The sequence below is a fragment of the Rufibacter aurantiacus genome (genome assembly GCF_017916345.1).
Taxonomy (GTDB): Bacteria; Bacteroidota; Bacteroidia; order Cytophagales; family Hymenobacteraceae; genus Nibribacter; species Nibribacter roseolus.
Window position 1 is genome coordinate 807,399 of the sequence record NZ_JAFMSV010000001.1, and the last position, 115,343, is coordinate 922,741.

The 115,343-nt window shown below is 52.4% G+C and carries 84 protein-coding genes and 2 pseudogenes (2 of these 86 cut by a window edge); 61 read left to right on the plus strand and 25 right to left on the minus strand.

Translation table 11 applies throughout. The features are described 5' to 3' along the window. Nucleotides 1–42 carry the end of a sodium:solute symporter gene (locus tag J3P34_RS03260; protein WP_210486403.1) on the plus strand. Its footprint begins 1,407 nt before the window's first position, so 42 of the gene's 1,449 nt are visible here — the last part of the coding sequence; the start codon falls outside the window, past its left edge; its stop codon occupies nucleotides 40–42. 205 nt (nucleotides 43–247) lie between these two features. Next, on the plus strand, nucleotides 248–2,071 hold the full coding sequence (locus tag J3P34_RS03265) for an ABC transporter ATP-binding protein (RefSeq protein WP_210486404.1): 1,824 nt from the start codon (nucleotides 248–250) through the stop codon (nucleotides 2,069–2,071). Between the two features lie 397 nt (nucleotides 2,072–2,468). On the opposite strand, the gene J3P34_RS03270 is transcribed toward J3P34_RS03265, so the two are convergent. Together J3P34_RS03270 and J3P34_RS03275 are read right to left on the minus strand one after the other, a co-directional pair. Beyond that, nucleotides 2,469–3,896, minus strand: a complete 1,428-nt coding sequence (locus J3P34_RS03270) for a SusD/RagB family nutrient-binding outer membrane lipoprotein (RefSeq protein ID WP_210466368.1) — start codon at nucleotides 3,894–3,896, stop codon at nucleotides 2,469–2,471. A 9-nt stretch (nucleotides 3,897–3,905) separates the two neighbouring features. Then, nucleotides 3,906–7,118 (minus strand): SusC/RagA family TonB-linked outer membrane protein, encoded by a 3,213-nt coding sequence (locus J3P34_RS03275; RefSeq protein ID WP_210466369.1) that lies wholly within the window; start codon nucleotides 7,116–7,118, stop codon nucleotides 3,906–3,908. Nucleotides 7,119–8,641: 1,523 nt separating this feature from the next. On the opposite strand from J3P34_RS03275, the gene J3P34_RS03280 reads away from it, so the two are divergent. The 12 genes and pseudogenes from J3P34_RS03280 to argH all read left to right on the plus strand — a co-directional run bounded on the left by J3P34_RS03280 (nucleotide 8,642) and on the right by argH (nucleotide 24,550). Next, complete coding sequence (locus J3P34_RS03280) at nucleotides 8,642–11,641, plus strand: SusC/RagA family TonB-linked outer membrane protein (protein ID WP_210486405.1); 3,000 nt, start codon at nucleotides 8,642–8,644, stop codon at nucleotides 11,639–11,641. Nucleotides 11,642–11,656: 15 nt separating this feature from the next. Next, entirely contained in the window at nucleotides 11,657–13,069 is a 1,413-nt protein-coding gene (locus J3P34_RS03285) for a RagB/SusD family nutrient uptake outer membrane protein (RefSeq protein ID WP_210486406.1), read from the plus strand. A 240-nt stretch (nucleotides 13,070–13,309) separates the two neighbouring features. Next, nucleotides 13,310–13,936, plus strand: a complete 627-nt coding sequence (locus J3P34_RS03290; protein ID WP_210486407.1) for a hypothetical protein — start codon at nucleotides 13,310–13,312, stop codon at nucleotides 13,934–13,936. A 743-nt stretch (nucleotides 13,937–14,679) separates the two neighbouring features. Then, nucleotides 14,680–15,225, plus strand: a pseudogene (locus J3P34_RS03295) (GNAT family N-acetyltransferase); the annotation flags it as partial. Between the two features lie 128 nt (nucleotides 15,226–15,353). After that, the gene (gene argG, locus J3P34_RS03300) at nucleotides 15,354–16,550 is read left to right on the plus strand and encodes an argininosuccinate synthase (RefSeq protein ID WP_210486408.1); all 1,197 of its coding nucleotides are present in this window, start codon (nucleotides 15,354–15,356) and stop codon (nucleotides 16,548–16,550) included. Continuing rightward, nucleotides 16,537–17,529 carry an N-acetyl-gamma-glutamyl-phosphate reductase gene (gene argC / locus J3P34_RS03305; protein WP_210486409.1) on the plus strand — a complete coding sequence of 331 codons (993 nt, stop codon included), beginning with the start codon at nucleotides 16,537–16,539 and terminating at the stop codon, nucleotides 17,527–17,529. The genes argG and argC overlap by 14 nt, the downstream gene beginning before the upstream one ends. 278 nt (nucleotides 17,530–17,807) lie before the next feature. After that, nucleotides 17,808–18,944 (plus strand): aspartate aminotransferase family protein, encoded by a 1,137-nt coding sequence (locus tag J3P34_RS03310; protein WP_210486410.1) that lies wholly within the window; start codon nucleotides 17,808–17,810, stop codon nucleotides 18,942–18,944. A 76-nt stretch (nucleotides 18,945–19,020) separates the two neighbouring features. Further along, nucleotides 19,021–19,974, plus strand: coding sequence for a Rossmann-fold NAD(P)-binding domain-containing protein (locus J3P34_RS03315; protein ID WP_210486411.1), 954 nt, complete (start codon nucleotides 19,021–19,023; stop codon nucleotides 19,972–19,974). Nucleotides 19,975–20,229: 255 nt separating this feature from the next. Then, nucleotides 20,230–21,027 carry an acetylglutamate kinase gene (gene argB, locus J3P34_RS03320; protein ID WP_210486412.1) on the plus strand — a complete coding sequence of 266 codons (798 nt, stop codon included), beginning with the start codon at nucleotides 20,230–20,232 and terminating at the stop codon, nucleotides 21,025–21,027. Between the two features lie 166 nt (nucleotides 21,028–21,193). Then, nucleotides 21,194–22,015, plus strand: a complete 822-nt coding sequence (proC, locus tag J3P34_RS03325) for a pyrroline-5-carboxylate reductase (RefSeq protein ID WP_210486413.1) — start codon at nucleotides 21,194–21,196, stop codon at nucleotides 22,013–22,015. 137 nt (nucleotides 22,016–22,152) lie between these two features. Beyond that, nucleotides 22,153–23,217 carry a M20 family metallo-hydrolase gene (locus J3P34_RS03330; protein ID WP_210486415.1) on the plus strand — a complete coding sequence of 355 codons (1,065 nt, stop codon included), beginning with the start codon at nucleotides 22,153–22,155 and terminating at the stop codon, nucleotides 23,215–23,217. A 1-nt stretch (nucleotide 23,218) separates the two neighbouring features. Then, a complete protein-coding gene (gene argH, locus J3P34_RS03335; RefSeq protein ID WP_210486416.1) occupies nucleotides 23,219–24,550 on the plus strand; it encodes an argininosuccinate lyase in 1,332 nt (443 codons plus the stop codon). Between the two features lie 457 nt (nucleotides 24,551–25,007). On the opposite strand, the gene J3P34_RS03340 is transcribed toward argH, so the two are convergent. Both J3P34_RS03340 and J3P34_RS03345 read right to left on the minus strand, forming a co-directional pair. Further along, nucleotides 25,008–26,786 carry a cellulase family glycosylhydrolase gene (locus J3P34_RS03340; RefSeq protein ID WP_246853515.1) on the minus strand — a complete coding sequence of 593 codons (1,779 nt, stop codon included), beginning with the start codon at nucleotides 26,784–26,786 and terminating at the stop codon, nucleotides 25,008–25,010. A gap of 139 nt (nucleotides 26,787–26,925) precedes the next feature. Continuing rightward, on the minus strand, nucleotides 26,926–28,332 hold the full coding sequence (locus tag J3P34_RS03345) for a high affinity choline transporter 1 (protein WP_210486417.1): 1,407 nt from the start codon (nucleotides 28,330–28,332) through the stop codon (nucleotides 26,926–26,928). 225 nt (nucleotides 28,333–28,557) lie between these two features. On the opposite strand from J3P34_RS03345, the gene J3P34_RS03350 reads away from it, so the two are divergent. From J3P34_RS03350 to J3P34_RS03375, 6 genes are all read left to right on the plus strand, one after another. Beyond that, on the plus strand, nucleotides 28,558–30,315 hold the full coding sequence (locus tag J3P34_RS03350) for a T9SS type A sorting domain-containing protein (RefSeq protein WP_210486418.1): 1,758 nt from the start codon (nucleotides 28,558–28,560) through the stop codon (nucleotides 30,313–30,315). 288 nt (nucleotides 30,316–30,603) lie between these two features. Continuing rightward, a complete protein-coding gene (locus tag J3P34_RS03355) occupies nucleotides 30,604–31,716 on the plus strand; it encodes a T9SS type A sorting domain-containing protein (RefSeq protein ID WP_210486419.1) in 1,113 nt (370 codons plus the stop codon). Nucleotides 31,717–32,099: 383 nt separating this feature from the next. After that, nucleotides 32,100–34,529, plus strand: a complete 2,430-nt coding sequence (locus tag J3P34_RS03360) for a TonB-dependent receptor domain-containing protein (protein WP_210486420.1) — start codon at nucleotides 32,100–32,102, stop codon at nucleotides 34,527–34,529. Nucleotides 34,530–35,379: 850 nt separating this feature from the next. Beyond that, nucleotides 35,380–35,784 (plus strand): DUF983 domain-containing protein, encoded by a 405-nt coding sequence (locus J3P34_RS03365; protein WP_149092373.1) that lies wholly within the window; start codon nucleotides 35,380–35,382, stop codon nucleotides 35,782–35,784. A gap of 69 nt (nucleotides 35,785–35,853) precedes the next feature. Further along, nucleotides 35,854–36,726 (plus strand): helix-turn-helix domain-containing protein, encoded by an 873-nt coding sequence (locus J3P34_RS03370; protein WP_210486421.1) that lies wholly within the window; start codon nucleotides 35,854–35,856, stop codon nucleotides 36,724–36,726. A gap of 99 nt (nucleotides 36,727–36,825) precedes the next feature. Then, the gene (locus J3P34_RS03375; RefSeq protein WP_210486422.1) at nucleotides 36,826–38,421 is read left to right on the plus strand and encodes a PQQ-dependent sugar dehydrogenase; all 1,596 of its coding nucleotides are present in this window, start codon (nucleotides 36,826–36,828) and stop codon (nucleotides 38,419–38,421) included. Nucleotides 38,422–38,663: 242 nt separating this feature from the next. Here J3P34_RS03375 and polX read toward each other — a convergent pair whose 3' ends face one another. Beyond that, entirely contained in the window at nucleotides 38,664–40,376 is a 1,713-nt protein-coding gene (polX, locus tag J3P34_RS03380; protein ID WP_210486423.1) for a DNA polymerase/3'-5' exonuclease PolX, read from the minus strand. A 741-nt stretch (nucleotides 40,377–41,117) separates the two neighbouring features. On the opposite strand from polX, the gene J3P34_RS03385 reads away from it, so the two are divergent. From J3P34_RS03385 to J3P34_RS03400, 4 genes are all read left to right on the plus strand, one after another. Further along, entirely contained in the window at nucleotides 41,118–41,513 is a 396-nt protein-coding gene (locus tag J3P34_RS03385; RefSeq protein WP_210486424.1) for a hypothetical protein, read from the plus strand. 69 nt (nucleotides 41,514–41,582) lie between these two features. Continuing rightward, nucleotides 41,583–41,987, plus strand: coding sequence for an EVE domain-containing protein (locus J3P34_RS03390; protein WP_210486425.1), 405 nt, complete (start codon nucleotides 41,583–41,585; stop codon nucleotides 41,985–41,987). 69 nt (nucleotides 41,988–42,056) lie between these two features. After that, complete coding sequence (locus tag J3P34_RS03395; RefSeq protein WP_210486426.1) at nucleotides 42,057–43,604, plus strand: hypothetical protein; 1,548 nt, start codon at nucleotides 42,057–42,059, stop codon at nucleotides 43,602–43,604. A gap of 260 nt (nucleotides 43,605–43,864) precedes the next feature. Next, the gene (locus J3P34_RS03400) at nucleotides 43,865–45,388 is read left to right on the plus strand and encodes a hypothetical protein (RefSeq protein ID WP_210486427.1); all 1,524 of its coding nucleotides are present in this window, start codon (nucleotides 43,865–43,867) and stop codon (nucleotides 45,386–45,388) included. Here J3P34_RS03400 and nhaA read toward each other — a convergent pair. After that, a complete protein-coding gene (gene nhaA / locus J3P34_RS03405) occupies nucleotides 45,385–46,584 on the minus strand; it encodes a Na+/H+ antiporter NhaA (protein WP_210486428.1) in 1,200 nt (399 codons plus the stop codon). The two genes, J3P34_RS03400 and nhaA, sit on opposite strands and share 4 nt — an antisense overlap. A gap of 210 nt (nucleotides 46,585–46,794) precedes the next feature. Here nhaA and pyrR point away from each other — a divergent pair, with 210 nt between their 5' ends. The 3 genes from pyrR to J3P34_RS03420 all read left to right on the plus strand — a co-directional run bounded on the left by pyrR (nucleotide 46,795) and on the right by J3P34_RS03420 (nucleotide 48,958). Next, nucleotides 46,795–47,367 carry a bifunctional pyr operon transcriptional regulator/uracil phosphoribosyltransferase PyrR gene (gene pyrR / locus J3P34_RS03410; protein WP_210486429.1) on the plus strand — a complete coding sequence of 191 codons (573 nt, stop codon included), beginning with the start codon at nucleotides 46,795–46,797 and terminating at the stop codon, nucleotides 47,365–47,367. Next, complete coding sequence (locus J3P34_RS03415) at nucleotides 47,354–48,277, plus strand: aspartate carbamoyltransferase catalytic subunit (RefSeq protein WP_210486430.1); 924 nt, start codon at nucleotides 47,354–47,356, stop codon at nucleotides 48,275–48,277. Before pyrR ends, J3P34_RS03415 begins: the two co-directional genes overlap by 14 nt. Before the next feature lie 357 nt (nucleotides 48,278–48,634). Beyond that, complete coding sequence (locus J3P34_RS03420; protein WP_246850365.1) at nucleotides 48,635–48,958, plus strand: STAS/SEC14 domain-containing protein; 324 nt, start codon at nucleotides 48,635–48,637, stop codon at nucleotides 48,956–48,958. 123 nt (nucleotides 48,959–49,081) lie between these two features. Here the strand turns inward: J3P34_RS03420 and J3P34_RS03425 are convergent, their stop codons facing one another. Both J3P34_RS03425 and J3P34_RS03430 read right to left on the minus strand, forming a co-directional pair. Then, nucleotides 49,082–50,626: a TolC family protein gene (locus J3P34_RS03425; protein ID WP_210466398.1), complete on the minus strand. Its 1,545-nt coding sequence runs from the start codon at nucleotides 50,624–50,626 to the stop codon at nucleotides 49,082–49,084. A 108-nt stretch (nucleotides 50,627–50,734) separates the two neighbouring features. Further along, the gene (locus J3P34_RS03430; protein WP_210486431.1) at nucleotides 50,735–52,024 is read right to left on the minus strand and encodes an aminopeptidase P family protein; all 1,290 of its coding nucleotides are present in this window, start codon (nucleotides 52,022–52,024) and stop codon (nucleotides 50,735–50,737) included. A gap of 188 nt (nucleotides 52,025–52,212) precedes the next feature. Here J3P34_RS03430 and J3P34_RS03435 point away from each other — a divergent pair, with 188 nt between their 5' ends. Then, a complete protein-coding gene (locus J3P34_RS03435) occupies nucleotides 52,213–53,739 on the plus strand; it encodes a S8 family serine peptidase (protein WP_210486432.1) in 1,527 nt (508 codons plus the stop codon). A gap of 99 nt (nucleotides 53,740–53,838) precedes the next feature. Here the strand turns inward: J3P34_RS03435 and J3P34_RS22325 are convergent, their stop codons facing one another. The 5 genes from J3P34_RS22325 to J3P34_RS03460 form a co-directional block, all read right to left on the minus strand. Further along, the gene (locus J3P34_RS22325; protein WP_210486434.1) at nucleotides 53,839–55,047 is read right to left on the minus strand and encodes a TonB family protein; all 1,209 of its coding nucleotides are present in this window, start codon (nucleotides 55,045–55,047) and stop codon (nucleotides 53,839–53,841) included. Continuing rightward, nucleotides 54,938–56,308, minus strand: a complete 1,371-nt coding sequence (locus J3P34_RS03445) for a M56 family metallopeptidase (RefSeq protein WP_210486435.1) — start codon at nucleotides 56,306–56,308, stop codon at nucleotides 54,938–54,940. The genes J3P34_RS22325 and J3P34_RS03445 overlap by 110 nt, the downstream gene beginning before the upstream one ends. Then, on the minus strand, nucleotides 56,301–56,678 hold the full coding sequence (locus J3P34_RS03450) for a BlaI/MecI/CopY family transcriptional regulator (RefSeq protein ID WP_149092354.1): 378 nt from the start codon (nucleotides 56,676–56,678) through the stop codon (nucleotides 56,301–56,303). Before J3P34_RS03450 ends, J3P34_RS03445 begins: the two co-directional genes overlap by 8 nt. Nucleotides 56,679–56,891: 213 nt before the next feature. Next, nucleotides 56,892–57,350 carry a DUF937 domain-containing protein gene (locus J3P34_RS03455; protein ID WP_210486436.1) on the minus strand — a complete coding sequence of 153 codons (459 nt, stop codon included), beginning with the start codon at nucleotides 57,348–57,350 and terminating at the stop codon, nucleotides 56,892–56,894. A gap of 155 nt (nucleotides 57,351–57,505) precedes the next feature. Then, entirely contained in the window at nucleotides 57,506–58,180 is a 675-nt protein-coding gene (locus J3P34_RS03460; protein WP_210486437.1) for an energy transducer TonB, read from the minus strand. Nucleotides 58,181–58,594: 414 nt separating this feature from the next. Here J3P34_RS03460 and J3P34_RS03465 point away from each other — a divergent pair, with 414 nt between their 5' ends. Next, nucleotides 58,595–59,722: a glycosyltransferase family 4 protein gene (locus J3P34_RS03465; RefSeq protein WP_210486438.1), complete on the plus strand. Its 1,128-nt coding sequence runs from the start codon at nucleotides 58,595–58,597 to the stop codon at nucleotides 59,720–59,722. Nucleotides 59,723–60,192: 470 nt separating this feature from the next. Here the strand turns inward: J3P34_RS03465 and J3P34_RS03470 are convergent, their stop codons facing one another. Then, a complete protein-coding gene (locus tag J3P34_RS03470) occupies nucleotides 60,193–60,657 on the minus strand; it encodes a GNAT family N-acetyltransferase (RefSeq protein WP_210486439.1) in 465 nt (154 codons plus the stop codon). A 242-nt stretch (nucleotides 60,658–60,899) separates the two neighbouring features. On the opposite strand from J3P34_RS03470, the gene J3P34_RS03475 reads away from it, so the two are divergent. Further along, the gene (locus J3P34_RS03475; protein ID WP_210486440.1) at nucleotides 60,900–62,141 is read left to right on the plus strand and encodes a M16 family metallopeptidase; all 1,242 of its coding nucleotides are present in this window, start codon (nucleotides 60,900–60,902) and stop codon (nucleotides 62,139–62,141) included. Nucleotides 62,142–62,611: 470 nt separating this feature from the next. Beyond that, nucleotides 62,612–63,415, plus strand: coding sequence for a M57 family metalloprotease (locus J3P34_RS03480; protein WP_210466407.1), 804 nt, complete (start codon nucleotides 62,612–62,614; stop codon nucleotides 63,413–63,415). Nucleotides 63,416–63,497: 82 nt separating this feature from the next. Here J3P34_RS03480 and J3P34_RS03485 read toward each other — a convergent pair whose 3' ends face one another. From J3P34_RS03485 to J3P34_RS03510, 6 genes are all read right to left on the minus strand, one after another. Then, nucleotides 63,498–66,146, minus strand: coding sequence for a S8 family serine peptidase (locus J3P34_RS03485; RefSeq protein ID WP_210486441.1), 2,649 nt, complete (start codon nucleotides 66,144–66,146; stop codon nucleotides 63,498–63,500). Nucleotides 66,147–66,312: 166 nt separating this feature from the next. Further along, complete coding sequence (locus J3P34_RS03490) at nucleotides 66,313–67,536, minus strand: pyridoxal phosphate-dependent aminotransferase (protein WP_210486442.1); 1,224 nt, start codon at nucleotides 67,534–67,536, stop codon at nucleotides 66,313–66,315. Between the two features lie 198 nt (nucleotides 67,537–67,734). Further along, nucleotides 67,735–68,661 carry a transglutaminase-like domain-containing protein gene (locus J3P34_RS03495; RefSeq protein WP_210466410.1) on the minus strand — a complete coding sequence of 309 codons (927 nt, stop codon included), beginning with the start codon at nucleotides 68,659–68,661 and terminating at the stop codon, nucleotides 67,735–67,737. Nucleotides 68,662–69,097: 436 nt separating this feature from the next. Beyond that, a complete protein-coding gene (locus tag J3P34_RS03500) occupies nucleotides 69,098–70,726 on the minus strand; it encodes an acyl-CoA carboxylase subunit beta (RefSeq protein WP_210486443.1) in 1,629 nt (542 codons plus the stop codon). Nucleotides 70,727–70,910: 184 nt separating this feature from the next. After that, entirely contained in the window at nucleotides 70,911–71,921 is a 1,011-nt protein-coding gene (locus J3P34_RS03505; RefSeq protein WP_210466412.1) for an MlaD family protein, read from the minus strand. Nucleotides 71,922–71,935: 14 nt separating this feature from the next. After that, on the minus strand, nucleotides 71,936–72,712 hold the full coding sequence (locus J3P34_RS03510; RefSeq protein WP_210466413.1) for an N-acetylmuramoyl-L-alanine amidase family protein: 777 nt from the start codon (nucleotides 72,710–72,712) through the stop codon (nucleotides 71,936–71,938). 205 nt (nucleotides 72,713–72,917) lie between these two features. Here J3P34_RS03510 and J3P34_RS03515 point away from each other — a divergent pair, with 205 nt between their 5' ends. The 4 genes from J3P34_RS03515 (at nucleotide 72,918) to J3P34_RS03530 (ending at nucleotide 78,400) form a co-directional block, all read left to right on the plus strand. Continuing rightward, nucleotides 72,918–75,479 carry a putative LPS assembly protein LptD gene (locus J3P34_RS03515; protein ID WP_210486444.1) on the plus strand — a complete coding sequence of 854 codons (2,562 nt, stop codon included), beginning with the start codon at nucleotides 72,918–72,920 and terminating at the stop codon, nucleotides 75,477–75,479. Nucleotides 75,480–75,695: 216 nt separating this feature from the next. Next, nucleotides 75,696–76,514 (plus strand): 3-methyl-2-oxobutanoate hydroxymethyltransferase, encoded by an 819-nt coding sequence (gene panB / locus J3P34_RS03520; RefSeq protein WP_210486445.1) that lies wholly within the window; start codon nucleotides 75,696–75,698, stop codon nucleotides 76,512–76,514. 99 nt (nucleotides 76,515–76,613) lie between these two features. Beyond that, a complete protein-coding gene (locus J3P34_RS03525) occupies nucleotides 76,614–77,300 on the plus strand; it encodes an RluA family pseudouridine synthase (RefSeq protein ID WP_210466416.1) in 687 nt (228 codons plus the stop codon). 365 nt (nucleotides 77,301–77,665) lie between these two features. Further along, nucleotides 77,666–78,400 (plus strand): acyl-CoA desaturase, encoded by a 735-nt coding sequence (locus tag J3P34_RS03530; protein WP_210466417.1) that lies wholly within the window; start codon nucleotides 77,666–77,668, stop codon nucleotides 78,398–78,400. A gap of 37 nt (nucleotides 78,401–78,437) precedes the next feature. Here J3P34_RS03530 and J3P34_RS03535 read toward each other — a convergent pair whose 3' ends face one another. Further along, nucleotides 78,438–79,583: a DUF418 domain-containing protein gene (locus J3P34_RS03535; RefSeq protein WP_210486446.1), complete on the minus strand. Its 1,146-nt coding sequence runs from the start codon at nucleotides 79,581–79,583 to the stop codon at nucleotides 78,438–78,440. Between the two features lie 43 nt (nucleotides 79,584–79,626). Between J3P34_RS03535 and J3P34_RS03540 the strand changes: the two genes are divergently transcribed. The 25 genes and pseudogenes from J3P34_RS03540 (at nucleotide 79,627) to J3P34_RS03655 (ending at nucleotide 107,274) form a co-directional block, all read left to right on the plus strand. Then, nucleotides 79,627–81,267: a sulfatase-like hydrolase/transferase gene (locus J3P34_RS03540; protein ID WP_210486447.1), complete on the plus strand. Its 1,641-nt coding sequence runs from the start codon at nucleotides 79,627–79,629 to the stop codon at nucleotides 81,265–81,267. Between the two features lie 233 nt (nucleotides 81,268–81,500). Next, nucleotides 81,501–82,052: a 30S ribosomal protein S16 gene (locus J3P34_RS03545; RefSeq protein ID WP_210466421.1), complete on the plus strand. Its 552-nt coding sequence runs from the start codon at nucleotides 81,501–81,503 to the stop codon at nucleotides 82,050–82,052. Nucleotides 82,053–82,063: 11 nt separating this feature from the next. Next, nucleotides 82,064–82,657 (plus strand): ribosome maturation factor RimM, encoded by a 594-nt coding sequence (gene rimM, locus J3P34_RS03550; RefSeq protein WP_210486449.1) that lies wholly within the window; start codon nucleotides 82,064–82,066, stop codon nucleotides 82,655–82,657. Beyond that, the gene (gene trmD, locus J3P34_RS03555; RefSeq protein WP_210486450.1) at nucleotides 82,644–83,333 is read left to right on the plus strand and encodes a tRNA (guanosine(37)-N1)-methyltransferase TrmD; all 690 of its coding nucleotides are present in this window, start codon (nucleotides 82,644–82,646) and stop codon (nucleotides 83,331–83,333) included. The genes rimM and trmD overlap by 14 nt, the downstream gene beginning before the upstream one ends. An 82-nt stretch (nucleotides 83,334–83,415) precedes the next feature. Continuing rightward, nucleotides 83,416–83,769, plus strand: a complete 354-nt coding sequence (rplS, locus tag J3P34_RS03560; RefSeq protein WP_123127567.1) for a 50S ribosomal protein L19 — start codon at nucleotides 83,416–83,418, stop codon at nucleotides 83,767–83,769. 541 nt (nucleotides 83,770–84,310) lie between these two features. Beyond that, a complete protein-coding gene (locus J3P34_RS03565) occupies nucleotides 84,311–85,282 on the plus strand; it encodes a DUF1259 domain-containing protein (protein ID WP_210486451.1) in 972 nt (323 codons plus the stop codon). Nucleotides 85,283–85,682: 400 nt separating this feature from the next. Beyond that, complete coding sequence (locus J3P34_RS03570; RefSeq protein WP_210466425.1) at nucleotides 85,683–86,114, plus strand: CBS domain-containing protein; 432 nt, start codon at nucleotides 85,683–85,685, stop codon at nucleotides 86,112–86,114. Nucleotides 86,115–86,198: 84 nt separating this feature from the next. Beyond that, entirely contained in the window at nucleotides 86,199–86,651 is a 453-nt protein-coding gene (locus J3P34_RS03575) for an NADH-quinone oxidoreductase subunit A (RefSeq protein WP_210486452.1), read from the plus strand. Beyond that, the gene (locus J3P34_RS03580; RefSeq protein ID WP_210486453.1) at nucleotides 86,632–87,270 is read left to right on the plus strand and encodes an NADH-quinone oxidoreductase subunit B; all 639 of its coding nucleotides are present in this window, start codon (nucleotides 86,632–86,634) and stop codon (nucleotides 87,268–87,270) included. Before J3P34_RS03575 ends, J3P34_RS03580 begins: the two co-directional genes overlap by 20 nt. 136 nt (nucleotides 87,271–87,406) lie before the next feature. Further along, nucleotides 87,407–89,158, plus strand: coding sequence for an NADH-quinone oxidoreductase subunit C/D (nuoC, locus tag J3P34_RS03585; RefSeq protein WP_210486454.1), 1,752 nt, complete (start codon nucleotides 87,407–87,409; stop codon nucleotides 89,156–89,158). A gap of 333 nt (nucleotides 89,159–89,491) precedes the next feature. Then, nucleotides 89,492–89,956 (plus strand): NADH-quinone oxidoreductase subunit NuoE, encoded by a 465-nt coding sequence (gene nuoE, locus J3P34_RS03590; protein WP_210486455.1) that lies wholly within the window; start codon nucleotides 89,492–89,494, stop codon nucleotides 89,954–89,956. 18 nt (nucleotides 89,957–89,974) lie between these two features. Then, on the plus strand, nucleotides 89,975–91,249 hold the full coding sequence (gene nuoF, locus J3P34_RS03595) for an NADH-quinone oxidoreductase subunit NuoF (protein ID WP_210486456.1): 1,275 nt from the start codon (nucleotides 89,975–89,977) through the stop codon (nucleotides 91,247–91,249). Between the two features lies 1 nt (nucleotide 91,250). Further along, nucleotides 91,251–93,986, plus strand: coding sequence for an NADH-quinone oxidoreductase subunit NuoG (gene nuoG, locus J3P34_RS03600; RefSeq protein ID WP_210486457.1), 2,736 nt, complete (start codon nucleotides 91,251–91,253; stop codon nucleotides 93,984–93,986). Continuing rightward, nucleotides 93,956–94,921: an NADH-quinone oxidoreductase subunit NuoH gene (gene nuoH, locus J3P34_RS03605; protein WP_210486458.1), complete on the plus strand. Its 966-nt coding sequence runs from the start codon at nucleotides 93,956–93,958 to the stop codon at nucleotides 94,919–94,921. The genes nuoG and nuoH overlap by 31 nt, the downstream gene beginning before the upstream one ends. A gap of 54 nt (nucleotides 94,922–94,975) precedes the next feature. Beyond that, nucleotides 94,976–95,491 (plus strand): NADH-quinone oxidoreductase subunit NuoI, encoded by a 516-nt coding sequence (nuoI, locus tag J3P34_RS03610; protein ID WP_149092325.1) that lies wholly within the window; start codon nucleotides 94,976–94,978, stop codon nucleotides 95,489–95,491. 10 nt (nucleotides 95,492–95,501) lie between these two features. After that, nucleotides 95,502–96,029, plus strand: a complete 528-nt coding sequence (gene nuoJ, locus J3P34_RS03615; protein ID WP_210486459.1) for an NADH-quinone oxidoreductase subunit J — start codon at nucleotides 95,502–95,504, stop codon at nucleotides 96,027–96,029. Next, a complete protein-coding gene (gene nuoK, locus J3P34_RS03620; RefSeq protein ID WP_210486460.1) occupies nucleotides 96,026–96,334 on the plus strand; it encodes an NADH-quinone oxidoreductase subunit NuoK in 309 nt (102 codons plus the stop codon). Before nuoJ ends, nuoK begins: the two co-directional genes overlap by 4 nt. Nucleotides 96,335–96,336: 2 nt before the next feature. Then, a complete protein-coding gene (nuoL, locus tag J3P34_RS03625; protein WP_210486461.1) occupies nucleotides 96,337–98,229 on the plus strand; it encodes an NADH-quinone oxidoreductase subunit L in 1,893 nt (630 codons plus the stop codon). Beyond that, nucleotides 98,226–99,800: an NADH-quinone oxidoreductase subunit M gene (nuoM, locus tag J3P34_RS03630; protein ID WP_210486462.1), complete on the plus strand. Its 1,575-nt coding sequence runs from the start codon at nucleotides 98,226–98,228 to the stop codon at nucleotides 99,798–99,800. The genes nuoL and nuoM overlap by 4 nt, the downstream gene beginning before the upstream one ends. After that, nucleotides 99,787–101,238, plus strand: coding sequence for an NADH-quinone oxidoreductase subunit N (locus J3P34_RS03635; protein ID WP_210486463.1), 1,452 nt, complete (start codon nucleotides 99,787–99,789; stop codon nucleotides 101,236–101,238). The genes nuoM and J3P34_RS03635 overlap by 14 nt, the downstream gene beginning before the upstream one ends. 417 nt (nucleotides 101,239–101,655) lie before the next feature. Next, entirely contained in the window at nucleotides 101,656–102,249 is a 594-nt protein-coding gene (locus tag J3P34_RS03640; RefSeq protein WP_210486464.1) for a Crp/Fnr family transcriptional regulator, read from the plus strand. Between the two features lie 411 nt (nucleotides 102,250–102,660). Further along, the gene (locus J3P34_RS03645) at nucleotides 102,661–103,017 is read left to right on the plus strand and encodes a hypothetical protein (protein WP_210486465.1); all 357 of its coding nucleotides are present in this window, start codon (nucleotides 102,661–102,663) and stop codon (nucleotides 103,015–103,017) included. 288 nt (nucleotides 103,018–103,305) lie between these two features. Continuing rightward, a pseudogene (locus tag J3P34_RS22410) lies at nucleotides 103,306–104,676 on the plus strand (T9SS type A sorting domain-containing protein); the annotation flags it as partial. A 180-nt stretch (nucleotides 104,677–104,856) separates the two neighbouring features. Then, on the plus strand, nucleotides 104,857–106,272 hold the full coding sequence (locus tag J3P34_RS22070; protein WP_246853516.1) for a PA14 domain-containing protein: 1,416 nt from the start codon (nucleotides 104,857–104,859) through the stop codon (nucleotides 106,270–106,272). A gap of 228 nt (nucleotides 106,273–106,500) precedes the next feature. Next, on the plus strand, nucleotides 106,501–107,274 hold the full coding sequence (locus J3P34_RS03655; RefSeq protein WP_210486467.1) for an SDR family oxidoreductase: 774 nt from the start codon (nucleotides 106,501–106,503) through the stop codon (nucleotides 107,272–107,274). Nucleotides 107,275–107,361: 87 nt separating this feature from the next. Here J3P34_RS03655 and J3P34_RS03660 read toward each other — a convergent pair whose 3' ends face one another. The 4 genes from J3P34_RS03660 to J3P34_RS03675 all read right to left on the minus strand — a co-directional run bounded on the left by J3P34_RS03660 (nucleotide 107,362) and on the right by J3P34_RS03675 (nucleotide 113,889). Next, nucleotides 107,362–108,255: an ATP-grasp domain-containing protein gene (locus tag J3P34_RS03660; RefSeq protein WP_246853517.1), complete on the minus strand. Its 894-nt coding sequence runs from the start codon at nucleotides 108,253–108,255 to the stop codon at nucleotides 107,362–107,364. 114 nt (nucleotides 108,256–108,369) lie between these two features. Beyond that, a complete protein-coding gene (locus J3P34_RS03665; protein WP_246853518.1) occupies nucleotides 108,370–109,635 on the minus strand; it encodes an amidohydrolase in 1,266 nt (421 codons plus the stop codon). Between the two features lie 498 nt (nucleotides 109,636–110,133). Further along, nucleotides 110,134–111,921 carry a thiamine pyrophosphate-requiring protein gene (locus tag J3P34_RS03670; RefSeq protein ID WP_210486469.1) on the minus strand — a complete coding sequence of 596 codons (1,788 nt, stop codon included), beginning with the start codon at nucleotides 111,919–111,921 and terminating at the stop codon, nucleotides 110,134–110,136. A 651-nt stretch (nucleotides 111,922–112,572) separates the two neighbouring features. Then, complete coding sequence (locus tag J3P34_RS03675; RefSeq protein ID WP_210486470.1) at nucleotides 112,573–113,889, minus strand: amidohydrolase; 1,317 nt, start codon at nucleotides 113,887–113,889, stop codon at nucleotides 112,573–112,575. 235 nt (nucleotides 113,890–114,124) lie between these two features. Between J3P34_RS03675 and J3P34_RS03680 the strand changes: the two genes are divergently transcribed. After that, nucleotides 114,125–115,343 carry the 5' end (the start) of a M1 family metallopeptidase gene (locus J3P34_RS03680; RefSeq protein WP_210486471.1) on the plus strand. 1,721 nt of this gene lie beyond the right edge of the window, so only the first 1,219 of its 2,940 coding nucleotides appear in the window; its start codon is at nucleotides 114,125–114,127; the stop codon falls past the right edge of the window.

Genomic DNA, 115,343 nt, shown 5'->3' on the forward strand with positions numbered 1-115,343 from the left:
TTTTTGGGCCTATGGTTGGTATCTGCCCGTAAAACTGCTTAGAAAGCCCTTTAACCCCATTTTATTAAGCTGCGGAAGTCAGGAGTATTGGCTACCTTTGCAGGTTGCTTTCCAAGATTAAGCAGATTTGTTCCTGTTTTAGCCCTACTTTCTTCAAAACCGGCGTAAAACGGATTTGATAGTCTCAGAAAGCTATTCTGGTGCTGCTTCCTGGCGGCACAATTTAAATTTAACTATTAAATAGTACATGGCAAAACGAGGATTCGGGCCGGGAGCGGCTTCCGAACTTGAGACAGAAGGCAAACCCAGACTAAACAAAGAGAGTCTGCGGCGCGGCCTTCAGATATTTAGATTTCTACTTCCCTACAAAGCCAAGTTCTACACGGGCCTGGTTTTTCTGCTTTTCTCCAGCCTTACGTTCATGGCTTTCCCGGCCGTGACGGGTATGCTGTTGGATGCGGCCGTGGGTAAGCCCACCGCTTTCTCCCAGGACATTGACCTTATCGCGCTGTTGCTTTTCGGGGTGATTGCCTTGCAGGGAATCTTCTCTTTCTTCCGGGTCTATTTTTTTGCCCAGGTAAGTGAAAACGCCATCGCCGATATCCGCAAGAGCCTGTACACCCAGTTCATGGGCCTGCCACTCACCTTTTTTGAGCAGCGCCGTGTGGGTGAGATCACCAGCCGCATCACCTCAGACGTGAGTTACATACAGGACGGTTTTTCCATAACCCTTGCCGAGCTGTTCCGCCAGGTGACTACCCTGGTGGTGGGCATCGGGTTTATCATGTTCATTTCCGTGAAACTTTCGCTTTTCATGCTGGCCACTTTTCCGGTGCTGGTCATTTTGGCCATGGTTTTCGGGAAACGGCTTAAAAAGCTATCGCGCAAAACGCAGGATGAACTGGCTATCACCAATGTGATTGTGGAGGAAACGCTGCAGGCCATTCAGGTGGTGAAAGCCTTCACCAATGAGCTATTTGAGATCAACCGCTACAAGCAGGCTTTGGGACGATCAGTGAAAACGGCCATTACCACCTCCTTCTACCGGGGCGCTTTCATCTCCTTTATTATCATCGGGCTCTTTGGGGGTATTATTCTGGTGATCTGGTACGGCGCTACCCTGGTGCAACGTGGCGAGCTAACCTTTGGCGAACTGACTTCCTTTATCCTTTACACCACATTCATCGGGGCTTCGGTGGCCGGTCTGGGTGATTTATACGCCAAGATCCAGGTGTCTATTGGTGCTTCTGACCGTATTCTGGAGATTCTGGACCAACCGGTAGAGCAACCTGATTTGGGTCTTCCGGCAGCCACGCCAGTGAGATTGAACGGGAATGTACGTTATAACCATGTGGGCTTCTCCTACCCTACCCGCCCGGACCTACCCGTTCTGCAGAACATTGACTTTGACATAAAAGCCGGGGAGAAAATTGCCTTGGTGGGCTCCAGCGGCGCCGGTAAATCTACCATTGCGCAGTTACTCATGAAGTTCTACAAAGTAGAGCAGGGTACCATCTCTATTGACGGCCAGAACATCAATAACCTGCACCTCCATGACCTGCGCGGTAACATTGGCATTGTACCGCAGGAAGTATTGCTCTTTGGCGGTACCATCAGAGAGAACATTGCCTACGGCCGTCCGGATGCTACCGATGAAGAGGTGCTGATAGCTGCTCAGAAAGCTAATGCCCTGCAGTTCATCCAGTCTTTCCCCGAGGCGTTCAACACGGTGGTAGGTGAGCGTGGCATCAAACTCTCCGGAGGGCAGCGCCAGCGCATCGCCATTGCCCGCGCCATCCTTAAAGACCCGGCCATTCTTATCCTGGATGAGGCCACTAGTTCCCTTGATTCTGAGTCAGAGATGCTGGTTCAAGAGGCTATGGATGAATTGATGAAAAACCGGACCACCATCATCATCGCCCACCGCCTAGCCACCATCAGAAAAGTAGACAAGATCCTGGTGATTGACAAAGGACAGATTGTGGAAGAAGGCTCACATGAAGTACTGGCCAACAACCCAGATGGGATTTACGCCAACCTTCTGCGACTACAATTTGACGTACATTCTTAAGAAGTTCTTACAAGAATGTAAGAGCTTCTTAGGCGATGCTCCGGAGCTATTTACGTGATAATAAAAACAAAGAGAGTTTGCTCCCGCAGGAGCAAACTCTCTTTGTTTTTACAGCCATTGCTTGGAAAGAATTTGATATGATGATGGGCATTTGACCTTATTGGAAATTCAGCAGCGCTGACCAGGATTTGTTATTGCAGCTCATTATTTCCAACTTAATAATATATCCATAGGGTCAAAATGGCATCCGCTGATGTATGCCTCAATTCATTTATGGCCTATGGAAAACATTGAACATAGAGTTATGGAATGAATACAGAAAAGAAGGAAATAAAAAAGCCCTGGCAGATACCTACCAGGGCTTTTGACTAATCAGGCTTTAGACCTGAAATATTTCTTAGAATTTATCCCAGAAAACTTTTGAGGTAACGGTATTACCACCAATGGCAGCTGAAGCAGCTTCGGCGTTATCACCATTACTGTTAAACTCTGTAGTTGGGTAAGTTAACCGAAGTGGAATCTCACTGATACCCAAAGCTGGTTTCACCAGGTTTGGAGCATCTAATCTTCTCCACTCTTTCCAACCTTCAACTGGGTTGTTGTAAAGGGCTAGCCATTTTTGGGTACCAATTTTCTGCTTGTAATCTCCAGGAGCAGTTAAGTAGTTAACGCTTGGTTGCAGAATGTAAGCAGTTGCTTCGGCTTCAGTTCCACCCCACTCAGTGATAGAGGCAGTGATACCAGCATTGTAGTGGCCCATTGCGGTTCCGCCTACAGCAAATCCTCTTTCAACTGCTTCGGCCAGCAAGAACTCAACTTCTGAGTATGACAACAGCATACCTGGGTTAGTAGGGCTCTCAAGGATAGTACCAGGGGCAGAGTTCGCAGAGTAAGAGTTTGGCGCACCGTAAGTACCTCCTTTAAAGGTACCATTCTCCAATGGTTTGAAGTACTCATTTCTTCTTGGGTCATTCAACGCGTTCATTCTATCAATGATCGTGTTTGCTCCCACGAAGTCAGCTCTACCACTTTGTACTAGATCTGTCCAAACAGGGTTAGTGTTAGGGGTAGTAGCCAGGTAAGTGATATCTGCACTTTCTGTGTTAGATTTAATTACGTTAGGGGCTGCAGCCTCTACCATTGCTTTAGCTTTGGCAGGGTCCACATCTGCTAATGTCATGCCCAATCTCAATTTCAGAGAGTTGGCAAACTTAATCCAGTTAGGAACATTGCCATTGTAGATCAAATCAGCGGTACCTAGACCAGTAGCTGTAGCGTCAAACATACCAATCGCTTTGTCCAGACGAACAGTTAAATCAGCATAGATGGCAGCATCATCATCGTACTTAGGCAATACATTAGCAATGTCTAGCGCCTCTGAGTAAGGAACATCTCCAAAGGTATTTACCAATACAGACCAGGCATATACCTCCAGAACTTCAATAGAAGCTAACTGGTTTGCTTTAATCTTTGCATCTAAAAGATTATTCGCCGTGATAATGGTCTTGGCCTCTTTTAAATCACGCAGAACGTCACGGTAAAAAGGATCCCAGAAGTTTCTGTCCACTTGTCTGGTAGCAATCACAAACTGGCTCTCATCTGGATACGTAGTAGCCGCCCAGTACTGTGCATAAAACCGGAAAGGGTTATTATTTACACTGGAACTGGTGATGATATTAGACAAGCTGCGCTCAGCACTAGTTACCAGAGTAGCACCCGGTACTTGAGTGGCGGCTTTCGTGTTGATATTATAATCATCTAAGCTATCTACACACGAAGTAGTGAATAGCAAAGCTGGAATGCAGAAATATAGTATTCTCTTCATTGTTCTTAATTAAAATTTGAATCTAAGGTTAAATCCAATATTACGGGTAGTTGGGTAGCTACCAGAAATATATCCTTGTCCTAAGTTACCAGAGCTCAAACCATCTTCTGGATCTGCGTAAGGCAGGTTTTTGTGGATGATCCACAGGTTTCTACCTACCAGAGACAAATCAATTGCAGAGAAAGGTTTCAATTTAGCCATCAACGGAGCTGGTAAAGAATAGCTCAAAGAAACTTCTCTCAGTTTTACAAAGCTGGCATCATAAACATGCGCCTCTTGTGGCATGTAGTAACCATAAAGACCTTCACCGTTTTCTACACGGATGTCGTTTGGCGTACCGTCTTCTTTCACACCTGGCAGGATAACTCCACCACCTTGAGCGATTGGCAAACGAGATGGGTTTCCAAGGTCATTGTTCTGAGTAGTTTCTTCATAAAGACCTGTACCAAAACCGTAGAAATTATCCAAAGAGAACACATCTCCGCCTTGACGCACGTCAACTAAGAAGTATAAGCCAATACCTTTGTAGTTTAAGGTGTTAGAAATACCACCTCTCCAGTTGGCATTAGGATCACCAATTTCTCTGTTTGAAGAAAGCATGTAGTGTCCATCTTCATCCACTACTTTCTGGCCGTCTTTGTAAACAAATCCAGCACCGCGCAGTGTACCAAACGGACGACCTACGGTAGCGTTAGAAGACATACCACCTTGGTAGGTAGCCAATGAAATGTTTTGAACACCTTCGTACAATGAAATTACTTCGTTTCTGTTTTTAGACCAGTTCACATTCACGGTCCAAGAGAAATCATCGTTTTTAACGGGGTTAACAAAGGCTGATACTTCAATACCTTTATTTTCCACATTACCAGAGTTCACGAAGGTAGAGTTGTAACCTGTAGCTGTAGAAACGCTCACTGGTAAGATTTGGTCTACTGTGTTAGTTTTATAAACTGACATGTCAAAACCAAATTTACCTTGCAAGAAGGCCATCTCTAAACCAGCTTCCACACTTTTGGTTCTTTCTGGTTTCAGGTTTTGGTTGTTTTTAGTTCCAACTACAGAGAACAAAGGAATAGAACCCCAGGCAGTTGGTTTGTCATACACGTCATAGATAGACAAGGCTGGAGCATCGTTACCTACTTCTGCATAGTTCAAACGCACTTTACCATAGCTTAACCAAGGCAAAGTTTCTTTCAGAGTTTCTGAGAAAACGTAGCTGGTTGCAACAGATGGATAATAGAACACATTGTTAGGAGCCAACAAGGTAGTAGCCTTGTCTCTTCTTGCTGTCACATCTAAGAACACAGTTTCTTTGTAACCAACTGTAGCACTGGCAAAGATACCATCCATTCCGGTTCTCAACTCACTCTCAGTTGGTGCGTTGATTGGGCTTACTGAGTTAGAGAGAGAATACAATCTAGGAACTACCAGACCTCCGTTAGTTGTGGCAAAGATGGAGCTCTCGTAGTTTCTGCGAATGTTAGCACCAATCAAACCAGATAAGCTAACATCGCCGCCTGCTACCATTTTGTTAAAATTAGCAATCAGGTCATAGTTAAACTCTCTGGAAGTTCTGTTGAAACGAGAATAAGCAGCGACACCGGTACTACCTACCGCATTTCTTTCTTCCTGCATCTCATCATAAGAGTCCAAAGTAACTCTACCCATCAGGTTAAACCAGTCAGCGAACTTATAAGTGGCAGATACATTACCAAAATAACGGTAACGCTCATCATTTTCATAGTTCTCATAACGTACCCAGTAAGGGTTGTCAGAGTAGATTGGTCTCAAGTCAGTGGCACTACGAGTGTTCCAGGTAATGTTCTGTCTGTTGCGGAAATAAGCTTCTTTCTGCTCTTTCAGGTCAACATTGGTTTGCCACCATTGTCTGAATTGCTGCATTGGGTTGAAAGAGCTATAACCAGTTCCGTAACGACCTAAGCCATTCACTTTGGAGAAGTTAACAGACGCACTGGTAGTCAATTTAGGCGACACGTTATAAGTAGCCGCAAAATTGATCATGTTCTTGGTAAGGTTACTGTTTGGCAGAATACCTTTGTCCTCATTGCGGGTGAAACCCAATTTGAAGCTACCGTTATCGTTGCCACCATCTAAAACAACACTGTTGTTCACAGAAACAGCATCTTCAAAGAAATAGTTAGGATCGTTTTTAGCACCTACCCAGGGAGTAGCCTGACGGTATTGCGGAGAGGTTGGATCTAATGAGTTCCACTGATACACCATCAGGCTTGGATCAAAAGGAGCACCGTAAGAAGCATCTTCAGTGAAAGGAACAACTAAGTCCAGAACGCCATCGCCGTTCATGTCACGCTGGTTGAAATAAGCATCTTCATCCGGGCCATAGAAAGGACCATAACCAGCACCGTATTGTTTCTGGTATTTAGGAGCAGTGCTTTTATCAACAAAGCCCATAGTTACACCATTGTTCATGGTGATACCCAAACCTCTTCTACCTTTTTTAGTAGTGATCATGATCACACCGTTAGCGGCGCGTGAGCCATAAAGTGCAGTTGCAGCGGCACCTTTCAGAACGCTCATTGACTCAATGTCGTCTGGGTTGATGTCAGCAGCAGCGTTACCATAGTCATAACCGCCACGGCCCGTTCTTTGGTTAGCGGAGTTGGTGTTGGCATTGCTGATTGGAACGCCATCTACTACAAACAGAGCCTGGTTGTTACCAGTGATTGATTTGGTACCGCGCATTACCACGTTGGTAGAACCACCCATGGTGTTGTTTTGCGTAATGTTCAAACCAGCCACTTTACCAGCCAATGAGTTAACGGCGTTGGGGTTACGAGCAACCGTAAGGGCCTCGCCCTGTACCTGCTGCGCAGCGTAAGGCAATGAGTTCTTGGTTCTTTCGGCACCTAAAGCTGTTACCACAACTTCTTTCAGCTGTTCTGCATCAGTAGACAATCTTACGTTAACAGAAGTTTGGTTTCCAATGGCCACTTCCTGGTTTGTGTAACCAATGAAAGTGAATACGAGTGTACCACCACCAGCAGGCACGCTGATGGAATAACTTCCATTAACATCCGTAGGCACTGCTGTAGTGCTTCCCTTGAGCTGGACAGTCACTCCTGGCATTCCCTCGCCAGTACTTGCGTCTGTGACTTTCCCTGTAATAGTCCTATTCTGCGCCGCGGCTTGTTGTAGCACCACGGTGAACAGAACAAGAACTAAAAGTAAGACTTTCTTCATGTTAGGTTGTAGTTAGGTTATAAATGGTTTTATCGTTGCCTAATATTAAGCGATTCTTGGCTCAGAAACAAGGTTTTTAGTTTTTCACCATCTCAAATCCTAACTTTTTTTCTTAAACTCTTCACCAGGCCAGAATTCCCACCTTTACTTAGAGGTTAGCTCCATGTTTTATTTAAATCAATTTTCCAGCTTTAAAAATGAGCCAAAGGTAGAAAATTCACTCTAGCACAATCAATACAGACTTTTTGGAGAGAGAAACCCTGTGCTTCCACTCACTGAATGTATTCCATTGTTTGAATAAGACAAATAACTTTTGGGGCTACTCTTCACCTTCTCTCCCGCGTTCTTGAATTATTTACAATTTCGAACCTTTACTTTAGACCTAAACATTTTCTCAAGCAGACTGCTCCCGTTTTAAGGCCTTTTTACGGTTTTAAGGAGAAAACCCGCAAGTCATATCTCTTTGCCTTAATCCTCTATTTGATGGAATGAAGAAGCTTTCAGGCAAGAATTCTTTAATCTTTTGTGTACTGGCATACTGATGCATAGAGTTTTATCCAGCTGTAATTAGCTTTTTCAAGAGCTATAAGACTTCCACCCTGCGCTTTTTCTGAAGCTTTGCCATTGATTAAACAGGCATGCACCACCACAAAACCAAAATGGAAATACACCATTCAACTAAACCTATCAACATTGCAACAGCCATTCAAAACAACACTCAATTCCTTATGCCTAAGTATTTTACACTTCACAAAACAGATAAAATCTTCTACTTACTTAAAGATCTCTAAAAATAAAACGTTTGTAAAATACAATAACCAAGCCTTGAATTAAAATAGAAAAAATGGAATATTTTACTGTCTCACTTTTCCAGAAACAATTTAGTAAACTCAAGATTCAAAATTGAACTTGTAATTTTATTTTTAATTTATTGAATATTCTTTATGAAATTAATAGAAACATGGTGTCCTATTATCATATAGGCATTGGCAACCCTCTATGGTTATAAGAAATTGATAGAATGAAAAGTAACTGGCTTGCCTTACTCCCTAAAACCAAGCCCTGATTTTTTTTGGATATAAAGGCCTCACATTGTGGCAGATCTGAAAGTCATTGCGCAGGTTGTCAAACTTGAGCAACCATGAGGAGGCAGTTGCTCGTCATGGCAATGACACATGACAGTGGTTGTTCTATCTTGGCAATGAATATTTACAAAACCCTTAGAAACAAAAAACGTTACAGCTTCTATCCTCTCAACAGATTTGCCAACAATTAAACTACAGCATCCTTCTGTCTGCATCCTTGTAAAGAATATATAATTTTGATTATATTCTAATTAACATATTATTAAAAACGGCTGTGCTTCAGCACATTACAGCACCTCATCAAAATAACCATATGTTAAGTATCAGTTATGCAGAGAAATACACTAAAAAAACAAACTAATAGCTCAAGGGTTATTGGTTTATATTAATAATTGTTATTTTTATACACTTCATTTACCTAAACAAACAAAAACCAACATGAAGAAAATTTTACTATTAAGTCTTTTCTTGTTGTCTATGGTTCTGCAGGAGGCCGTGGCGCAATCAAGGACGATCACAGGAAGGGTGACTGATGCTGCAACAGGCGATGCAATGCCTGGGGTAACAGTCCAGCTCAAAGGAACCAGCACTGCTGCGCCTACAGATGTTAATGGTAGCTACACCATTTCTGTACCGGCTTCTGGGGGAACTCTCGTATTCTCTTTCATTGGATACACCAACAGAGAAATTGCTATTGGAGGTCAATCAAACATAGATGTTCGCTTATCAACAGATGCCCGTACCCTGAGCGAGGTAGTAGTAACTGGTTATGGTACCCAAACCAAATTAGAGCAAACCGGGGCCGTGTCACAGGTTGGTGGGGCTGAAATAGAGAACATCCCTATGTCTTCTGTTGACAAGGCCCTACAAGGCCGGGTGGTTGGTCTACAGTCAGTTGGTGCTTCAGGCCAACCAGGTTCTGCCCAGCAGATTCGCATCAGGGGTATTGGTTCCATCACTGGTTCCTCTGCACCCCTATTCGTAGTAGATGGAGTTCCCATCAACTCTGGTGATTTGTCTAGAAACACTACCACCGCCAACGCTTTGGCTGGTATTAACCCCAATGATATTGAGAGCATCAACGTATTGAAAGATGCCTCTGCTGCCTCTATTTATGGTTCAAGAGCGGCCAACGGGGTAATTGTAATTACCACCAAGAGCGGCCGGGCCGGAAAAACCAAAGTGCGTTTTGATGCAGAGTACGGGGTAGCCAAACGGGCTTATTACAATGAAAAAACCCGCATGCTTACCACTGCCGAAAACATTGAGTTGCTGGGAGAGGCGCTACGCAATGATGGCTACTGGGACTTCTATGAACTGAATGAAGACAATATTGGCGCATTCATTCAAGAGAACTTCGGGCTAGACCCAGAAGTGAATACCAACTGGGAAGATGAAGTACTGCAAACAGGTAAAACGCAACAATATAACCTTGCCGCTTCAGGGGGAGATGAAAAAACTACCTTCAATATCTCTGGTGGTTATTTCAACCAGGAAGGCACCACTCTTAACTCGGAATTCACAAGATACTCTGGTGGTTTAAATATCAGACACAGCTTAAACCAGAAGCTGGCAGTAGGTACTAACCTGTTGCTTTCCAATAGTACTCAAACCGGTCCGCTTAACAGTGGATTCTTTGCCAACCCAATTCTGGCTGGTTTATTCCTGATGCCAACCCTTGGTCTTGATGCTGAACCACAAGGCCCTTTCAACCCACTCCGTCTGGCGGAATTGGATAAAAACGAGAGCAACATCTTAAAGGCTATCGGGAGCTTGAATGCAGAGTATAAAATTTTGCCAGGCCTCTCCTTCACTACAAAGTATGGTATTGACTACAACAGTCTGGAAGAAGACAACTACCAAAACCCTTTCTATGGTGATGCAGAGTCAGTAGGCGGTAGCTCCACAAGGTATTATACCCGTTATTTCAACTGGGTATGGACAAACCTGTTGAACTACACCTGGGACATTAACAAGGACAATGCCTGGGTTGTAAACCTGAAAGGTGGTTATGAAGCGCAGAGATCCTCAATCTACACATCCAATGTGTATGCCGAGAACATGCCGCTGAACATTGATTTCACGGCTCCTTCTAACGCCGCCACGCCAATCACGGCCAATGGAGCCAATGAAGGCTACTCCTTTGCGTCCATCCTGTCTTTAGGAGATATTTCTTACAAAGGCAAGTATGTATTGTCTGGCTCCTTCAGGAGAGACGGTTCTTCCAGATTCGGTTCAGAGAACAGATACGGTAACTTCTGGTCTGTAGGCGCTAGCTGGAACATTGACCAGGAAGATTTCATGCAAGATTATGACTGGATCAACCAGTTGAAGCTAAGAACCTCCTATGGGGTAAACGGTAACGCCGGGATTGGTAACTATGACTGGAGAAGAGTTTATTCTTATGCCAGCACATACGAAGGCGCTGTGGCTGCCACACCATCATCACTGGGTAATGCCAACCTCACCTGGGAGAAAAATAAACCATTTGACGTGGGTATTGATGCGATTTTGTTTGACAACCGCTTAAGCTTAACCGCAGACTATTACTCCAGAACTACCTCAGACCTGCTGCTGAACCGTCCGCTTTCCTTAACAACTGGTTTCCCTAGTATTCTGGAAAACATTGGAGCCATGAAAAACAGTGGCTTTGAGCTTGCCATTTCCGGTACTCCAATCCAAGTAGGAGACTTTAAGTGGGACCTGAGCTTTAACATCTCCAGAAACAAAAACGAGATCACAGAGCTTGCGGTAGACAAGCAACAAACCGGTGGTTTCATCAGACAAGTGGGTCAGGATATCTACCAGTTCTACATGCCAATCTGGGCTGGTGTAGATCCTGAGGATGGCATGCCAATGTGGTATACAGATGCGTCTCAGTCAGAGACCACTAAAACTTACTCACAGGCTGCTTATTCATTGACCGGGAAATCTGCCTTACCTACTGCTTTTGGTAGTGCAGGTACCACCCTTACTTACAAAGGCCTGACCCTTGATGCCTTGTTTTACTATAGCTATGGCAACTACATCCGCGACCCATACTTCCAGTATCTGAACAGTGGTGGATGGTACCTGAGCGGATTCAACCAAAGAGCAACCCAACTTGACAGATGGCAACAGGAAGGTGACCAGGCTTCTGTGCCTATGTTGTCTTATGACAATGACTTGCGTTATCGCTCTTTGTCTACAAACAACCTGAACAAAGGTGATTTCATTCGCCTGAGAGATGTAACACTGGGGTACAGCTTACCAGCCAGTCTTATTGGAAACCTAAAAATGACTAACGTAAGAGTATACCTGAGAGGAACCAACTTAGCTACTTGGGTGAAAGACGACACACTTCCTTATGACCCTGAGGCAGGGGGAGTTACGGGAACCACAAACTTCGAAATCAGTGTTCCTAAAACAGTCACTTTTGGTATTAACGTTGGCTTCTAATTTTAAAAAGACCTCATGAAAAATAATTATAAGGTAATGCTTTTAGCTGGGCTGCTTTCTGCAGGCATGCTCAGTTCCTGCGGTGATGAGTTCCTGGATGAAACACCTTCAACGGGCATCAACGCAAATGAAGCCCTTCGCACAGACAATGATGTTCTAAGCGCCCTAAGAGGAGCGTATGGCGGACTTGCTTCTACAAACCTGTATGGCTTGAACCTACCGGTGCTGGGAGACATGCTCGCCGACAACATGTATGTCGCTACTTCCAACTCGGGTTATTTCAACTCTCTCTCCGGCTACAATTTCCTGAACAACAGCGGGGAAGTAACCGAGATCTGGACAGGGGCCTATGACGTGATCAACCGAACCAACGCGATCATCAATTCAAACCCTACTGTTACCGACCAGGAAGCAGTAGACCAGTACAAAGGCGAGGCTTATGCTTTAAGAGCCCTAATGTATTTTGAATTGGTGCGGCACTTTGCCAGACCTTACAATGAAACCGCCAATGCCTCGCATTTAGGTGTGCCACTCGTCTTGAAAGAGTTCGAATACAATGCGCAGCCAAGCCGGAATACGGTAGCTGAGGTGTACGCCCAGATCTTGTCTGATTTGGACAAAGCCTACACCATGATGACCCTGGATGAAGGCACGGTACGCTTGTCTAAATATGCCGCCCGCGCTTTGCAGGCCGAAGTAAACCTCTACAAAGGTGACTACGCTTTGGCTTTACAGCAAGCAGAGGAAGTCATCAATGAAAGCGGCGTTGAGCTGTTGCCATATGAGTCTGTATTATCTTATTGGGCAGAGACAGACGCCACCAAACTGCAAGGCCTGGAGTCATTGTTTGAGGTTTCTGCTACCCAGACGGAGAACAACGGGGTAAATGAATATGCCTACTTCTTTAACCAGGGTGGTTACGGACAGAACCTGGCTACGCCAAGCCTTTTTGCCCAGTATTCACCTGATGATATCAGAAGACAGTTGATTAGGGTAGGTAGAAGAGGCGCCGGTGACAACCCAGCCTACATTGTCACTAAGTACAATGCCATAGCTGGCGACGCTGAAGACAAAGTAGTGATCCGGATGTCTGAGGTTTACCTCATTGCCGCCGAGGCAGCCAACCGTACCGGGAATGATGAACTGGCACTCACGTATCTGAATACTTTGGTAGCCGAGAGAGAACCAGGCAAGGTATACGCCTCTACCGGAACGCAACTCCTGAACGATATCATTACGGAGCGCAGAAAAGAACTGGCTTTTGAAGGCGATCGTTTTGCCACCCTCAACAGGCTAATGGCTGATATCACTGGCAGAAGAAGAGCACCAAATGATCTTCCCTACAGCGATCCAAAGAGAATACTGCCAATTCCACGCACCGAGATAACTGCCAACCCTAACATTCAGCAGAATCCGGGTTGGGAATAGTAGATGATAAATGAAAAGTCATTCAATCAAACCCTGAATGAATAACTAATAAGCCCTCAGACTTACCTGAGGGCTTATTTTATTTCAGCCTGAGACAAACGGTACTTACGCTCAATTTCTTTAGCTTTATAAGCGTTGCAGATGTAGCACTATTTTACTTTAACTTACAACATCTCACCATTTAACATGAACCCAAACAAACTTTTATGGTTGGTATTGCTGCTCATAGCATGTACCAGTATGAGAACCACTGCCCAAGTTTATTTAGAGGAAGTGAACGGCCGGCCTATCAGGATAAACCAGTACGTTAACGTGGAAGGAACCCCCTTTTTACAGGAAGACTTTAGCAAAGGAACCATCACACTCCCCAATGGCACCATCCACAAAGACGTAGAATTGAAGTATGACATGGTGGAAGGCCTGCTGCAGTTCAAAAACAAACATGGCATAGTGATGGAACTCACCCAACCCGTAACTTCCTTCACCATCGACTACTCTCGGGACAAAGTCACTGAACAGACCAGAACATTTGTGAGTGGCCCCACCGTTGATAAAAGCGCACAAGCCAACACGTTTTATGAAGTCCTGGCTTCCGGACCGGTGAGTCTGCTGAAAAGGGACTTCAAGGTAATAAGAGAAGAAAAAGCATTCAATTCAGCCACTGTCACCAAAAGGATTGCCGAAGTCACCATCTACTACCTTAAACAGGGTGATGAGCTTACCAAAATAAAGAATGATGAAAAATCGGTTTTGTCTGCGCTGAAAAACAAAAAAGATGCTCTGAAAGGCTACATCACCGCCAATAAACTGAATCTTAAAAACGACAAAGATTTAACCCAGGTAATCAATTACTACAACACCATTTAAGCAAAAACGAGCTATAAACGCCAAAAAGGGAAAGTCCTTAAAAGAACCAATTCATGGATAGTTCTTTTAAGGACTTTCCCTTTTTACACCCATTTCCATCATTGATGCAGACAAACAGCACAAGAAGATAATCCAAAACCATACTGTTTCATGCAGGTCAATTTCCTCTGAGCAATGTCTGGTGTGGCCAACAACAAGCAGTGGTGTTCGGGCTTTCTCTGCTCATTTCGTTTTAGTCTCAATTCTCCAAGAACAGCCTCTAAACGCTTTTTATTGAGGTTGGCGCTTTCCTGGGCTTATTGCTTTTGCCGCTGAGGATTACCAAGCTTAGATTAATTTTTCTTTAAGAAATGAACCAAACCGTTGGTATTTTGATTTTTTTATTGAAATCTTTGCGGAAGCTTTCAAGCAGAAGCCAACATTTTTTACACGATCCTAAATCAATGAATAAAAAGTCGCTTTTATCAGTTGTTGTGGCAACGGTAAAACGCTCCGTATTGAGGAGTGCGCTTTTTTCTGTTCTGCCCAGAACAGTTTTTTGTGAACCCATTTACCTTACCCGATCCAGGCGCTAGGCCACCGGCGCAGGTTGTAATCTACAACCAACCCGGATGCATCTCTGTATACCAACTCTTAAGTTGGTAGCAGTACCTCCTTTTCTTTTTTATTTTTTTAACAAACATATAGCGATGCGTACATACGCTTCGGCTGTAGAGTTGCAGCCTATTGCATCTGTTCCTTCCATGGAAACTTCAAATAACGCTTTCACGGTAGTGGTTGCTACTGAGGAGCACACCCCCTTTGCACAGCAGATCTGCGACGAGATGGAAGCCTCGGCGAAAGCACGCGGTACCGGCATTGCGAAGCGATCTCCAGACTATGTGGCCCAGAAAATGCGGGAAGGCAAAGCCGTGATCGCGTTCGACGCGGAAGGCAACTGGGCTGGTTTCTGCTACATAGAAACCTGGGGCCACGGCGAATACGTGGCCAACTCGGGCCTCATCGTGTCACCGCACCTGCGCAAAAGCGGGTTGGCCAAGCGCATCAAGCAGAAAGTGTTTGAGTTGTCGCGTACTAAGTATCCGGAGGCGAAAATCTTCGGATTGACCACAGCGCTGGCAGTGATGAAAATCAACTCAGACCTGGGCTACCGTCCGGTGACCTATTCTGAGCTCACCAACGACGAGGAGTTCTGGAAAGGCTGCCGCAGCTGTGTGAACTTTGACATCCTCACAGCCAAGAACCGCAGCAACTGCCTCTGCACGGCCATGCTGTTTGTACCGCCCAAGGACAATGAGTGATTGAATGATTGGGAGAATGAGCGAATAGTTTTTTTCAATCACTCATTCTCTCAACCACTCATTCACTCCTTTAAAATACTCTCTCAATCATTCATTCTCTCAATCAGTCATTAAAAATGAAAAAAGTAGTTCTCGCGTTCAGTGGCGGCTTAGACACATCTTTCTGTGTGAAGTACCTGCTGGAACAAGGTTATGAAATCTATTCGGCCATCGTGAATACCGGCGGCTTCTCAGAAGATGAGTTAGCCGAGATCGCCCGAAGGGCCGAGAATCTGGGCGTAACGCACCACGTAACCTTAGACGAAACCGATAACTACTACCAATCCTGCCTGAAGTACCTCATCTTCGGGAATGTATTGAAAAACAACACCTATCCCCTATCGGTGAGCGCCGAGCGCATCTCGCAGGCGGTGGCCATTGCCAAGTACGCCCAGGAGATTGGCGCGGAGGCGGTGGCCCACGGCAGCACCGGTGCCGGCAACGACCAGGTACGCTTTGACATGGTGTTCAATATACTGGTGCCGAACGTGCAGGTGATTACCCCCATCCGCGACCTGAAACTTTCTCGCGAGGAAGAAATTGCCTACCTCAAAGAGCGCGGCGTGGAGATGGATTTCCAGAAGGCGCAGTACTCCATTAACAAAGGCATTTGGGGAACCTCGGTGGGTGGTAAAGAGACCTTGACTTCTCACCAGGCATTGCCAGAAAGTGCGTACCCAACCCAACTAACCAAAGAAACCCCGGAGCGTATCACACTGCACTTCAAAAACGGCGAACCGGTGGGCTTGAACGATGAACTGTTTGACAAACCCGTGCACGTGATCCAGAAGTTGCAGGAGATTGCCGGCGGTTTCGCGATTGGCCGGGACATCCACGTGGGTGATACCATCATCGGGATCAAAGGACGCGTAGGGTTTGAAGCGGCTGCGCCGATGGTCATCATCAAGGCGCACCACGCCCTGGAGAAACACACGCTCACCAAATGGCAACTGTATTGGAAAGACAGCCTGGCCACCTGGTACGGCAACTGGATGCACGAAGGCCAGTTCCTGGATCCTACCATGCGCAACATCGAGACGTTCCTGACCGACACGCAGAAAACCGTGACTGGAAAAGTACACGTGCTGCTGGCCCCGTACCGCTTCCAGGTAGAAGGCATTGAATCAGAGCATGATTTAATGTCGTCTAAATTCGGGTCGTACGGTGAGATGAACAACGCCTGGACCGGCGAAGATGTGAAAGGCTTCTCCAAGATTTTCGGGAACCAGACCATGATGTACCGCTTAATCAACGGCGAAGATGGCGCAAAGTAAGCTTGTAAAAGTGGGCATAGTGGGCGGAGCGGGCTACACCGGTGGTGAGTTGCTCCGTTTGCTGGTGCACCACCCTCACGCGGAAATCAGCTTTGTGCACAGCAACAGCCAGGCCGGCAAGCCCGTCACTAATACCCACACTGATTTGATTGGCGACACGGACCTGGTCTTCACCAACGAGCTGGGTACCGAGGTGGATGTACTGTTTCTATGCGTAGGCCACGGCGATGCGAAGAAGTTTCTGGACGCCAACTCCATTCCAGACGCGGTGAAAATCATTGACCTGAGCCAGGATTTCCGGTTAACGGAGAAGTCTTCTTTGGGCAACCGCCAATTTGTGTACGGTCTGCCGGAGCTTAACCGCGAACTAATCAAAACGGCAGCTAACGTGGCGAACCCAGGTTGCTTTGCCACGGCGATTCAGCTAGCCTTGCTACCGCTGGCGCAAAACGGTTCTTTGCCAAAAGAAGTGCACGTGAGCGGCATCACGGGCTCCACCGGCGCGGGGCAGAAACTGGCCGAGACCTCGCACTTCAGCCGGCGCAACAACAACATCTCCAGCTACAAAGTGTTCGGGCACCAGCACCTGCATGAGATTACGGAGAGCCTGCAATCGCTGCAAAGCAATCTGGACACTTCCATAAGGTTTGTACCCTACCGCGGTAACTTCAGCCGAGGCATATTGTGCACCACCTACCTGAACTCAGATTTGAGCCTGGAAGAAGCACAGCAATTGTACAGGCAGTTCTACGAAGGCCATCCGTACACCCTTCTCACGGACCAGAACCCAGATCTGAAGCAGGTGGTGAACACGAACAAATGCCTCCTCTATCTGGAGAAGCACGACCGCCAACTGGTCATCACCAGCTTGATTGACAATCTGCTGAAAGGTGCCTCGGGACAGGCGGTGCAGAACATGAATCTGCTGTTCGGGTTGGAGGAAAGGGCTGGTTTGCAGTTGAAGGCCATCGGGTTTTAAGGATCTTCGTTTTAGGCTTGTTTTCAAATAACCAGGCCGAAAACGAAGATCAAATTCAAGGTTCCGCTGGCGCGAGCGTCCCGCTCGTGTCCGCACGCATTTCTGAACATTGTTCTGCTGATGTGCAAAAGAGGATCTGGAATGCGTGCGGACACGAGCGGGACGCTCGCGCCAGCGAAAAGAAATAGAAATCAGAATAGCCGTTTTAAGGCTGTTTTCCGAAAAATAGACCCAAAACAGAAATCGTGTTACGCGGTGCGTGATACGTGCTACGAACTATGAATCTCTTTGACGTTTACCCTCTTTTTGATATAACCCCAGTGAAGGCCCTCGGCTCCACCCTTTGGGACGAGAACGGCACCGAATACTTGGATCTGTACGGTGGCCACGCTGTGATTTCCATCGGCCACAGCCATCCGCATTACGTGCAGCGCCTTACGGATCAACTGAACAACATCGGTTTCTACTCCAACTCCGTGAAGATTCCGCAGCAGCAGGAATTGGCTGACAAATTGGGCAAACTAAGTGGCTACGAAGACTACCAACTGTTCCTGATCAACTCCGGCGCGGAGGCGAACGAGAACGCTTTGAAACTGGCCTCTTTCCACACCGGCCGCAAGAAAGTGATCTCGTTCAGCAAGTCTTTCCATGGCAGAACCTCGGCGGTGGTGGCCGCCACGGATGACCGTAGCATTGTGGCCCCGGTGAACGAAACCGAGAACATTATCTTCCTGCCGTTCAATGATGCTGCCGCGGTAGAAGAAACCTTAGCCACAAACGAAGTGGCGGCCATTATTGTGGAAGGTATCCAGGGCGTAGGTGGCGTAAACATCCCCACCACCCAGTTTCTGCAGGATTTGGAAAAATCTGCCAGAAAACACGGCGCGTTGCTCATTCTGGACGAAATCCAGTCGGGCTACGGACGTTCCGGCAAATTCTTCGCGCATCAGCACGCGGGCATCAAGCCAGATCTGATCACCATCGCCAAGGGCATGGGCAACGGTTTCCCGGTGGCGGGCGTGCTCATTTCGCCGGAGATCCCAGCCAAGCACGGCATGCTGGGCACCACCTTCGGGGGCAATTACCTGGCCTGCGCTGCTGCTCTGGCCGTGCTGGAAGTGATGGAGCAGGAGAACCTGGTGGAGAATGCATCCAATATGGGTTCCTACCTCATGGAGAAAGCCAAAGCCATCCCCGGTGTGCGTGAGGTGCGCGGCCAGGGCCTGATGGTGGGCATAGAGCTGGAAAACCCGTGCGCGCCGCTCCGCAAAGCCCTGCTGGACGAGTACCGCATCTTCACCGGCTCAGCCTCCAACAAAAACACCATCCGGGTCTTGCCTGCTCTCAATGTCACGAAGGCAGAGATAGACAGGTTCTTGGAGGCGTTTTCTGCGTTAGTCTCACAAAACGCGTAGCACGTATCAAGATTTTAGATTGATGTCAAACCGGTGTCGTGTTACTTAATACGCGATACTTGATACCATAAAAAAGATGAAGCAATTCACTTCCGTTCACGACGTAGAAGATTTAGAGTCACTGGTGCGGGAAGCGCTGGTGTTGAAGCAGCACCCTTACGCACATGAGAGCCTGGGCAAACATAAAACCCTGGGCCTTATCTTCCTGAACCCTAGCTTGCGGACGCGCCTCAGCACCCAGAAAGCGGCCCAGAGCCTGGGCATGAACGTGATGGTGATGAACATGGGCCAGGAAGGCTGGGCGCTGGAAACCCAGGACGGCGCCATCATGAACGGCACCACCGTGGAGCACATCAAGGACGCCGCGGCCGTCATGGGCCAGTACTTCGATGTGCTGGGCATGCGCTCCTTCCCCAAGCTGCAGAACGTGGAGGAAGATTACTCTGAGGAAATCCTGCAGAAGTTCATCCAGTACGCTAACGTGCCCTTCGTGAGTTTGGAATCTGCCACGCGGCACCCGCTGCAAAGCCTCGCCGATCTGGTGACCATCACCGAGCACGCCCCTAAAGGCCGTCGGCCGAAGGTGGTCCTGACCTGGGCTCCGCACGTGAAAGCCCTGCCACAAGCCGTTCCCAATTCCTTTGCCGAGTGGATGTGCGCCGCGGATGTGGATTTCGTCATCACCCACCCCGAGGGCTACGAACTGGACCCGCAGTTTACCAACGGCGCTACCATCACCTACAACCAACAGGAGGCTCTGGAAGGCGCCGATTTCATCTACGTGAAGAACTGGTCCACCTACGCACCCTACGGACAGGTACTCACCCAAGACGCCAGTTGGATGCTCACGAACCAGCACCTGGCCAACACGAACAACGCCAAAGTAATGCACTGTCTCCCCGTGCGCCGCAACGTTGAACTCAGCGATGAGATCCTGGACGGCCCCAACTCTTTGGTCGTGCAAACCGCCGCCAACCGTGAATTTGCCGCTCAGGTTGTACTGAAGCGATTGCTGGAAAGCATTGACTAAAGGCTAATTACTTTTAGGATGATGCCCCGCTGGCGCGAGCGTCCCGCTCGTGTCCGCACGCATTCCTACAGGCATTGTAAATCCTCTTTATGTCATCTTGGAAAGATCTTGGTTACCAACAGTAGTACCGCCTGATTAAGGCTTTTCTAGTTCACCCACAAGATCCTTTCAGGATGACAAATAATCAGTCATCAGAAATACGTGCGGACACGAGCGGGACGCTCGCGCCAGCGTAAAGTTTAAAACCAACCTCTAGTGTCTGAAAAAATAAACGTCATCAAAATCGGGGGAAACGTGCTGGACAACCCGGCGCAGATGGAGCAGTTCCTCACCGATTTCGCCTCCATAGAAGGTCCAAAAATACTGGTACACGGCGGCGGGAAAATTGCCTCGGAACTGAGCAAACAGCTGGGCATTGAACCCAACATGGTCAACGGCCGCCGCATCACCGATACCGATACCCTGCGTGTGGTCACCATGGTCTACGGCGGGTTGCTGAACAAGAACCTGGTGGCCCAACTGCAGGCGCGCGGCTGCAACTCCCTGGGCCTCACCGGAGCCGATGCCAACGTGATTCCCGCCCATAAGCGCCCCGTCAAAGACATTGATTACGGTTTTGTGGGCGATGTGGAAAGCCCCGAGCAGGTGAACATTACCTTCCTGGCTTCTTTGGCCGAACAGGGCCTTACGCCTGTTTTCGCCGCGCTCACGCATGACGGGCAGGGCAGTCTACTCAACACCAACGCCGACACCATCGCCTCTACCCTGGCCGTAGCGTTAAGTCAGAAATTTGAAGTGAACCTGGTGTACTGTTTCGAGAAGAAAGGGGTGCTGCTGAATGTGGAGGACGAAACCAGTGTCATTCATCACCTCCAACCTGATTATTACGCTGAGTTGAAAGAACAAGGCGCCATTTTCGCGGGGATGCTGCCCAAATTGGACAACGCTTTTGCCGCGCTTCAAGCTGGAGTAAATGCCGTCATTATTGGAGATGCTGCGGAAATCAAAGACATTGCCGCTGGCGGGAAAGCAGGAACCAGGATCACGCGGTAAGACACTTATAGGAGTTGCGCACACTACGAGTGTCTCCGGCAAAAGCTGTTTTGAGTCTGATTTTCAGAAAACTAGCTCAAAACGACTTCTGGAATCCGCAAATTACCTTTCTTGCGGGGAGAATTTTTAAACCGAAGCCGGTGCGCCGGCTGCAACCTAAAGAGCCATGAGTGAACAGTACAAGAAAATAGCCATTCTGGGCGGCGGTAACATGGGCATTGCGCTGGCGAAGGGCATGGTGGCCTCCGGGAAATACCGCGCCGGGGACATCACCCTCACCCGCCGCAACACCAAGCTGCTTGACCCGATGGTGGAGCAGGGTTACCGCGCCTCCAGCAACAACGCCCTGGCCGTGTCTGAAGCCGACATTGTGGTCCTGAGCATCTTGCCGCAGCAACTGGACAGCGTGCTGGACAACATCTCCGAGAGCATTGACCCCAGCCGCCACCTGTTCATCTCCATCGTGACCGGTGTGGCCGTGACCGATATCATCAGCCGCTTGGGTAAAGTGGTGGAAGTGGTCCGCGCCATGCCCAATACCGCCATCGCCATCCGGGAGTCCATGACGTGTATCACAAGCAAGAACGCCTCGCCTGAAAACATCGCGTTGGTAAAAGAAATTTTCGCGGCCGTGGGCGAAACCGTGGAGATTGAGGAAGAATTGATGTCCTCCGCTACGGCCTTGGTTGCCTGCGGCATCGCCTTCTTCCTACGCTCCATCCGCGCAGCAGCCCAGGGCGGCACGGAGATCGGTTTCCACGCGGGCGATGCACTGCGGATGGCGGCCCAAACCGCCAAAGGCGCCGCTTCGCTGCTGTTGCACTTCGGGAGCCATCCGGAGAATGAGATTGACAAAGTGACCTCGCCCAAAGGCTGCACCATTGCCGGCCTCAACGAGATGGAACACAACGGCTTCAGCTCTGCCATGATTAAAGGTATCCGGACCTCGGCGCAAAAAGCCGAGAAGCTGTATACCGATGAAAAGTAGAGACCAGGCACCGCCTTGTCTCCACGCGTTGCTGATTTGGGCCTATTTTCCAAAAAATGAGCTAAAAAAGAAAATCAGCAGATATAATCATCCCCCTACCCCCTTCTAAGGGGGACCATGGATAGTGTACCTCCTAAATGAATAACACCTTATACCAAGACGCATTAGCCCTGCTACAGCAGTTGATTTCCATTCAGTCCTTCAGCCGAGAGGAGGCAGGAACGGCAGAGGCGATTGCGCAGTTTCTGCAGGCCAGAGGCGTAGAGATTCACCGCAAGGAGCACAACGTCTGGGCCTTCAACAAACACTACAATCCGGCTTTGCCCACGGTGCTGCTGAACTCGCACCATGATACCGTGAAGCCGCACCCCAGCTGGACGTTTGACCCTTTTACGCCTACGGTGCAAAATGACAAACTCATTGGCCTGGGCAGCAATGACGCAGGCGGTTGTCTGGTGTCGCTCATCGCTACATTCCTGCACTTTTATGAGCGGCAGGATTTAACCTATAACCTGGTTTTGGCGGCTACCGCCGAGGAAGAAATCTCGGGAAGAAACGGTATTGAGCTGGTGTACCCGGAACTGGGTGACATGGAGTTTGCCATTGTGGGGGAACCTACCCAGATGCACCTAGCCGTGGCCGAAAAAGGCCTGATGGTACTGGATTGCTTGGCGCACGGACAAGGTGGCCATGCTGCCCGCGAAGAAGGCGTGAATGCTATCCATGAGGCGCTGCCTGATATTGAATGGTTCCGCACGTTCCGTTTCCCGAAGGAGTCCAGCTTCCTGGGGCCAATCAAAATGAGCGTCACCATCATTCAGGCAGGAACGCAGCACAACGTAGTGCCGGACCAATGCAAGTTTACTGTAGACGTGCGCATGACTGATGCTTATCAGCCTGAGGAGGTGTTAAGCATTATTCGGGAGCACGTGAAGAGTGAGGTAACGCCCCGGTCTACCCGTTTGCGCCCCTCGTCCATTGACCAGAATCATCCCATTGTGCAGTCGGGCATCAAGCTAGGCCGGAACCTGTACGGCTCCCCTACCACCTCCGACCAGGCGCTGCTGAACATCCCGTCGGTGAAGGTAGGGCCCGGTGATTCGGCGCGGTCGCACACCGCCGATGAGTTTATTTACCTTTCAGAACTGGAAGAGGGCATCGCCCTTTACATACAACTATTGACACCCGTTATTACCGCTTAGCATGAAACTCTGGCAAAAAGAAACCTCCGTCGCGCAGAACGTTGAGAAATTCACCGTGGGCAAAGACGCCGAAATGGACTTACAGTTGGCTCCTTTTGACGTGCTCGGCTCCCTAGCGCACACACGCATGCTGGAGAGCATCGGGCTGATGGAGCCAGAAGACCTGGCCGCCGTGCAGCGGGAACTAAAGGAAATCTATAAAACCATTGAACGCGGCGAGTTCGAAATTGAGCCCGGCGTAGAAGACGTGCACTCCCAGGTGGAGCTTTTGCTCACGCGCCGTTTGGGGGAGGCAGGCAAGAAAATCCACAGCGGTCGCTCCCGCAACGATCAGGTGCTGGTAGACCTCAAACTGTTTATCCGTCATGAAATCCGGGAAACCGTGGAGGCCGTGCACACGCTGTTCAACACCTTGCAGGAGCTAAGCGAAAAGAACAAGCACATTCTGCTGCCCGGCTACACGCATTTACAGGTAGCTATGCCGTCTTCGTTCGGGCTGTGGTTTGGCGCGTACGCCGAGAGCCTGGTAGATGACCTGCAATTACTTCAAGCGGCCTATAAAATCAGCAACAAGAACCCATTGGGCTCGGCGGCTGGGTACGGTAGCTCCTTCCCGCTCAACCGCCAGATGACCACCGATTTGCTGGGCTTCGAGGCGCTGAACTACAATGTAGTATATGCGCAAATGGGCCGTGGTAAAACAGAACGCAGTGTGAGCATGGGCTTAGCCTCTATTGCCAGCACCCTCGGCCGCATGGCCATGGATGTGTGCCTGTACATGAGCCAGAACTTCGCCTTCGTGACCCTGCCCGACGAACTGACCACCGGTTCCAGCATCATGCCGCACAAAAAGAACCCCGATGTCTTTGAGATCATGCGCGGCAAGTGCAACCGCCTGCAAGCCCTGCCCACCGAGATCCAGATGCTGCTGGGCAACCTGCCTTCCGGTTATCACCGAGAACTGCAATTGCTCAAAGAAAGCTTCTTCCCGGCCTTCACGGAAATAAGAAACTGTCTGGAGATGATGACCTTCATGCTCCCGCACCTGAAGCTGAACCAAGATATTTTGAAGGACGAGAAGTACCAGTACCTGTTCAGCGTGGAAGTAGTGAACAACCAGGTGCTCAGCGGCGTGCCGTTCCGGGATGCTTATAAGAACGTGGGTCTAGCCATTGAGAAAGGCGAGTTTACCCGGCCTGAAGCGTTGAACCATACCCATGAAGGCAGCATCGGGAATTTATGCACCGCCGAGATCAAAGGTTTGATGGAAGAGGTACTAAGCGGCTTCCAGTTTGAGAAGGTAGACAAGGCAATTGCTGAGTTGCTGGCGTAGATCGTTTTAGGCACGTTTTGATGAAATTGGCCTTAAAACATATTTGAATACGCTGGAAATCTGGTTTCGTAGAGATAAGGCAGGCCTTGTCTCTACAGGTTTTGTGCCTTTTATAAAAACACGCTAAAACCATCGCTGGCGCGAGCGTCCCGCTCGTGTCCGCACGCATTCCTGATCCTCTTCTGCTTCCGCTTTCAGAAGTCAGGGATTCTGGTTCCTTCCATAAACCCACCTTGGTCATCTTGGAAAGATCTTGTGGGCGAACTAGAAAAGCAATGAAGAAACAATTTTACCGCTTGCGCACAAGATCCTTTCAGGATGACAAAGAGGTATTCATGTAATTTATCCGGAATGCGTGCGGACACGAGCGGGACGCTCGCGCCAGCGGAAGAAGACCTAATTTGATGGAACTCGTTTTAAGGCTGTTTTTCTAAAAATTGGCCCAAAACAGACCACCTTACTTCACACTAATCTCCAAGGACTGCAGCTGAAAACCGCCTTGCTCGGCAATCACTCTGAAGACGTTCTTACCGGGTTTTAGGGGGATATTTTTCAGCGTTATGGTTTTCCATTTCTTTGGGCCGCCAGTGTTGGGGACACCCATGCCTGCTTTCACCACGTCTCCGTTTAGGGTGAGGGTAAGTTTACCCGCGTTGTTATCTGAAGCCACTAATAGCTTAAGTGTGCCCGTAGTCGCTTTGTTTTCCTCGAAGGCAGTGGTGTATTGCAGCCACTCGCCGGTTTCTATGTGATCCACGAATAACTTCTTAGAAATGCTATCCTGAGCAATGTCTACGCCGTCGTTGCGGTAGGTGGTGCCGCGGTTCCAGGGCGTGCGGGGGCCGCCGGTGGAGATGTAGTAGTTGGCGGTGTCTTTATCCAGATACGCGAAGCCGTTTCGGCCCAGGTCATAGTGCACGGCGGGGATGGTGAGCTTCTTGACAAAGCTGTAGTTCCCGAACGGAAGCGTTTCGGTTGATTTCACCTGCCGGAATATGGCATCCACTACATCTTGGTGGAAGAGGTTGTTCTCAAGTTTAAGGTTCTCGGTCAGTTCCATCAGGGCGGCGTAGGCTTCGTCGACGGAGGGTTTGAGGCCTTTGCCGTGCCAGTAATTCAGCAGTTTCTGGTAGCCGGGTGTCATGGGCACTTCCAGCGGATTGTTGAAGCCCAGTTTCTTGAGCGGCCACCAGGCCCAGCCAATGCCTTGCCCCTCCACCAGCTCAATGGCCTGCCGGAACCACACGTTGGAGTTCTCGCCGGTCTCGCCCAGCCAGATGGGTACGTTATGCTGGTCGCGCAAATCCAGCCATCCTTTAATGGCGCTCAGATCGTTGTAATTCCAGTATTTGTGGAAGCTGAGGCCCATGTTCTTGTCCCAGACGGGCAGCACGCCGTTGTAGTTGTTGCCCCAACAATTACCTTCAATGAAAATCAGGTGTCGCTGGTCTACATCCCGGATGGCCTTGGTGATGTCCACCATCAGCTGGCGCAACGGGGCGTTGTCTTTTTCGGCGCAGCCATTCTTGTCTTCTTTGCTCTGGAAGCCCCAGTTGGGCTCGTTGATGATGTCATAGGCGCCTATCCAAGGCTCGTCTTTGTAGCGCTCGGCCAGTTTGCGCCACAGCGCGATAGTCTTCTGTTTATTGGCCTCGCTGTCCCACAAAGAGGGTTTGGCGGGATCACGGTCCGAGATGTTGTTGTCGTTGCCTTGTCCGCCGGGCGCGGCGTGCAGGTCCAGGATGAGGTACATGCGGTTGGCTTTGCACCACTGCAGGAGGCTATCGGTCATCTGAAAACCTTTCTCCAGCCAGGTGTTCTGGCCCGCTACCGGCTCCTGCTCCACGGGCAAGGTGTACAGGTTGTAGTGCATGGGCAGGCGCACCGAGTTGAAGCCCCAGGCCGCCATGGAATCAATGTCGATTTTACGGGTATGGTTCTGCAGCCAGGCGTTGTAGAATTCCAGCGTGCGCTCCGGTCCAATCAGTTCCTCCATCTTCGCTTTGATGCGGTGCTGCTGGCCGGCAAACTCAGCGGTTCTGAGCATGTAGCCTTCCTGTAGCATCCAACCACCCAAGCCCATACCGCGCAGGATGACTGGTTGGTTCTGTCCGTTCACAATCTGTTTGCCTTCGGCGCGAAGAAAGCCCTGGGCGTGGACCTTCCCGTGGAAGAAAAATGAAAGACAGCATAGGACCATGAATAGCTTGGGCAAGGAACAGGTACGTGGGCGCATAGTCATTACAGGTTTTAGGGGAAATTCAGCTCGGTGCCAATATATCAATCTTTTAGATAACCGCATTTCCGCCAGAAACTTCCGATGAAAAAAGGCCGACTTGAACAGAGTTGTTTTTAGCCTCTTTTCGGAAAATTGTTTAAAAATGAACCGGCTTTTCTTCAGGTTTCTGGACCGTTTCTCTGCTCAGAAGCCCGCCTATCAGGTAACCAAGTACGCTCCCGGCCAGACCGTACCACATCGGCTCCACTTCGGTGCCGGCAATCCGGCAGAAAAGCCAGGCGCCCATACCCACTACCATGGACAGAATAGCGGCCGTTGCCGAGGCTTTCTTCAGGTAGATGCCGGCAACCAAAGGCACCAGCAGACTCACCAAACTCAGCGCCGAAGACTCGCTCACCAATTCATGGATGTTGTTGCGTGACAAGGCAAAGCCCAGCGAAATCACCGACACAATCAGGACGCTGCCGCGAGACAAGGCCAGCAATTTTTTATCCGTGATTTCTTTGAAAAATGGGCGCAGCAGGTTCTCGCTCAGGATAGAGGCCGGGGCCAGAATGGCGCCGCTGGCGGTACTGATAATGGCCGAGATCAGCGCCCCGAAGAACAGCACTTTGATGATCATAGGGCTGGAGCCTAAAATGAGGCTGGGTACCAGCATCTGGGCATCGTTATTCAGCAGATGCGGGTGCAACACCTTAGCATACAGCGCCAGAATCAAGGGCAGCAAGGCCACCGTCACGTACAGCAAAGCGGCCAGCAAAGAAGCGTTGATGGCCACCTTTTCAGATTTAGACGACATGACCCGCTGGAATACATCCTGCTGCGGAATGGAGCCCAACCCGATGGTCATCCAAAGGGCCAGGTAGTTGAGCCAGCCGGTGAAGGAAGTACCCGACTTAGGCGTGATTCTGTAAAAATCGGGCGGAAGCGTGGCGGTTACTTCTGAGAAGGGCTTCTCGCGCATGACCCACCAAGTGACAATCACCAAACCCAGGATGATCATGATGGTTTGCAGGTAATCGGTGACGCTCACACTCCACATGCCCCCAAAATACGTGTAGAGCACCACCAGAAAACTCCCGATCAAGATGCCCTGCACCAGCGTGGTGCCCAACAGCAGGTTAAACGAAATTCCCAGCGCCACCATCTGCGCGGCTACCCACCCAAAATAGGAAATGACCAGGCAGAACGAAGCGATGATCTCGGGGGTGCGCCCAAACTTCACGCGGTAAAAATCCCCGAAGGTGAGAAGGTTCATCCGGTAGAGCTTTCTGGCAAAGAACAGCCCCACCAGAACCAGGCACAGCGCCGCACCCAACGGGTCTTCCACCATGCCAATCAAGCCATCTTCGGCCACTTCGGCAGAGGCACCCAGAATGGTCTCCGATCCGAACCAAGTCGCAAACACCACGGCCGTGGCCATGGGCAGCGGCAAGGCCCGGCCGGCGAGCATAAAGTCTGAAGTATTGTGCACCCGGCGGGCGGCCCAGAGCCCAAGCAGCACGTTGAGTGCCAGGTACAGAAGAACGAAGAAAACGAGCATAGAAAGGCAATTTCTGTTTGGCGGCTGTTTTTATGAAACGGGTCCAAAAACAGGTGGCAAGTTATAGGATTTCAATTTCTTTTGAGTCGGGCAAAAAATATAGGATTGAACCCACTTAGTGGCTTTAATTAATTCTATTTTTATGCATCTATAAAACAACACCCACTGTTTTATCACTTTTTAAGCAATCACTTATTCTATCTGTCCTTCCATAGAACCTTCTACATGAATAAACCTTTACCCACATTCAAATCCTGCCTTTCCTTTCTACTCTTCTTCCTACTAGCTACCACCGTGGCGCAGGCTACCCACTTACGCGCGGGACAAATCTATGCCTCCACTGATACCACGGCCAACCCAGTGCCGGGACGGTTCTTCTTTACGCTGGTTACCTTCAGTGTGGCCCCACCGCCCTTTGAAGATTTGGAGACTACACTTCATTTCGGGGACTGCAGCAGCCAAACCGCAGCCCGCGTGTCCAGAACGTTGCTCAGCAACGGCCAGAACAACACCTTCCTCAATACCTACCGCTTTGAGCATACCTACGCCGAGCCAGGCACTTTTTCGGTCACGTTTGTGGGGGAAAACAGGAATGGCGGCGTAGTAAATATTTCTTCCTCGGTACAGCAGACCTTCTTTTTGCAGGCCACCGTTACCGTTGATCCCACGCTGGGAGTGAACCGTTCTCCAATTCTCCAATACGCTCCGGTGGATGTGGCGGTCAGAAACAAGGTTTTTGTGCACAACCCTGCCGCCTTTGACTTAGATGGAGATAGTCTCTCTTACAAAATGGTGGCACCACGCATTTCCAGTGGAGTAGACGCCTGCGGAAATCCCGTTGGAATTACAGCCCCGGGCTACCGGGAACCAGGGCAGTTTACCGGCCGTACCGCCACCGGTAGGCCCTCGGGTTTCTCCTTGGATGCGAATACTGGCCAGATGACGTGGAATACCCCCGGGGTGCTGGGTGAGTTCAACATCGCGTTTGAGGTGGAGGAGTGGCGAAGTGGCCGATTGATTGGCAAAGTGACCCGCGACATGCAGATTTTTGTACGGGAAGATTCCAACCATCCACCTCTGTTGACTGTTCCCCAGGCCCTATGCGTGGTAGCCGGCACCTCGGTCCAGAAAGTCATCCAAGCGGCCGATGAAGACCAAGACCCAATGGTTTTAACCGCCTTGGGCCCTATGTTTACGCTACTTTCCTCCAACGCCAGTTTTATTACCCAGGATGGCGCCTCGGGAGTTTTCACGTGGTCTCCTGGCCAATTAGATATCCGCGCAGAGCCTTACCAAGTGGTTTTCAGGGCAGAAGAACAAAAGGGGTCCAATCAGCTTAATCTGGTGGACCTGCAGCCTTGGCGTATTACGGTACTGGGGCCGGCGCCAACCCTTACTGCGGCAGTCCGGGAAACCGATGCCAGCATCCTGCTTACCTGGGAAACCTATGCTGTACCAAATGCCCGGCGCCTCTACATCTACCGAAAGGTAAACCCTTCCAACTTTACGCCCAGCTCCTGCGATAAAGGCATCCCGGCCTCGGCAGGGTATCAGTTGATCGGGTTCGTGCCGGCTGCTACAACTTCTTACGTAGACAACAACAACGGACGGGGCCTTGACCTAAGCCAGAACTACAGCTATCGCCTCTACGCCGATTTCAATGCCCCTAAAGGAGGCACCAGCATGGCTTCTAATGAGATAACCACTGGCCGCCTGACCGGAATTTCAGACGAAATCAAAGGGCAGATCAGCCTCCATCCTAATCCTACGACGGGTATCCTGAGGGTGAAAGCCCCAACGGCTGTGGAGATAAAGGCTGCCCAAATATTTGACCCAACCGGGAAGGTCCTGGCTTTGCCTATTCCACAGAAATCACCGGTGGGGTGGATTCTTGATATCCGCCATTTACCTGAGGGCTTCTATCTGCTCCGCTTGAAAACAGACCAGGGAACGCTGGCTCATAAATTGGTCATACAGCGTTAAATGGATTACCTGTTTCAGGGCTTTTCCTGAGAAACAGCCCTGAAACAAAAATTACCAAGCTTGGGGGTTTTCATCTGCGGCATTTGAACGCCCCAGACAATATTAGCATAGCTTCTTTCCATTCAAATTTGGCTTACTGCAAGGTGCATGGTTGGGTTCCGGCTGCGCTTAAAGGCTTAAGGCATCTGTTGTAAATGCGGCTCCAAACAACTATATTTATCTAAAAGCCAGACCATTGAAATTGAATCCAATATTTTATCCAACTGAATAAGGCAAGCGCCTCACACTATGAAACCTCCCCTACCATTTAAAAAGACCAAAGTTCTATTCCTGCTTCTGTTTTTCCTTGTTTGCTTCTCTGCGCAGGCCTCTCACATTAGGGCCGGGAATATCTACTACCAGAGTGACACAACCACGGCCCGTAACCCAATGCGGTACTTCTTTACCCTGGTCACCTACAGCGTAGCCCCGCCACCCTTTGAGGACCTGGAAGCCACGCTCTATTTTGGTGATTGCACGAGCCAGAAGGTAGCCAGAGAATCAAGGACTTTGGTGACCGTTGGTTCTGATAATGCATTTATGAATGTGTATAAGTTTGAGCACACTTATACAGGGGCAGGCACCTACCTTGCCACTTTCACCGCAGGGAGCCAGAGTGGCGTAGTGAACATCTCATCCTCGGTTAAGGGGACCTTTTACCTGGAGAGCACCATCATCGTTGATCCTTTCCTGGGAGTAAACCACGCTCCCAAGTTTCAGTCCTACCCTATAGGCGTCCCCGTCCGCAACCAAGTTTTCGTGCATAATTCTGGCGCTGTTGATGCCGAAGGAGACAGTCTCTCATTCAAGTTAGTAACGCCAAAAGCCTCAAACGGGGTAAGTGCCTGCGGAAATCCTATCGGCGTGAACACCCCGGGCTACAGCGGACTGGAGAACTTCCTGGGCGCCCCGGTCTCCACTTCACCTGCCGGCGTAACACTGAACAGAAACACCGGTTTGTTGACCTGGAATACCCCCCGCCTGCAGGGAACCTACAATGTTGCCATACTGGTAGAAGAGTGGCGCAACCGACGGCTCATTGGTACCATGGTGAGGGACATGCTCCTTTTTGCGCTGGAAAACCCACCGGTGGTGACCGGCGTCTCTGAAGAATGGCAAACGCAGGTTTCTGCTTTTCCTAATCCCGCCACTTCCACCCTCACCATGAAAGTGCCCGCCTTTGTTCAGGTGCGGGGCACCAGTATGTACAATTCTGTGGGTAAGCCAGTTAAGCTGCCGGCCCCGGTAAAGTCAAACGAGGGCTGGGTCTTTGACATCCAAGGTCTAGCCGAAGGCTTTTACCTCCTCCACCTCAGCACGGCCCAGGGTAAAATGGTCCAGAAGTTCATCGTGAAACGCTAGAACTAAGTTTCTTTAGGGCCGATTTCTGAATTTTAGGCTGAGAACGGAAAGGACTCAAGTGCCCCTAATTCTAAATCTGTCGGGGAAAAGAAAAGGAGCAGGTCATCAGCCTGCTCCTTTTCTTTTTTAAGGATGCTTTAGTCTATTGAAGTCTATTGGGTACACGCTTCGGCGAGGCATGTATTGACAGGCTAGCTAGTTTTCAGCTCCACTAGTTTTTGGCTTCCCTCGTCCTGGTTTTTCTCTGCGGTAGCTGCTTGTGCCCTTTCTGAAAACAAGGAAAGAACTGGCTTAGATGATAGATAGGGAGATTGCGATATTTAATTCTTACATGAGGCAACCTCCTGCACTTTTGGTTCATCTTTCAGGCATACCAAATTTGTATGAGCCAAACCTTTACTTTCCGCCACCTCCCCATCCTGATTTTCCTGAGTTTTCTTTATTCATTCTCCGCCTCGGCGCAGAACCGCACTACCGTGAAAGGCACGGTGCAGGATGGCCAGAAGCAACCCCTCGCCTACGCTACCATCGTGCTGGTGTCTTTACCGGATTCTGCCCTGGTCAACTCCCAGATGACGGATGAAGCCGGCGCCTATGTTTTTGAGAAAGTGACCTCCGGCCGATACACCATCAAAGCCAGCCGCATTGACCACAACACGGTAGCAAGCCCGGCCTTTGAAGTAGGCACCCAGCCGATTCAGGTGCCTGTTTTGCAAACCGCCCTCAAAACCACTGCCCTCAAGGAAGTGGTGGTGCAGGGCCAACGTCCGTTGCTGGAGCAGCACGCCGATAGGCTGATCATGAACGTGGAGAAACTCAACACCGCCGGGGAGAATTCGCTGGAGGTCCTGAAGAACGCGCCGGGCGTACGGCTGGACAAAGACGATAATATCATCTTCAGGGGAAGCGGGAGCGTGAACGTCATGATCAACGGCAAGATGACCTACATGACGGGCTCCGAGTTGAGCATGTACCTGAAGTCCTTACCAGCCTCGGCGGTGAGCAAGGTAGAGTTGATCGCCAACCCTCCGGCGTCATTTGATGCGGCCGGCACGGCGGGTATCATCAACATCGTGCTCAAGCGCGAGCTCACCAAAGGCATGAACGGCACCCTAAGTGCGGGCTCCGGTTACGGCACGTATGAGAAAGCCTGGGTTGCCCTCAACCTGAATTACAACCTGGGAAAAGTGAGTTTCTACACCCGCTTGAGCACCGGCCACGTGAATTCCTACAACAAACTCACCATGGAGCGCACCATCAGAGACAGTCTGTACCGCTCGGTGAACTACTGGCACCCCATCACCAAAACCGTGAACGTAGTGGCGGGCGCCGATTATTTCATCAACCCGAGGCACACCGTGGGCATCATGGTCAAAGGCTTCACCTCGCCGCAGGATGTCCTGACCACCAGTAACTCGGTGAATTATGACGTACGGGGCAACGCCATCGGCAGCGTGCAGATGAACAACCCCCGCGATGTGGTCTCCAACAACTACAGCCTCAACCTGAACTATAAGTTCGATATAGACACGACGGGCCGCTCGCTCACCTTTGATGCCGACTACGTGCGCTACCATAACGGGACAGATGAATCCTTCGCCAACCAGTACTTTGCGGAAGCCATCCAGAACGGGAAGGAGTTTGAAAATCTGCGCAGTTTCTCAGATGCCGCCACGCAGATCTACGCCATCAAAACCGATTACGTGCACCCGCTGGCCCACAACTGGAAAGCCGAAACCGGCTGGAAGAGCAGCTGGGTACGCAATGACGCAGACATCAGATTTGAGAAGCAACTGGAAAACACCTGGCAAACCGATGAGCGCCGCACAAACCAGTTCCTGTATGACGAGAACATCAATGCCGGCTACCTCAGCTTCAGCAAAAAAGTAAGCAAGGCATTGAGCCTGAAGGCAGGTCTTCGGGCGGAGCAAACCATCTTAAGAGGCAATTCGCGCACGACGCAGAAAGTGGTAGACCGCAACTATTGGGAGCTGTTCCCCAGCGTCTTCGCCAGCTACAACCCCAGTGACGAGCATCAGTTTTCTACCTCCTACAGCCGCCGCATCAGTAGGCCCAATTACCGCAGCCTGAACCCATTCACGTTCTTTTCAGACCCGTACATGGGCATCAAAGGAAACCCGTTTCTGCAACCGTCCTTCTCCAACTCCTTGGTGGCCAGTTATACCTTCAAGAACTTCCAGTTGCTGAGCATCAGCTACCTGCAGGAGAATGATTTTGTGATGGAAGTGGTGAGCCAGAACGATGCCACCAAAGAAAGCATCAGCACGCCGCAAAACCTGAGCCGCGCCCGTACTTTAAGTCTCAGCAGTGGCGGCACTCTGCCCGTGCGCAAATGGTGGAGCGCCAACCTGCAGCTGCAAGGTAACCTAAACAAAGTGAGCACCCCGGTGCAGGGCGAGCAGTACAACCAGGAGCAGTTTTCCTGGGACTTCAGCACGGACAACAACTTCACGCTGCCCAAGAACTTCAGCGTGCAATATTCGGCTTATTACAACTCCCCCTCAGTTTCTGGCCTTTTCCGGCACAAAGCCTCTTACCTCATGAGCATAGGCGGTAAGAAAACCTTCATGGACGGCCGCGCCACCGTAAGCGTGAAATTGAACGACATCTTTGACACCGCCCGCTTCAGGGCCAACCTGAACTACAGCAACGTAAACATGTACTGGGAAAACGAGTGGGAAAGCCGCCGCCTCAACCTCACCTTTGACTACAAGTTCGGTAACAGCAAAATCAAGGCCGCCCGCCACCGGAAAACCGGCACCTCAGACGAAGAGAACCGGGTGAGCAAGTAATTCCCATCCAAACCCCGTCCGCAGGACGAGGCAGCTCCAAAGCGAGGCAGTTCCTGCGGCAGGCCGGGGCGAAGGCCTACAGTGAGGCCGAGGCACGGCCTGCCGCACGGATGAACTGTTCAACCAGTAATGGCCTGCGTGAACGATGCAACAGAGGACAGCAGCGGGGTGTCACAGAAAGTGAAGAAAAGACTGTTTGAGCGTCAGCGAGTTTCTTTTCTTCTTGATTCTTTTGGTTACTTTTCTCATCAAGGAGCAAAGTGACAAACGCCCGCAGAAAGCGGCTGCAGCCTTGAGGCTTGGTAGGAAGGGATTGGAGAGTAATAGCAGAAATTTTACCGGATAGGCAGTTGAAGTAATTGGTGAGAACACAAACAACGACGATATATACTACCAACTGGAACCGCTTCCAATTCGCCAATCAGGAGATTGGCTGTCCGGGAAGTGCGGAGAGCGCTGCCGCTAACTCTCCGCACAACGCAAGCGAAATCCGAGTTTGAGGCTCGCGCCTCACTGCAGTTGCAAACTGCAGACCATGGAAGGTCCAAGTCACAGACTTGAACCAGAGATAAAAAGAGAGAAAAGAATCAGCAACTTTAGCAATCCCCCTCCCACTTCAAAGGGGGACTTTGCGCTTAGTAAACGTAGTTTTTGAAAAACCAATATCGGCTTGCAAATCCCTTATCTAACACAAGTTAGGCAAAGCGTTTCTCTCCTGTTTCCTCAAAAACACCCTGAAATCACCACCACACCCGGCACCAATGTTAAAAATCACCGGAACAACCGCCTTTTGTCCTATCCAAAAAATATAGGGTCACGTACCTTTGTAAAGAGAAAAGAATAGAAAGCTATGTTAGGAAAAGGCTCTAAACTATACAGCATTGCCAAACTGAAGTGCCCGCGGTGCCACGAGGGCGATCTGTTTGAGAACAACAGCCTCATGGGGTACCGCAAAATGAGTAAGATGCTGGACCATTGCCCGGTCTGCAACCAGATCTATGAACCGGAACCAGGTTATTATTACGGCGCCATGTTCGTGAGTTACGGACTCACCGCCGGACCAACGCTAGCCATTGTAGGCCTCATGATGCTGTTCTCAGAGGAAATCACCCTCTGGATGTTTATGGGCGCGCTGCTGTTGTCGCTGCTGCTGTTCATGCCTGCGCTCTTCAAGCTTTCCCGCGCCATCTGGATCAACATCTTCATCAGCTATAATCCCGAGGCCGCCGCGCATCCCTTTGCCCGAGGCCACTAGCAGGTCTTTGTTTTAAAGCTATTTTTCGGAAATTGGGGCCAAACCAGCCAGGCGCTGGCACTTTGCCCTATGCCCGAAAAGCTCCCCGTTTACCGCATCCCTGATTTTACCCCAGCAAAACCCCTGAGCCGGGGCATCCACGTGGCCGATCTGCAGGCGCACCGGCAAACCCACGCCTTTGTGCAGGCTCCCCACAAACACGACTTTTATCTTCTGCTTTGGGTGAGAAGCGGACAGGGCACGCACACCATTGATTTTACCCAGTATGAGGTTACTCCCGGCAGTGTGTTTTTCCTGACGCCCGGCCAGGTGCATGCCTGGGACCTCACCCCGGAGACCGAAGGCACCCTCCTCTTTTTCTCCCCGGAGTTTTATCGCGGCGGTCAGGAGAAAGACAACCTGCGGCAGTTCCCCTTCTTCCGGACCTGGCAACACCCTCCCGTTTTGTATGCCTCCGCCCAGGACCTGGCTCCCGTAGAACAGCTTCTTCAGCAGATGCAGCACGAGTATGCCCATCCGGCTTCCTTCCAAACCGATGCCCTGCGCGCGTACCTAGAGCTCCTCCTGATCCAGTTGGCCCGGCTGTACCCGGCGGCCCCTGTGCAACTGGAGGAGAACAGCTGGCCTTTTCAGTTGTACCAGTTGGAGAACTTGGTGGAGCAGCATTACCTGGAGCATCAGTCGGTGAAGTTCTACGCCCAGGCCCTGCACCTTTCACCCAAATACCTCAACGAGCTCTGCAAAGAGAACCTGGGCAAAACCACCACTGACCTTTTGAAGGAAAGACTCTTGCTGGAGGCCAAACGGCTGCTCACCCACTCGCCGCACCTCAACATCGCGCAGGTGGCGCAGGTCCTGGGCTTTGAGGACAATTCTTATTTCAGCCGTTTTTTCAAAAAACACACCGGAAACACCCCCGAACAATTTCGGCAGAAAGGATAAATACTGATTCTGGCTTCTGGTCTGGCATTTAGAACAACCTATTGCGGACAAGGCAGGTTAAAAGGGAGGAAAATCATGTGGGTCTTTCCTTTTTAGCTTATGCCGCGTTGCCTTCTGTTTCTGCCCTTCCTTCTGTTTCTTTCCAGTACCTTCACCTCGGCCCAGGACCTTACCGGCCCTAAAGGCGAGACCTTTACCGTGCGGGTGGTTAAAGACAAGCTCAGCGATCCCTGGGAAGTCACTTACGGCCCCGATAACTACCTCTGGATTACCGAAGCCAAAGGCTATAAAGTAAGCCGACTGAACCCGGCCACCGGTGCGCAGACCGTTTTGCTGGACCTTACCCCCGAGCGGAAATTCCCCCGCTATGACAAGGTGCCTGACTCCGTAGACGGCGGAAAACCCTGGCCACAGGGCGGTCTGATGGGCATGGCGCTGCACCCCCAATTACTCTCGGGAAAAGCGTACGTGTACCTGGCCTACGCTTACCAATATGCAGGCGCCGGAAAACAGGGCGATGGCTGTGATCCTAACTTCGGGGGCTGCCATTACACCATGCGCCTGGTGCGGTATGACTACGATGCTAAGGGACAGAAACTCACCAATCCGCAGGTACTCTGCGATTCCATCCCCGGCAGCAACGACCATAACTCGGGCCGATTGCTCATTGCGCCGGTGCAAGGCAAGAATTACCTATTCTACACCGTAGGCGATATGGGTGCCGGGCAGTTCAAGAACATCGGCCGGACCAACCACGCGCAGCTCACCAGCAGCTACGAAGGCAAAGTCCTTCGCTTCAACCTGGAACCCGATGCCGACAAAAACCAGTATGACCGCTGGGTTCCGAATGACAACCCATTTACCAGCACCCAAAAGCAGAACGCCGTCTGGAGCCTGGGGCACCGCAACGCCCAAGGCCTGGCGTACGCCCAGGTGAATGGTACCGGCCGCCTCTACGCCAGTGAGCACGGTCCTTTCTCTGACGATGAGATCAACGTGGTGGAACGGGGCAAGAACTTCGGGCACCCGTTGGTGATTGGCTACAATGACAACAACTACAACGGGCTGGCTGCCGGCGTGAGCAACCACGCAGAGATTCCCGGCGAGTGGCACACGGCCTACCCTACTATCAAAAGCGAGAAAGAGAATGCCACCGCCATCGGAGCTCAGACCTACCGCGACCCTGTGTACAGTTTCAACCCCAACTCCAACGCATTTCTCACCAGGATCATGACGCAGGTGCGAAGCAATGGCGAAAAGGATTCGCCGGAGTGGCCTTCTGAGGCGCCCAGCAGCATTGCCGTGTACACCTCCGCGGGCATACCCGGCTGGCAGAACTCCCTGCTGGTGCCCACGCTCAAAACCGGCAAGCTGATCAGACTACCGCTCAACGCCTCCGGCGCGGGCGTCACCGGTGATACGCTCACCTACTTCCGGTCCAAAATCCGCTACCGGGATTTGGCCATCTCGCCCGATGGCAAAAAGCTGTACCTGGCCGTAGACAGTTCCTCGGTAACCTCCGGCCCCTCCGGCGAAGACCCCAAAGGCAGCCAGTACCGCGGTTCCATCCTGGAGTTCACCTACGTGAAAGGCGGAACTGCTTTGAGAAAGGCAACTGATGGAAAACCAGATGGCAGCACCCAAACCGATACAAAAGCGGCAATCCAGGTTGGGGAGAAAAGGCGGAGAGAATAAAGAAAGGCAAAGAATTAAAACAGCCTTCCGTTTAGCAACTGTTTTCTGGGAAATCAGCCCAAAACAGTTTACAAGCCAAACAGGTCTTCACAGAACAGGCCTCTCCCGTTTTGTCATCCTGAAATGATCTTGTGCACAAGCTGAAACAGCCTCTTCGTAAACGCTATTTCAATTCGCGCGCAGGATCTTTCCAAGATGACATTTAGGTGATGATAATCGGTGATTTCTTATACTGGTTATTCTTACAAAATCCCCTTCGCCTTCTTCCGCTCTGCAAAATAAGCTGCTACTTCATCGCGCGTTTTTGCATTGAAGGTCATCTCTGGGGTTAGTCCGCCTTTGCGGCCTACCAGTACGCCGTAGCGCATGTCATCGTAGCCGCGCATGCTGTGGGCGTCTGGGTTGATGCTGAGCATCACGTTCTGGCCCAAGGCGTATTCTACCCAACGCCAATCCAGGTCCAGGCGCCACGGGTTGGCGTTGATTTCTATGATGACCTGGTTTGCGGCGCAGGCGTCAATCACGGTTTTATGGTCAATGGGATAACCTTCGCGGCGGAGGAGCAAGCGACCGGTGGGGTGCCCCAGCATGGTGGTATAGGGGTTTTGGATGGCGTTCACCAATCGGTCAGTGGCCTTCATGATGTCCATTTTTAGGTTGCTGTGGATGGAGGCCACAATGAAGTCAAAGGAGGCGAGGATGTCATTGTCATAGTCCAGCGAGCCATCAGCCAGGATATCAGACTCAATACCTTTGAAGATGCGGAACGGACCCAGCTCCTGATTCAGGCGGTCAATCTCTTTCTGCTGCTCTTTCACCCTGAACTCCTGCAGACCGTTGGCATAGTAGGCAGATTTGGAGTGGTCGCAGATGCCCAGGTACTCAAAGCCTAGTTGTTTGCAATGCACGGCCATCTGCTCCAGCGTGTGCGCGCCGTCTGAGTAGGTGCTGTGATTGTGCAGGATGCCTTTCAGGTCGCTGTCCTGGAGGAGCGTGGGCAGTTGGTTTTCGCGGGCCAGCTCCAGCATACGCAGGCTTTCGCGCAGTTCCGGGGTGATATACGGCAGGTTCACGCGCCGGAAGATCTCTTCCTCAGAAGCGGCCGGCTCGCCATAGGCCTCCGCGATGAGCGTATCGCCGGCCTCGTTCACGGGTTGCGATAACCACGCCGGACTGGCCGAGTACAGCAGCGTCTGGTTTGCGAAACGACGCTCGGGCACCAGCCGCACCTCCAGCTTCACGCCGGTAATGTCTACCAGTCCACGCCACACAAACGGTCCGGAAACTGCTTCCTGCGGCGATATCCCCGGCAGCTCGGCCAGGAAGTTGGGCCAATTCTCCTCACTGTTCAGGCTCAGAAGGAACTGCAGGGTCTCCACCGTCTCCAGGTTTCGGCGAATCTCCCCTACCACTTCGGTGGCTACCGTTTCAGGCCTGTTTTTGAGGAAAGAGAGCAATTCCAGCGCCAGGGTCTCGGCCTCGGCCCAGAGCAGTTTGCCTTTGTTGGACTCGGTGTATTGCAGCCCCTGCAGAATGGTTTCCTGGGTTTTCGCCCCGAAGCCTTTGAGCTTAGACACCTCGTTTTTCTCACAGGCCTCGCGCAGGCCTTCAATGGTGTCCACGCCCAGGTCTTTCCAGATAGTCTTGATTTTCTTCGGCCCGATGCCTTTGATGTTGAGCATCTGCACCACGCCTTCGGGGGTGGTTTCCAGGAGCCGTTTCAGGTCGGTGTGGGAGCCGGTTTGGATGGCTTCCATGATCTTGCCGGCCATGCCTTTGCCAATACCGTCCAGCTTTTCCAGCTGGGCCTGGCTCATCTGGTGAATAGGTGATTCTATCCGCTCCATCACCATCACGGCACTGGTATAGGATCTTATTTTAAACGGGTTCTCGTCATGCAGCTCCATCAGGGAAGCCGTCAGCCGGAACATACGGATAAGTTCTTTGTTCTCCACGAATGTTGTTGTGAATGGGGTTCAGACAAAGATAAGAACATCCTGCGGATGTAAGTTCTGAGTCAACGTGAGAGTCCTGAGTTCTGAGTCTTGAGTTAGGAATGTTTTCGGCAAAGCCGATTTAGGCTTGTTTTCTGAGAAACAGCTTAAAAATGCTTAACACCTTTAACTCTCCGGTAAATTCGCGCATTTTGTCCCCCTTTGAAGGGGGTAGGAGGATGACAAAGCAGGACGACGAACCAAAAGCTTAAATAGCAAAGAGGGGCAAAATGATTTCCGGAGATTGCCATGATCAGCACGAGCAATCATCCCCCTACCCCCTTCAAAGGGGGACGATATGCGTGTGAATTCTACAGCGTTTCAAGTGCTTTTCACTAAAATAGGCCAAAAACTTTCTATCGATGCAAGTATTTGAGTAGGGGCAATCCCTTGTGGCTGCCCTTGCGCAGGCCTCCGCAATTTAAGTTGTTGGTGATAACGCCAACAACGGGACCGAATTTAGTGGGTTCTGAGCTCTGGATCATGAATTATAGGTGAATTAAAGGATTGCTTTCGGCAAAGCCGATTTGGACCTGTTTGAAGGAAAACGGCTCCAAAACAAATAAATTCCTGCAAGTCAGCACTGACCCTTCATCGGCTTATATTCTTCCCAACTCAGGACTCAAGACTTAGAACTCAGGACTATTTTTTATATTGTGCCTGAATTGTCATGGACGCAAAGTTGAGGCAACACGCAGACGTATGAAACACTTCTTTTTGCTGAGCCTGCTGGCCCTGGTGCTCATGGGGGCCCGGTGTGGCGCCAAGGCCGATTTGCCGGCCTCGGTGTACGGGCTTACCTGGCTCAACTCCTATGAAGAAGACTCTGCCGATGTGCGCACCTACCGGCCTAATACCTTTGACTTCCCGCCTTCGCGGGGGCGCACCGGGTTTATGATCCAGGCAGACGGCACGTTCATCCGCTACGGCATCGCCCCTACCGATGGTCTGGAAGAGCAGCCCGGCAAGTGGGAGGCCAAGGCCAAAGACCGCCTGCTGGTAACCTTTGACAATCCCAAACATGCCCCGGAAGAACTGGAGATCATCTCTGTCACCTCAGACCTGATCAAGCTCCGGCGCAAGACAAACCAAGAATAGAATATTTTTACCTTTAACCATGGCAAGTGGCCTCCTCACTGGGAAAACCCTCTTGTTTTTAGCTTACCTATGAATTACTGGCTCGTTAAATCTGAACCTGAAAAATACGCCTGGTCTGACCTGCAACGCGATAAACAAACCACCTGGAATGGGGTTAGAAACTTCCAGGCCCGTAACAACCTCCAGAAAATGCAGCAGAACGATCTGGTCATGTACTACCACAGCGTCTCTGAGAAATCTATTGTGGGGGTGGCCAAAGTAAGCCAGGAAGCTTACCAGGACCCAACCACCCCGGAGACGCAATGGGTGGCGGTAACCCTGGTGCCGGAGAGCCCGTTTGCCAAACCAGTAACCCTGGACCAGATCAAAAAAGAAGAACGGCTCCAGAACATCGCGCTGCTGCGGCAGTCAAGGTTATCTGTGATGCCATTAACGCCCGAAGAGTTTGACCTTTTGTTGGCCATGGGCCAGTAAGCGGCATATAACATCTGGCTACAGGTTGGCGTTTTTATTGAGTTCAGCGTGATTTCTTAAAAACACCGTATGTTCCCACTCATCAGAAGCACTTCCTGGCGGTACCTGTTTCTCCTGCTCTGCTGGGGCTGGATTTTCTGTGCGCAGGCGCAGAAAAAAGACAAAGACAAGCAGAAACCCGAGCCGCCCGCCCAGACCTATCGGGCCGAGATAGAAAGTGACTCTTATGACGAGGAGCATTCTGTGCACGCGCTCCCAGACACCAGCCTGTTGGTGGTATCGTTTAAGCGGAACAGCTGGTTCAGCAAGGATGACTTTGTGCTCACCAAGTACAACCGCGAGCTGAAACAGGTCTGGCAGACCAAGTATGAGCACAAAACCAACCATGTGCTCCTGCAGGTGGCCGCCGACCGCAAATTGGTGTTCCTGCTGTTCTCTACCCCCAACAACAAAAAGCTGATGCTGCACAAGGTGAACGCCGCCACGGGCGTCTCCACCTTCAGCGAACATACGCTGCCGGCCTCCTATATCACCATCCGGGAGATGGCTACCCTTGACGGACATGTGTTCCTCAACGGCTTGGACCGCGACAACCTGAACATGCTGCACCTGGACCCCAACGTGGACGAGATAAAGCTGCTACCCGCCGTTTTTGGGATGGAAGATGACCTGGGCGAGTTCAGGGTAGACACGCTTACCCACGCGGTAGAGTTTGTGGTGGCCGAGTCAAACGGCAGGCGCTCACGGGTGCAGGCCAAACGCATGAACACCAAAGGCGAGGTCATAGGCACATATTTTCTCCAACCCGAGCTGGACGAGCGCAATGACAACACCCTGCAGGCTGGCCGTCTCACCCCCGGTGACACCCTCACCAAGGTTTTGTTGGGCACCTATGGTTTCCGCACTTCGGTGTTCGCCAAGGGTTTGTACAGCAGTGACCTGGCCGGCAATGTCAATTACTACGATTTCACCAAGCTGGATCATTTCTTTGAGTACATGGGGCCCCGCGCCCAGCGGCGCATGAAGGCGAAATTCGCCCGGCAGGAGGCCAAAGGAAAACCGCCCGTGCTGCGTTACCGCATGTACCTGCACCCCATCATGCCCCACCCGCAAGGTTACGCCTTGGTGGGCGAGATTTATTATCCGCAGTACCGCAACAACAGCCTAAACCAATACACCAACATCACGGGCCGGTACCCGGACATCCGGCAGGCCAGGAGCAACTTTGACGGTTATCGGTTTACCCATGCCATTGTCTGTGTTTTTGACCGTGAGGGCAAGCTGCTCTGGGACAACTCCTACAAACTGCAGAACGAGACCTACCCCCAACTTGCCCCCACCGTGGAGGCCGGCGTCACTCCCGAGGGCAACATCGCCCTGACTTACCCGGAGGAAGAATACATCTGGTACAAGACCGTTAAACCCAACACCTACGTTTCTGACGATGAGAAAGTAGAGGTGCGGCTGCAGGAGGAAAGCGAGAAAAGAATCACCAGCAGCAACGAAGGCATTGTGCATTGGTACGGCGGCAATTTCGTGGCCTTCGGGTTTCAGCGCATCAAGCCTGAGCACGGCTCGGCCCGCACAGTCTTTTACCTGCAGAACATGGTCTTCTGAAGGCCTTCCTTAAAACGCACCCGCTTGTGCTTACAGGCTACTTTTCTAAAAACAGGGTTAAAACAGCCCCAATACTGTTGTCCTGGTCAGGACTTCTATTTTCCAACAGGAGCAATCAAGCTGTCAAGCCCTACTTGGACAGCAAAACAAATCTGAAAAGTTCTTAATCTGACTTGTGGATTTATATAATTTTATAACTATATTAAGTTCAGATTAGCTTTTCTTGTATGCGTCTCTTCCCATGTGGTACATATCAGGTAATGCTTGCGCTCCTCCTGTTCTACTGGAGCATCACTTGTACTGCGCAGGTCCGCCAGAAGAACAGGGGCAAGGAGAAATCGGCACCTCCGGCTCAGACGCACCGGGTAGAGGTGGAAAGCAGTTCCTTTGACGACAAACACCTGGTGCATGCCCTACCGGACAGTGGCTTGCTGGTAATCTCCACCAAACGCCACGCGGTAGAGGGGAAGCATGATTTTGTGCTCACCAAGTACAGCAAAGCGCTTAAACCTATCTGGCAAACAAGCCATGGGCATAATTCAAACCACGCCTTCCTGCTTTTGGCCGCCGAGCCGGAAACCCTGTACCTGCTATTTTACAGGCTCCATGACAGGAAAGTCCTGCTTTACCAGGTAAATAATACTTTGGGTACGGTTACGTTTAGTGAGCATACATTACCACCGTCTGGTATTACCCTCAAAGAAATGAAAGCGCTGGACGGCCAAGTTTTCCTTAAGGCACTGGAAAAAGATAACCTAAGCCTTCTACACCTAAACCCCAGCCAGAAAGAAATAAGAGCCCTGCCCCTTACGCTGGGTCTGAAAGAGGATGTAGGCGAATTCAGGGTAGACACCTTAACGCACGCGGTTGAAGTTGTGGTGGCCGAGTCAAACGGAACGCGTTCGCGGCTGCAGATCAAGCGCGTGAATTCAAAGGGCGAGGTCGTGGGCACGTACTTTGTTCAGCCTCAGATGGAGTTCCGCTCAGAGAACACGCTGCAAAGTGCCCGGCTCGCTCCCGGAGACACCCTCAATAAGGTTCTGGTGGGCACTTTCGGGCATCGCAGGTATACCTTCTCCAAGGGTTTATTTTCCAGCAGCTTGGTTGGCAACCTCAGGTATTTTGATTTCAGCAAGCTCAAGCACTTCTTTGAATACCTCTCGCCCAGGAAAGCACGCCGGATGAAAGCCAAATTCGCCCGCCGCGAAGCCAAGGGAAAGCCTGTTTTGCTGCGCCCCCGCTTACTTTTACACCCTGTTATGCCCCACCCGCAAGGATACGCCATGGTAGGGGAAATTTATTACCCACAGTACAAAAGTGGCCCCCTTAATCTGTATAGCAGCATCTATGGTTCCGGGCAGGACAAGCAACCCTCTGAGCAGGAATTGATTGAAGGTTACCAGTTCACCCATGCCATTGCCTGTGTTTTTGACCATGAGGGCAACCTGCTTTGGGACAATTCCTTCCGGCTCAAAAATGAGACCTATCCAGAACTGGTGTCAAAGGTAACACCAGGTGTCTCGTCGGCGGGCAATATCACGCTGGTGTACCCCGAGGAAGAATACGTCAGGTACAAGACTTTACGGCCCAACGTTTCTATCTCCGATGAGGAAAAGGTGGAAGTGAGGTTACAGTCCGATTCTGAGAAACTTTACGCCAGCAACGAGGAAGGAATCATCCATTGGTACGGCAGCAACTTCATTGCTTACGGGTTTCAGCGCATCAAACCGGCCCACGGCCAGGACCGCACGGTTTTCTATCTCCAGAGCATGACGTTTGATTAGACGGCTTCCGTGTGATTCTCTAAAACCGGAGTTTTGACAGAAACCGCCCGCAGCAGAAAATAGCCCAACACCCCAGACAGCGCAGAAGCCACCAAAATGGAGAACTTAGCTCCGGTCTGGTACGCAGGGTCTGAGAAAGACAGAAGGGCAATGAAGATAGACATGGTAAAGCCTATCCCGGCTAACAACCCCAAACCGGCTACCATTTTCCAGTTAACGCCGGTAGGCAAAATACTCGCTCTCAATTTTACAGCCACCCAGCTGGAAAAGAAGATTCCCAGGGGTTTTCCCAAAAACAGCCCCAAAACAATACCCAGGCCCAAGGGGCTCAGCAATCCCTCCAGCATATCTGCCTCAAACCTGATGTTGGTGTTGGTCAGGGCAAAGATGGGCATGATGAGAAAGTTCACGGGTTTGGTAAGCGCGTGCTCCAGATGCTCTAACGGTGACTCTTGGGCATCTGAGGTGGTGGGGATGGTAAGAGCTGTCAACACCCCTGCTACGGTGGCATGCACCCCTGAATGGTGAATAAAGTACCACATGAAAAGCCCCGGCACCAAATAGAAGACCAATGACTTTACCCCAAACCTGTTGAAAGCCAGCAACAGCAGAAAGATTGCGGCGGCGTAGAGCAGGTACGCAAAGTGTAACCCTGCAGAATAGAAGACGGCAATGACCACTATCGCGCCTAAATCATCTACAATGGCCAGGGCGGTCAAAAAGATCTTCAGCCCCGCCGGCACTCTACTTCCCAGCAAAGAAAGCAAGCCAATGGCAAAAGCGATATCAGTGGCCATGGGAATACCCCACCCACCGGCTGTATCAGCTCCTGTATTGACAAGCGCATAAATGGCAGCCGGCACCACCATGCCACCCACCGCGGCAAACACCGGCAGAGCAGCCTTTCTGGGCGAGGAGAGCTCCCCTTCCACCATCTCGCGCTTGATCTCCAGCCCTACCAGCAAAAAGAAAATGGCCATGAGCCCATCATTGACCCAAAGGAGTATTGGATACCTCAGGTGCACCTGCGCAGACTCAAAGCCCAGCTGGGTCTGCAGAAATCCAGCATAGGCTTCTCCCCAGCCAGAGTTGGCTATGAGCAGGGAAATAACCAACGAAATGATGAGAATGATACCGCCCGCCGAGGCTGATCTGAAAAAATCGGGGAATACTTTCAGGTTAATGAGTTTAGCCATAACTCAAACCTACGGCAAAATCCCTTTGAGGTAAGCGGGTTTTTCTAAAATTAACCAGCAGGAACTCTGCTGCTCCTTGCTCCCAACTGGGAAAATTAATGTCAAGGCCCTAAAAATACAGCTTTTGAAACCACAGGCCAGAGAAGAGAAAAATTGCTTTCTTTTACCCAAGGCTGCCGGTAAGTCTTTATATTTGCCCAAAACCCGGCCATGCACAAACGCCTCATTGTTCCGCACGCACTGTTTCAGATCATGATCCGGCGCCTGGCGCACCAGCTCATAGAGACGCACCGCGATTTTTCCAATTCCGTTATCCTGGGCCTGCAGCCGCGCGGCATTTTTGTGGCAGACCGGCTCCAGCAGACCCTGCAGGAGATTCTGGGCATAACGGTGCAGACCGGCTACCTGGACATTACTTTCCACCGCGATGACTTCCGCCGCCGCGCCGCGCCGCTGGCCCCTAACGCCACCAAGGTAGATTTCTCCCTGGAAGGCAAACGCGTGATTCTGGTAGATGATGTGCTCTATACCGGCCGCTCTGTGCGGGCCGCCCTGGACGCCATGATCTCCTACGGACGCCCCGCCCAGGTAGAGCTGCTGGTACTTATTGACCGCCAGTACACCCGCGATTTACCCATTGAAGCCACGTATACCGGCCAGCGCGTAGACTCCCTGCACTCACAGCGTGTAGAAGTTACCTGGCAAGGCCCAGATTCACCAGAGGATGTTATCTGGCTCCTCACCCTTACCCCAGACCAAGAAGAACCCCATGCAACAGCTTAGCGTCCGGCATCTGTTGGGCATCAAAGAGATTACCCCGCAGGATATTCAGTTGATCTTTGAAACCGCTGACCAGTTTAAGGAGGTTCTGAACCGGCCTATCAAGAAAGTGCCTTCGCTCCGCGATGTCACCATTGCCAACGTGTTCTTTGAGAACTCCACCCGTACGCGGCTCTCTTTTGAGCTGGCAGAGAAACGCCTCTCGGCGGATGTAATCAACTTCTCGGCCTCGGGTAGCTCCGTGAAGAAAGGCGAGACCCTGCTGGACACCGTCAACAACATCCTGTCTATGAAGGTAGACATGATTGTGATGCGCCATAGCAGCCCCGGCGCCCCTCATTTCCTGTCGCGTAAAATCCAGGCCAACATAGTAAACGCCGGCGACGGCACCCATGAGCACCCTACCCAGGCGCTGCTGGACTCCTTCTCCATCAGGCAGAAACTGGGCCAGGTAGGCGGTAAAAAGGTGGCCATCATCGGTGACATCACCCACTCCCGCGTGGCGCTTTCCAACATCTTCGCACTGCAGATGCAGGGGGCCGAGGTAGCCGTTTGCGGACCGCCCACCTTACTGCCCAAACACATCGCAGATCTGGGCGTGAAGGTTTTCTGGAACGTGCGCGAGGCCCTGCAATGGTGCGATGTGGCCAATGTGCTGCGCATCCAGCTGGAGCGCCAGCAAGGCAAGCTGTTCCCGTCTCTGCGCGAGTACGCCCTTTACTTCGGGATCAACAAGAAGATGCTGGACGAGCTGGACAAGGAAATTGTGTTGATGCACCCTGGTCCTATCAACCGCGGCGTGGAACTCACCTCAGACGCCGCCGACTCTCACCATTCCATCATCCTGGACCAGGTGGAGAATGGCGTGGCCATCCGGATGGCGGTCTTGTACCTGCTGGCCAGCAAAGGATAACCAGTCAGCTACCCCACTGAGATCAATGGAAGATCAGCGCTTTTAGTCTGTTTTCCTAAAAATATGCTATAAATAAAGCAAGTGCCCGGGAGCAGAACTTCCGGGCACTTGCTTTTTATCAGGGTCCAATACCATGGTAAATCCGTTGCTTTTAACCTTTTACAGGCACACCATAGTCTTCCCTTTTATCATACAGCTATCCAAACAAAGCTACTTGAATTAAAATATGTATATTTGGAGTACAGAAAACTGAGCAACCTCAATAATACCATGACGAAGGAACTTGTTAATCCTTTTGGAAGAGTTTATCTCACAATCAAAGAGGATTCCCAAAACAGGTTAATCTATGTAAACTGGATGGGGTACTTAACCGAGGAAAACATAAAAACCGGGGCCAGGGCTTACACGCAGGCGCTGGCTGAGGCAGGATACAAATGCGTCTTGAACGATACGCGGCTCATTATTGGCTCCTGGGACCACTCCATAGACTGGGTTGTGAACGAATGGGCGCCCAGCGCGGCCAAAGCTGGCCTCAAACGCTTCGCGATGCTGGCCAATCCAGAGAGTTTGGGGGAGTCCTCAGCGTCAACGTTCCTAAGCGAGGTAAAAGCCTTTGAAGCCAGATCCTTTGACAACCTGGATACTGCCCGCAAATGGCTTGCAGAGGCTTACACCAGATAACCACTCACAGATACATTATAAACAGAAGAGCTCGCTATCAACAGTAGCGGGCTCTTTTCTGTTTATGGGCCTGTTTTCCAGAAACAAGGCCAAAACGCTGCGGCATCTTGCCCTGTTTTTCATTTAGAACGGCAGCGGCATGGTTAAAGGCTGGTTTGTCTCAAAATCATAGAGGGTCTGGAGGCGCAGGTTGTAGTAGGCATCCCAGAAATTGCGCAGAGAGCTCACGTAGCTACGACGGGCTGAGTCACGCTCGGTCGCTGCCTGGTTCAGCTCCAGCAAACCTATTTTCCCGCTCAGGTACCGGTCTTTGGCTCCCAGGAACCTACGCTCTGCCAGACCATTCGCCTGCTGCGCGATCTTCATCTGCTCACGCAGCATTTTAAATCTTTTCACCTGCAGGAACACATCCTGCTCAAAGCTCACGCGCTGCTGTTCCAGGTTGGCTTTCACCAGTTTCAGGTTGGCTTTGGCGGTTCCAATCTTAGACTTGTTACGGCCCCAATCCATCAGCGGAACGCTAAATCCCAGATTGACCCGTTGCTGATCTGTAGGGTCTTGGTACACCGGCCCAAGAGAACCCGCCCGCTGGGTTAAGCCGTACTGCAGGAAAAGATCAGCGTTGACGCCAGCACTGGCCTGGGCCCAGTCTAAGTTCCGCTCGGCGTCTAACTCCTCCCGTTTGATCCCGATCATGCGGGAACGGTTTTCGCGGGCTTGTCGCAGCGCCACTTCTTCATTCACCTCAAACTGCGGAATAAGGTCTGGCGGCAGCAACCGGATGGGGTACGTCTCGGTGAAACCTAAATACGTCTTCAGGCGCAGCGTGCTGGTCTCAATATCCAATCTGGCTTGCTCCAGGCTCTGTTTGGACGTCAAAAGGCTTAACTCAAGCTGCAGGAGCTCATTTACACTGATCTTGGCGTCATAAAAGCGGCTCTGGGCAATCTTGAAGAGGGTGTCATTATTGGCCACGTTCTTCTGGGCAATGTCATAGCCTATCTGGCTTTGCAACTGCGAGAAATAAAGGTCCGTAGCCCGCACGGCAATGCGCTCCATTTCCTCCCAGAAGTTACGCTTGGCTTCCTCGTAGCGCAGAGGCTCTGTTTTGCGGTCCCACTTTAAGCCGTTGTGGTTGAAAATAGGCTGCCGGAGCGTTACCACCACCGGGTTGGAGGCATAGATATAACTATGCCCCTGGATTTCGTGGAAGTTGTCAATCCGGTTCAGCTTGGAATCAATGGCAATGGTACCCCCGGTCAGACCGATGTTCTGCTTCAGCTCTAAGTGCCCTGATGAGATGGATGATTGGACAGGAACAAAGTTCACGCGTCCCTCCGGATCGGTGACGCGTTCATAGTCTTTGGTGTAAGAAGGCAGCGTGGCATACAGCGCCAACTGGGGCAAATAATTGCTTTTATACGTCTGATACTGCCAGGTACGGTTTTCCAGCTGGGTGATGGCCTGCTGATAGCTGGGAGATTGCTCCCGGGCCATCTTGATTACCTCCTCTAAGGTAAGCCGGCGGGTACCGGGCTCTTCCGTATCAATGGGCAAGGGCGCTTCTTTTTGCTGGGCCATTGCGGTTGACCCCACCAACAGGGCAGCCACCATTCCTGCCCAGGTAAGGGCACGCCCTGCTTTTACAATCTCTTTTACGGTACTCACGTTCTTTCTGAAAATCTAATTCGGCCGCCTGGCCTTGGTTTAAGCATTCCTGTTTAAGGGCTGGTTTTTAGAAATCAGCCCCGGAACAAGTCACCTGAAATCTTTTGCTTAACCGCGCATCTCGCGCTCTATGTCCTCCAGTTCCAGCGGGATGTTCTCCATCAAATCTACCGGACCGTTATGGGTGATGAGGATGTCGTTCTCCAGCCTGATGCCCAATCCTTCTTCCCTGATGTAGATGCCGGGCTCGCAGGTGAAGACCATGCCCTCTTCAAACGGGCGGTATTTGTCGCCCACGTCGTGCACGTCCAGGCCCAGGAAGTGGGAGGTGCCGTGCGGGAAGTATCTCTTGTAGAGGGGCTGCGCGGGATTCTGGTTGTTCACCTCTTCCTCAGAAAGCAGGTCCAGCTTGATGAGCTCGTTCTCCATCACCTTGCCCACAAATTTGTGGTACTGGTCCAGGGTGTTGCCCGGCACCAGCATCTGCTTGGCGGTTTTCATCACGTGCAGCACAGCGTTGTAGACATCGGCCTGGCGCTGGGTGAATTTGCCGTTAACAGGGATGGAGCGGGAAAGGTCAGCGGCGTAGTTCGCGTACTCAGCCCCGAAGTCCATGAGCAGCACATCACCGTCTTTACACTCTCTGAAGTTATCTACGTAGTGCAGGATGCAGGCATTGGCGCCCGAGGCGATGATAGAGCTATAGGCCGGCCCGCGGGAGCGGTTGCGCAGGAACTCATGGGCTATTTCGGCCTCAATCTCGTACTCCATCACGCCGGGTTTCACAAACTTGAGTAGCCTCCGGAAGGCTTTCTCAGTGATGTTGCAGGCGGTACGCATGAGTTCAATCTCGCGCGGGTGTTTGAGGGAGCGCAGGTAATGCAGGTGCTGCGTGCTGCGGCAATAGTTGTGTAAAGGGTATTTTTCCTTTATCTTCTTGATAAAACGGGCATCGCGGGTCTCTACCTCCACCACGGCGCGCAGGTGCTCGTTGGAGTTGAGATAGACGTTCTCGGCGTACGGCATGAGCGAGTTCAGGATAGAGTCAAATTCATGGGTCCAGAAAACGGTCTCAATGCCGGATACCTCGCGGGCCTGCTCCTTGGTGAGTTTGTAGCCTTCCCATGTTAGGATGTGGTCATTGGTCTCGCGCACGAACAGGATCTCTTTGAGGCGCTCCTCACGGGCATCGGGGAAAAGAATCAGCACACTTTCCTCCTGGTCTATACCACTCAGCCAAAGCAGGTCGTTGTTCTGCCGGAAAGGCATGGTGCCGTCTGCGTTGGTGGGCATCACATCATTGGAATGGAAGATGGCCAGTGACTGCGGCTTGAGGTATGGGGTGAATTTGTGGCGGTTGTGGATGTAAAGGTCTTTCCCGATAGACTCGTATTTCATGGCGGTACGTGTTGGCGTAGTTTGGTGTGCTACAAGCTTGGCGCTTCTGGCCTGCTTTTCTGAAATAGACCTTAAAACAAGGTTTTGAGGCTTAAATGTATGACATTAAACGGTAATTTGCAGGCAAATAGCCTTCATTTAATCTCTGAAACGTGAGGGTTTGTACAATAGTGTTTTTTTTCTGTGCCTTGGCTATAAGGAGCTTCTTTCCGGCCCAAGCACAGGCGCAACAGCGGTATTGGGTTATCTTCAAAGACAAGCCTGCCGCCCGTTTAGGCCCGCTGGTGAGCGCGGCCGCCCTGGAAAGACGCCGCCTGCAAAATCTGCCTCTCGCCCAATCTTCTGACCAACCGGTACACCCCGCCTACCTGGACAGTCTGACCCAAAAGGGCTTCACGGTAACGGCGGTTTCCAAGTGGCTCAACGCCGCCGTGGTCACGGCCAACCCCGCGCAGGTGAAAAGCTTGGAGCAAAGTTCTTTTGTGCGCGAGCTTAAGCCCATTACCGGGTATTTCAAGCCTACCCAGACCTTTACGCCTTACAAGCCGCTGTACGTGAGCAAAGCCCTGACCCAGCTCAAGCCCGAGGCCATTCTGGCAGCCGGTCTAACGGGCCGAGGGGTGAAAGTGGGCGTGATTGACGCGGGTTTCTTTGAGGCTCCCAAGAAAGCGGGTTTGCAGCCCATTTTTGAAAACGGCCGCCTGAAAGCCTTCCGTGATTTTGTGAACCCTGCCTTGAGCCAGACCTATACCAAGCGCGAAACCTACATGGACTCCCACGGCACCGATGTCTTGCTGTGCCTGGCCGGCTCTGACCCCGGTGCCCGGGTGCTGAGCGGCTTTGCCTCTGAGGCCGATTTCTACTTGGCCCGCACCGATCAGGGCAACCGCGAGAGCCGCGTGGAAGAGGAATACTTTGTGCGGGCGCTGGAATGGATGGACAGCCTGGGCGTACGCCTGGTGAACTCCTCTCTGGGTTATGGCACCGGTTTTGACAAACCCGAGGAAAACTACCGCCCCGAGCAGATGGACGGCAGCAGCTACATTGCCCGCGCCGTGCAGATAGCCGTGGAACAGAAAGGCATGATGCTGGTGATTGCGGCCGGCAACGACGGCAACAACAAGAAGTGGCTGGTAGTAAACACCCCCGCCGATGCCGCCGGTGTGCTCACCGTAGGCGCCTCCGACTTCTCCACCTGGAGCAAACAGGGCTATAGCAGCATCGGGCCCACTTTCCTACCCTACCTCAAACCAGATGTAGTGTGTTTCGCGGCCTCAGGGACTTCTTTCTCAGCACCCGTTATTGCCGGATTGGCCGCCTGCCTTCTGGAGGCAAACCCCAATCTCACGCCCCAACAGCTTACCAATATCATACAGAAAAGCAGCCACCTGTACCCCTTCGGGAATAACTTTGTGGGCTACGGGGTACCCAACGCCGGCAAGGCGCTAGAACTGGCGCAGGGCCTGGCTAGCCTAGATCCGGTGAACGCCGTGGTTCTGGTAACGGGCGGCAAATTCACCTTCAAAACCGATGCGGTGAAGGGCATACAGGAGAACGGTGGCATTGTGCTGTACCGGAAGGCTTCCCAGACTAGGGTCATGAGCCAGCAGAAACTCTCCAGTCATCTCAAGAAGGTTGTGGTAAACCGGCTGCCCGGCGAAACCCACACCACGGTGCAGGTTGGCCCCAAAGTGATGGAGTTGGTTTGGCAGTAGCCGCTTCGCTTTAGCCATTCCGTTTAGCAGCCGTTTTCAAAAAAAGAGCCCGGAAACAGGTTCCGGGCTTCTGGGCAAATAAGTAGTTAAGGAAAAGTTCTATTTGGACAGATCCACCTTGTAAGGGAGGTTTAGCTTGACGTCCACGGCTTTCCCGTTTTGTTTTCCCGGAACCCAGGTGGGCATGTTCTGAAGGGCTTTTTCCAAAGCCTGGTCCAAAGCAGGATGAAGTTTCTTTATCACCTCTACCTTCGTGATCTTGCCCTCGGCAGTGACCACAAAACTGGCGATGGCCATTCCCTCTACCTTTGCCTTACGGATTTCTTCGGGTAAACCAACTTTCTCAGAGAGATACTTCATCAAAGCCGCCTGGCCTCCGCCGGGGAACTCAGGCATTTGCTGCACGGCCACAAAAACCTTCTCCTCCTGATTATACGCTGGTTCATTGGTGCCATTGGCGGCGGCTTCAGCCACCACCCGGTACGGAACCGTGTATTTTACCGATACCGCTTTCCCGTTCTGCATGCCTGGTCTCCAATTGGGCATATTCTGTAGCGACTGCACGAAGGCTTGGTCCAGGCTGGGGTGCAGCTTCTTTAATACTTGTACATCTGTTACTTTCCCTTCCGAATTAATCACAAAGGAAGCCACCATCATGCCGGAGATATTGGCCCGTTTGGCATCTTCGGGATAGGCAATATTCTCTTTCAGGTACTTCATCATGGCTGCCATTCCACCGGGAAACTCGGGCATCTGCTCTACGGCGATGAAAACCAAGTCTTTCGCAGCGGCGGATTTCTCCTGGGTCACATTTGGCTTTTCATTGCCTTCGGTCCCTGGCAAATTAATATTCATAATTGTGGCAAACTCCACCGTTTCTTTGGAAGCAACCGCTGCACCTTTCTGGTAAGCTGGTGTCCAGCGAGGCATCTGCTTTACCACGCGTAGAAATTCTTTTTTTTCCGAAGCTGTGGCTACTATATTCAGATAAGGCTTGATAGAAGGCTTGACGAAGGTTACCTCCTCGACTTGACCGTCAGCCCCGATGTTGAGTTCTGCCTTTATATAGCGCAGGAACTTCACAGTGCTATCAGTCCTTCCTTTGGCTTCTAACGCAGCTTTAGGTGTAATAACATCTTTAGGTGCAATGTATTGGGTATGAAGGTAACGGAACATGGCATCTTTCCCGCCCGGGTATTCAGCTCGTTTGGCGACAGAACCATTGGCATCTCCTGCCTTTGAAGTGACCGAGGTCTTCTGCTGCCGGCTGGCCAGATACTCTGAGTAGGACAGGAAATTTCCGCTCACGCTGGCCACCGAGATGGTTTCTTTGGACGCGATGGATTTGCCGTCTTTCTGGGCCGGGGTCCCATTTGGGCATCTGGCTTACCATTTGAGCAAACTGCGCATGAATGGCTTTTACCACCTCGGGATCATTGGGTCGCACTTCAAGGCCCAGGTTTTTCCCGTAACGGGGCGTGCCGTCTGTCCCTATCTTTACCTCAATGCTGCCTTTCACCTCCACAAAATCGTTCTGGTTCTTTCTTTTCTCAAAAGCTATCTGGGGCAGCACCAAATGATTCTTCACGTAGGCATTGAGCGCCTCGCGGCCCCCAGGGAATTGGGCCGGTCCGTTCTGCACCTTGGCTGTTGCTGCGCTACTTTCCGGAACCGGAACTGGGCGCATGGCAGCTACCGCAACCAAAACCAGGATTAGAACAGGTATTACCATCAGCATCCGACTGATTTTAGGGGACTCATGCAATCTTTTCATCATCTTGATTCTGGTTAGGGTGAGGGATTTATTGAGGAAGAAGTAACTGCCCATAGGAAAGTCGGCGCTCCTGAGCACCTGCTTTGCCAGTAGTGAAGAATACAAAGCCGGAACGGAGGTTTTGGCCACGTGGGCATCGGCGATGAACTCATGGGTTTGTTCTAGTGCCTTTTTATACAGCACCAGCAGCGGATTAAACCAAAACACAATCCCGGCCAGCGACACCAGCAGCACATCCAGGGTGTGCCGCTGGTCCAGGTGGACCTGCTCGTGCTGGAGAATGCGCTCGGTTTCCTCCGGGGTGAGTGGCTGACTGTTGTCAAAGAAAACCCAGCGCCAGAAAGAAAAGGTAGGGAACTGGCCGTGGGTGAGAACCACGGGCGCCCGGTTGGGCAGGTAGAAGGAAACGCCCTCCTGCCGGGCAAACCGCCGCAGACGGATAATCTGCACCAGGAACCTTCCGGCAAAGAACAACACGCCCAGGCCATAGGCCACGTACAGCAGGTTCCAGTAGTCAAAGGATTCCTCGGGAGCCATCATCACCTCAGCAGTAGTAACCATAGGCATTTCCACCGCATCTTCAAAAACCGCTACTGGTTCCGGCTCCTGCGGCCAGATACTGAGGCCCGGTAGGTTGGAGAGCGGCAAAAGGCAAGCCAGCATGATGGCCGCCAGCAGGTAGAACCGGTTAAACTGGAAACAGGTCTCCCGTTTCAAAACCAGCACGAAGAAGAGGTAGAGCAACACCAGGCCCGCGCCCGATTCCAGCAGGTACTGCAGCAGCACCTCATTCATCTTCTTTCTTGTCTAGGTCCTCTTTCACGTGCTTAAGCATTTCCTCCAGTTCCTGCAGGTCCATGTTCTCCTCTTTTGCAAAGAAAGACACCAGGCGCTTGAACGAGCCCCCAAAGTAGCCGCTCACAAAGTTCTTGAGGTAGAAATGGCGGTAATCGTCGCGGGCAATAAGTGGGTAATATTCGTGGGTTTTGCCGTAGGCCTTGTAGCCTACAAAGCCTTTCTTCTCCAGAATGCGCACGATGGTGGAAACGGTGTTATAGGCAGGTTTAGGCTCCGGCAACTGGTCTAGGATGTCCTTCACGAAGCCCTGCCGCAAATTCCAGAGAATCTGCATGACCTGCTCTTCGGCTTTGGTTAACTCTTTCATAGGTAGGAAGTGATGGTGATGGAATAAACCTACAACTAATATTTTAGTTTTCAAACTAAATACTTAGTTATTATTAGGTAAAAATAGTAGGAGCCCCATGAGACGGTATTGTATACCGCCTCATGGGGCTCCTTTTGTACAGCCGTGCCGCTAAAGTATTCTTTAGATCAGGAATGCAGGAATATAGTTTTTAGACCATTAGTTTTTAGCCCATTATTTGAATAACCCACCTAAACCACCCAGATTACCTAATCCGCCTAACCCACCTTTGCCCAACATGCCTGTGAGGGATTCTGTGATGCTGGAGGGGGTGATGCTGTGATCATTGGGATCATTGGCCTTTTGGGTGAATTTCTGTAGTAAGGCAGGCAAAGCGGCTGCAATGGCGGTGGTAGCCGCTGCAGGCAAACCAAACTTACTTCCCAGGCTACTTACCACATTATGGGTGATGGAGGCAATCACAGGATTACCTGCGGTCGCGCCACCGCCCTGTAACATAGACAACAATCCGCCTATACCGCCTTGAGTGACCAACTGGTTGGCTAATCCATTGGTAACCTGGTGGGCAACCTCATTGTGCACTGCATCTGCCTTTCCTGGGGGGATGGCAGCAGCCACTTGGGGGTTGCTGCCCAACTGCTGCTTTACTAAGCCTAATATTTGATCAAACATGCGTAACTCCTTTACTTAAGTGAATGTAGATTCTCTGTAAACGGAGTTCAAACCAGAATTGTTAATGCAGGCTTTTTCATCGGCCACCCAATTGGGAAACCGAATTGAATCACGCAGCATGGCAGAACAGGAAATTTGCCGGTTTTCAACTTTACTCACTTTTCTCCTTCCTTTACTTCATAGGCAAATGAATAGATGGCCGGTACTGCCTTCCCTTTTTGCTTGGCAGGTTTCCAGGCAGGCATTTCCTCAATGGCTTGCCTTACTGCCTTGCTGAAGTCTGGGTGCAGAGCCCTGGTGATACGGATATCCGTTACTTTGCCGGTTTCTGAGACCATAAACTCTGCTTCAAAAACACCCGCTACTTTCATCTGTTTGGCGTCTTCCAGGGAGGCTTTCTTTTCCTTCATGTACTCCCACAGGGCCTTCTCCCCGCCCGGGAACTCAGGGGTTGCCTGTAGTTTAGGCTGTTCCTGCTGGAGGTGCCCATTGATAATGTTGGCAAGGGCATTATTAGGAGTGAGTCCTTTCCAGGCTACCTTAAGCGGAACCGAAGACCTAACGGCTACGGGAACCCCTTGGTGCACGCCGGGCTTCCAGGTGGGCATGGCGGAAACCACCCGCACCATTTCGGCATCCAGAGTTGGGCTTAATTTTTTCACGATCTCCACCTGAGACACTTTTCCCTCTGGGGTGATGACAAAAGACGCCACCATGGTGCCATTCAAGGGCTCGTTGGGCAAGCCAGGCAGCATCCTGAAATTATCAGTCACAAATTTGAGCATGGCGCTTTGCCCGCCCGGAAACTCCGGCATCTGGTCTGCGCTCATGTAAACTTTTTCCTCAGCGCGCTTTTCCTGGGCAGCCGCAGACAACCCAACACAGAGCCATGCCCAAAGCAAAACCATGAATTTAAACCCTTTTGCAGGAGAAAAGGGCCAAAACAGACTAAGTGCGCTTCTTATCATTTTGCAGGTTTTATGGAGAGTTTCTTAAAGGTTTGCTATACCCAGGCCAAGAGCAATGATGCATCAATATAGGATAAATCATCTATATATTTTCACCCATATTCAAAACCAGGAGCAATCCCGCGGAAATTATTTCCTATGAAGGTTACTTTCCCTGATCTGACCAGAATGCTGCGGCTGGGCAAAGCCTTTAGCTTCTCTTTTCCGTAATTTTCTACCTTGGACCTCCGGCTCAATCTACTTCTCCCGGAAGAATGCTAATATTGCGGTGCTGATATGAAGATAGGATACGACGCGAAACGCGCTTTTACCAATACCTCGGGCCTGGGAAATTACAGCCGGTTTGTTATCTCGGGCATGATGATGCATTATTCCCAGGACGAGTACGCGCTGTTTACCCCCCGCCGAAACGATTTGTTCAAGGATTTCTTTCCGGCCGTGGCCAAAACCCAGATTGTACAGCCCAACGGGTTAGGCAAGCGGTTCTCTTCTCTTTGGCGCACCTTCGGGCTTCGGGCGGCTTTGCCCCGGCACGGGGTGCAGGTGTACCATGGCCTCAGCAATGAGCTGCCCTACGGCCTGGACCGGCAGCGTACCAAACTAGTGGTCACCATCCATGATTTGATCTTCCTGCGTTTCCCGGAGCTTTATCCTACCATTGACCGCTACATCTACCGCAAGAAGTTCAAGGACGCCTGCGACAGCGCGCACCAGATCATTGCCATCAGTGAGCAGACCGCCCAGGACCTGGAGGAGTTCTTTGGGGTAGGCCGCGAAAAGGTACAGGTGGTATACCAGGACTGCGATCCTGTTTTTCAGCTGATTCCCGAAAAAGAGGCCCAAAACGCCGTGCGGCAGAAATACGGCTTACCAGGCCAGTTCATCCTGTGCGTGGGCACGCTGGAGCGCCGCAAAAACCAATTGCATCTTTTGCAAGGCTGGCACGCGGCGGGCGCGCCTATTCCGCTGGTCTTCATCGGGCGCAAAACGGAGTACTACCAGGAGATCCATGACTTTATTGAGCGGCATTCATTGGCGGAGAAGGTGTTGTTTCTGCCCTATATCCCGTTCCAGGAGCTGCCGTTGATTTACCAACTGGCCACGCTGTTTGTCTACCCTTCCATCTTTGAGGGTTTCGGGATACCTATTGTGGAGGCCTTGAACAGCGGCGTGCCCGTGATCACGTCTACCGGCTCCTGCTTCTCCGAGGCCGGCGGCCCGGCCACCCGCTACGTCTCCCCTACTGATGTTGAAGCCATGGCCCACGCCATCCGGGAAATCCTTTCCAGCCCCGATCTCCAGAAACAGATGGTAAAACAAGGCCTGGAACACGCCCAAACCTTCCGGCCGCAGGTCACCATCCCGCAGCTCTACCAGGTTTATGAGCAGGTCCTGGCTCAATAAAAATCACGTATCTGAAGAGGTAAGCCGTTACGCTGACTTACTAGTGAATTGGTAAGTTAAAACTGTTCAAGGCTGATTTTTTAAAAACGGGCCTGAAACGGATATCCAATCAGCTAACGTCAACTCTGAAACTATTGCACATTCCGTCCCCCTTTGAAGGGGGTAGGGGGATGACAAGGCGGCGTCAAAAACCGAAAGCTTTCGACACAGAGCTAATGCCGTCCTAATGAAAAGGGCAACCACAAGGGATTGCCCCTACACTTCGGAAATGCTATTATTAGCACGAGTAGTCATCCCTACCCCCTTCAAAGGAGGACGAAAAGCGTACACAGCATAGCAGAAAGGCACCCTATGTAAACTTAAATGTAGACTGAGTGGATTGTCCTTCTTTTTTTTCCCGAGCTCACTTTAATTACTTTCCTTCAGAAGAATAGAGAAGAATTTACCATTTAATCTGGGTCTCTAAGAAATCAATTCTTATCCAGCTCCATATACAGGATGGGGTGCGGCTTGCCCATGGCATCCTGCTCAGAACGGTTGATCACTTTGAAGCCGTGGCGCTGGTAGAACTCCAGGGCTTGCTCGTTCTCCTCGTTCACGTCTACTTTGGTTACGCCCTGATGCTGGATCACGTACTGCAGCAGAGCCGTGCCTATGCCTCTGCCCCGCGCCATGGGGTGCAAAAACAGCATCTCCAGTTTACCAGAAATTACCCCGGCAAAACCCAGAATGGCCCCGTGGTTGTTGCGGGCGCAGGTGAGCTGCATCATTTTGAGGTAGTCGTGCAGGATAATGGGCCGGAAATGGTCTATCTCCTCTTCGGTCACAAAGTCGTGGGTGGCCCGCACAGATGCCTCCCAAACTGCCACCAGCTCGGGATAATCCGCGGGCGTGGCGCCGCTCAGCCTAATATCAGGGATCGCTGAATGAATCATTTCCTTGGCCCTTTAATGACTAGACACCCAAAGACCCGGTGTACCCTATCAGAGGTTGAATAAAAACTTAAAGGGGAACGAATCCATTCTGATGCCCCCTTCTCCATCCTGCAAAATTGCGGGCCGCTTCTGCTAAATCTTCACCATTTCACGCCAATCCTCCGTACCTTTGCAGGCTGCTCTTTCTTTTAAACAACTTAAGGCAGCACAGAAGTGTTTTACTTGTAAACGCACCATTTAAATTGACGAAATTACCTGATTACCATATCCATACCCTATCAAACGGCATAAGAGTGCTGCACAAGCAGGTACCGCATACTAAAATCGCGCACTGCGGTTTTATGATGGACATTGGTTCCCGCGATGAATTGCCCCACGAGCAAGGCCTGGCCCACTTCTGGGAGCACATGGCCTTCAAAGGCACGCAGAAACGGAAATCGTTCCACATCCTGAACCGGCTGGAAAGCGTGGGCGGCGAACTGAACGCCTACACCACCAAAGAGAAGATCAGCTTTTATGCCTCGGTTTTGGAAAACCACTTCGAAAAGGCGTTTGAGCTCCTCACCGACATCACCTTTAATTCTACTTTTCCCGGCAAGGAGATTGAGAAGGAGCGCGGCGTGATTCTGGAGGAAATGGCCATGTACCTGGATACCCCCGAAGACGCCATCATTGATGAGTTTGATGCCGTGGTGTTCCAGAACCACCCGCTGGGCTACAACATCCTGGGCACCCGCGAGAGCGTGAGCGGCTTTACCCGCGAGAACTTCCAGGCCTTCATTGAGCGCAACCTCAGCACTGATAAACTGGTGTTCTGCTCGGTGAGCAACTGGCCTATTGCCAAGGTGGTGAAGCTGGCGGAAAAATACCTGGGCCACATCCAGAGCAAGATCCAGCCCCGCGAGCGGCTTTTGTTCAACAGCTACGTGCCCCAGACGCTGGTCATGGAGAAGGCCATCCAGCAGGCGCACTGCGTCATCGGGTGCCCGGCCTATCCTTTGTCTGATCCGCGCCGACTGACGTTCTTCATGCTGGTGAACATCTTGGGAGGACCGGGCATGAACTCCCGCCTGAACCTGGCGGTGCGCGAGAAACACGGTCTGGTGTACACCATTGACGCGAACTACGCCACCTACGTGGATACCGGATTATTCGGGATTTACTTCGGGACGGAGAAAAAACAGCTGAAGCGCACCGTTGGCCTGGTGTTGAAAGAACTGAAACTGCTCCGTGAAAAGCCTATGGGCTCGGTGCAGCTCCATACCGCCAAAGAACAGCTCATGGGTCAGTTGGCCATGGCCGAGGAAAGCAACATGGGCTTTATGATGATGATGGGCAAAAGCATCCTGGACCTGAACACCATTGAAAGCCTGAACGACATCTTTGGGCAGATCAGAAAAGTACAGGCCAACGACCTGCTGGAGATGGCCAACGATACCCTGCGCGAAGAAAACCTTAGCTTCCTGCAGTACGTGCCCAATTAAGCAACTGTCCTTGTACGTTGGCTTTCCTTTTTAACTTCACTTTCTCACTATAAGGCTGCCTCTGGCAGCCTTTTTCTATTTAAGAAGATTTCAAACCAGGAGAGCAAACATATCCAAGGTCGCTCAGGCTTTCTTGATTGAATAAATAACAGGAAATAGATTACGTATAAATACTCCTTTTCACATCAACTTTTAACCAAAACTAGCCACAAAAAATTTCAATGTTTGTACATGAATACAAGAAATATATCTTCTACCTATTCCTTCAATTAAGTTTAAAATAATCAAACCTACCTTGTAAATAGTTCTAATATTTTAACAACATATTGCCAGAATACAAAACCTTTTTACAAGAGAATGTTTGACAATTATTAAATAATTTTATTTACAGAAACAGACAATAATTACTTGCACTGCTTATTTTTTATCTATAAAATGGACACATTATTCAACTAACCCCAATAAGCAGTATGAAAAAAAATTACATGATCAAGTTCCTCGCTTTCGCTTTGGTATTAGGCGGAACCTCGTGCTCAGTGAGTGAAGAAGAAGTAGTGGAGAAAGCTGCCATCTCCAAAGAAAAGCTGCAGCAGATTTATGAAATGGGCTTTGGTACCACCGATGTAAAAGTAGTGGATGGCGGCTATCTGGTAGAGGGAGACATCTTCCTGACCGATGAGCAATTGAACAGCCAGCACGACCAGAAATTTCTGCGAGTAGGTGAAACCGAGCAGTACAGAACCAATAACCTGGTAAGCGTGGGAACGGGTAGAACCATCAGAGTGGCCATCTCTACCAGTTTACCAACTTCTTACGTGACGGCCCTGGATGAGGCCATCCGTAGATTCAACGCCGAAAACTTGTTGATCAAGTTCCAACGTGTTTCTTCCAGCTACAACATTTTGCTTTCCAAATCCCCAACCAATGCCACGTATCTGGCTTCTGCCGGTTTCCCATCCGGCGGAAACCCCTACAACCAAGTATTGGTTAACTCTACCTATCTAGGCACCAACCCTGGCACAAACTACCTGGCCACTATTCTGGCACACGAGATTGGCCACACCATTGGTTTCCGTCACACAGATTACATGGACAGAAGCTATAGCTGCGGCGGAGCCTATACGAACGAAGGCGCCAGCACCGTAGGAGCTGTTCACATCCCAGGTACTCCTACCACTGCCGACGCTACTTCCTGGATGTTGGCTTGCGTGGCCACCGGGCAGAACCGTCCGTTTAACTCCAATGACCGCACGGCCCTTAATTACCTCTATTAATAGCCTGAATTTAGTAAATCTACATAAAAATAGCCGCTGTTTTCACAGCGGCTATTTTTGCTATTTTATTTTTTAATGGCATTTATATAAGCACCAATCTAGTGATTTTATTCCCAGACTTAGCCCAAACCTTTAACAGATAAATACCGGCCTTTAAACCTTCCGTTTTGATCACCTTTATAGCCCCATCCTGCTGAATCTCTTTCAGCATTCTACCTGTTTGATCAAACACCTGAATTCGGGTTAATTCATCTTCCTTCAAGACTAATTGCACCTTGTCACCCGCTAAAATAGGATTAGGAAATACTTGCAAAAAGCTTTCTGGTGCATAGAATACGGCTTCCAATTGACTGTAATAAGTCTGTCCTTTAGCGGTCTGAAGCCTTAACCTGTACTCATTTCTGCCCGGCACCGGAGCAGGATCAGAAACCGTGGTCCGGGCTCCATTCATGGGCCACAGGGATTGTACCGCCTGAAAAGTACCGCGGGTCTGTTTCTCCAGCACCACATTGGCTAAACCATAAAGGGTACTAAGCTCCACATCCAGCAGAACGGAATCTGTGACCAGCTGGCGCGCCAGGAATTGCTTTACATAACATTGCCCTCCTTGGTCTGCATAATTCACTGTTAAGCTTTTAAGGCCCGTCTGGCCAGCTATCACCGGCGCAACTGCGAAGTGTAAGGCAGCATTTTCGCGCTCTGAGAAGATTAATAAGGTATCTGAGACAATAGTTACCGGCTCCAGGTATTTTTCGCCCAGGGCAAAGACCTGGTATTGACTGGCGCCGGTTGCCTTCGGCCAGAACAGTAAAACCTCCTCCTCGCACTGGTAACCCACCTGTAAAGGCAAAACTGGGCTCAGGATAAACTCCTGGGATAACAAAACTTCCCCAAGGGCAGGCACCAGCCTCAGCTGAACCAGTCCCGCTGAATCCGGGGTGAGCCAATCGGCCTTGCTTTCCTGCAAAGGCACATTATCTTGGATGAGCTTCCAATCCTGGCCGCCCCAGCGGTATTCTAGACGAGCGGTGGTGCCTGCAGCCAAAGGCGCCTGCCAGCGGATTCGGTTTTTCTGGGAACTCTTCAGGTTGCTCCCGGCAGTAGGAAAAGCCCACGTGAAAGGCGCTTCAAATTCATAGACAATACTGAACGGCTGAGAAACCGAAGTCACGTGGGTACCCGCCACCTTTATCTTGTAGTCTCCGGCACCCGGCAAGGTCAGGCTCACCTGCTCCAGGTTGTTCAGCCGGTCTACCTGCCGGCGCGCAGGCAGCGTTAAAGAGTCCCTGTGCGGGTGGGCACTCAGGCCCCAAGGCAACCACTCCCGGCCAGTAGACACTTCCTGCACGGTTAAGTCCAGGTCGTTTACCAGGGCTTTCGCCGCGGAAGGTTCAGCGGCAGCGTCATGCCAAACCAAAGTCACTTTTAAACCAGCTGATCCGGCAGGAACGGCAATGGAGAAGACCTTTTCTTTACCCTTTGAGGCAACTCCCTCAAAATACCTTTTCTTTAACACAGATTCCACCGCACCCATGGCGTCTACATTCCCGAACCCGGCCTCATAATCCGGACCGGGCCTTCCTTTATCATCGGCGCTGTTGACGAGGGCAGCTTTCACCAGCGCCGCAGAAGGTAAGGCTTCGTTGTGTTGTTCCTGGTAGGCCTGCTGCAAAAGCAAAGCCACCCCAGACACCACCGCCGATGCTTCTGAAGAACCCGATTCCCCAAAAGCCACCACCTCGGGCTTGATCCGGCCATCAGCGGTAGGTCCCCGGGAACTCAGGACACTCACCTGCCCAGAGGTATCCACCGCCCCAACGCTGAGAGTATTCTTTGAGATTTTGAACTGCCCTGTAAGGTTAGCAAATCCGGCTATCCCGGCGTAAGGTCCGGTGTTGGGTGTTTGGTTTCCGGCATTGCCTAAGGAAAAGACGTGCAGCAACTGGGGGTATTCCAGCACCTGCGAGTCGTAGGCCTGGCTTTCAAGGCCGTAGTAGTTTTCCAGCCCCACCCCGTAAGAATGGTTCTGCACCGATATTTTGCTTGATTGCAGAAAAGAGGTTTCATCTGGCATCAGGCGGGTGAAATCTGAGGTCATCACCTGGCTCTGCCAGGCCACCCCCTTGCCGGCCGGCGAGGTGTTTCCGCCCCCGGCCACCAACGTGGCCATGCTGGTGGCATGCGGAGTAGTCGCTCCGGTGGAAGATACCGGAGCCAGCACCCTTCCTTTGAAATCTATGTCTTCCGGGTCAAAGGGCTGCTCTTTGATGGAGACCACCAGGTTTTTCCCCTGTAGTTGCGGGTAGCGCAGATGAACCGCTTCTACCCCATTGACGGTCAAATCTGAGTTCTGCAGGTGGGCTTCTTCCTGGGGGGCTCTATTGCCTACGTCAATGAAAGAGACAAAGGGGCAATGCGTTAACAGGCTTATTTCTGAAAAACGGGCTGAAAGCAGGAAGGTATTTCGCTTAGCATCGGTCTGCAGCTCGTGTACCTGCGGCAACTGAGCCTTCAACCAACTCTTGAAAGCGGCTTTATCTTTCACCTGCACCCTAATGGTTATTTTAGCATGCCCAGGAGGCAATTGCCGGAGGGCAGGCGCCAGTTTCTCCTTCAGGATATCTGGGGCAAGCCCACGCGAGGTCTGCCCTACCGCCGGCAACGCCAGGGAAAAGAACCATACACAACCAAGAAGCCTGCTTAGAATATTTCTAGTAAAAGTGTTTCCCATCAAGTAATTATCTCACCTACACAATAAGATAATTTACAGGCTTTCTCGCAGAAAACCAACCAAGAGTAGCACTAATTAAGAAATGAGGTCGAGGATATTTGAGTTGCAGGCTCTTTTTAGTCCAAAATCTAAAAACCAGGGCAAAAACGAAAACGCCAGGCAGGCATTACCCCATGACCGCCGCGCCGTCATACTCCTTCAGGAACTCGGCGAGTTTGTCCAGGGTAAGGGCCAATTCCTCGGCCATGGGCAGGTACACCACCCTGAAATGGTCGGGTTGGGGCCAGTTGAAGCCGGTACCCTGCACCAACAGCACGTGCTGGTCAATCAACAAATCCAGCACCAGTTTCTCGTCTGATTGGATGTTGAATTTCTTCGTATCGATCTTTGGGAACATGTAGAAGGCACCCTTTGGCTTCACGCAGGTGATACCGGGGATGGAGGTCAGTTTCTCGTAGCACACCTCGCGCTGCTTGTACAACCGGCCGGAGGGCAACACCAGGTCGGTGATGTTCTGGTAGCCGCCCAAGGCCGTCTGGATGGCGAACTGTGAGGGCACGTTGCTGCACAGGCGCATGCTGGCCAGGGCGTTGAGGCCCTCCAGGTAAGAAGTAGCGATGGCTTTGTTCCCCGAGGCCACCATCCAGCCGGCCCGGAAACCGGCAGCCAGGTAGTTCTTGGACAGCCCGCTGAAGGTAAGGCACAACACATCCTCGGTGAAGGAGGCGGTGGAATGGTGCACTACTTCATCGTAGAGAATCTTGTCGTAGATCTCATCGGAGAAGATGATGAGTTTATGGCGCTCGGCTAACTGCACAATCTGCTGCAGCACCTCGGCGGGGTACACGGCGCCGGTTGGGTTATTAGGGTTAATGATGACCAGGCCTTTGGTGCGGGGCGTGATCTTCTTTTCCATGTCCTTCAGGTCTGGATACCAGTCAGAGGCTTCGTCGCAGAGATAATGCACGGCTTTGCCCCCGGACAAGGTCACGGCGGCGGTCCAGAGCGGGTAATCGGGGGCGGGAATCAGGATCTCGTCGTCGTTGTTGAGCAGGGCCTGCATGCTGAGCATGATGAGTTCGCTCACGCCGTTGCCTATGATGATGTCGTCTTCGTGCACGTTGTGAAGGCCTTTGCTCTGGCTGTAGTGCATGATGGCCTTGCGGGCCGCGAATACCCCTTTAGAGTCTGTGTAGCCCTGGCCGTTGCGCAGGTTCACCATCACGTCATGCACAATCTCATCTGGCGCCTCAAACCCGAAGGGCGCCGGATTGCCAATGTTGAGCCGCGTAATGCGGTAGCCTTCCTTCTCCAGGTCCACTGCCTTTTCAAAAATGGGACCTCTTATCTCGTAGAAAACATTGTCTAAGCGGGTACTCTTCTGTATCATAATGCAAGCATGAAAGAATAAAGATAACGATATCCCTTAGCCCAGGAAATTTGTTTCAGGCCTGTTTTCCTCAAAATGCCCTTAAAACAGGTCTGCGCCCGATGACAATGGGTACGAAAAAAGCCACTCCCGGGGGAGTGGCTTCCTAATGAATACTTTCTGTTTTAGGCTTGGTTTTCTTGAAACAGGCCTAAAACGTTAGCGATCTTCTTCTTCGTCCTCGTCATCGTAGCCTTCCTCGTCATCCATGTCCTCTTCCTCAGAAGACGCGCTGGCGTTCGTGACCTGCTCATCGCCCAACACGTCAATGAGCTTCTCAATTTCGGTGGCTTTCTCTGGGTCGTTGAGTTTCTCGTAAGACAGGGACAGGTTCCGGAGGGCGCGCCGCACGATGTCAATGGGCGAGCAGGGCTCGTAGAAAATATCCACGGGGCTCAGGTTCAACTGCAACAGGTAATTGTCTATGTCGCTCTTGGAGAGGATAAGGCCGCGGTTGTACACGTTGATATAGAACTGCGGAATCACGTCGCTCTTGAACGTGAGGATGAACAGATTGGGCAGGTTCACGCCGTACACGGGCAAACCCAGTTTCTGCGCCAGGGCCATATAAATCACGCAGAGTGTCAAGGGGTTACCCCGTTTACTTTCCAGCACCTGGTTGATCATGGAGTTGTTGGGCGCGTGGAAATTCTTGGTGTTGGCAGAGAAGTGGTGCAGCTTGAAGAGCACGTGATTCAGGGCTTTGACCTGGTCATATGGGTGCATCTCGGGCCGCACGTTCACCCAGGCTTCATAGTACAGCTCGGCCAGGGGCTGCATGATCTGCTCCAGGGTAAGGTCTGGGTATTGGTAGGTGCTCACGAGCCACATGCCGCGCACCAGATCGGTGGCGCCTTCTTCTTTCCAGGTTTTCAGGCGCTGCGTGAGGGAGCTGTACTGCAGGTCATGGATAAGTTCTTCCAGCTTCTTCTGGTGCTCAGGGTCCAGGCTCTCTTCCCAGGCTTCCTCCAGAAACGGCGTGATGGTGTCGCCTAACTCCACAATCTTCTGGTGCACGTGCGCCACCACATCCGGGTCCTCGTCATCCAATAGTGAGATGAGCGCCTTTATCTCTTTATTCGTCAAGGTAAATCAATTAAGAATTTAAAATTAGGAATTAAGAATCATAACTGCCGAATCTGTTTATGAACTAGGGTGGCGGTTAACCATATTCCTTCTTCTGAGAACGGGAAATAAAGCAAAAGCGTTTCCGGGCTGTTTTCCCAAAGTCAGCTCCTAAACGAATTTGACCTCCCGGATTAGCGCCAGGAGGTCAAAAATTCTATCCGTGCCGCTCTTCTTAATTCCTGATTCTTACTTCACCCAAGGTGCGGTTTACAGATGGGGATAAATCAAATGCGTTCCTTTACCCACCCTTACCCCTCCGAGGAGGGGAATATCAGACAATGTAAAGATTCAGGCTAGGGCCTTTCTAAATACACAAGCGGAAAGTCCCTTGCTGGGAGAACTGGGTTGGTTTCCACGCCATTCCTAATTCTTAATTCCCAATTCCTAATTATAATCAAGTTTGGATCACGCCTACGTTGAAAGGTTTGGTGATGGGTGCGTGGTTGGCCGCCTCAATGCCCACTGAAATGACTTTCCGGGTTTCCAGTGGATCAATGATGCCGTCTACCCACAGGCGGGCCGCCGCGTAGTACGGGCTCAACTGCTCATTGTACCGGTCTGTGATTTTATCCAGCAGTTCTTTCTCGGCCTCGGGGGTGATCTCCTCGCCTTTGGCCTGGAGGGAGGCCACCTGGATCTGCAGCAGCGTTTTGGCCGCCGAGGCGCCAGACATCACCGCCAGTTGCGCCGTAGGCCAGGCGTAGATCAGGCGCGGGTCATAGGCTTTGCCGCACATAGCGTAATTGCCCGCGCCGTAGCTATTCCCGATCAAGATGGTAAACTTAGGCACCACAGAGTTGCTCATGGCGTTCACCAGCTTGGCGCCGTCTTTGATGATACCGCCGTGCTCGGCCTTGCTGCCCACCATGAACCCGGATACGTCCTGCAGAAACACCAGCGGAATCTTCTTCTGGTTGCAGTTCATGATAAAGCGGGCCGCCTTGTCCGCGCTGTCTGAGTAGATCACGCCGCCCATCTGCATCTCACCTTTCTTGCTTTTCACGATCTTGCGCTGGTTGGCCACAATGCCCACGGCCCAGCCATCAATGCGCGCCAAGCCGCAGATGAGGCTCTGCCCATACAGGTCTTTGTAAGGCTCAAACTCCGAGTTGTCCACCAGCCGCAGGATGATGTCCATCATGTCATAGGGCTTCACGCGGTCCTGCGGCAGGATGCCGTAGATTTCCTTCGGGTCCAGCTTGGGGTTCGCCGCGGCTACCCTGTTGAAACCGGCCTTGGGATTCTCGCCCATTTTATCGAAAATGTTCCTGATGTGGTCCAGGCACTCTTCGTCGGTCTCAAATTTATAATCTGTCACGCCGGAGATCTCTGAGTGGGTAGAGGCGCCGCCCAGGGTCTCATTGTCGATGGTCTCGCCGATGGCCGCTTTCACCAGGTAAGAACCGGCCAGAAAGATAGAGCCGGTGCCCTCCACAATCATGGCCTCGTCGCTCATGATGGGCAGGTAGGCGCCGCCCGCCACGCAGGAACCCATGATGGCCGAGATCTGAACAATCCCTTCACTGCTCATGATGGCGTTGTTGCGGAACATCCGCCCGAAGTGCTCTTTGTCAGGGAAGATCTCGTCCTGCATGGGCAGGAACACGCCGGCGCTGTCTACCAGGTAGATGACCGGGAGGCGGTTCTCCATGGCAATCTCCTGCGCCCGCAGGTTCTTTTTGGCGGTGATGGGAAACCAGGCGCCGGCCTTTACGGTGGCATCATTGGCGACCACCATGCACTGCCGGCCTTTCACGTACCCAATACCCGCCACTACCCCGCCACCCGGACATCCGCCGTACTCTTTATACATGCCCTCACCGGCAAAGGTGCCTATCTCCAGAAACTCAGAATCCTCATCCAGCAGGTATTTGATGCGTTCACGGGCGGTGAGTTTGCCTTTTTCGTGCTGTTTGGCAATGGCTTTCTCGCCGCCACCCAGGGCTACTTTGTCATGTCTGGCTTTAAGTTGGAAGCAAAGCTGTTTGAGGCTGTCTTCGTTCTTATTGAATTCAATATCCATAAATCTACAGAAAGCGGGTGGTTAGGGGTTAGGTCCCATGCGGGGTGTACAAATATAGCAAAATTCAGAAAAGGCTAACACTTGTTAGGAAATTGCTTCGCTTTACGGAAGGCAACAAAAAAGCGTTTCGGGGCCGCTTTAAAGAAAACGGCCCCGAAACGCTTTTTGCTGCTGCAAGCGCGGGTTATTTCTTGGTGTCTACCGCTCCCGCATTCTGCACGTTTTCGGCATTTTTCACCCGGGTGGCTTCCTTCACGTTTTTGGCTTCCTTCACCTTGGTGCCGCCCCCAATAAGGGAGAAGTGCACGTAGCGTTTTGGGTTGGCTTTCAGGTCCATGAGCAGCTCGTTCAGGCTAGCGCTGGAAGCGTTGAGGTTGCTGTATAATGAGTCATCGTTCATGAGCTTGCCCAGGCTGCCGTTGGCCTGGTTGATTTTGGCCATGGTCAGTTGCGCCTGATAGATGGTGCTGTCCAGCCCCCTGATGGCGCTGTTCATGGAGTTGACGTCCAAGGTATCGGTGAGGGTGTTGAGGCTGCCGGCCAGGCGGCTGAACTTGGCTTCGGTGCCCCGCAGGGAAGCCGTAAGCCGGGCCAGGTTGCTGGTAATCTCGTTGATGTTGCCCTGGTTGGCCAAAGCTACCGCCCTCAGGGTCTCTGAAGTGGCCTGGGCATTGAGCAGGATGGACTGGATGCTTTGTTTCGCGTCTTTGTCAAGGAAGGCGTTCAAGCGCTGCAGGGTGGTGTCTACAGTGCCCAGCACGGGCATAGCCCGCTGCGAGAGCATGTCGGTGATGCTGCGTTTCACGAATGGAATGAGGTACTCGCCGCCCTTGTAGCGCAGTCTGTTACGGCCCATATACAGTTCCACCGCCTTGCTGCCTAGTAAGTCTGAGCTCACCAGCATGGCCACGGTAGAATCGCCCACGTCAATGTCTTTGTCAATGTCCAGGGTTACCAGAATCTTGTTGCCTTTCTTCTGGTCCAGCACCATGTTCTTCACCAGACCTACCCTGAAACCGTTGATCAACACCGGGTTGGAGACCGCCAGGCCTTCCACAGAGTCATAGGTGACGTAGAAAGTACGCGTTGAGGAAAGTATATCACTTCCCTTTAAGAATATAAAGCCCACGTAGAGTGCCGCCAAAGACACAATGCCCAGCAACGCTACTTTGAGTTCTTTGGAAAATTTTCCCACAGAGGTAGATTAAATTAGTTCATGGCCTCAAGTTCCTGCTTGTAGTCCTTGAAAGCGCGGTATATGCCTGATGCAATATACGATTGGTTGGATTTATCGTTGAGGTACTTCTCTTCCGTTGGGTTGGTCAGGAAGCCAATCTCAATCAAAGTGCTGGGCATGGCAGATTTCCACAGCACCAGGAAGCCCGCCTGCTTCACACCACGGCTGGAGCGGCCCACCTTGGTCTTGAACTCCCGCTCCACTTTCTGCGCGAACCTCAGGCTGTTGTCAATGTAGGCACTTTGGTACAAACTGAAGAGGATGTGGCTCTGCGGCGACTTAGGGTTGAAGCCGTTGTAGTTCTTCTCGTAGTCCTCTTCCTGCAAGATTACAGAGTTCTCGCGGGTGGCTACGGCCAGGTTGCTGCTGGACTTGTGCAGACCCATGGTGTAGGTCTCGGTGCCGAAGGCGTTGCTGGGCCCGGAGTTGCAGTGGATGGAGATGAACAGGTCGGCGTGGTTCTTGTTCGCGATGCCCGCCCGGTCAATGAGCTCCACAAAGCGGTCGTCTTTGCGGGTGAAAATAACATTCACATCGGGCACGTTCTCTTCAATGAGTTCGCCTAGTTTAAGCGCCACCTTGAGGGCTACTTCCTTCTCGCGGGCCGAGGCTCCGTTACAACCCGTGTCTTTTCCGCCGTGGCCGGCATCAATTACCACAGTTCGTATTTTTACATCCTTCCGGTCAAAAGTGGTGAAGGAACCAAAGAGTAAAAAAGCAAAAACGGTAAGAGAGACAATATTTTTCACAGGATGCGTTAGTTAAAAGCTATTGTTAATAACTTTGTCCTAGTTAACAAAATAACAAAAAATTTACTTGAATCAGAAGAGATCCCTCCTGTTTTTGGCAATCGCCGCTTTTACAGTGATTGCCTTTTTTTCCGCTACGGAGGGAAGCGCGCAAATTCGTCCTAACCTTAATCGTGCCAATTTAATTCCAAAGGCGGACTCCATTGTGGTCTCCTCTCCTGATACTGCTAACGCCAAAGCCAAAGGTGATATTGAGACCACCATTAATTATAAGGCGAAGGACTCTATCCGCTACGATGCCGTTAGTCAGATCATGCACCTGTACGGCGACGCCCACATTGACTACGGCGAGATTGCCCTGGACGCGGGTTACATCCAGATCAACTGGAAAACCAACCTCATCAACGCCGAAGGGATTTTGGACTCTGCCGGGGTGCTTCAAAACAAGCCTCTTTTCAAAAACGGGGCCGAAAACTACCAGGCCGAGCGCATGGCCTACAACTACAAAACCAAGAAGGGCCGCGTGATTGGCGCCGTTACCACGCAGGGCGAGGGCTATATTCACGCCGAGACCATCAAACGCGACTCCCTGGGCAGCATCTACGGCAGGCACGCCCGCTATACTACCTGTGACCTGGAGCACCCGCACTTCTACATTAAGGCCTCCAAGATGAAGGTGATTCCCAATGACCGCGTGGTGGCCGGGCCATTCCACCTGGTCTTCGCCGATGTGCCCACGCCTATCGGTTTGCCTTTCGGGTTTTTCCCTTCGCCGCGTAAAAGAGGTTCCGGGGTCATCATTCCTACCTTCGGGGAGTCTAACCAGCAGGGCTTCTACCTCCGTGACGGCGGTTTTTACTGGGCCATGAACGAGTACATGGACATGCGCATCACCGGCGATATCTTCTCACTGGGGGGCTACGGCGCGCGGGTGCAGTCTACCTATACCAAACGCTACAAGTTCAGCGGTAACTTCTCCGTGAGCCATACCTATAACAAAGGCTCCGAGAACATTGGCGTGGGCCGGACCACCGATGCCGTCTACAACTATAACACAGACTCCCGCGACATCTGGATCAGCTGGAGCCACCAGCCTATCACGCGACCCGGCAAAGGTCAGTTCTCGGCCAGCGTGAACGCCGGTAGCCAGTTCTATAACCAAAGAAACTCCACCACCGCCCAGAATGCGCTATCACCGGCGTTCAACTCCACTGTTTCATACCGCAAGAGCAGCCCCAACTCGCCTATCAACTACGGCGTAACCATTTCGCAAAGCCAGACCACCAGAACCCAGCGCAATGAAGCCGGCGAATTGGTGCCGGTGCAGCAGATGAGTTTCACCCTCCCTGATTTCAGCTTCGGGGTGGCGAGCCAGAGCCCTATTGAGTGGTTTGGCGGTACAATGACCGGCCGTTGGATTGAAGGCATCCGGATTGGGTATTCCCTGAACGCGCGCCAGTACGTGACCAACAACATCTCCTCGGGTAACAGCCTGGGCTTCCCTTTCACCACCGCCAGGGTCCGTGACACGGTGATCGCCATCAACGGGTCTAACCTGGCCCAGATTTTCCGGAATGCCCGTACCAGCATCAACCATGACATTCCTATTACCCTGGGAACGGTGAGCCTTTTCAAGCACTTCAAAGTGACACCGGGCGTGAGCTACAGCGAGAGCTGGTTTACCAAAAAGTACACCTACCGCACCAAGCCCGGGACTAACATGCTGGAAGCGGATACTTCCAAAGGCCTGCAGCGCACCTACCAATACCAGGGAAGCCTGTCTTTCTCCACCAACCTGTACGGCATTGCGCAGATCGAAGGAAAGAAGATTGAGGCTATCCGGCACACCATAACGCCTAACATTTCCTATAGCTGGCGACCTGATTTTGGCAGGGAAGAATACGGCTTCTACCAGCGGGTGCAGCGCGACAGTCTGGGTAACACGCAGCTGCTGTCCCGGTTCCAAGGACTGGAAGGCAACGTACCGGGTCCGGGCCTCACCAGCGCGCTCTCTTTCTCCATCAGCAACAACGTGGAGATGAAAGTGAAGACCGACAGCGCGGGTGTGTACAAAAAAGTGAGTTTGATTGACGCCTTCAACCTCTCCGGGTCCTACAACATGGCCGCCGATTCTTTCAAGCTCTCCAACATCAACGTGAACATGTCTACGAAGCTGTTCAACAACGTGGGCGTGACGGTATCGGGGAGCTTTGACCCTTACCAGTACATCAACGGGGTGAGAAGAAACATCTACTTAGCGCAAGGCGGCGGTTTCAGGCTGGCTCGCCTCATGAACCTGAACTTCAACACCGGGTTTGAGTTCAACCAGCAGGCCCGCAAGCAACAGGCCGCCTCTGGGGCCGCGCCGCCCACCAACCTGCCGGCCCTGCAGCGCACCGTGACCGCCGCAGATTACGTGGAGTTTAACATCCCCTGGACGCTCTCCGTGGACCTGACCTCCAACTTCACCCGCGATAACCTCACCGACAAACTGGTGAACAACGCCACCTCGGCGGGCATTAACGGTTCCGTGACCCTCACCGATAAATGGGCCGTAAACTACACCACCAGCTATGACCTGAAGAACAAGATTCTGAGTTACACCAACATCGGGATTGTACGGGACCTTCACTGCTGGCAGATGTCTATAGACTGGGTACCGTTTGGGGTACTGCAACGCTACTCCATCAACATCAACGCCAAGTCTGCTTTGCTGCAGGACCTGCGCATCCGGCGCAGCAGCAGCGCCACCGGAAGACCTTACTAAGCTAAAAACAGAGCGGCCATCTTCTTCAAGATGGCCGCTCTGTTTTTAAGCCATTTCCCTTAAATCTGCCTTAAAACACACCTAAGCCTGGGAAACAAACGTATTAATCTGGTACACTTCACCCTAGTTCACCGGCAAAGAATTTCTGGTTTTTTATTCCTGATTCCTAATTCCCCACTCCTTACCTTTGCCCAGGCTAACACCCCCAATTCTATTATGTCGGTTCAGAAACGCGAGGTAAAAATAGTTACCACCCACCAGCTGCAAAGCATGAAAGAACGTGGCGAGAAAATCTCCATGCTCACTGCTTATGATTTCTCCATGGCCACCTTACTGGATGCCGCCGGAACAGATGTTTTATTGGTAGGTGATTCTGCCTCCAACGTGATGGCTGGCCACGAGACCACGTTGCCCATTACCCTGGACCAGATGATCTACCACGCCTCCTCGGTGGTGCGGGGGGTGAAGCGCGCGTTTGTGGTGGTAGACCTGCCGTTCGGTTCTTACCAGGGGAACTCCTCAGAGGCCCTGCGTTCCGCCATCCGGATCATGAAAGAATCCGGTGCACACGGCGTGAAGTTGGAAGGCGGCGAGGAAATCAAAGACTCTATCACGCGTATCCTCAGCGCCGGTGTGCCAGTCATGGGGCACTTAGGATTGACGCCACAGTCCATCTATAAATTCGGGACGTACTCTGTGCGCGCCAAGGAAGAGGCCGAGGCCGAGAAGCTCCTCTCCGATGCCCGCCTGCTGCAGGAACTGGGCTGTTTTGCTATTGTGCTGGAGAAAATCCCGTCTTCGCTGGCCAAACGCGTAGCTAATGAACTCCATATCCCCATCATCGGGATCGGGGCCGGGCCGCACGTAGACGGGCAGGTACTGGTAATTCATGATTTATTGGGCATCACCAAGGAATTCAAGCCCCGCTTCCTGCGCCGCTACGCCGAGCTCCACGAGATCATCACCGGCGCCGTGAGCAACTACATCCAGGACGTAAAATCCCTCAACTTCCCCACCGAAGAAGAAGCTTATTGATTTAATTGTTAATTGTTGATTGCTGTCTCCTGAAAAACAATCAGCAATCAACAATTTTCCGTTTTCGGCCCCATTTCCTAAAAACACCTTTAAAACCGAATGCCTGCCCCCTTCAAGCTAGACGTACTTTTTGAAGACAACCATCTGCTGGTGGTGAACAAACCTAGCGGGGTACTGGTGCAGGGCGATGAAACCGGTGATGTGCCGCTCTCTGAACTGGCGAAGGAATACATCAAAGAGAAATACCAGAAACCGGGCAACGTGTTCATTGGCGTGGTGCACCGCCTGGACCGGCCGGTGAGCGGCGTAGTCCTGCTGGCTAAAACCTCCAAAGCCCTCACCCGCCTGAACGAGCAGTTCAAAACCCGCAAGACGGAGAAGATCTACTGGGCCATCACGCAGCGTGCGCCTCACCCTGAGGCCGGCACCCTAGTGCATTGGCTCATCAAAGACGCGGAACGCAACACCACCAAAGCCCTCACAAGTGAAAAGCCGGGCAGCCAACGCGCCGAACTCAGTTATTCTTTGCTTAAAGGTACTAATGGCAAATACCTGGTAGAAGTACGGCCCGTCACCGGTCGGCCGCACCAGATACGGGTGCAGTTGGCCTCGCTCAAATGCCCCATCCTGGGCGATCTCAGATACGGAGCCCCGGAGCCGCTGCCAAACAAAAGCATCGCGTTGCACGCGCAGGAACTGGGTTTTGAGCACCCCATCCTGAAAACCTGGGTATCGGTAAAGGCTCCTCTTCCCCGCATCCCGGCCTGGCAACCTTTCCAACCTTAGATTCATCTGGCTACAGCCCTCTTTTAAATTCTGGCGCAGTTACTTATTTTGCCCATGCAGAAGCTAGCTATGAAAGGCCGTGCGGTTTCTGATTCGGTGCCGAAGCGATTCTCAGCCGTTTTTGGGAAAATGGCCCTAAAACAAAATAGACTAAAGGCAAACTTCAATCTATAACCTGCTTACAGGCTCTTGGCTGGAGAATGGGGAGAGTTAAAAGATGATTCTTGTCACTTTTGCGCAAAATACAGGTTTGTCTTTGCAGCGTTTAAAACTTGCGTTGTAGCTTTGTGAACTTATTTACGGCGGGGCTGTTCTCATACTGCCCGCCGGTGTTAGGCGTAAACTATTAATTGCAATCACCCAGCATGATCATCATCCTCTTTTTTGTAGCCCATTGGTACCTGTCGCTGTTTGTGCAGACCTTCTACCTCCACCGCTACGCCGCGCATAAAATGTTTACCATGAATGCGTTTTGGGAGAAGTTCTTTTTCCTTTTCACCTACATCAGCCAGGGCTCGTCTTTCCTGTCGCCCAGGGCATACGCTATTCTGCACCGGATGCACCACGCCTTCTCAGACACGGCCCGTGACCCGCATTCGCCGCACTTTTCCAGCAATGCCTTCACCATGATGTGGAAGACCAAGAACATCTACAACGATGTACTGAAGAACCGGGTGGAACCAGAGTTGCGCTTTGACGGCAATTACCCGGTTTGGCGCCTGGTGGAGAACATTGGTGACCACTGGGGTTCCCGTCTGGCCTGGGGTACGTTCTATGTGTTATTTTATATCAAATTCGCCGATTTCTGGTGGATGTACCTGCTGCTTCCATTGCACTTCCTGATGGGACCTCTGCACGGTGCCATCGTGAACTGGAGCGGCCACAAATACGGCTACCAGAACTTTGACAACAATGACAAATCAAGAAACTCGCTTTTCTTTGATTTCTTAACCGGCGGTGAGTTATTCCAGAACAACCACCACAAATTGCCAAACCGCGTGAATTTCGGGGTGAAATGGTGGGAAGTGGACCCAACCTACCCTATCATTTGGACCTTGGACAAAGTGGGTATCATTAAATTGAAAAAAGCTACTGCTTAACCGCAGCTTCTATAAAAAGCAGAAAGGCGTCTCCCGATCAGGAGGCGCCTTTCTGCTTTTTACCTGCTATGCGTCTTAGTAGCCATTCCACAGGACCTTGTTTATACCGTTTCAGACACCAGAAAGAAAAACCTAACTGAAGCGCTATTACTATGACATAAAGCAGCACGCACTGCCAGGGCTCCAGTTTATTGAACAAGTCCAAACCGTACCTATAAAAGAGCAGGCTGAACAGCAGGTTTTGGGTTAAGTAGTGCGTGAGGGTGAGTTTTCCCAGCAATCTCAAGGGAGATAGAAAGCGTTGCAGTATGGAAGTATGCCAAAGCAAAACAGGTAAAGAAGCCAGGGTGATAACAGCGGCATAGAAATAGACTCCCAGGCACAACTCTTTCAGCCAAAGCGTTTCATTTGCTTCGCCCCGCCATCCGGCTAGTTGCACCAGGATGGCTACTCCTATGGCTAAGGCCAAGTGCCCCAGGAACACCTTCTTGACCCAAGCTGGGGAAGTTAACCGCGAGATACTGTTACTCTTGACAAAGGCGAAGCCCATCAGCATAAAGGCAAAAATCCGGCTGTAGAAGAGAAGGGTTGCCCAGGTAAATACGCTTTGTAAAAATTCCTGCACCCGAAAAGACATCAGTTCTGAAAAAGTACCCGTCTCATATGCGGCCAAACTCTCTTCGGAGACTTGCATTTGGGGCATTGCCCACAAATTGCCTATAAAACTGAACAGCAGCAGAAAGGAGCCTAGGATTACCAAAGGCTTGGCGCCCCAATTCCGGAGCAGTAACAAAAGACAACCCATGAACACATACTGCACCAAGACATCGCCTTCCCAGATAAAAATTACCTGCAGCGCGCCCAGGAGAAACAGTCCGGCTAACCGGCGCAAAAAGAAGCCTGGGCTTTGGGTGGGTAACCCCAACGCAGCAGATGCCCCGAATACAAAGGAAAAGATGGGGTAGAATTTGCTTCTCACCAACACCATCAAGGCAAGTAGCAGGAAGTGGTTCAACCCATGCCCGTACCGGCTGGCATACTCCGCAAAAAAGGCGTTTGGCGTATGCATGGTGAAAATATTCTCCAGGCATATTCCCAGCAGCGCAAAGCCACGCATGACATCTATCTGATCTACACGGCCGGGGAGCCTATCCGCCGGATTGGCAGATTGAACGAGTTCCATTACCTTCGGTTCCTGATTTACGAGAGCAAGTTACGGGAAATACATGAGGCCACGCTTTTTAAGGCACACTCCTTTTATTCTATTCTGCGCGTTGGCATTGTTTGTCCTGCTGGTAGAGATGCGGCCCGGCCGGTTCTACTTCATCACCACCTTCCTGCTTTTTCAGGATAGCCTCATGCACCTGCTGCTGTACCTGGTGTTGTTTGCGTTTTCAACGGCAGGTCTCCTGCTCCTGCTGTTTAACCGAAGCAAAGTCCTTTATCGGCTTACGTTGGCGCTGCTTTTCCCCTGCCTGCTTATAAGTCTCACCTACCGCTTGATTACGGGCTACAACTTCATGTACTCAGATGCGGTGCTGGCCTGGAACAATCTACCGCTTCTGGATACCGCCCTTCAGAATTACGGAGGGCAGGTTGTGCTTGCTTTTTTAGCTACCATTCTGGTGATTCTTGCCATTAATTGGCTCAGGAAGAAAGCAGCGTGGCGGTCGGCATCCTGGACGGCCTGTTTCCTGCCATTGGCTGCCTTGGCGGCTTTTGCCATGATCAAAAGAACCACTGGCGTGGTGGATGATTTTCCGGCGCTCTACCGGGTGCCATTAACTATTATGGCAGTAGTTACAGACCAACTGCCGCAACCCTTACGTACCCCGGTACCCGTCTCGCCGGAAAACGGCGGCGTGCCGCACCTCTTCCTGATTGTGGACGAGAGTATCACCGCCACAGAGCTGACTTTGCATCGGCTGGAACTCCAGACCACGCCTTTTCTTTACTCTGTCCGGGGTCATTTACTGGACTTTGGTGTGGCCAGTTCAACCACAAACCAGAGCGCCGGCTCTAACATTGCTTTGATGAGTGGCACCCGGCCTACGGAACTTCCAGACACGGCGTACCGCACTTTTTCCCGCACCAATATTTTTCAGTTCGCTCAAAAGGCGGGCTATACCACCTATTACATAGATGCGCAGTTGGGCGGCGATGTGCTGCAGAATTTCATGAGCCCCGAGGACCTAAAATACATTGACCACGTGGAACGGCCCGCTGTTACCCATCCCCAAGCTCCATACTATGACCGGGACATGCTGGTGGCAGACCAATTAGCACAATTGGCCAAATCCCCGGAAAAAGTATTCGTCTACGTAGTCAAAGCTGGTGCCCACTGGCCATATGCCCGCACCTATCCGGTAGACTCTACGTTTTTCAAACCGGTGCTCTCGCCGCGCAGTATCTACAAAGACCAGGCGCGTACCCTGAATACGTACCACAACTCCCTCCGCTGGACGGTAGACCAGTTCTGGCGCAAGCTCATGGGCACCATCTCCCCCCAGGACAGCACCGTCATCGTCTACACCTCAGACCACGGCCAGAACCTAACACAGGCAGGGATCAGCATCACGCACGCCTCGGTACAGGAGACTTCGCCGCAGGAGGCCGCCGTGCCCTTGTGGATCTGGGACCCCAGTAAGCTTACCGGTATCGCGTCCTCCCCAAAGCCGAGGTGGGGCTACAGCCACTTTCATATTTTCCCGGCCTTGCTCCGGCTCCAGGGTTTTTCTCCAGATTGGGTGCAGAAACAGTACGGCCCTTCTTTTTGGGACAATTCTGCAAATTCAGCCGCGAAACGCTTCTTCCTGGCCGGAGACCTGTTCGGCCGGGGACCGCACAGCCTGGTGCCGTTCAGGTAAGGATACCCTTTTGAGAGCGAACCATGTTTCTGGCCCGTTTTCCATAAATTAGCCTCAAAACGCCTCAACTATCTCCCATCTCCAGATCTTCAAATCCACAAATTTCCAAATCCAACGCCATTCCAAAAGGCCACATTCTCAAATCTTTAAATCAATAGTAGCAGTTTCAAAATTATTGCCGTACATTTGCACCCCAATGCCGGACGGGATCCGGCGCTTTAACAAAGTTTACTATGGCTGTTAAAATCAGACTGGCCCGCAGAGGCCGCAAAAAAGCTGCAATGTACGATATCGTAGTTGCAGACGCTCGTGCACCACGTGATGGTCGCTTCATCGAGAAATTGGGTACTTACAACCCACAGACAAACCCTGCCACTATCAACTTCAACGAAGACAAAGCGTTGGATTGGGTATTGAAAGGCGCTCAACCAACTGACACTGTGAAAGCCATGCTTTCTTACACCGGTGTTATGTTCAGAAAGCACTTACAGATTGGTGTATTGAAAGGCGCCGTGACGCAAGAGCAGGCTGATGCCCGCTATGCAGAGTGGAAAGCCGGTAAAGAAGCCAAAATCAGCGGTAAAGTAGAGAAATTAGGAAGCGACAAAGCTGCTCAGAGAAAAGCTGCTTTGGAGGCCGAAGCCAAAGTGAACGCTGCCCGTGTTGAGGCTCAGCAAAGAAGAGCAGCTGAAGCTGCTGCTGCCAACGCTCCGGCTGCTGAAGGCGATGCCGAAGGTGCTGAAGACGCTCCTGCTGCTGACGCTACAGAAGAAGCTCAAGCTTAATTTTACTAGCCATGACGTTAGACGCATGCTTCCAGTTGGGGTATATTGTTCGCACGCATGGCACCAAAGGCCAGGTGGTCGCGTTTTTTGACGTTGACTTTCCGGAAGAGTACGATGAATTGGAATCAGTTTTCCTGTTGATTAACGGGAAACTGGTTCCTTTTTTCATTGATGACCTCAATCCACAGGACAAAGGCAAAAGCATTCTCAAGTTTGAGGATGTGAACACCGTGGCCGATGCCGAGAAACTCAAAGGCGTAGCCCTCTACCTTCCCCTGAACCAGTTGCCCGACCTAGAAGAAGATCAGTTCTACTTCCATGAGGTGATTGGCTATACGGTGGTAGATGAGCAGTTAGGCGAACTGGGTACCGTGCAGACCTTCTTTGACCTGCCCAACCAAGACCTGCTGGCCATGGACTACCAGGGTCACGAGGTGCTCATCCCGGTTCAGGACGAGATCATCCTGCGCACCAGCAAAGAGGAACGCAAGATTTATGTGAGCCTGCCTGAGGGCCTGCTGGAAGTGTACACCCAACCCTCTAACCGCCAATTGGAAGAACCGCCCCTGGAAGGCGAGGAAGACGAAGACGATGACGCGGTTTGATATTATTACCTGCCAGCCCCACCTGCTCACCGGCCCCTTTGACCACTCTATTCTAAAAAGAGCCCAGGACAAAGGTCTGGTGGAAGTACACCTGCACGACCTGCGCAAATACGCCATCAACAAACACGGCCAGATTGACGACTACGCCTTTGGTGGAGGCGCCGGCATGGTACTGATGGTGGAACCTATTGCCAAGTGCATAAGGGAACTGCAGGCCCAGCGCACCTATGATGCGGTGATCTACATGACCCCAGACGGCCAGACGCTGAACCAGCCCATGGCCAACCGGTTGTCTCTGCTGCAGAACGTCATCATCCTGTGCGGCCACTACAAAGGCGTGGACCAGCGCGTGCGCGACCTGTTTGTGACCCACGAGATCAGCATAGGCGACTACGTGCTCTCTGGCGGGGAACTGGCTGCCGCGGTCTTGGCAGATTCACTTATCAGGCTAATACCCGGTGTGTTGAATGACGAGAGCAGCGCGCTCTCAGACTCTTTCCAGGACAACCTCCTGGCTCCTCCGGTGTACTCCCGTCCCGCTGATTTTGAGGGACATACCGTGCCAGAAATCCTGCTGTCTGGCAATACTCCCAAAGTAGAGGAGTGGCGGTTTGAGCAGGCCGTGCAGCGCACCCGCCAACTAAGGCCTGATTTGCTGCATGATGAAAAAAATTAGTACTTGTTGATTTACAATTAGAAAAATAACGTCTATATTTGCACTCCGAATTTTGCAGATAAAAAGACACTATATTATAGTCATGAGCGATTTAATTAAATTAGTAGAGCAGGAATACACAGAGAAGCGTGCTTCAATTCCTACTTTTGCTGCTGGCGACACAGTGAATATTCACGTGAAGATCCGTGAAGGTAACAAAGAGCGTATCCAGCAATTCCAAGGCGTGGTTTTGCAGCGCAGAAACTCCGGTGCCAGCGAGACTTTCACTGTAAGAAAAGTGTCTAACCAAATCGGAACCGAGCGTATTTTCCCGCTTCTTTCTCCAAACATCGAGAAAATTGAGGTAATCCGCAGAGGTAAAGTTAGAAGAGCTCGTCTGTTCTACCTGAGAGGTCTTTCTGGTAAAGCCGCCCGTATCAAAGAAAAAAGAAGCTAAGACCTTACGGTTTAGTTTTCCCATACCATCAGTGCTGAAAAGCCGATCTCACCCGAGATCGGCTTTTTTGTTGCCTTTTGGTGACTGCAGATCTCATAGTTAGGGTATTCCTTGAAACTGTCTCTGCTTCCTTGGTCTGTCCCCCGACAGACCAAACCACAAACTTGGAAAAGAGTCCCTACTGGGTTGGTATGTCGGGGGAAAGACCAATGGAAGAGCCCTTTGACATAGGCCGCTCATTCAATCGGCCTTACCCTTGTTCAGCCCACCTTCCGGGAATTCCCCTCTTGGAAGGGGAAGGTGTGGGGTGTTTATGCTTAGCAACCACCTTCTCTCCGCAAGTAACCTTCACCTTTGTTTTAAGCCCGATTTCTAGAAAACAGGTCTGAAACGCTAACTTTCCATTTTCCACTTTTTGGCTACTTAATTTCAGGTCAGAAGGAAACAAACAAATTCCAGCAGCATATTCCTAACTGTTTGTAAATTGCTCTGACAGAGGCTTCTGCTGCTCTGTGGCTTTCCTGCATAAACCGTTAGTTCTATGAATAGACGCAATGCCTTACAGGCCACTGCCCTTCTGGGTACCGCCTCCGCCTTCGGATTACTGGACCTGCAAGCCTCGCCGGCACCCAGGAAAACGCCCCCGCTCTCCCCTGCTGAGATATCGGCCATAGAAAGCGCTTTGGGCAAGAAAGGAACCTACAAGGAAGACGAGGCTACCCACACCACCGGCCTTCCCCGCAATGATCTGAAAGTTAAAGTCAAAGGCGAAGCCGTACCCATTCCCTTCGGCTTTGGGGGCTGGGTGTCTATCAAGAAAACCGTGGATGGAAAAACGGCCATGCTCATGAGCGACACCGTTCTGCTACAGGAGGAGGTAAACCCGCTCATCTCAGCGGCCCACGCCAACGGGCTGGAGGTAAGCGCCATCCACAACCACTTCTTCTACGAGGAGCCCCGCATCTTTTACATGCACCTGCATGGCATGGGCAGCCCGGCTGACCTTGCCAAAAAGTTTGCGGCCACCATCAGCCAAAGCAAAATAGCGCCAGCGAACCAGCCGCCGCAGGCTACCCCCACAGGGCCAACCGGAAAAGAGAACTTTGATATTCCGGCCTTAGACGCCATTGTGAAATATACCGGCACCGTGAACGGGCTTACCTATAAATACACCGTGGGCCGCTCAGATCTGAGGGTGATGGCCATGGGGGCCGAGATGACGCCTTCCATTGGGTTGAACTCCTGGGCCTCCTTTTCCGGCACCAAAGAGCGCGCGCACATTGCCGGCGACATTGCCATGCTGCAACACGAGGTCAACCCGGTGATTGCGGCGCTCCGGCGGAACAACCTGGAGGTGGTAGCTGTGCACAACCACATGCTAGGCGACGACCCGCACATGATCTTCCTGCACTATTACGGTCAGGGTCCCTCAACTACCCTGGCCCTAGGCTTTAGGGCAGCCCTGAATGAGTTAGGTAAGTCGGGTAAGGCCATGAACCATGCCAAACACTAGCTTCTGAAGAAATGGGCCCATTGGCAATCCCTAGGAAAGAGGCTTTAGAAGGCTGAACGACTAAAAACGGAAACTAGGCTGCCTATTCCCGCCTTGGAGTCTAAGAACTTTTGGCTCAACAGGCACTGCAACAAAAAGACAATACCTTAATTAGCAGAGCTTTACACCAAACTAAAGCAAAAATACTGCTGCCAGATTGATGATCTGGCAAACACCCTTGTCTTATACTGAAAAGCAGTTCACTCTTAATTACAAATTCTCATTTCGGTAAAAAAATGAAGAAAAATAATGTAATTATTAAAATAAATATTATATTTCTCCTATCTTATAAATTCTTGTCAAAAAACACAATCATTCCCCTTTACACATTCTAGAAATCTCTTGCGGAGGAAGAGGCAAAATGGGTAAGGTCAGAAACATTTTAGCAAATAAGGGGCACGCTATCTACTCGATAGGACCCGACGACACCGTGTACCAGGCACTGGAGCTCATGTGCGAAAAAAACCTGGGAGCCCTCCTGATTATAGACCGGGGAAGATTTACCGGTATTTTTACTGAACGTGATTACGCCCGCAAGGTGATTCTGAAGGGGAAAGCCTCCAAAGAGACCCTGGTAAGCGAAATCATGAGCGAACGCCCCATCACCGTTACCCCAGACACTCCCATAGAAGAATGCATGAAACTGATGACCCAAAGCTACATCCGGCACCTTCCGGTTCTGGAAAACGGGGAATTGGTGGGCTTGATCTCTATTGGAGACGTGGTAAAGTACATCATTGACGAGCAGAAATTCATTATCGAGAACCTGGAGCATTACATCACCGGTCACTAACGGCTCTTGCCGGAAGTGCGTGCTTGTGAACCTTTCCTAACTGCGGTAACCAGAATCCAAACGATTCCCTGGAGGGGATGCGCTTTGACCAATTCTCCCGAAACTCCTATCCTGCTTTGGCCCTTGTTGGTCTACGCGGCCATTGTGCTCAGCCTGGCGGGCATCATCCTCACCATTTCCCATTTCCTGGGCGGCCGGCACAACGAGCGTGCCACCGCCGAGCCTTATGAAGGCGGCATCATCAGCACGGGCACGGCCCGCCTCCGCTTTTCTTCCCAATTCTACCTCATTGCTATGCTCTTCGTCATCTTTGACGTGGAAACCATCTTCATTGTGTCCTGGGCTATCGCGTTTCAGGAACTGGGCTGGTACGGCTATTTCGGGGTGCTGGCGTTTATCGTGTTGCTGGTGGTGGTGCTCATCTATGAATGGCGCAACGGGGCCCTGGACTTCGGTCCGGATGGCAGGAAGATTCTGCAGGCGTATAAGAAAATCACCCTAAAAGAAGAGACCCGGCATGAAGTGGTGGCTGAGTAGACCAGAACAACCCACGGGCGCCGTGAAGGGCACGGGCTCCTACGAGGACACCATGCAGCAGAGCATCATGCTCAGCTCCATGCAAAGTCTGCTGGCCTGGGGCCGCCGCAATTCCATGTGGCCGTTCCATTTCGGGCTGTCCTGCTGTTTTGTGGAGATGGCCACCAGCATGACGCCCAAGTATGACCTGGCCCGATTCGGGGCCGAGGTGATCCGGGGTACGCCCCGCGAGGCCGATGTTATGATCATCGCCGGCACGGTCTTCATCAAAATGGCGCCTATTATCCAACGGCTGTACGAGCAGATGATGGAGCCCCGCTGGGTCATTTCCATGGGCTCCTGCGCCAACTCGGGCGGCATGTACGATATCTACAGTGTGGTGCAGGGCGTGGACAAATTCCTGCCCGTGGACCTGTACGTGCCCGGTTGTCCGCCCCGCCCCGATGCGTTTATGGAAGGCCTGGTGCTGCTGTCAGAATCGGTGGGAAAAGAGAAGCGGCCCCTGAGCTGGAGCGTGGGCGAGCAGGGCATCATCCGCCCGGATAAAACCGAGGTAAAGGCCCGCAAAGTAGAGTACCGCCGGCAGATGACCGATTTCCGGTCGCCCGATGAGATATAAACCAGAAAACAATCAAGCAGAATTCAATACATCAAGATAGCCCAAAAAGTTAGTGGAACCACGTCAGTGTAGAGGAATGAAGTAGGTACGCAAGGAAAAGGATATACCCCTGACCGGGGTACAAAACTCCTGTACAATGGATAGCAACGGCAACCTTCTGGCGCAACTGCAATCCCGTTTCGGTGAGGACGCCTTCACCGTCCAGACCACCAAGGATGAGATCCTCACCCTCTGGATGCCCGTGGCCCAGGCCAAGGAGATCCTGCAATACCTCAAGAAAGAAATCCCGCAGCCCTTCCCTTTCCTCTACGACCTCTGCGCCCTGGACGAGCGCACCCGCAACCGGGCCACGAACCACGTCCCGCACGCCGATTTCACCGTCGTCTACCACCTGTTCTCCTACGCCCGGAACCAATTCGTCCGGCTAAAGGTGGGCCTTTTTGGGGAGTATCCTTCGCTGCCCAGCATCACCGGCCTGTGGGCCAACGCCAATTGGTACGAGCGGGAGATTTATGACCTGTTCGGGATCAAGTTCGAGGGCCACCCGCACCTGTCGCGCATTCTCATGCCGCGCACCTGGGAAGGCCATCCGCTGCGCAAAGAGCACCCGGCACGGGCCACGGAGATGGGACCTTTTAGGTTGTGGGACGAAAAGCAGGACCGCGAGCAGGAGGCCTTAAAGTTCAAGCCCGAGGAATGGGGCATGGCGCGCCAGAGCGAAGACAGTGACTTCATGTTCCTCAACATCGGGCCGCAGCACCCGGGCACCCACGGCGTGTTGCGCATCATTCTGCAACTGGACGGCGAAGACATTGTGGATGCCGTGCCCGAGATCGGGTTCCACCACCGCGGGGCCGAGAAAATGGGCGAGCGGCAGTCGTGGCACACCTATATCCCTTACACCGACCGGGTGGATTACCTAGGCGGCGTGATGAACAACCTGGCGTACCTGCTGGCGGTGGAGAAACTGGCGGGCATTGAGGTGCCGGAGCGGGTGAAGGTGATACGGGTGATGATGTGCGAGTTCTTCCGGATAGCCAGCCACCTGGTGTGGTACGGCACCTTCGCGCAGGACCTGGGCCAGCTCTCACCGGTCTTTTACATGTTCTCTGACCGGGAAAAAGTCTTTGAGGTGGTGGAGGCCGTCTGTGGCGGGCGCATGCACCCCAACTGGTTCCGAATAGGCGGCGTGTCACAGGATTTGCCCAAGGGTTGGGAAACGCTGGTGCAGGGTTTCCTGGAATATTTTCCCAAAAGGCTCAAAGAATACGACAGCATGGTGCTGAAGAACAGCCTGTTTAAAGCCCGTACTGTGGGCATCGGCATCTTTACCGCCGAGGAGGCCATTGAGTGGGGCGTGACTGGCGCCAACCTTAGGGCCTGCGGCATGAACTGGGACTTCCGGAAAACGCGGCCTTACTCGGGTTACGAGCTGTTCGACTTTGAAGTACCCACCGGCCAGAACGGCGACTGCTATGACCGGGCGTTGGTGCGCGTGGCCGAGATGCGGCAGAGCCTGCGCATCATTGAGCAGTGCCTCAAGAACATGCCCGCCGGTCCGTTCAAAGCCGATCACCCACTCACCACGCCGCCCATCAAGAAGCACACCATGCAAGACATCGAGACGCTCATCACGCACTTTTTGAACGTGAGTTGGGGACCGGTGATCCCGGCGGGTGAGGCCATGAGCTGCATCGAGGCCACCAAAGGCGCCAACAGCTATTATCTCACCTCAGACGGCAACACCTCAGCCTACCGCGTCCGCATCCGCACGCCCTCTTTCCCCCACATGCAGATGCTGCCCTACATCACCCGCGGCTATACCGTTGCCGATCTGCTCTCCATTCTCGGCGCCATGGACTACGTGCTGGCGGATATTGATCGGTGAGGAATGAGAGATTGAGTGATGGAGTGAATGAAGATGGATCATTCGGCAGAAGCGCTACAAACAGACTTCCGTTTTGAGGCCGATTTTTGGAAAACAGGTCTAAAACGACCTAGCAGAAATCTGAAAGTTGAAGATTGCGGCAGAAAGCCGAGGAGTTCTAAAGATACAGTGAATGTCCGCCTGAGTTCTCTGTTTTTAGGCTGGTTTCTAAAAAACAGGCCTGAAACAGGGAACATCAGGTGAGTTAATCAGGACGAAAACATTGACTTAAGCTATAGAACAGCGGGGCTGCTGCCTTGCTGAGGAAAACAACCAAACCTAACCCGAGAACAGATGCTGACCACGGAGGAAATCGCGCAGATTGAACATGAGATTAGCCTGGTGCCGCAGAAGAAGGCGGCCTGCATTGAGGCTCTGAAAGTGGTGCAGCAGCACCGCGGCTGGGTCTCGGATGAAAGCCTGAAGGACACGGCCAGCATGCTGGGCATGTCGGCGGAGGAGCTGGACAGTGTGGCTACCTTCTACAACCTCATCTTCCGGCAGCCGGTGGGCCGCCACGTGATTCTGCTCTGTGACAGCATCAGTTGCTGGGTCATGGGCTACGAGCAGATCCGGGACCACCTGATGCAGAAACTGCAAATCAAGTACGGCGAGACCACCCCCGATGGCCGCTTCACACTCCTGCCCAACGTCTGCCTGGGCACCTGCGACCGCGCCCCCGCCCTCATGATCGATGACCATTTGTACCAGAATGTGACCATTGAGGAGTTAGACGCCATCCTGCACCACCACCGATAAACCGCCCTGACAAAGCCCATGGAAAGACCCTTGACCAAACACATCCACCCGGATAGAGAACCCCTCAGCCTGAAGGAGTACGAGCGCGTGGGCGGCTACCAGGCGGTACGGAAAGCTTTGCTGGAGCTCACGCCTGAGGCAGTGGTGACGCTGGTGAAAGACTCCAACCTGCGGGGCCGCGGCGGGGCCGGGTTCAACACCGGGCTCAAGTGGAGCTTCGTGCCCATGGGCCCAGACGTACCGAGGCCCAAATACCTGGTGGCCAACGCCGATGAAATGGAGCCCGGCACCTTCAAAGATCGGCTGCTGCTGGAAGGCAATCCGCACCAGCTCATTGAGGGCATGATCCTGGCCTCCTACGCTATTGGGGCGGATATCTCCTACGTGTTCCTGCGCTGGGCTTACAAGAAAGCGGCTCAGGGGATTGTCAGGGCCATTCAGGAAGCCTATGATGCGGGGTACCTGGGGCAGAACATTTTAGGAACTGAGTTCAGCCTGGAGATGCACCTGCACACGGGCGTGGGCCGCTATATGTGCGGGGAGGAAACTGCGCTGCTCAATGCCTTGGAGGGCAAACGAGCCATGCCGCGGGCCAAACCGCCATTTCCGCAGGTGAGCGGCCTGTACGGCAAACCCACCATCGTGAACAACGTGGAGACCCTCTGCTGCCTGCCCCACATCGTGAACAACGGCCCGGAATGGTTCAAAGGCCTGAGCCGCACCCAGGATGCCGGCACCAAAATCTACGGCGTGAGCGGCAAGGTGAAACGGCCCGGCGCCTGGGAACTGCCCATGGGCGTGACCATCCGGGAACTGGTGGAAGAATACGCCGGTGGCATGCTGGACGGCTACAAATTCAAGGGGGCTTTGCCCGGCGGCGCCTCCACCGATTTCCTGGTAGAGCAGCACCTGGATACGCCCATGGACTATACCTCCATCGCGGCGGCAGGCAGCCGCATGGGCACCGGCACCATGATTATTTTGGACGACCAGACCTGCCCCGTGGGTTTCGTGCACAACCTCCAGCATTTCTTCGCGCAGGAATCCTGCGGTTTCTGCACACCCTGCCGCGAGGGGCTGCCCTGGGTGGAGAAAGTCCTGCTCTCCATTGACCGCGGAGAGGGCCGGCCCGAGGACATGAACATCCTGGATTTCCATACCAAATACCTTGGTCCGGGCAACACCTTCTGCGCCCTTGCCCCCGGTGCCATGGAACCCCTGCAGAGCGCCCTGAAATATTTCAGGGAGGATTTTGAACGCCACATCCACGATCACCAATGTCCCTGGAAGTAGCATGCCCACCATCTACATAGACAACGTGCCCTACGAGGTGAAGCCCGGCAAAAACCTGCTGGAGGCCTGCCTGACCTTAGGCAAAGACCTGCCCTATTTCTGCTGGCACCCGGCCATGGGATCGGTGGGGGCTTGCCGCCAGTGCGCCGTGAAAGTCTTCAAAGACGAAACAGATACCAAAGGCCGATTGATTATGTCCTGCATGGAGCCGGTGCGAGACCAGATGCGCCTGTCCATTGAAGAGCCCGAGGCCAAGGAGTTCCGTGAGCACGTGATTGAGTGGCTCATGACGAACCACCCGCACGACTGCGCCGTCTGCGACGAGGGAGGTTCCTGCCATCTGCAGGACATGACCGTGATGACGGGCCACGCCTACCGCCGCTTCCAGTTCAAGAAACGAACCTACCAGAATCAGTACCTGGGCCCGTTCCTGAACCACGAGATGAACCGCTGCATTCAGTGCTACCGCTGCGTGCGCTACTATAAAGACTATGCGGGCGGCAAAGACCTGGACGTGTTCGGGGCGCACAACCACGTGTATTTCGGACGGGCCGAAGATGGTGTGCTGGAGAGCGAGTTCAGCGGCAACCTGGCCGAAGTCTGTCCCACAGGCGTCTTCACCGACAAAACCCTGAAACAGCACTACACCCGCAAATGGGACCTCACCATGGCCCCCTCCGTCTGCCACCACTGCAGCCTGGGTTGCAACATCACCGCCGGCGAACGCTACGGCTCCCTGCGGCAGATCGTGAACCGCTACAACGGCGAGGTGAACGGCTACTTCCTCTGCGACCGAGGCCGGTTCGGATACGAGTTCGTGAACAGCCCGGCCCGGGTGAAGAAGGCCCTGGTGCGGAGCAAACTGCCTGAAGCGGTTTCCCGTCAGGAGGCGTTGCAGGAGGTAACCGCCCAACTCAAAAATGCCCGGGTCATCGGGATCGGGTCACCGCGCGCTTCCCTGGAGTCTAACTTTGCCTTGAAAGCCTTGGTGGGCGAGGATAATTTCCACATCGGGGTCTCAGACACCGATTATGACTTGGTGAACATGAGCCTGCGGATCCTGCAGTCTACGCCGGCGCGCACCTTCAGTCTGCGGGAAGTGGAGAAAGCCGATGCCGTGTTCATCCTGGGCGAGGACCTGATCAATACCGCTCCCCTGCTGGGCTTGGCCGTGCGGCAATCGGTAAGGCAGCAGCCCATGGAAACCGTGATGCAAGCCAGTATCCCCTACTGGCAGGATGCCGCCGCCCGCGAACTGGTGCAGGAACAGCACGGACCGCTTTTCATGGCCACGCTCGCCGCCACCAAACTGGATGAGATCGCCACCGCCACCGTACATGCCTCACCCGATACCATCGCCCGCCTAGGATTTGCCGTAGCCAACCTGATCAGCGCCGAATCGCCGGAGGTGACGCATTTATCCGAGGAAGAACAGACGCTTGCGGTGCAGATCGCGCAGGCTTTGGTGAAGGCGAAGAAACCTTTGATCATCTCGGGCTGCTCCAGCGGCAGCGAAGCCGTGTTGGAGTCTGCCGCCAACCTTACCGCGGCCTTACACACCCAGAACCCTGAAACCGGCATCGTGCTCACCGTGCCCGAGTGCAACAGCATGGGCCTGGCGATGCTGGGCGGGCACCGGTTGGATTCTGCCTTTGCGGCCATCCACAACAACTACGCCGAGGCGGTCATCATCCTGGAAAACAACCTGCACCGCTGCGCTGATAAAGCAGAGGTAGACCGGTTCCTGGGCAAAGCCAAACAGGTCATCGTGCTGGACCACCTGCACCACGCCACCTCCGAGAAGGCCCATGTAGTGCTGCCGGCCGGCGCCTTCTCCGAGGCAGACGGCACCCTGGTGAACAACGAGGGTCGGGCACAGCGCTTTTACCAGGTCTATCCCACTTCTGAGGACATCCAGGAAAGCTGGCGCTGGCTCGCGCAAATTGGTCAGGCCCTGCACGTGCCCCTGATGAGCCAATGGGAGAACCTGGATGACATTACCCGCGCGCTCATGGAAAACGAGCCTAGGTTCAAAGGTTTGGAAGCCATTGCTCCACCTGCCGGTTTCCGGATTGCGGGGCAGAAAGTACCCCGAGAGACCCATCGGTTCAGCGGCCGCACCGCAATGTTCGCCCACCACAGCGTAAGCGAGCCCAAACCACCCGAAGACCCGGATGCCCCGCTGACCTTCACCATGGAGGGCTACCGCGGGCAACCGCCTTCGCCCATCACGCCTTTCTTCTGGGCGCCAGGCTGGAACTCCATGCAATCGGTGAACAAGTACCAGGACGAAGTGGGCGGGCACCTGCGGTACGGTGATCCGGGCATCCGGCTCATAGAGCCCGGGCAGAACGGCACCACCCGCTTTTACCATGATGTGCCCGAAGACTTCCAGCCGCTGAAAGACCATTTGTTTGTGCTGCCGCTGCCCCACATTTTCGGGTCTGAGGAGCTGAGCAGTTTTTCGCCCGGAATTGCCGAAAGAGCCCCAAAACCCTACGTGGCCCTGAGCCCGCAAGACGCGCAGATGTATGGGCTGGAAGCCGGGGAGATCCTCAGTTTCACGCTGAACCACCAGACCTTCCGGCTGCCGGTAAAACTGTATCCTGAGCTCGCGCTGGGCACCGCGGGTTTACCCAAAGGCCTGCCCGATGTTCCTTTCGCTGAAGTACCCGCCTGGGCCATCATCCTTAAACAAGAACCGGCATGGAAGAATCAACCTCACACTATCTCCTGATCATAGGGGGCGTGCTGTTTGCGCTGCTGAACGTGGCGGCGGGGCTCATTTGGGTGGAACGTCGGATGCTGGCCCTCTGGCAGGACCGCTACGGCCCCAACCGCGCCGGTCCCTTCGGGTTGTTCATCGTGCTCGCCGATACCCTGAAGCTGTTCTTCAAGGAAGACTGGATTCCGCCGCTGGCCGACAAAGTGGTGTTTGTGATCGCGCCGGCCATTGTGCTGGTGACGGTGCTGCTGGGTTTTGTGGTGGTGCCGTTTGCGCCTGGCATTGTGGTGGCCGACCTCAACATCGGGATTCTGTTTTTCCTGGCCATGTCTTCCATGGGGGCATACAGCATCATTCTGGGCGGCTGGGCCTCCAACAACAAGTACTCGCTGCTGGGGGCTATGCGCGGTGCGGCCCAGATGATTTCCTACGAGGTGTTCATGGGCCTGGCCCTGATGGGCGTGGTGCTTTTGACCGGCACGTTTAACCTGACCACCATTGTGGAAGCCCAGCGCGACCTCTGGTTTTTCATCCCGCAGATCCTGGGGTTTGTCATCTTTTTCATCGCCGGCGTGGCCGAGACGCACCGCCTGCCCTTTGACATCCCGGAATCGGAGAGCGAGCTGGTGGCGGGGTTCCACTCAGAGTATTCGGGCATGAAGTTCGGGATGTTCTTTATCGGCGAGTACCTGGGCATCACGCTCATCTCGTGCATGGTGGTGACGCTGTACTTCGGGGGATGGCTGGGACCGGGTTTTCTGCCGCCGCTGTTCTGGTTTGCCATTAAGGTGTTCGCCTTTATCAGTCTGTTCATCCTGCTGCGCGCCTCGCTCCCCCGCCCCCGCTACGACCAACTCATGGAATACGGCTGGAAGATCCTGCTTCCGCTTTCCCTGGTGAACCTGCTGGTGACGGCAGCCATTGTCCTGATGCAAAACGAACCTTAACGCATACATCCGTCATCGCTCTTGTTGGGCCCTGGCATAAAGAAAGGAGCTGATATGTTTAGTATTCTCAGAAGCATGGGGTTAACCTTCCTGCACGCGTTCCACAAGCGCGACACCATCCAGTACCCCGAGGAAAAAGCCAAGCTCTCCACCCGTTGGCGGGGCCGGATAGTGCTCACCCGCGACCCCGACATGGGCGAGCGCTGCGTGGGCTGCTATCTCTGCGCGGCCGCCTGTCCGGTAGACTGCATCTCGCTGCAATCCACGGAGGACGAGAACGGCCGCCGGTACCCCGATTTCTTCCGGATCAACTTCTCGCGCTGCATTTTCTGCGGGTTCTGCGAGGAGGCCTGCCCCACCTACGCCATCCAGCTCATCCCCGATTTTGAGATGGCCGAGTACAACCGCCAGAACTTGGTCTACGAGAAAGAAGACCTGCTCATTGACGGGCAGGGCAAATACCCGGGCTACAACTACTACAAAGTGGCGGGTATGGCCATCGGGGGCAAGGATAAGGGCGAAGGAATCAATGAGAATCCGCCGGTGAACGTGAAAAGCCTGCTGCCCTAACAGAATTGCCATGGAACTGACCTTTTTCATTGCCGCCGCCGTCGCTATTCTGGCCACCATCATGGTGGTCACGCAGTACAACCTCATCCATGCGCTGCTGTACCTGGTGGTATCGTTTCTGGCTATTTCAGTGGTGTTTTTCACCTTGGGGGCTCCTTTCATGGCGGCCCTGGAGATCATTATCTACGCCGGGGCCATTGTAGTGCTCATCATCTTCGTGATCATGATGCTGAACCTCACCCAGGAAGACATCCAGCACGAAAAGGAATGGCTGAAACCCCGCATCTGGATCGGTCCGGCGGTGCTGTCCATGATCCTGCTGGTAGAATTGGTCTATATTTTCACCACTGATACCCCAGATACCTACCGCAGCACGCCCGTGGAGGCGAAGGCCGTAGGCATGTCCTTGTTCGGGCCTTACGTGCTGGGCGTGCAACTGAGCGGCATGCTGCTGATGGCGGGCATAGTGGGCGCCTATCATTTGGGCCGGCAGAAGAAGAAAGTAATCCACCGTTTTCTGGAAAGGACCGAGGCATGAATACGCTCCCTATGGAATACGGCCTGCTGCTGGCGGGCATCCTCTTCGTCATCGGGCTGGTGAGTCTGCTCATTAGGCGTAACATCATCTTCATGCTCATCTCGGTGGAGATCATGCTCAATGCCGCCGGGCTGGCCTTTATAGTGGCCGGTGCCCGCTGGGTCCAGGCCGATGGGCAGGTCATGTTCATTTTCATCATCACCATGGCGGCCGCCGAGGTCTCCGTAGGCCTGGCCCTGATCCTCCAGTTGTACCACAACCTGAAAACCCTTGACAGCGACGCAGCCAACCTAATGCACGGATAGCTATGGAAAATCTACTCTGGGTCATCCCCGCTTTGCCTTTCGCCGGTGCCCTTCTGCTGATTTTGCTGGGCGGCAGGTTGTCTAATTCGGCAGCGTCTATTATTGGCGTGGGCAGCGTAGGTCTATCAGCCGCACTCACCTTGCTACTGGGCTTTCAGTTTCTGTCCGATGCTCCCCCAGGCGGCGTGTACCGGCAGGAAGTCTGGCAATGGTTTGAAGTGGCGGGCTTCAATCCATCCATCGCGTTTCATCTGGATGCGTTGTCTTTGGTGTTCATCTTCGTGATTACATTTGTGGGCTTCCTCATTCACCTGTACTCCACTGCCTACATGGCCGAGGATGAGGGTTTCACCCGATTCTTCGCGTACATGAACCTCTTTGTGGGCTCTATGCTGGTGCTGGTGCTCGCGGATAACCTTTTGCTGTTGTACCTGGGCTGGGAAGGCGTGGGCTTGTGCAGTTACCTTTTGATCGGGTTTTGGTATAAAGAGCCCCAAAACGGGTACGCCGCCCGCAAAGCCTTCATCATTACCCGCGTGGGTGACACGGCCATGGCCATTGGCTTGTTCATGCTCTTCCGGTATTTCGGGACGCTCCACATCCAGACCATCTCCACGGAGGCGGCGCAAGCCTGGTCCGTAGGCGTGCAGCCGGCCGTGATCATTGCGTTTCTGCTGCTGGGCGGAGCCGTGGGAAAATCGGGGCAGTTGCCGCTGCAGACCTGGTTACCCGATGCCATGGCCGGCCCTACCCCGGTGAGCGCCTTGATACACGCGGCCACCATGGTGACGGCGGGCGTGTACCTCATCGCCCGGATGCACGTGCTGTTTGAATTGGCACCACTGGCGAAGTTTACGGTAGCGGTGATTGGAGCGGTGACGCTGCTGCTGGCCGGCTTCTCCGCCCTCACCCAGTCAGACCTGAAGCGGGTGCTGGCCTACTCCACCATCAGCCAGATTGGATACATGTTCCTGGCCTTGGGCGTGGGGGCCTGGAGCGCGGGCATCTTCCACTTCATGATCCATGCCTTCTTCAAGGCGCTGCTCTTCCTCGCGGCCGGGGCTATCATCATCTCCCTGCACCACGAGCAGAACATGTTCAAGATGGGCGGCCTGAAAGAGAAGATGCCCGCCGTGTTCTGGACCTTCCTGATCGGGGCGGCTTCGCTGGCGGCCCTGCCATTGGTGACGGCGGGTTTTTACAGCAAAGACCAGATTCTGTGGCTGGCGCTGGCGGGTGAACGGGGCAACATCTGGCTGTACGTGGCCGGGCTCACCGGCGCGTTCATCACCGCCATCTACACCTTCCGGATGGTCTTTATCACGTTCTTCGGCGAGAGCAAAACGCATATGGAACATCCGCCGGGTAAGCTCATCGTTATACCGCTGGTGGTGCTGGCGGTACTTTCCACCGTGGCGGGCTTTATTGAGTTGCCGCATAACTTTGGGCACGTGGTGCTGTTCTCTTCCTTTTTGAGCCCGGTTTTGCCAAATTTGGCCGTAAATGAAAGCATGGCGCCCTCTGAATGGATGTTCCAGGCCATTGCGGCGGCGTTCTCCCTGGCCGGGGTTTTCATCGCCTACCTGGTGTACCTCAGGAGACCCGCCCTGCACGAGGCCATCCGGAACTCGGCCCCGGCCATGGTGCTGCACCGGTTCTGGTACTCGGGCTGGGGATTTGACCGGCTGTATGACAAGCTCTTCGTGCAGCCTTTCGTCTACATGGCCACCCTCAACAAGAACGATTTCATTGACTCTTTCTATAATCTCCTGATCCACATCGCCCGGATATTGAACCGGGGGCTGGCTCACACGCAGAGCGGCATCCTGCGCTGGTATATGATGGGCGTGGTAGTGGGGGCCCTTGTGATCATCACCATAAGTCTACTCCCATGATACTGGCCTGGCTTCTTGTTCTTTTACTTGTGGGCGGCGTGCTGGCCTGGGTCAGCGACCGCGTCCATGCGCAGTTGCCCCGCTGGGTGGCCTTATCGGTGACGATGGCCAGTCTGCTCATCACGCTCTTCCTCTGGCTAGAAACCCCGGCCCCGGCCAACTCCACTGACACCTGGCTGCTGCGTTATGAGGTGCCCTGGATTCCGCAGTGGGGCGTTTCCTTTTCCCTGGCGCTGGACGGGCTGAGTCTACTCATGCTGGCCTTGACGTTCTTCATCGGGTTCGTTTCCGTGCTGATTTCCTGGAAAGAGATCAAAAACAGGGTGGGCTTCTTCCATTTCAACATCCTGTGGGTTTTGGCGGGCATCACTGGCGTGTTCCTTACCATGGACCTGTTCCTGTTTTACTTTTTCTGGGAGGTGATGCTCATTCCCATGTACTTCCTTATAGGTATCTGGGGGCACGAGAACCGGACCTACGCGGCCTACAAATTCTTCATCTTCACCCAAGCCAGCGGGCTGCTCATGCTCCTGTCCATCCTGGGCCTGTACTTTGTGCACGGCGCCGCCACAGGCAGCTACTCCTTCAACTATTTTGATTTGCTGGGCACCGATTTCACGCCGAGGGTAGGTAAATGGCTCATGGCTGGTTTTCTGGCGGCGTTCCTGGTGAAACTGCCCGTGGTGCCGTTCCACTCCTGGCTCCCCGATGCGCACTCCCAGGCGCCTACCGCAGGTAGCGTGATTTTGGCCGGCCTGCTCCTGAAAACCGGGGCTTACGGGCTGCTGCGGTTCGTGGTGCCGCTGTTTCCCGAGGCAGCGCAGGTTTTCGCCCCCTGGGCGATGTTCCTGGGCGTGCTGGGCATCTTGTATGGTGCCATCTTAGCTTTCGCCCAAACCGATCTCAAGCGCCTCATTGCCTACACCAGCGTGAGCCACATGGGCTTTGTGGTGCTGGGCGTTTTCGCGTTCAATCAGTGGGCGTACCAGGGGGTAGTGATGCAGATGATTACCCACGGCCTCAGCACCGGGGCCTTGTTCATCCTGGCGGGCTTCCTCTACGAGCGGCTCCACACCCGCGACATCCGGCAGATGGGCGGTTTCTGGGCTACAATTCCAAAAATGGGCGTGATAGCCCTGGTCTTTGTGATGGCCTCGCTGGGGCTTCCCGGCCTGGGGAACTTCATTGCCGAGTTCCTGACGCTGGTGGGCAGTTGGCGGGCCAGTCCGGTCTTCACTGTTTTCGCCACTATTGGGCTGGTGGCGGCCACGGTGTACTCCCTCCGGATTATGCAGAAAGTGTTCCTGGGCCAACACGTGGCCACCCACCGATTGCAGGATCTTTCGCCCCGGGAGTTGACGGTGGCGTTGCCGCTGGTGGTGCTGATTCTCTGCTTGGGGCTTAATCCGCAGCCAGTTCTGGATTTGGCCCAAGGTTCTCTGGAAGAGCAGTTAGAGGCCTACACCCCACCCGCGGTGAAAACCACTTCCCCAGACCAGGTCACCCTTACCGCCGCATACCCGCAAGATTCGGTTAAAACCCTGAAAGGAGGCTCCCATGCGCTTAAATGATGTCCATTACCTCATGCCTCTGCTCATTCTAGTGGCTGGGGCCATTGTGACCATGCTGGCCGTGGCCGTGAAGCGGAATCACCAGGTGGTCTTCGGGCTCACGCTGCTGGCCCACCTGGCGGCTTTGTTCACCCTTTTGCCCCTGCGCGGATTCTCTTACCAGATTCCGCCTTTCCTCATAGTGGATGGTTGGGGTGTGTTTACCATGGGCCTGATCCTAATGACCTCCCTGTTTGTGACGCTGGTGTCGTACGCCTATTTTGAGCAACGCGAGGAACGTAAAGAAGAGTACTACATCCTATTGTTGCTGGCCACGCTGGGCACCTGCGTATTAGTCATCAGTCAGCATTTCATGGCCCTTTTCCTGGGCTTGGAGGTGCTCAGTGTGTCTTTGTACGCCCTGATCTCTTACCTGCGCCTGCGCGAGATGTCTGACGAGGCAGGTATCAAGTACCTTATCCTGGCGGCGATGTCCTCGGCGTTCATGCTGTTTGGGATGGCGCTCATGTACGCCGTCACCGGCACCATGTCCTTCACCGAGATCGCCGTTTACCTGAGGTCCGTGCAGGACATCCCGCTGTTGTTTCTGACCGGCTTCGGGCTGATTGTAGTGGGCGTTGGCTTCAAGTTGGGCGTGGTGCCTTTCCATATGTGGGCCCCCGATGTATACGAAGGCGCTCCGGCTCCGGTCACAGCGTACATTGCCACGGCTTCCAAGGGCGGTATGGTGGGACTGCTCATCCGGTTCATCTCCGAGACCAACGGCTACCAGTATCCCAGCCTCGTGCTCATTTTCACCTGCATCGCCGTGGCCTCCATGGTGGCGGGCAACCTGTTGGCGCTTCGGCAGAAGAACATCAAGCGGCTGCTCGCTTATTCTTCCATCGCCCATTTGGGCTACCTGCTCATTGCTTTTCTGGCCGGAAACCAGCTGGGCGTAGAGGCGGTGGGATTTTACCTGGTGGCCTATTTCATCACCACCCTGGGTTCCTTCGGGGTGGTGGCGCTCCTGTCAGACAACGTGCGCGATGCGGATCAACTGGAGGATTACCGGGGCTTGTTCTGGCGGCGCCCCGCCACGGCGGCGATTTTCACGGCCATGCTGCTGTCCCTGGCCGGCATTCCGCTCACCGCTGGCTTTGTGGGCAAATTCTACCTGCTGGCCTCGGGCGTGAGTACGCAGCAATGGCTGCTGGTGGCCATGCTGGTGCTCAACAGCGTCATTGGCCTGTATTACTACATCAAAGTGATTGCCGTCATGTTCGCCCAGCCCGAGAAGAAACCCGAACTCCGCAAGGTCCTGCACCCGGCTATTTCCTTCGCCAGCGGCGCCACCATGGCCGTATTGGCCTTGCTCCTGGTCTGGATCGGGATCTATCCCACCACGCTGGTGCAGATTATCCGGGGACTGCTGGTGACCTTTACCGCCTTAAAGTAGCGACATACCTCAGACCTATCAAACTTCTTTAAGCCAAAGGGGGCAGGCCAATCCCAGTTCTATCGCTTTGGGGATATTTTCCTAATTAGTTTAATGAAAATTCCCCTTTCGCACCAGAAGCTGGCAAGTTGGTTTCTGTCCCGTCATGTCAGAGATTCTATTAGGAAACCATCTAAAATCAGTTTCAGGTTACAAAGAGCTGTACTTCCGCTAAGCTAAAGCTTATTGCTGAATATCATTTTACCTGCACTTGCTAGATTGCCCTAAACTTTCCTAATAAAATACTAAATAATAAGTATTTTATATCAATTTATACAAAGCTAACTTTCTGATAATTAAATAATAAGGTATCTTTTATTTCAAAATCCTTAAGGTAATACTTCCCTAATTATTTCTGGTCTTATTTCCCTAAAGGGCATGCATAAAAGTATCATTAGGTTCCTAGAGAGAATTACTCCCATAAGCCAAAAATTAGAAAAGGCTTTACATGACTGTCTGCGGGGACCCTATCTCCTGAAAAAGGGAACCGTATTACTTAGAGAGGGTGAAGTAAGCAACACTGCTTACTTTATTGTACAAGGCATGGCCCGCATGTACTACCTGGTTAACAATAAGGATGTAACCAGCAGATTTTTGCCTGAGAATTCAATTGCTGTTCCTTACTATAGCTTCTTTACCCAACAACCGTCTTATGAGGCCATGGACGTCATAGAGACCTCACAGGTACTCTCCATTAGCCGACCGGATTTAGAGAATCTATATGAACATTATCCGGAATTGCATATCGTCCTGCACCAACAATTGGCCAAAGCTTTAATCCAGAGTGATGAGCGAGGAATGATGATTAGAAAAATGGCAGCAAAGGACAGATATGAGGCGTTACTGACAAAGTTTCCCAACATATTCTTAAGAGCCTCGGTTGAACAAATAGCTTCTTTTTTAGGCATTCGCCGAGAAACCTTAACCCGTATCCGCTCAAGCCAAAGATGTGATATATATCACATAAATTAAAAGTTCACACCTAGCGTCTCAAAGCACTCGTACGAATTAATTAACTTATCTATTATCTAATAAATATGAGACGCTATGTCTATGCATAGCATAATATACAATATAAAGACTTAACATTTTTCCATACACCATAATTTATAATTAAAACAACAAGTAAGGCAGTTAATAACTCTCAAATAGCGCAGCCATTATAAAGCAACTATAACAACTCATTCTTTATTAATACACCCTTCTCAACAACATGATTGATGATTTTTATAAACTTTTAATTAAACCTAATTAACTTAAAAAATCACAATGATGAATAAAAAAAGAAACCTAACCAAAACTCTTCTCTACACCTCAATTCTTTTCTTATTCTGTATAATCTTCACACCCAGCGGCCAAGCTTTCAGTTACCAGAAGTCAAACTTGATTTTCAGTGAACCAAGCTGGATTTTTCACTCAGAAGAAAAAGGGGTTAAAATATATTATCAAATTAATTCTTGTAACAACAGAAGTGTTGTCTTTTTTAAATTCAACAACACTAACAAAGAAAAAGTCAGAATATCATGGAAAGAAACTTTCCAGACAACACAAGTTCCAGAAGAAAAGGACGGCTTTCTAGGAAAAAAAGAACTTGATTTACCTCCAGGAGAGACATATCCACTTAGTTGTGACCAAATAAAAGTAAAAGAATGTATTACATTCTCAGACCAGGCATTACCTACCTACAAAGCAGAAATAACCAAAGTAAACTTAAGAAATATTAACGTCACCCCTCTTTAACAAACCATTAAATCTACTCACCTAATAATCATTAATCCTCCATTATTTAAATAAATATTATGTTTTACTTTAAAACCATAAAACACCATGAAACATTTTACTCAATTTTGTATAAGATATTGGCTATTTAGCCTCTTTTTACTACTCACTTCAACTCCCATTTTTGTTAACGCCCAATCTCCTGCACCAGACAGTAAAGGAAAAAACTTCTGGCTTACGTTTCCAAGTAACGCTGGAGGGTCAAGCACCCTTACACTTTTTATTACAGGAGATGTTCCAACCACAGGTATGGTAACCATACCCGGATTGGGTTTTTCAAATAATTTCTCGGTTACCCCAGGTACAATCACCTCAGTAGTGGTACCTACTGAGGCCCAATTGAGGCAGTCAAATCAAGTAGAGAATAAAGGCATTCATATTACTTCTCAACAAGAAGTGACGGTTTATGGATTAAATAGACAACCATTTACCACAGATGCCTTCTTAGCTCTGCCAACGGATATTTTAGGCACAGAATACATAAACCTGGGTTACAAGAATGTTGATGTACTAAATGCGACTCAACTGGCTATTGTTGGTACAGTAAACGGCACTAGCGTTGAAATTACCCCTTCCGTTACTACAGATGGCCATACCGCTGGCGTACCTTTCACAATCACCTTAAATCAGGGACAAACATATTACCTGGTTAATACCGGATCGTCACCAAACGATTTAAGTGGAACCCTAATTACATCATCCCAGCCAGTAGGCGTTTTTGGGGGACACGGCTGCGCAAACATACCAGCAGGAAATGTGGCCTGTGACTATATTGTTGAGCAATTGCCACCTACGTCAGCATGGGGAAAACAATTTGTTACAGTTCCCCTTGCTACCCGCAAGAATGGAGACACATTCAGAATTCTGGCATCTGCCAACAATACACGGGTACAGGTAAACGGCTCTTTGGTTGCCACTTTAAACAAAGGGCAATTTCATGAAAGGATTATTAATGGTTCTGCCCAAATAACTGCAAATGAACCAATCTTAGTTGCTCAGTATTCTAACTCCAGTTCTTTTGACAATGTAACCTCAGACCCTTTCATGATGCTCATACCACCTTATGAGCAATTTCTTGGGAGCTACACGGTTGCTACCCCTTCTGCTGGATTTGCATCCAATTTCATTAACATAGTAGCTCCAACTTCCGCTATCGGCTCTATCACACACAATGGCACTGTTATCCCGGCTTCCAGTTTTACTGCAATAGGAAGCAGTGGCTTTTCAGGAGCCCAATTACCCGTTAGCTTAGGCACACATAACTTATCCGGAGGAGGGTCACCTTTTGGTGCCTTTGTTTATGGTTTTGACAATTTCGACTCTTATGGTTATCCTGGCGGGCAATCGCTGGCGCCAGTGGCTACGGTTAGGACCATTACCATAAACATACAGGGTGGCTCTACCGCCAGGGTAGGGACAGAGCATTGTATGACAGCTACTGCAACCGACCAAAATGGAGAGCCTGTTGCTGGGGTCAGAGTGGATTTTGCCATAACCGGCGCTAATTCACAAACCGGTTTTGCCACAACAAATGCAAGTGGGCAGGCCCTGTTCTGTTACACCGGCAATAAGGCTGGTACAGATAACATTGTGGCTTCATCTGGTACTGTCACCGCCAATGCGAGCATAACATGGGTAGATAAAAAGACCCAGACCATCAACTTTGGCCCTATAGCTAACAAAAAGGTAAACGATGCACCTTTTACTATAAGTGCGACTGCAAGCTCCGGGCTGCCTATCACATTTGTGATACTAAGTGGCCCAGCCACAATCAGCGGCAATACAATAACATTGACCGGAATGGAAGGGGAAGTAGTGGTTGAGGCCAGACAAGCGGGTAACGATGAATATGCCGCCGCCACCCCTGTCATTCAAAGATTTATGGTAACTGGGGATGGAAATCCAGTCACCTGCGAAAATACAGGCGGCATCACATACGAGATGTGGGCGAATGTACCATCTAAGTTAGTGGAGATACACCAACTTCCGGCCAGCACAACCCCTTCCAGCACCAGTAACCTAGGCTCCTTCTCCGTTCCGGCCAACGTGGGCGACAACTACTTTGCCCGGGTACGGGGCTACCTGTGCGTGCCGGTGAGCGGCAACTACCGCTTCCACCTCTCCGCCGATGACCGGGCCGCCCTCTGGCTCAGCACGAACGAGGACCCGGCCAATAAGGTGAAGATCGCCTTCCAGCAGCGCGCCTCCAAGCCCGGTGAATATAACGCCTTTCCTACTCAGCAATCAGAACTCATTCATCTGGAGGCCGGGCAGCGCTACTACATTGAGGCGGTGATGCGCGAGTTCCGCTTTAAAGACCACATGACTGTGGCCTGGACCCGGCCAGATGGTGTGATGGAAACTATCCCCGGCTCAAGCCTTATCCCTTACACCGGCGCTCCAGTGGTTTGCAATGGGACTGGCAACATTACCTATGAGATGTGGGCGAATGTTCCCTCCAAGTTGGTGGAGGTGCACCAGCTACCTGCTTCTACAGATCCCACCAGCACCAGTAATCTGAGCTCCTTCTCCGTTCCGGCCAATGTGGGCGACAACTACTTCGCCCGAGTGCGGGGCTACCTGTGCGTGCCGGTGAGCGGCAATTACCGGTTCCACCTCTCCGCCGACGACCGGGCCGCCCTCTGGCTCAGCACGAACGAGGACCCGGCCAACAAGGTGAAGATCGCCTTCCAGCAGCGCGCCTCCAACCCCGGAATCTACAACATGTTCCCCACTCAGGAGTCGGGCATGATTCACCTGCAGGCTGGTCAGCGCTACTACATTGAGGCGGTGATGCGCGAGTTCCGCTCCAATGACCACATGACCGTGGCCTGGACGCGGCCTGATGGCACCATGGAGACTATCCCCGGCTCAAGGCTCATCCCGTATACAACCTCTACCTCCACAATAGCCAGCATGACTGCTGAGTCAGGCCAGGTAAGGGCAAACTTCAACTCTGATTCGTTCACAGCCAGCCCTAACCCCTTCACAGATAGGGTAACCATTGGTTTCTCCGTTGCCAGGGATGGGGATGCAAGAGTGGAGATATACAATTTACATGGCCAATTGGTGAGAACCCTGCACCAGGGCAAAGCAGAGGCCGGTAAGTCGTACAGCTATGAATTTGAAAGCGGCAGCCAGGCCAACGGAATTTACATCTGCCGGATTACAGTAGCTGGTAAGACAACCGTTAAGCGGCTGCTCTTAGATAGGTAACCTATCTGGTTCATAAAAAAAGAGGCTTCCCTTTAGAAGCCTCTTTTTTTATGAACCTTATTTACTAAAAAGCTAAAATGGGCAATAGTGAACCCTCTTTTTCACGCCTATTTTCCAGGAAATGGCTCTTAAACACCTTTCGTTTTAAGGGCATCCGCCTAGCGGTTTTCCGTTCTGGTAAATTCTGCGTACACTTACCTTCCCATCAATTTTATGAAAGAAAAGTACATGCAGAATAACCGTTGGAGTTTAGAGGGTCGCCGGGCCCTGGTTACCGGAGGCACCAAAGGCATAGGAGCTGCCATCGCCGAGGAGTTGCTTTCCTTCGGGGCGGAGGTACTCATAGTGGCCCGCAAGGAACTGGAGGTAAACCAGGCCGTAACCGATTGGCGCGCCCGGGCCCTGAAAGCCTCCGGCATGGTGGCCGATGTCAGCCAACCTGCCGACCGCCACAACCTGCTGCAACTGGTGGAGAACACCTGGGGCACGCTGGACATCCTGGTGAACAACGTGGGCACGAACATCCGCAAGAAAATAGGCGAGTACACTCCTGAAGAATACAGCTACTTGCTGAACACCAACCTCACCTCGGCCTTTGAACTGTGCCGATTGGCCCATCCGTTTCTGAAAGCCTCGCCGCAGGGCAACGTGGTGAACGTATCCTCGGTGGCGGGTTTGGGGCACGTGCGCACTGGTGCTATTTACGGCATGACGAAGGCCGCGCTGGTGCAGCTCTCCAAGAACCTGGCGGGCGAGTGGGCCCCGGACGGCATTAGGGTGAACTGCGTGGCGCCCTGGTACATCAGAACGCCCTTGGCGGATCAGGTACTGCAGAACCAGGAGTACCTGGAAAGTGTGTTGAGCCGCACCCCTACCCGCACCATCGGGAACCCCGAGGATGTGGCCTCGGCGGTGGCTTTCCTGTGCATGCCCGCCGCTGCGTACATCACTGGCCAGTGCATTGCCGTGGACGGCGGCATGAGCATCAACCTGTTTGGGTAACCGCTGATAAGTCTATAGAAACAGAAACTCCTCCCGGGTCAGTGCCAGGGAGGAGTTTCTGTTTTGGGCCTGTTTCTCTAAAATAGACTAAGAAACGGACGAAGGAACCTCTTCCATCATCTGGACCAGGGCTTGGTAGTAGTTCTCCAGCGAGTCTGGATGGGTGTGCAGGTACAGGAACGGCTCAATCAGCTCCAGCTCCATCAGTTGCAGTTCCTCGCCGACTACCACACCATCTACGCGGGCGTACAGGCAGCCTTCGGCGAACTGGCCTGCCATGGTCTGGGCCTGCGCCAGCAGATGAACCGGGGCTTCCTGCGGATGGATGGTTCCCCCGAAGAAATGCTGCACCCGGAAATCGCCGTCCTTCGCAGATTTGAGCAGGCAATGGCTGTACTGGCCGTTGAAGAACAGGAACGACCACTCGCCTTCTTCCTGTATCTGCGGCATGAACGGCTGCGCCAGGTAATCCTCGGCTCTGAGCAGCTCCTCCAGCATGGGCTTTACTTCTTCTACTTCGCCTAGGGACACAATGAACGTGTTCTTCGCGCCGCCGCTCACGCAGGGCTTGATGATGAGCTTATCGGTTTGGAACTGATTGAAGTACTGCACCAACTCTACAGCGGTTCCTCTTTTCAGCAAGGCGGTAGGCACGATGGGCAGGCCGGCTTTCTCCACCTCCAGCAGGTAGTGCTTGTCGGCGTTCCAGCGGATGGTAGAGATAGGGTTCAGCGTGCGGATGCCCAGGGCTTCCATGCGGTCCAGCCACGCGCAGAACTCCGGGAACTTGTCAAAATAATCCCACGGCGATTTAAACACCGCCAAGTCATATTGCGCCCAGTTTACGGCCGGGTCATGCCAGTCTTCCAGGGTGATGTCAATGCCTTTGGAGGTGAGGTAATCCATCAGGACGCCGTCTTCGCTGCCGCTCAATGAGCCATAGCTGTGGATGGCTTCGTAGGTCACTAATGCTAGTTTCAAGGTTGTATTTGGGTATGGATGTTGATGTGTAAAACGAATGATAGAATGGGTAATTCCACCCGAAAAGCCGGGCACTGGGTTTTTAGTTCCTTTTCTGAAAAACGGCCCTAAAACCTACTTCATAGGGTTGTTCAGATAATCCACCGCCAGGTTAGCAAGGGCTCGAACGCCTAGTTTCAAACCGCTTTCTTCGATGTAAAAATCCGGGGTATGGTGCGCGGGCGCTTTGGCGGGGTCTGCGCCTTTGGGCATACCGCCCAGGAACAGGTACAGGCCTGGCACTTTCTGCTGGAAATAGGCAAAGTCCTCGGCGATGGTCACGGGTTTGGTAAGTTTTACCTGGTTGGTGCCGGCCACGCGCTGCAACGAGGGCAGCATGTGCGCGGTGAGGGCCTCGTGGTTGTAGGTCACCGGCGTCATCTCTTGGATAGAAACCTCGGCGGTAGCACCCGCGCCGGTAGCGATGCTGGTGGCGGTTTTCTTCAGGCGTTCATGAATCTGCTGCTGCATGGGCACGTCCAGCGCCCGGATGGTCCCGATCATCTCCACCTGGCTAGGCACGATGTTGGCGCGAACGCCGCCGTTGATCGCACCCACGGTCACGATGGCCGCGGCGTTGGTCACATCCACCTGTCGGCTCACGATGGTTTGCAGCGCGGTCACAATGTACGCTGAGGTCACCACCGGGTCCACGCCCATCCACGGCGTACCACCGTGCGACTGCTGACCTTTGACCGTAATCTTGAAGTTATCTGAACTGGCCATCATGCCCTGCGGCCGGTAGGTGATGGTACCCGCCTCCACATCTGACCTGATGTGCAGCCCGAACATGGCATCCACTTTGGGGCTTTCCAGCACACCTTCCTGCACCATGAGTTTCGCGCCGCCCACCTGACCGGGAGCCGAGCCTTCCTCTGCGGGCTGGAAGATGAACTTGATGATGCCTTTGATATCCTTTTTCATGCCGCTGAGCACCTCGGCCGCCCCCATGAGCATGGCTACGTGTGCATCATGGCCGCAGGCATGCATCACGCCCACCTGTTGCCCCTCAAACATGGTTTTCACCTTAGACGCAAAAGGCAGGTTGTGCGTGTTGTTCTCCACCACCGGCAAGGCATCCATATCGGCACGCAAAGCCACAACGGGTCCGGGCTGACCACCTCTTAAAATGGCTACTACGCCGGTTCTGGCCACGCCGGTTTTCACTTCCAGCCCCAGAGCCTTCAGGTGCTTCGCGATTTTCTCGGCGGTCTTCACCTCAAAATTGCCCAACTCGGGATTCTGGTGCAACTCCCGCCGCCACTGGATGACTTTGGGTTCAATCTTATTAGCGAGTTGATCGATTTGGGTTTGCGTCCCGTTGGTTTGCGCGCTGCCCATTAGTGACAGGCCTAGAAAGGAGGTCAGGAAAAATAGAAACGGTTTATGGGAAAGCATTAGGTCTCTTTTGTTTAGCAGCCGATTTTATGAAATCAGCTTGAAAACACAAAAGTACGCCGCCCAATCGGGAAAAGGAATTTTAGCGGCGGAGTTAGAGAACGGCTTTCAATAAGAAGCAACAGTAGTGTACCGCTGGCGCGAGCCTCCGGCTCGTGTCCGCACGCATTCCTGAACATACCTCTTCATTTTTGTCATCCTGAAAGGATCTTGGGAGCGAACGGTAGCAGCGTTTCTTCAACGTCTTTTTAGTCCGCCCACAAGATCTTTCCAAGATGACATAGAGAAGGGAGGTTCCTTCTAAGGGAACAGAATACCAAGACTTTGAAAAGCTGGAAGCAGAAGAGGATCAGGAATGCGTGCGGACACGAGCCAGAGGCTCGCGCCAGCGTTTGAAACGTTTAGGGCCTACTTTCTAAAAACAAGCCCTAAATGAACCAGTTACTCCTTCTTTTCTTTCGCTTCTTCCACAGCTGCCTTCAAAGGTTCTTCCAGGCGCTGCTCGGCGGCGGTGTCTCCTTTCTCAATGGCTTCGGCGATGTTCTCTGCGAAGTTAGCGGCTACCTGCGGGGTGATGGGCATGATCTCCGGGTCAGTAAGGGCGTCAATGACCACCGGACGGTCAGCTTTCAGAGCAGTTTCCCAAGCGGCGTCGATTTGGTCTGGGCGTTCAATCCGAATGCCTATCAAACCGATGCTCTCAGCGTAGGCGGCGTAGTTAAAATCAGGCAGTACCTGGGAATCATCGAACTTGGGATTGCCTTCGTTCATGCGCTGCTCCCAGGTCACGAAGTTGAGGTCACGGTTGTTGAGCACAAGCACAATCAGGCGCGGATTACTCCACTGGCGGTAGTATTTCTGAATGGTCAGGAGTTCCTCGGTACTGCCCATCTGCATAGCGCCATCGCCCGCAAATGCGAACGCCACCCGGTCCGGGAAGGCGAACTTAGCGGCGAGGGCGTAGGGTAAAGCACAGCCCATGGTAGCCAGCGTACCGGAAACGGAGAACTTCATCCCCTCCCTTATCTTGAGGTATTGCGCCGTCCAACTGGAGGAGGAACCGGAGTCGGCGGCCAAGATGGCTTTATCCGGGAGGCGTGGCGACAGCTTTTGGAACACCAGACGTGGGTTCACGGGATTGGCTGGGTGGCTAGCTTCCTGGGTTAATTGTTCTTCCCATTTCAGGATGTTCTGCTCAATGGTCTGGCGCCAGGATCGGTCTTCTTTTCTTTGCAAGAGCGGCAGGAGCGCGCGTAGGGTCTCGGCGCTATCGCCGATGAGCGGCACTTCCATGGGGTAGCGGATGCTGAGCATGCGGCCATCCAGGTCAATCTGCACCCCGCGGGCCTGGCCTTCCTGGGGCAGGAACTCGGCGTACGGGAAGCTGGACCCGATCATGAGCAGCGTGTCGCAGTGGGCCATCATCTGGTGGCTGGCTTCCGTCCCGAAGAACCCGATGGCGCCGGTAACAAACGGCAGATCATCTGGCAAAGCAGCTTTGCCGAGGTACGCTTTGGCCACCCCGGCCCCCAACACCTCCGCAATTTGGGTTACTTCCGAGGCAGCATCTTTGGCTCCGGCTCCAATCAAAATAGCTACTCTTTTGCCGGCATTCAGAACCTCGGCGGCTTTCTGCAAATCTTCGTCACGGGGTAGCACGCGCGGCGGCAGATACCCGATGCCCGAGTGCACCGTGCCATGCTTGTGCTCCGGCTCCTGGTACTCCAATTCCTGCAGATCGCTGGGGAGGATGACGCAGGTGACGGTGCGCTGGTCTTTGGCGATGCGGAAGGCGCGGTCAATGAGATGCCGCACCTGGCTGGGCTCCATGGCCACTTGCACAAACTCGCTGGCGACATCCTTGAACAGGGTCAACAAATCTACTTCCTGCTGGCTGTGTCCGCCCAAAGCCGTGCGGGCCTTCTGGCCCACCAAGGCTACCACCGGCTGATGATCCAGCTTGGCATCATACAAACCGTTGAGCAAATGAATCGCGCCCGGACCCGAGGTGGCCAGACACACGCCTACTTCGCCGGTGAACTTGGCGTGCGCGCAGGCCATGAGCGAGGCTACTTCCTCGTGCCGCACCTGGATGAACTTCACCTTGTCTTCGGCGCGGTCCAAAGAGCCCATGACGCCGTTGATGCCATCGCCGGGGTACCCGAAGATGCGGTTCACGCCCCATTGATGAAGACGCTCTACTATGAAATCACTGACCGGCTGTGGCATACGCTTCTGTTTTAAGGCTCCTTCTGTGAAAAGGGGTCCTAAACAGGTACGACCTGAGGAGCAGAGGGTTCAGGAACACACGCTATTAGGAACAGAGAAGGACTGCTGTAAAAGGCAGTTCTTAAACGCAGATTCTCCCCTTGAGGGGAGATTAAGAGGGGTGTTTACAAAGGAGGAGACGTTTTCCAGAGTTAATTATTAAAGCCACTTCAATTTTTGGGCAGCAATGAATAATCAGCAATGCGTGGACCGGCAGGTGTAAACACTCCTCTTCGCTCCCCTCAAGGGGAGAATCCTTGCTTAGGAACAGTCAAAGGTGAATTTGACTTTTCATGAAATGGAAGAAATCTGACAAACTTACTTGATACCTCAAAAACAGAAACGCCCCGGTTCAAGGCTGCTTTTTAAAAAACAGTTTCAAAACGGGGCATTGGTTATGTAGTTTTGTGAGGTTTTTTTTCGTCCCCCTTTGAAGGGGGTAGGGGGATGACCAAGCAGTATCAAGATGCCGAAAGCTTTGAAATCGGAGTAAGGGCAACCACAAGGGATTGCCCCTGCTAATACTCAGGAATGCAATGCTCTGCATGAGTAGTCATCCCCCTACCCCCTTCAAAGGGGGACGAAATGCGTCTGAATTGTTACAGAAGTTTATTACTTCTTCAATGGGTTGTTCAGGTAATCAACGGCCAGATACGCCAAGGTACGGACGCCTAATTTCAGGCCGCTTTCGTCGATCATGAAGTCTGGGGTGTGGTGGGCCGGGATTTTGGTGGGGTCCTGGCCTTTGGACATGCCGCCCACGAAGACAAATACGCCCGGCACTTTCTGCTGGTAGTAGGCGAAATCCTCGGCACCGGTTACGGCTTTGGTGAGCAATACGTTCTGCTGGCCGGCTACGGTCTGCAAGGTAGGCAAGATGTGCGCGGTGAGGGCCTCGTGGTTGTAGGTGATGGGCGTGTTTTTCACGATCTCCACCGTGGCGGTGGCGCCGGCGCTTCCGGCAATCATTTCGGCGGTGCGGCGTAGTTTCTCGTGGAGCTGGTCCTGCATTTTGGGGTCCAGCGCCCGGATGGTACCAATCATCTCCACTTCCTCGGGAATTATATTGGTTCTTACCCCGCCATGGATAGCGCCCACCGTGATCACGGCCGCCTCGTTGGTGAGTTCCATCTGGCGGCTCACGATGGTCTGGATGCCGTTGATGATCTGTGCCGATACCACAATGGGGTCCACGCTCATCCAGGGGTACGCCCCGTGCGCCTGGCGACCTTTCACTTTGATCTTGAAGTTATCGGAGCTGGCCATGGTGCCCTGCGGACGATATTTGAGGGTACCCACCTCGGTGGCGGAATTAATGTGCAACCCGAAGATGGCGTCTACCTTGGGGTTCTCCAAAGCACCCTGGGCCACCATCACATCCGCGCCACCTTCCTCGCCGGCAGGAGCACCTTCCTCAGCGGGTTGGAAGATAAATTTCACGGTGCCTTTGATATCTTTTTTGTTTTGGGCCAGGATCTCGGCGGCGCCCATGAGCATGGCTACGTGGGTGTCGTGGCCGCAGGCGTGCATCACGCCCACTTCCTGGTTGTTGAACGTGGTGCGCACTTTAGAGGCGAACGGCAGGCTGTTGCGCTCGGTCACGGGTAGGGCATCCATATCGGCGCGGAGGGCGACTACGGGGCCGGGCTGACCGCCTTTCAGGATACCGATGACGCCGGTTTTGGCTACGCCGGTTTTCACCTCAAACCCGAGGCTTTTCAGGTGTTTGGCTACTTTTTCAGCGGTCTTCACCTCGCGATTGCTCAGCTCCGGGTTCTGGTGGAAATCGCGACGCCACTGGATGACTTTGGGCTCCAGTTTATTCGCGAGTTGGTCAATCTGGGCGTGCAGGTTAGGGGTTTGGGCGTGCGTTACATGGGTAAGCGCCACCAGCGACAATGCCGCGGCCCATTTCTGGTAAAGGTTCATGTTTGGTAGAGGTAAATTCAAGAGTAAGAGCGGAATGGGTAATGGGTGAAACCGAGGCTTAAAAAGAAGCTTCCGTTTCAGGCTTCTTTTCTGAAAACAAGCCTATAAACGTCTAAAATAAGCGGTTACGCTGGCAAAACATAATCTATGGGGCAAGTTTGTAGAAGCTTTTCGGCAGAAGTCCGGCGTTATTCCGGGAAAATCGTACTTTTCAGCTAAATCCCTGATTCTGTCCATGCGCCTTCGGCTTATTCTCCCCCTTTTGCTTTTATTCCCGATTTTCACCTTCGCACAGAAGAAATACTGGCAGCAGGAGGTTCACTATACCATTGATGTAACGCTGGATGATGAACGGCACACGCTCACGGCCACCGAGCAGATTGAGTACGTGAACCACTCGCCCGAGACGCTCACATTCCTGTACTTCCATCTGTGGCCCAACGCCTACCGGGACCGGAAAACCGCCTTCGCGCGGCAGCAGCTTCGGAACGATGAGGATGAATTCCACTTCGCGAAGCAGGAGGCGCGCGGGGCTATTTCGGGGCTGGATTTCAAAATTAATGGCCAAAACGTGACATGGGAACTGGATGCCCAAAACCCAGACATCGCGAAGTTGACACTGAACCAGCCGCTGGCGCCGGGCGGCAGAATTACCATAAGCACGCCGTTCCAAGTGAAGCTGCCGGATTCTTTTTCCAGATTGGGGCACGTAGGGCAGTCTTACCAGATTTCGCAGTGGTACCCCAAACCAGCGGTCTTTGACCACCAAGGCTGGCACCCCATGCCGTACCTGGACCAAGGCGAGTTTTACTCGGAGTTCGGGTCGTTTGATGTGCGCATCACGCTGCCGGCCAACTACACCGTGGGCGCTACCGGTGAGCTGCAGAACCCCGCGGAGCGCGCCCGCCTGGACAGCCTGGCCCAACTTACTGGTAACCGAAAGGCGTTTGACAATACCGATCTGGATTTCCCGGCCTCTTCAGGCAAAACCAAAACCCTGCGCTACAAACAGGACCGCATTCATGATTTCGCGTGGTTCGCCGATAAAAGGTTCAACGTGCTCAAAAGCCAGGTCACGCTGCCTTACTCCAAACGCGCCGTGACCACTTGGCTGCTGTTCACAAACCGGGAGGCCGAGCAATGGGTTGAAAGGGCGCACGAGATCAACGATGTCGTGTATTCCTACTCCTTGTGGCTGGGCGATTACCCTTACTCCCAAGCTACGGCGGTAGATGCCGCGCTGAGCGCCGGCGAAGGCATGGAATACCCTATGGTGACCGTGACGGAGCCCGAGGCCATTATCCACGAGGTGGGCCATAACTGGTTTTATGGCATCCTGGGCAGCAACGAGCGCGCGCATCCCTGGCTGGATGAGGGAATCAATTCTTACTATGAGTTCCGGACCAAGGCCCTGCGCAACCCGTATGCGGGCATGGTCTCCACCGAGGTGAACC

What these genes read in the sequence shown, in the direction of transcription:
- nuoL (WP_210486461.1), top strand. Translation starts at nt 96,337, where the DNA reads ATGGAAAATCTACTCTGGGTCATCCCCGCTTTGCCTTTCGCCGGTGCC.
- argC (WP_210486409.1), top strand. Translation starts at nt 16,537, where the DNA reads ATGGCGCAAAGTAAGCTTGTAAAAGTGGGCATAGTGGGCGGAGCGGGC.
- rplS (WP_123127567.1), top strand. Translation starts at nt 83,416, where the DNA reads ATGAGCGATTTAATTAAATTAGTAGAGCAGGAATACACAGAGAAGCGT.
- J3P34_RS03635 (WP_210486463.1), top strand. Translation starts at nt 99,787, where the DNA reads ATGCGCTTAAATGATGTCCATTACCTCATGCCTCTGCTCATTCTAGTG.
- J3P34_RS03275 (WP_210466369.1), bottom strand. Translation starts at nt 7,118, where the DNA reads ATGAAGAAAGTCTTACTTTTAGTTCTTGTTCTGTTCACCGTGGTGCTA.
- J3P34_RS03655 (WP_210486467.1), top strand. Translation starts at nt 106,501, where the DNA reads ATGCAGAATAACCGTTGGAGTTTAGAGGGTCGCCGGGCCCTGGTTACC.
- J3P34_RS03265 (WP_210486404.1), top strand. Translation starts at nt 248, where the DNA reads ATGGCAAAACGAGGATTCGGGCCGGGAGCGGCTTCCGAACTTGAGACA.
- nuoJ (WP_210486459.1), top strand. Translation starts at nt 95,502, where the DNA reads ATGGAACTGACCTTTTTCATTGCCGCCGCCGTCGCTATTCTGGCCACC.
- pyrR (WP_210486429.1), top strand. Translation starts at nt 46,795, where the DNA reads ATGCACAAACGCCTCATTGTTCCGCACGCACTGTTTCAGATCATGATC.
- argG (WP_210486408.1), top strand. Translation starts at nt 15,354, where the DNA reads ATGAAAAAAGTAGTTCTCGCGTTCAGTGGCGGCTTAGACACATCTTTC.
- J3P34_RS03465 (WP_210486438.1), top strand. Translation starts at nt 58,595, where the DNA reads ATGAAGATAGGATACGACGCGAAACGCGCTTTTACCAATACCTCGGGC.
- nhaA (WP_210486428.1), bottom strand. Translation starts at nt 46,584, where the DNA reads ATGGCTAAACTCATTAACCTGAAAGTATTCCCCGATTTTTTCAGATCA.
- J3P34_RS03375 (WP_210486422.1), top strand. Translation starts at nt 36,826, where the DNA reads ATGCCGCGTTGCCTTCTGTTTCTGCCCTTCCTTCTGTTTCTTTCCAGT.
- J3P34_RS03450 (WP_149092354.1), bottom strand. Translation starts at nt 56,678, where the DNA reads ATGAAAGAGTTAACCAAAGCCGAAGAGCAGGTCATGCAGATTCTCTGG.
- nuoG (WP_210486457.1), top strand. Translation starts at nt 91,251, where the DNA reads ATGCCCACCATCTACATAGACAACGTGCCCTACGAGGTGAAGCCCGGC.
- nuoC (WP_210486454.1), top strand. Translation starts at nt 87,407, where the DNA reads ATGGATAGCAACGGCAACCTTCTGGCGCAACTGCAATCCCGTTTCGGT.
- J3P34_RS03640 (WP_210486464.1), top strand. Translation starts at nt 101,656, where the DNA reads ATGCATAAAAGTATCATTAGGTTCCTAGAGAGAATTACTCCCATAAGC.
- J3P34_RS03415 (WP_210486430.1), top strand. Translation starts at nt 47,354, where the DNA reads ATGCAACAGCTTAGCGTCCGGCATCTGTTGGGCATCAAAGAGATTACC.
- J3P34_RS03345 (WP_210486417.1), bottom strand. Translation starts at nt 28,332, where the DNA reads ATGCTCGTTTTCTTCGTTCTTCTGTACCTGGCACTCAACGTGCTGCTT.
- nuoM (WP_210486462.1), top strand. Translation starts at nt 98,226, where the DNA reads ATGATACTGGCCTGGCTTCTTGTTCTTTTACTTGTGGGCGGCGTGCTG.
- J3P34_RS03400 (WP_210486427.1), top strand. Translation starts at nt 43,865, where the DNA reads ATGCTTGCGCTCCTCCTGTTCTACTGGAGCATCACTTGTACTGCGCAG.
- J3P34_RS03455 (WP_210486436.1), bottom strand. Translation starts at nt 57,350, where the DNA reads ATGTTTGATCAAATATTAGGCTTAGTAAAGCAGCAGTTGGGCAGCAAC.
- J3P34_RS03290 (WP_210486407.1), top strand. Translation starts at nt 13,310, where the DNA reads ATGAGAACCACTGCCCAAGTTTATTTAGAGGAAGTGAACGGCCGGCCT.
- J3P34_RS03285 (WP_210486406.1), top strand. Translation starts at nt 11,657, where the DNA reads ATGAAAAATAATTATAAGGTAATGCTTTTAGCTGGGCTGCTTTCTGCA.
- J3P34_RS03500 (WP_210486443.1), bottom strand. Translation starts at nt 70,726, where the DNA reads ATGGATATTGAATTCAATAAGAACGAAGACAGCCTCAAACAGCTTTGC.
- J3P34_RS03340 (WP_246853515.1), bottom strand. Translation starts at nt 26,786, where the DNA reads ATGCGCCCACGTACCTGTTCCTTGCCCAAGCTATTCATGGTCCTATGC.
- nuoH (WP_210486458.1), top strand. Translation starts at nt 93,956, where the DNA reads ATGGAAGAATCAACCTCACACTATCTCCTGATCATAGGGGGCGTGCTG.
- proC (WP_210486413.1), top strand. Translation starts at nt 21,194, where the DNA reads ATGAGTGAACAGTACAAGAAAATAGCCATTCTGGGCGGCGGTAACATG.
- J3P34_RS03570 (WP_210466425.1), top strand. Translation starts at nt 85,683, where the DNA reads ATGGGTAAGGTCAGAAACATTTTAGCAAATAAGGGGCACGCTATCTAC.
- J3P34_RS03355 (WP_210486419.1), top strand. Translation starts at nt 30,604, where the DNA reads ATGAAACCTCCCCTACCATTTAAAAAGACCAAAGTTCTATTCCTGCTT.
- rimM (WP_210486449.1), top strand. Translation starts at nt 82,064, where the DNA reads ATGACGTTAGACGCATGCTTCCAGTTGGGGTATATTGTTCGCACGCAT.
- J3P34_RS03490 (WP_210486442.1), bottom strand. Translation starts at nt 67,536, where the DNA reads ATGATACAGAAGAGTACCCGCTTAGACAATGTTTTCTACGAGATAAGA.
- J3P34_RS03530 (WP_210466417.1), top strand. Translation starts at nt 77,666, where the DNA reads ATGATCATCATCCTCTTTTTTGTAGCCCATTGGTACCTGTCGCTGTTT.
- J3P34_RS03360 (WP_210486420.1), top strand. Translation starts at nt 32,100, where the DNA reads ATGAGCCAAACCTTTACTTTCCGCCACCTCCCCATCCTGATTTTCCTG.
- J3P34_RS03330 (WP_210486415.1), top strand. Translation starts at nt 22,153, where the DNA reads ATGAATAACACCTTATACCAAGACGCATTAGCCCTGCTACAGCAGTTG.
- J3P34_RS03665 (WP_246853518.1), bottom strand. Translation starts at nt 109,635, where the DNA reads ATGGGCAGCGCGCAAACCAACGGGACGCAAACCCAAATCGATCAACTC.
- J3P34_RS03270 (WP_210466368.1), bottom strand. Translation starts at nt 3,896, where the DNA reads ATGAAGAGAATACTATATTTCTGCATTCCAGCTTTGCTATTCACTACT.
- J3P34_RS03545 (WP_210466421.1), top strand. Translation starts at nt 81,501, where the DNA reads ATGGCTGTTAAAATCAGACTGGCCCGCAGAGGCCGCAAAAAAGCTGCA.
- J3P34_RS03420 (WP_246850365.1), top strand. Translation starts at nt 48,635, where the DNA reads ATGGGGTACTTAACCGAGGAAAACATAAAAACCGGGGCCAGGGCTTAC.
- J3P34_RS03445 (WP_210486435.1), bottom strand. Translation starts at nt 56,308, where the DNA reads ATGAATGAGGTGCTGCTGCAGTACCTGCTGGAATCGGGCGCGGGCCTG.
- J3P34_RS03565 (WP_210486451.1), top strand. Translation starts at nt 84,311, where the DNA reads ATGAATAGACGCAATGCCTTACAGGCCACTGCCCTTCTGGGTACCGCC.
- J3P34_RS03525 (WP_210466416.1), top strand. Translation starts at nt 76,614, where the DNA reads ATGCCTGCCCCCTTCAAGCTAGACGTACTTTTTGAAGACAACCATCTG.
- J3P34_RS03395 (WP_210486426.1), top strand. Translation starts at nt 42,057, where the DNA reads ATGTTCCCACTCATCAGAAGCACTTCCTGGCGGTACCTGTTTCTCCTG.
- J3P34_RS03460 (WP_210486437.1), bottom strand. Translation starts at nt 58,180, where the DNA reads ATGAGCGCAGACCAGATGCCGGAGTTTCCGGGCGGGCAAAGCGCCATG.
- J3P34_RS03310 (WP_210486410.1), top strand. Translation starts at nt 17,808, where the DNA reads ATGAATCTCTTTGACGTTTACCCTCTTTTTGATATAACCCCAGTGAAG.
- argH (WP_210486416.1), top strand. Translation starts at nt 23,219, where the DNA reads ATGAAACTCTGGCAAAAAGAAACCTCCGTCGCGCAGAACGTTGAGAAA.
- panB (WP_210486445.1), top strand. Translation starts at nt 75,696, where the DNA reads ATGTCGGTTCAGAAACGCGAGGTAAAAATAGTTACCACCCACCAGCTG.
- J3P34_RS03675 (WP_210486470.1), bottom strand. Translation starts at nt 113,889, where the DNA reads ATGAACCTTTACCAGAAATGGGCCGCGGCATTGTCGCTGGTGGCGCTT.
- J3P34_RS03470 (WP_210486439.1), bottom strand. Translation starts at nt 60,657, where the DNA reads ATGATTCATTCAGCGATCCCTGATATTAGGCTGAGCGGCGCCACGCCC.
- J3P34_RS03390 (WP_210486425.1), top strand. Translation starts at nt 41,583, where the DNA reads ATGAATTACTGGCTCGTTAAATCTGAACCTGAAAAATACGCCTGGTCT.
- J3P34_RS03580 (WP_210486453.1), top strand. Translation starts at nt 86,632, where the DNA reads ATGAAGTGGTGGCTGAGTAGACCAGAACAACCCACGGGCGCCGTGAAG.
- J3P34_RS22070 (WP_246853516.1), top strand. Translation starts at nt 104,857, where the DNA reads ATGGAAGGGGAAGTAGTGGTTGAGGCCAGACAAGCGGGTAACGATGAA.
- J3P34_RS03365 (WP_149092373.1), top strand. Translation starts at nt 35,380, where the DNA reads ATGTTAGGAAAAGGCTCTAAACTATACAGCATTGCCAAACTGAAGTGC.
- J3P34_RS03315 (WP_210486411.1), top strand. Translation starts at nt 19,021, where the DNA reads ATGAAGCAATTCACTTCCGTTCACGACGTAGAAGATTTAGAGTCACTG.
- J3P34_RS03535 (WP_210486446.1), bottom strand. Translation starts at nt 79,583, where the DNA reads ATGGAACTCGTTCAATCTGCCAATCCGGCGGATAGGCTCCCCGGCCGT.
- J3P34_RS03430 (WP_210486431.1), bottom strand. Translation starts at nt 52,024, where the DNA reads ATGAAATACGAGTCTATCGGGAAAGACCTTTACATCCACAACCGCCAC.
- nuoE (WP_210486455.1), top strand. Translation starts at nt 89,492, where the DNA reads ATGCTGACCACGGAGGAAATCGCGCAGATTGAACATGAGATTAGCCTG.
- J3P34_RS03485 (WP_210486441.1), bottom strand. Translation starts at nt 66,146, where the DNA reads ATGGGAAACACTTTTACTAGAAATATTCTAAGCAGGCTTCTTGGTTGT.
- nuoF (WP_210486456.1), top strand. Translation starts at nt 89,975, where the DNA reads ATGGAAAGACCCTTGACCAAACACATCCACCCGGATAGAGAACCCCTC.
- J3P34_RS03350 (WP_210486418.1), top strand. Translation starts at nt 28,558, where the DNA reads ATGAATAAACCTTTACCCACATTCAAATCCTGCCTTTCCTTTCTACTC.
- J3P34_RS03480 (WP_210466407.1), top strand. Translation starts at nt 62,612, where the DNA reads ATGAAAAAAAATTACATGATCAAGTTCCTCGCTTTCGCTTTGGTATTA.
- nuoK (WP_210486460.1), top strand. Translation starts at nt 96,026, where the DNA reads ATGAATACGCTCCCTATGGAATACGGCCTGCTGCTGGCGGGCATCCTC.
- J3P34_RS03670 (WP_210486469.1), bottom strand. Translation starts at nt 111,921, where the DNA reads ATGCCACAGCCGGTCAGTGATTTCATAGTAGAGCGTCTTCATCAATGG.
- J3P34_RS03370 (WP_210486421.1), top strand. Translation starts at nt 35,854, where the DNA reads ATGCCCGAAAAGCTCCCCGTTTACCGCATCCCTGATTTTACCCCAGCA.
- J3P34_RS03385 (WP_210486424.1), top strand. Translation starts at nt 41,118, where the DNA reads ATGAAACACTTCTTTTTGCTGAGCCTGCTGGCCCTGGTGCTCATGGGG.
- nuoI (WP_149092325.1), top strand. Translation starts at nt 94,976, where the DNA reads ATGTTTAGTATTCTCAGAAGCATGGGGTTAACCTTCCTGCACGCGTTC.
- trmD (WP_210486450.1), top strand. Translation starts at nt 82,644, where the DNA reads ATGACGCGGTTTGATATTATTACCTGCCAGCCCCACCTGCTCACCGGC.
- J3P34_RS03280 (WP_210486405.1), top strand. Translation starts at nt 8,642, where the DNA reads ATGAAGAAAATTTTACTATTAAGTCTTTTCTTGTTGTCTATGGTTCTG.
- J3P34_RS03540 (WP_210486447.1), top strand. Translation starts at nt 79,627, where the DNA reads ATGAGGCCACGCTTTTTAAGGCACACTCCTTTTATTCTATTCTGCGCG.